At 66.9% G+C, this 87,575-nt stretch carries 77 protein-coding genes and 1 pseudogene; 36 read left to right on the top strand and 42 right to left on the bottom strand.

Going from position 1 to position 87,575, the window contains the following annotated elements:
• The 5 genes from metK to prfA form a co-directional block, all read right to left on the bottom strand.
• A partial coding sequence (gene metK, locus K5Q19_RS08135) for a methionine adenosyltransferase (RefSeq protein WP_292943237.1) occupies positions 1 to 1,181 on the bottom strand: 1,181 nt, incomplete at its 3' end.
• 43 nt (positions 1,182 to 1,224) lie between these two features.
• Positions 1,225 to 2,769, bottom strand: a complete 1,545-nt coding sequence (gene lnt / locus K5Q19_RS08140) for an apolipoprotein N-acyltransferase (protein WP_292943441.1) — start codon at positions 2,767 to 2,769, stop codon at positions 1,225 to 1,227.
• A 61-nt stretch (positions 2,770 to 2,830) separates the two neighbouring features.
• Positions 2,831 to 3,694: a DUF4167 domain-containing protein gene (locus tag K5Q19_RS08145; protein WP_292943240.1), complete on the bottom strand. Its 864-nt coding sequence runs from the start codon at positions 3,692 to 3,694 to the stop codon at positions 2,831 to 2,833.
• Positions 3,695 to 3,990: 296 nt separating this feature from the next.
• Positions 3,991 to 4,821, bottom strand: coding sequence for a peptide chain release factor N(5)-glutamine methyltransferase (prmC, locus tag K5Q19_RS08150; protein ID WP_292943242.1), 831 nt, complete (start codon positions 4,819 to 4,821; stop codon positions 3,991 to 3,993).
• Entirely contained in the window at positions 4,814 to 5,884 is a 1,071-nt protein-coding gene (gene prfA / locus K5Q19_RS08155; RefSeq protein ID WP_292943245.1) for a peptide chain release factor 1, read from the bottom strand. The genes prmC and prfA overlap by 8 nt, the downstream gene beginning before the upstream one ends.
• 56 nt (positions 5,885 to 5,940) lie before the next feature.
• Here prfA and K5Q19_RS08160 point away from each other — a divergent pair, with 56 nt between their 5' ends.
• A complete protein-coding gene (locus K5Q19_RS08160) occupies positions 5,941 to 6,288 on the top strand; it encodes a GIY-YIG nuclease family protein (protein ID WP_292943248.1) in 348 nt (115 codons plus the stop codon).
• Between the two features lie 29 nt (positions 6,289 to 6,317).
• On the opposite strand, the gene hisS is transcribed toward K5Q19_RS08160, so the two are convergent.
• Positions 6,318 to 7,586 (bottom strand): histidine--tRNA ligase, encoded by a 1,269-nt coding sequence (hisS, locus tag K5Q19_RS08165; protein WP_292943251.1) that lies wholly within the window; start codon positions 7,584 to 7,586, stop codon positions 6,318 to 6,320.
• Positions 7,587 to 7,692: 106 nt separating this feature from the next.
• Between hisS and K5Q19_RS08170 the strand changes: the two genes are divergently transcribed.
• The 3 genes from K5Q19_RS08170 (at position 7,693) to ppa (ending at position 11,027) form a co-directional block, all read left to right on the top strand.
• The gene (locus tag K5Q19_RS08170; RefSeq protein WP_292943254.1) at positions 7,693 to 9,699 is read left to right on the top strand and encodes a peptidase M61; all 2,007 of its coding nucleotides are present in this window, start codon (positions 7,693 to 7,695) and stop codon (positions 9,697 to 9,699) included.
• 1 nt (position 9,700) lies between these two features.
• Positions 9,701 to 10,387 carry a DUF1345 domain-containing protein gene (locus K5Q19_RS08175; protein WP_292943256.1) on the top strand — a complete coding sequence of 229 codons (687 nt, stop codon included), beginning with the start codon at positions 9,701 to 9,703 and terminating at the stop codon, positions 10,385 to 10,387.
• A gap of 106 nt (positions 10,388 to 10,493) precedes the next feature.
• The gene (ppa, locus tag K5Q19_RS08180) at positions 10,494 to 11,027 is read left to right on the top strand and encodes an inorganic diphosphatase (RefSeq protein WP_292943258.1); all 534 of its coding nucleotides are present in this window, start codon (positions 10,494 to 10,496) and stop codon (positions 11,025 to 11,027) included.
• Between the two features lie 27 nt (positions 11,028 to 11,054).
• On the opposite strand, the gene K5Q19_RS08185 is transcribed toward ppa, so the two are convergent.
• On the bottom strand, positions 11,055 to 12,401 hold the full coding sequence (locus K5Q19_RS08185; RefSeq protein WP_292943261.1) for a metallopeptidase TldD-related protein: 1,347 nt from the start codon (positions 12,399 to 12,401) through the stop codon (positions 11,055 to 11,057).
• A 69-nt stretch (positions 12,402 to 12,470) separates the two neighbouring features.
• Positions 12,471 to 12,854: a hypothetical protein gene (locus tag K5Q19_RS08190; RefSeq protein WP_292943264.1), complete on the bottom strand. Its 384-nt coding sequence runs from the start codon at positions 12,852 to 12,854 to the stop codon at positions 12,471 to 12,473.
• A gap of 186 nt (positions 12,855 to 13,040) precedes the next feature.
• Between K5Q19_RS08190 and lptB the strand changes: the two genes are divergently transcribed.
• The gene (lptB, locus tag K5Q19_RS08195; RefSeq protein WP_292943267.1) at positions 13,041 to 13,808 is read left to right on the top strand and encodes an LPS export ABC transporter ATP-binding protein; all 768 of its coding nucleotides are present in this window, start codon (positions 13,041 to 13,043) and stop codon (positions 13,806 to 13,808) included.
• A gap of 29 nt (positions 13,809 to 13,837) precedes the next feature.
• Entirely contained in the window at positions 13,838 to 15,367 is a 1,530-nt protein-coding gene (rpoN, locus tag K5Q19_RS08200; RefSeq protein ID WP_292943269.1) for an RNA polymerase factor sigma-54, read from the top strand.
• Here rpoN and K5Q19_RS08205 read toward each other — a convergent pair.
• The 4 genes from K5Q19_RS08205 to K5Q19_RS08220 are packed head-to-tail and all read right to left on the bottom strand — an operon-like array spanning position 15,364 to position 21,633.
• Positions 15,364 to 16,212 carry a phosphodiesterase gene (locus K5Q19_RS08205; RefSeq protein ID WP_292943271.1) on the bottom strand — a complete coding sequence of 283 codons (849 nt, stop codon included), beginning with the start codon at positions 16,210 to 16,212 and terminating at the stop codon, positions 15,364 to 15,366. The two genes, rpoN and K5Q19_RS08205, sit on opposite strands and share 4 nt — an antisense overlap.
• Positions 16,213 to 16,237: 25 nt before the next feature.
• Positions 16,238 to 18,133 (bottom strand): cytochrome c3 family protein, encoded by a 1,896-nt coding sequence (locus tag K5Q19_RS08210; protein ID WP_292943274.1) that lies wholly within the window; start codon positions 18,131 to 18,133, stop codon positions 16,238 to 16,240.
• Positions 18,134 to 18,141: 8 nt separating this feature from the next.
• On the bottom strand, positions 18,142 to 19,053 hold the full coding sequence (locus K5Q19_RS08215; protein ID WP_292943277.1) for a hypothetical protein: 912 nt from the start codon (positions 19,051 to 19,053) through the stop codon (positions 18,142 to 18,144).
• Between the two features lie 3 nt (positions 19,054 to 19,056).
• Positions 19,057 to 21,633, bottom strand: a complete 2,577-nt coding sequence (locus tag K5Q19_RS08220) for a cyclic nucleotide-binding domain-containing protein (protein ID WP_292943280.1) — start codon at positions 21,631 to 21,633, stop codon at positions 19,057 to 19,059.
• 212 nt (positions 21,634 to 21,845) lie between these two features.
• On the opposite strand from K5Q19_RS08220, the gene K5Q19_RS08225 reads away from it, so the two are divergent.
• Both K5Q19_RS08225 and ctrA read left to right on the top strand, forming a co-directional pair.
• The gene (locus tag K5Q19_RS08225; protein ID WP_292943283.1) at positions 21,846 to 22,883 is read left to right on the top strand and encodes a tetratricopeptide repeat protein; all 1,038 of its coding nucleotides are present in this window, start codon (positions 21,846 to 21,848) and stop codon (positions 22,881 to 22,883) included.
• A 263-nt stretch (positions 22,884 to 23,146) separates the two neighbouring features.
• On the top strand, positions 23,147 to 23,848 hold the full coding sequence (gene ctrA / locus K5Q19_RS08230; RefSeq protein ID WP_054121404.1) for a response regulator transcription factor CtrA: 702 nt from the start codon (positions 23,147 to 23,149) through the stop codon (positions 23,846 to 23,848).
• An 80-nt stretch (positions 23,849 to 23,928) separates the two neighbouring features.
• Here ctrA and K5Q19_RS08235 read toward each other — a convergent pair whose 3' ends face one another.
• Complete coding sequence (locus K5Q19_RS08235; protein ID WP_292943287.1) at positions 23,929 to 24,774, bottom strand: helix-turn-helix transcriptional regulator; 846 nt, start codon at positions 24,772 to 24,774, stop codon at positions 23,929 to 23,931.
• Positions 24,775 to 24,878: 104 nt separating this feature from the next.
• Here K5Q19_RS08235 and K5Q19_RS08240 point away from each other — a divergent pair, with 104 nt between their 5' ends.
• Complete coding sequence (locus K5Q19_RS08240) at positions 24,879 to 27,206, top strand: TonB-dependent receptor (protein WP_292943290.1); 2,328 nt, start codon at positions 24,879 to 24,881, stop codon at positions 27,204 to 27,206.
• A 42-nt stretch (positions 27,207 to 27,248) separates the two neighbouring features.
• Positions 27,249 to 27,977, top strand: a complete 729-nt coding sequence (locus tag K5Q19_RS08245) for a tRNA (guanine(46)-N(7))-methyltransferase TrmB (RefSeq protein ID WP_292943293.1) — start codon at positions 27,249 to 27,251, stop codon at positions 27,975 to 27,977.
• Here the strand turns inward: K5Q19_RS08245 and K5Q19_RS08250 are convergent.
• The 3 genes from K5Q19_RS08250 to K5Q19_RS08260 form a co-directional block, all read right to left on the bottom strand.
• Positions 27,974 to 29,338 (bottom strand): PepSY domain-containing protein, encoded by a 1,365-nt coding sequence (locus K5Q19_RS08250; protein ID WP_292943298.1) that lies wholly within the window; start codon positions 29,336 to 29,338, stop codon positions 27,974 to 27,976. The two genes, K5Q19_RS08245 and K5Q19_RS08250, sit on opposite strands and share 4 nt — an antisense overlap.
• A 14-nt stretch (positions 29,339 to 29,352) precedes the next feature.
• On the bottom strand, positions 29,353 to 31,437 hold the full coding sequence (locus K5Q19_RS08255; protein ID WP_292943300.1) for a TonB-dependent receptor: 2,085 nt from the start codon (positions 31,435 to 31,437) through the stop codon (positions 29,353 to 29,355).
• A 92-nt stretch (positions 31,438 to 31,529) separates the two neighbouring features.
• Positions 31,530 to 31,943, bottom strand: a complete 414-nt coding sequence (locus K5Q19_RS08260) for a hypothetical protein (protein ID WP_292943303.1) — start codon at positions 31,941 to 31,943, stop codon at positions 31,530 to 31,532.
• 187 nt (positions 31,944 to 32,130) lie between these two features.
• Between K5Q19_RS08260 and K5Q19_RS08265 the strand changes: the two genes are divergently transcribed.
• A complete protein-coding gene (locus K5Q19_RS08265; protein ID WP_292943306.1) occupies positions 32,131 to 32,679 on the top strand; it encodes a hypothetical protein in 549 nt (182 codons plus the stop codon).
• 258 nt (positions 32,680 to 32,937) lie between these two features.
• Here K5Q19_RS08265 and K5Q19_RS08270 read toward each other — a convergent pair whose 3' ends face one another.
• Positions 32,938 to 34,674: a DEAD/DEAH box helicase gene (locus K5Q19_RS08270; protein ID WP_292943309.1), complete on the bottom strand. Its 1,737-nt coding sequence runs from the start codon at positions 34,672 to 34,674 to the stop codon at positions 32,938 to 32,940.
• A 203-nt stretch (positions 34,675 to 34,877) separates the two neighbouring features.
• Between K5Q19_RS08270 and K5Q19_RS08275 the strand changes: the two genes are divergently transcribed.
• Positions 34,878 to 36,854: an alkyl sulfatase dimerization domain-containing protein gene (locus K5Q19_RS08275; protein ID WP_292943312.1), complete on the top strand. Its 1,977-nt coding sequence runs from the start codon at positions 34,878 to 34,880 to the stop codon at positions 36,852 to 36,854.
• 6 nt (positions 36,855 to 36,860) lie between these two features.
• Here the strand turns inward: K5Q19_RS08275 and K5Q19_RS08280 are convergent, their stop codons facing one another.
• Positions 36,861 to 37,355 carry a hypothetical protein gene (locus K5Q19_RS08280; protein WP_292943315.1) on the bottom strand — a complete coding sequence of 165 codons (495 nt, stop codon included), beginning with the start codon at positions 37,353 to 37,355 and terminating at the stop codon, positions 36,861 to 36,863.
• 92 nt (positions 37,356 to 37,447) lie between these two features.
• On the opposite strand from K5Q19_RS08280, the gene K5Q19_RS08285 reads away from it, so the two are divergent.
• A complete protein-coding gene (locus K5Q19_RS08285) occupies positions 37,448 to 39,439 on the top strand; it encodes a TonB-dependent receptor (RefSeq protein WP_292943318.1) in 1,992 nt (663 codons plus the stop codon).
• A gap of 20 nt (positions 39,440 to 39,459) precedes the next feature.
• On the opposite strand, the gene K5Q19_RS08290 is transcribed toward K5Q19_RS08285, so the two are convergent.
• From K5Q19_RS08290 to K5Q19_RS08300, 3 genes are all read right to left on the bottom strand, one after another.
• Positions 39,460 to 41,301 (bottom strand): long-chain fatty acid--CoA ligase, encoded by a 1,842-nt coding sequence (locus K5Q19_RS08290; protein WP_292943321.1) that lies wholly within the window; start codon positions 41,299 to 41,301, stop codon positions 39,460 to 39,462.
• A gap of 106 nt (positions 41,302 to 41,407) precedes the next feature.
• Positions 41,408 to 43,171: a gamma-glutamyltransferase gene (gene ggt / locus K5Q19_RS08295; protein ID WP_292943324.1), complete on the bottom strand. Its 1,764-nt coding sequence runs from the start codon at positions 43,169 to 43,171 to the stop codon at positions 41,408 to 41,410.
• A 9-nt stretch (positions 43,172 to 43,180) separates the two neighbouring features.
• Complete coding sequence (locus K5Q19_RS08300) at positions 43,181 to 44,212, bottom strand: quinone-dependent dihydroorotate dehydrogenase (RefSeq protein WP_292943327.1); 1,032 nt, start codon at positions 44,210 to 44,212, stop codon at positions 43,181 to 43,183.
• A gap of 421 nt (positions 44,213 to 44,633) precedes the next feature.
• Between K5Q19_RS08300 and K5Q19_RS08305 the strand changes: the two genes are divergently transcribed.
• From K5Q19_RS08305 to K5Q19_RS08355, 11 genes are all read left to right on the top strand, one after another.
• Positions 44,634 to 45,077, top strand: coding sequence for an Rrf2 family transcriptional regulator (locus tag K5Q19_RS08305; RefSeq protein WP_292943330.1), 444 nt, complete (start codon positions 44,634 to 44,636; stop codon positions 45,075 to 45,077).
• Complete coding sequence (sufB, locus tag K5Q19_RS08310) at positions 45,074 to 46,555, top strand: Fe-S cluster assembly protein SufB (protein ID WP_292943333.1); 1,482 nt, start codon at positions 45,074 to 45,076, stop codon at positions 46,553 to 46,555. Before K5Q19_RS08305 ends, sufB begins: the two co-directional genes overlap by 4 nt.
• Complete coding sequence (locus tag K5Q19_RS08315; protein WP_292943336.1) at positions 46,552 to 46,935, top strand: hypothetical protein; 384 nt, start codon at positions 46,552 to 46,554, stop codon at positions 46,933 to 46,935. Before sufB ends, K5Q19_RS08315 begins: the two co-directional genes overlap by 4 nt.
• Positions 46,936 to 46,943: 8 nt before the next feature.
• Complete coding sequence (locus K5Q19_RS08320; RefSeq protein ID WP_292943339.1) at positions 46,944 to 47,930, top strand: GNAT family N-acetyltransferase; 987 nt, start codon at positions 46,944 to 46,946, stop codon at positions 47,928 to 47,930.
• Positions 47,930 to 48,673 carry a Fe-S cluster assembly ATPase SufC gene (sufC, locus tag K5Q19_RS08325; protein ID WP_292943341.1) on the top strand — a complete coding sequence of 248 codons (744 nt, stop codon included), beginning with the start codon at positions 47,930 to 47,932 and terminating at the stop codon, positions 48,671 to 48,673. The genes K5Q19_RS08320 and sufC overlap by 1 nt, the downstream gene beginning before the upstream one ends.
• A complete protein-coding gene (locus K5Q19_RS08330) occupies positions 48,670 to 49,056 on the top strand; it encodes a hypothetical protein (protein WP_292943342.1) in 387 nt (128 codons plus the stop codon). Before sufC ends, K5Q19_RS08330 begins: the two co-directional genes overlap by 4 nt.
• Positions 49,049 to 49,783: a SufD family Fe-S cluster assembly protein gene (locus K5Q19_RS08335; protein ID WP_292943344.1), complete on the top strand. Its 735-nt coding sequence runs from the start codon at positions 49,049 to 49,051 to the stop codon at positions 49,781 to 49,783. The genes K5Q19_RS08330 and K5Q19_RS08335 overlap by 8 nt, the downstream gene beginning before the upstream one ends.
• A gap of 77 nt (positions 49,784 to 49,860) precedes the next feature.
• Entirely contained in the window at positions 49,861 to 51,081 is a 1,221-nt protein-coding gene (locus K5Q19_RS08340) for a cysteine desulfurase (RefSeq protein ID WP_292943346.1), read from the top strand.
• Positions 51,078 to 51,545, top strand: a complete 468-nt coding sequence (locus K5Q19_RS08345) for an SUF system Fe-S cluster assembly protein (RefSeq protein ID WP_292943349.1) — start codon at positions 51,078 to 51,080, stop codon at positions 51,543 to 51,545. The genes K5Q19_RS08340 and K5Q19_RS08345 overlap by 4 nt, the downstream gene beginning before the upstream one ends.
• 23 nt (positions 51,546 to 51,568) lie before the next feature.
• A complete protein-coding gene (locus tag K5Q19_RS08350; RefSeq protein WP_292943352.1) occupies positions 51,569 to 51,934 on the top strand; it encodes an iron-sulfur cluster assembly accessory protein in 366 nt (121 codons plus the stop codon).
• Positions 51,935 to 51,939: 5 nt separating this feature from the next.
• Positions 51,940 to 53,277 (top strand): oxygenase MpaB family protein, encoded by a 1,338-nt coding sequence (locus tag K5Q19_RS08355; protein WP_292943355.1) that lies wholly within the window; start codon positions 51,940 to 51,942, stop codon positions 53,275 to 53,277.
• On the opposite strand, the gene K5Q19_RS08360 is transcribed toward K5Q19_RS08355, so the two are convergent.
• From K5Q19_RS08360 to thrS, 4 genes are all read right to left on the bottom strand, one after another.
• Positions 53,274 to 53,594, bottom strand: a complete 321-nt coding sequence (locus K5Q19_RS08360; protein WP_292943358.1) for a PilZ domain-containing protein — start codon at positions 53,592 to 53,594, stop codon at positions 53,274 to 53,276. The two genes, K5Q19_RS08355 and K5Q19_RS08360, sit on opposite strands and share 4 nt — an antisense overlap.
• Positions 53,595 to 53,688: 94 nt before the next feature.
• On the bottom strand, positions 53,689 to 54,624 hold the full coding sequence (locus K5Q19_RS08365; protein WP_292943361.1) for a hypothetical protein: 936 nt from the start codon (positions 54,622 to 54,624) through the stop codon (positions 53,689 to 53,691).
• A 90-nt stretch (positions 54,625 to 54,714) separates the two neighbouring features.
• Positions 54,715 to 55,461, bottom strand: coding sequence for a sulfite exporter TauE/SafE family protein (locus K5Q19_RS08370; RefSeq protein WP_365758923.1), 747 nt, complete (start codon positions 55,459 to 55,461; stop codon positions 54,715 to 54,717).
• Positions 55,458 to 57,452, bottom strand: coding sequence for a threonine--tRNA ligase (thrS, locus tag K5Q19_RS08375; RefSeq protein ID WP_292943363.1), 1,995 nt, complete (start codon positions 57,450 to 57,452; stop codon positions 55,458 to 55,460). The genes K5Q19_RS08370 and thrS overlap by 4 nt, the downstream gene beginning before the upstream one ends.
• 134 nt (positions 57,453 to 57,586) lie before the next feature.
• On the opposite strand from thrS, the gene K5Q19_RS08380 reads away from it, so the two are divergent.
• The 5 genes from K5Q19_RS08380 (at position 57,587) to K5Q19_RS08400 (ending at position 66,584) form a co-directional block, all read left to right on the top strand.
• Positions 57,587 to 58,318, top strand: coding sequence for an alpha/beta hydrolase (locus K5Q19_RS08380; RefSeq protein ID WP_292943366.1), 732 nt, complete (start codon positions 57,587 to 57,589; stop codon positions 58,316 to 58,318).
• Positions 58,319 to 58,328: 10 nt separating this feature from the next.
• A complete protein-coding gene (locus tag K5Q19_RS08385) occupies positions 58,329 to 59,336 on the top strand; it encodes a tetratricopeptide repeat protein (protein ID WP_292943369.1) in 1,008 nt (335 codons plus the stop codon).
• On the top strand, positions 59,333 to 60,346 hold the full coding sequence (locus tag K5Q19_RS08390; RefSeq protein WP_292943372.1) for an LLM class flavin-dependent oxidoreductase: 1,014 nt from the start codon (positions 59,333 to 59,335) through the stop codon (positions 60,344 to 60,346). Before K5Q19_RS08385 ends, K5Q19_RS08390 begins: the two co-directional genes overlap by 4 nt.
• Before the next feature lie 180 nt (positions 60,347 to 60,526).
• Positions 60,527 to 65,257: an NAD-glutamate dehydrogenase domain-containing protein gene (locus tag K5Q19_RS08395; protein WP_292943375.1), complete on the top strand. Its 4,731-nt coding sequence runs from the start codon at positions 60,527 to 60,529 to the stop codon at positions 65,255 to 65,257.
• Between the two features lie 88 nt (positions 65,258 to 65,345).
• Positions 65,346 to 66,584 (top strand): FAD-dependent oxidoreductase, encoded by a 1,239-nt coding sequence (locus K5Q19_RS08400; RefSeq protein WP_292943378.1) that lies wholly within the window; start codon positions 65,346 to 65,348, stop codon positions 66,582 to 66,584.
• On the opposite strand, the gene queG is transcribed toward K5Q19_RS08400, so the two are convergent.
• On the bottom strand, positions 66,568 to 67,635 hold the full coding sequence (queG, locus tag K5Q19_RS08405; RefSeq protein ID WP_292943381.1) for a tRNA epoxyqueuosine(34) reductase QueG: 1,068 nt from the start codon (positions 67,633 to 67,635) through the stop codon (positions 66,568 to 66,570). The genes K5Q19_RS08400 and queG overlap by 17 nt on opposite strands.
• A gap of 46 nt (positions 67,636 to 67,681) precedes the next feature.
• Between queG and K5Q19_RS08410 the strand changes: the two genes are divergently transcribed.
• The 5 genes from K5Q19_RS08410 (at position 67,682) to K5Q19_RS08430 (ending at position 73,093) form a co-directional block, all read left to right on the top strand.
• Entirely contained in the window at positions 67,682 to 68,716 is a 1,035-nt protein-coding gene (locus tag K5Q19_RS08410; RefSeq protein ID WP_292943383.1) for an ATP-binding cassette domain-containing protein, read from the top strand.
• Positions 68,716 to 69,948 (top strand): ABC transporter permease, encoded by a 1,233-nt coding sequence (locus K5Q19_RS08415; protein WP_292943386.1) that lies wholly within the window; start codon positions 68,716 to 68,718, stop codon positions 69,946 to 69,948. The genes K5Q19_RS08410 and K5Q19_RS08415 overlap by 1 nt, the downstream gene beginning before the upstream one ends.
• Positions 69,949 to 70,058: 110 nt before the next feature.
• Positions 70,059 to 71,393, top strand: coding sequence for a cytochrome P450 (locus K5Q19_RS08420; protein WP_292943389.1), 1,335 nt, complete (start codon positions 70,059 to 70,061; stop codon positions 71,391 to 71,393).
• 163 nt (positions 71,394 to 71,556) lie between these two features.
• Positions 71,557 to 72,072 carry a peptide-methionine (R)-S-oxide reductase MsrB gene (gene msrB / locus K5Q19_RS08425; protein WP_292943392.1) on the top strand — a complete coding sequence of 172 codons (516 nt, stop codon included), beginning with the start codon at positions 71,557 to 71,559 and terminating at the stop codon, positions 72,070 to 72,072.
• Between the two features lie 25 nt (positions 72,073 to 72,097).
• Positions 72,098 to 73,093, top strand: a complete 996-nt coding sequence (locus K5Q19_RS08430; RefSeq protein ID WP_292943395.1) for an esterase-like activity of phytase family protein — start codon at positions 72,098 to 72,100, stop codon at positions 73,091 to 73,093.
• 63 nt (positions 73,094 to 73,156) lie between these two features.
• On the opposite strand, the gene rpmB is transcribed toward K5Q19_RS08430, so the two are convergent.
• Positions 73,157 to 73,441, bottom strand: a complete 285-nt coding sequence (gene rpmB, locus K5Q19_RS08435; RefSeq protein WP_292943397.1) for a 50S ribosomal protein L28 — start codon at positions 73,439 to 73,441, stop codon at positions 73,157 to 73,159.
• Positions 73,442 to 73,566: 125 nt separating this feature from the next.
• On the opposite strand from rpmB, the gene K5Q19_RS08440 reads away from it, so the two are divergent.
• Positions 73,567 to 74,022 carry a nucleoside deaminase gene (locus K5Q19_RS08440; RefSeq protein WP_292943400.1) on the top strand — a complete coding sequence of 152 codons (456 nt, stop codon included), beginning with the start codon at positions 73,567 to 73,569 and terminating at the stop codon, positions 74,020 to 74,022.
• Between the two features lie 3 nt (positions 74,023 to 74,025).
• Here the strand turns inward: K5Q19_RS08440 and K5Q19_RS08445 are convergent, their stop codons facing one another.
• From K5Q19_RS08445 to K5Q19_RS08470, 6 genes are all read right to left on the bottom strand, one after another.
• A complete protein-coding gene (locus tag K5Q19_RS08445; protein WP_292943403.1) occupies positions 74,026 to 74,412 on the bottom strand; it encodes a VOC family protein in 387 nt (128 codons plus the stop codon).
• Between the two features lie 51 nt (positions 74,413 to 74,463).
• Positions 74,464 to 75,159: a ribonuclease T2 gene (locus K5Q19_RS08450; RefSeq protein ID WP_292943406.1), complete on the bottom strand. Its 696-nt coding sequence runs from the start codon at positions 75,157 to 75,159 to the stop codon at positions 74,464 to 74,466.
• The gene (locus K5Q19_RS08455) at positions 75,159 to 75,587 is read right to left on the bottom strand and encodes a hypothetical protein (protein ID WP_292943409.1); all 429 of its coding nucleotides are present in this window, start codon (positions 75,585 to 75,587) and stop codon (positions 75,159 to 75,161) included. Before K5Q19_RS08455 ends, K5Q19_RS08450 begins: the two co-directional genes overlap by 1 nt.
• Positions 75,588 to 75,654: 67 nt before the next feature.
• Positions 75,655 to 76,518, bottom strand: coding sequence for a carboxylating nicotinate-nucleotide diphosphorylase (gene nadC / locus K5Q19_RS08460; protein WP_292943411.1), 864 nt, complete (start codon positions 76,516 to 76,518; stop codon positions 75,655 to 75,657).
• Positions 76,519 to 76,712: 194 nt separating this feature from the next.
• Positions 76,713 to 77,510, bottom strand: coding sequence for a LytTR family transcriptional regulator DNA-binding domain-containing protein (locus K5Q19_RS08465; protein WP_292943413.1), 798 nt, complete (start codon positions 77,508 to 77,510; stop codon positions 76,713 to 76,715).
• Between the two features lie 3 nt (positions 77,511 to 77,513).
• Positions 77,514 to 78,668, bottom strand: coding sequence for a histidine kinase (locus tag K5Q19_RS08470; protein ID WP_292943416.1), 1,155 nt, complete (start codon positions 78,666 to 78,668; stop codon positions 77,514 to 77,516).
• 94 nt (positions 78,669 to 78,762) lie between these two features.
• Here K5Q19_RS08470 and K5Q19_RS08475 point away from each other — a divergent pair, with 94 nt between their 5' ends.
• Positions 78,763 to 79,386 carry an HD domain-containing protein gene (locus tag K5Q19_RS08475; RefSeq protein ID WP_292943419.1) on the top strand — a complete coding sequence of 208 codons (624 nt, stop codon included), beginning with the start codon at positions 78,763 to 78,765 and terminating at the stop codon, positions 79,384 to 79,386.
• Between the two features lie 9 nt (positions 79,387 to 79,395).
• Here K5Q19_RS08475 and K5Q19_RS08480 read toward each other — a convergent pair whose 3' ends face one another.
• The 9 genes and pseudogenes from K5Q19_RS08480 to K5Q19_RS08520 all read right to left on the bottom strand — a co-directional run.
• Entirely contained in the window at positions 79,396 to 80,304 is a 909-nt protein-coding gene (locus K5Q19_RS08480) for a hypothetical protein (RefSeq protein WP_292943422.1), read from the bottom strand.
• Positions 80,304 to 81,089: a DsbA family protein gene (locus K5Q19_RS08485; protein ID WP_292943425.1), complete on the bottom strand. Its 786-nt coding sequence runs from the start codon at positions 81,087 to 81,089 to the stop codon at positions 80,304 to 80,306. The genes K5Q19_RS08480 and K5Q19_RS08485 overlap by 1 nt, the downstream gene beginning before the upstream one ends.
• Positions 81,090 to 81,135: 46 nt before the next feature.
• Positions 81,136 to 82,494 carry a M48 family metalloprotease gene (locus tag K5Q19_RS08490; RefSeq protein ID WP_292943447.1) on the bottom strand — a complete coding sequence of 453 codons (1,359 nt, stop codon included), beginning with the start codon at positions 82,492 to 82,494 and terminating at the stop codon, positions 81,136 to 81,138.
• A 24-nt stretch (positions 82,495 to 82,518) separates the two neighbouring features.
• Positions 82,519 to 83,496, bottom strand: coding sequence for an alpha/beta hydrolase (locus K5Q19_RS08495; protein WP_292943428.1), 978 nt, complete (start codon positions 83,494 to 83,496; stop codon positions 82,519 to 82,521).
• Between the two features lie 43 nt (positions 83,497 to 83,539).
• Positions 83,540 to 84,946, bottom strand: coding sequence for a hypothetical protein (locus tag K5Q19_RS08500; RefSeq protein ID WP_292943430.1), 1,407 nt, complete (start codon positions 84,944 to 84,946; stop codon positions 83,540 to 83,542).
• Positions 84,947 to 85,076: 130 nt separating this feature from the next.
• Positions 85,077 to 85,961: a CoA ester lyase gene (locus K5Q19_RS08505; protein WP_292943432.1), complete on the bottom strand. Its 885-nt coding sequence runs from the start codon at positions 85,959 to 85,961 to the stop codon at positions 85,077 to 85,079.
• An 87-nt stretch (positions 85,962 to 86,048) separates the two neighbouring features.
• Positions 86,049 to 86,543, bottom strand: a complete 495-nt coding sequence (locus tag K5Q19_RS08510; RefSeq protein ID WP_292943435.1) for a DUF2141 domain-containing protein — start codon at positions 86,541 to 86,543, stop codon at positions 86,049 to 86,051.
• Positions 86,540 to 87,250, bottom strand: a complete 711-nt coding sequence (locus K5Q19_RS08515) for a sterol desaturase family protein (protein WP_292943438.1) — start codon at positions 87,248 to 87,250, stop codon at positions 86,540 to 86,542. The genes K5Q19_RS08510 and K5Q19_RS08515 overlap by 4 nt, the downstream gene beginning before the upstream one ends.
• A 120-nt stretch (positions 87,251 to 87,370) precedes the next feature.
• Positions 87,371 to 87,575: pseudogene (locus K5Q19_RS08520) on the bottom strand (DEAD/DEAH box helicase); the annotation flags it as partial.

The raw sequence follows: 87,575 nt of genomic DNA on the forward strand, positions 1-87,575 counted from the left end.
TCGACGAGGTCGAGGCGTTCCCACGGGAAGAAGTCGCCATCCGCCTTGCGGCCGAAGTGGCCATAGGCGGCGGTCGGCTGGTAGATCGGCTTGTTGAGCCCGAGGTGGGTGCGGATCGCGCGCGGGGTCAGGCCGCCGAGGCGGGTGATCGCGAGGATCGCAGCTTCGATCTTGTCGTCGCCGACAGTGCCGGTCTCGTGCGTATCGACGTAGAGCGAAAGTGGCTCCGAAACGCCGATCGCATAGGCGATCTGGATCGTGCAGCGCGTGGCAAGGCCTGCCGCGACCACGTTCTTGGCAAGGTAGCGGGTAATATACGCGGCCGAGCGGTCAACCTTCGTCGGATCCTTGCCCGAGAACGCGCCGCCGCCGTGCGGGGCTGCGCCGCCGTAGGTATCGACGATGATCTTGCGGCCGGTGAGGCCGGCGTCGCCGTCAGGACCGCCGATCTCGAACGAGCCGGTCGGGTTGATGTAGTACTTCGTATCGCGCAGCAGCACCGGCGGGATCACTTCCGCGATCACGCGCTTCACATAAGCGTGGAGCTCGGCTTCCTTCTCGCCTTCGTCATAGCCCGGCGCATGCTGGGTCGAGACGACGACCGCGGTCGCGGCAACGGGGAGCGAACCTTCGTAGCGCAGCGTGACCTGGCTCTTGGCGTCGGGCTCGAGGAACGGCGCTGTGCCCGAGTGGCGGTCGGCGGCCATGCGCTCCAGAATCTTGTGGCTGTAATAGAGCGTCGCAGGCATGAGGTCGGGCGTCTCGTCGGTCGCATAGCCGAACATGATGCCCTGGTCGCCCGCACCCTCGTCCTTGTTGTCTGCGGCATCGACGCCCTGCGCGATATGGGCCGATTGGCCGTGCAGACGATTGATGAACTCGAACTTCTCCCAGTGGAAGCCATCCTGCTCATAGCCGATGCGCTTCACCGTCTCACGAACGGTGGCTTCGATCTCTTCCTGCGCGCCGGGAGCCCATTCGCCATCCTCATAGACGCCCTTGCAGCGGATTTCGCCGGCCAGCACCACAAGCTGCGTGGTCGTCAGCGTCTCGCAGGCGATGCGCGCCTCGGGGTCCTTCGAGAGGAACAGGTCCACGATTCCGTCGCTGATCTGGTCGGCGACCTTGTCGGGGTGGCCTTCGGAAACGCTTTCGGACGTGAACAGGTAGTCGGTGCGCATGGGGGCTTCCTATGTGATATAAAGAATCCTTTATGTCGCCTCCCTAGCGACCTCTGCGCCGCCTTGCAACCACGAGCGCAGCACCCAGCAGCAACAGCGCCCAGGCAAGGGCAAGCCGGTTGCCAAGCCGGGCGAAGAGAGTGCTGGCGTGGGCGGGCGGCACCAGCCCGTCGAGCCGCCCTGCGGTGAGCCGCGGCACGAACTGGCGGACCACGCCATCGGCGTCGATCACCGCGCTGATTCCGGTTGTCGTGGAGCGAAGGACAGGTATGCCCTCCTCGATCGCGCGCATCCGCGCCTGCGCCAGATGCTGCGGCGGGCCCCAGGCGCCAAACCAGCCGTCGTTGGATGGGTTGAAGATATAGTCCGGCCGGTGCGCGCGGTCGGCCACTTCGCCCGAGAACACGATCTCGTAGCAGATCTGCAGCCCGGCCTTGCCCTGCACGCCCATGTCCAGCGTGCGTGGGCCGGGGCCGGGGAGGAAATCGAGACTGCCCGAAACCAGCCGCGAGAGACCCAGCGGCGCCAGCCATGCCCGCATTGGCAGGTATTCGCCATAGGGCACCAGATGCGCCTTCGCGTAGCTGCCGCGGATCGCGCCATCGGCGCCGAGCGCGGTGACGACATTGCGGGCTGCGGACACCTCGCCGCGCTCGACGATCAGATCGGTCGCGCCGGTCAGCAGGAGGCTGCCGGGCCCGATGACCTTGCCGATGCGGGCACGGGCCATCGCCGGGTCCGCCGCATAGGTCGTCGCGTTATAGAAGAACTGCGGATAGCCGGGCCGCAGATAGTCCGGCAGGCCGCCTTCGGGCCACAGCACGATCCGCGTCGCGCCCGGCGTGCGCGGCAGCGAAAGGCGCGCGATGTTCTGGAACTGGCCTTCGTAGAGGCTCGGATCGTTGATCGTGTCCTGCCCGATGTTCGGCTGGACGAGGGTATAAGCGAGGCGGCCCTCGCCGCCATGGCCATGCCAGGGCAGCAGCATGAGCGCGACGGGAAAGGCGGCCGTCATGGCAGCAGCATGCAGGCGCCCCGACTTTGCCGTGCGCCAGGCAAGCAGCCAGAAACCGGCGAGCAGCACGATGAGGCCGGAGAGCGCGTATGTCCCTGTCCAGGGCGCGATGGCGGCAAGCCCGGGTCGGTTGAAGCCGCCGAGCGCGGCCATGGCCAGCGGGTTCCATGCAAACCCGGTGAACAGGGTGGCACGCAGGTATTCCGTCAGGACCCAGAAGCCCGCAAACGCCGGAAGCAATGCGGCGCCCGTGCGCCTGGCCAGCCACGCCGCAAGGAAGGCGGCGAGCGCGGGATAGATGGCGAGGTAGATCGCCAGCAGCACGACAGCGATCCATCCCAGCCAGGCCGGCATCGCCGCCTGATAGGTGAACGCGGTCGCGATCCAGTTGTTGCCAAGCGTGAAATGGCCGAGCCCGAACAGCCATCCCGCCAACGCCGCGCTGCGGGCGGAACCGGCAAGCTCGATCCGTACGATCAGGAAGGCCAGCGCGCCGAGCGTGAAGGGCCAGAGCGCAAGCGGCTGAAAGCCGGTCGCCGCCAGCGCACCCGCACCGATCAGCGCGAGCGGCATCCAGCGTCTTGCCGACCGTTCCACGCGGGCGACCCTGCTCAAGCCCGTTCAGGCGCTGCGATCAGCCTTCCGCCGCTTCCGGCAGCGGATTCTTGCGCGGGCGCCCGCGACGCTTGGGGGCAGGTGCCTCCGCGGCGGGCGTTTCGACTGCGGGTGCCGGCGCCGGTGCTTCCTCTTCGACCGGCTCGGGAGCTGCGCGCACGCCGATGGCAGGCGGCAGGCTCAGCGGATCGAGCGCCGCGACCGGGGCCTCTTCAGCATCGCGGCGGGGGCGGCGATCGGTGCGGGGGCGCAGCCCGCGCTGCGAACGGCTCTCGCGCACGAAAGGGTTGTCGGCGACATCGCCGATCGGCTCGCCTTCGTCAGCGCGGACCATGCCTTCCGGCGCCCCAACTGCCGGCTCGAAACGAGGGCGCTGGTTCTCGCGCGGTTCGCGGTACTCGCGGGGTTCGCGGTTCTCGCGCGGCTCGCGGTTGTCACGCGGTTCACGGTTCTCGCGAGGTTCACGATTCTCGCGAGGTTCACGATTCTCACGCGGTTCTCGCTGGTCCCGGTTCTCGTCGCGCCGGATCTGCGGGCGGTCGAACGCCGGAAAATCGTTGTCCATCGAGAAGTCGGTGCCGTCGTCCTCGCCTTCGCCTTCGTTCCAGCGCTCGCCGTTGGGGCGCTGGCGCTGCTCGTCGACGCGGGTGCGGCTGTCGGCGATCACGCGGAAGTAGTGATCGGCGAACTGCAGGTAGTACTCGGCCTGAACACGATCGCCGTTGAGGTGAGCGTCCTGCGCCAGCTTGCGATACTTTTCGAGCATCTGGGGAGCATTGCCCCGCGCGCGGCTATCGATGCGGTTGAGTTGCTGACCGCCACCCTGCGGGCGGTTGTTGTTCCCGCGACCACGCCGGCGGTTGTTACCACGATTGTTGTTCAAGTCAGGCACTTTCCTGTTTCTGTGCAACCTTGACCCAAGCACGTTAAACTTTGTGTTCAACCTGGGCCCGACGTGGCGCAACTCGTGGGTCCTGTAGGGCAAGCCCCGCCGCCGCGCATATTCAACCACGATATGGTATGCTCGTGGTTCCCAGCATCTGCGCGTTGCCAGCCTGCCCTGCCGGCGATCGATGCAAATGGTGGATTGAGCCGGGACGGGAAGCCTTCATCCGTCGCCCTGCCTGAGCCCTGATTAGTGACGCGCTGCCGCCTTGCCAAGCGAAATGTTTGCCGAATTTACGCCATTTCGACGCAGCGTGGTCGTCCGGCGAGGTCCGGGTGGATTGCGGCGGTCAGCCCGGCGTCCCGCGCCAGCGCCGCGACAGCCTCGCCCTGTGTCGCCCCGATCTCGAACAGGGCGGTACCGCCGGGGGCCAGCAGCGCGGGTACGGCGGGCACCAGCAGGCGGTAGTCATCAAGCCCAAGCGGTCCGGCAAACAGCGCTTCGGCCGGTTCATGATCGCGCACCGACGGAGCCAGTTCGGCATCCGCTTCGACATAGGGTGGATTGGCCAGCACGAGATCGAACCGGCCCAGCCCGTCGGCCCAGCCGGTCTGCGTCCAGTCGCAGTCGATGATCTCGGCCCGTCCGGCAAGGCCATGGCGCGCGGCATTGCGCGTGGCGACGTCGCGCGCGGCCGCCGAGCGTTCCAGCCCGATCCCCTGCGCCTTGGGCCAGAGCGAAAGCGCCGCCAGCAGCAGTGCTCCGGAACCGGTTCCGAGATCGAGAACGCGCGCGGGCGGATGGCCTTCGCGGACGAGGCGGGCGACCTCGACCACGGCCTCGCTATCGCCGCGCGGGATCAGGACAGCCGGGCTGACTTCGAGATCGAGCCCGTAGAATGGTTGTGTGCCAAGGATATAGGCGATGGGCTCATGGTTCAGCCGCCGGTCCAGAATGGACGTGAAGTTCGCTGGAGGTCCGGAATGGAGGTGCCGCAGCAACAGTTCGGTGCGGGAAACGCCGAGCGCGTGCGCCATGAGCAGTTCGGCATCGAGCCGTGCGGTGTCGCTGGTGGCGGAAAGCCGCTCCGCCGCCTCGCGCAGTGCAGATCTGATGTCAGGCATCCATGGCCGCGAGGCGCTTGACCTGATCCTCGGCGGCCAGCGCGTCGATCAGTTCGCCAAGGCCGGGGCCTTCGAGAATCTCTGGCAGGCGGTGCAGCGTGAGGTTGATGCGGTGATCGGTCACCCGGCCTTGCGGGAAGTTGTAGGTGCGGATGCGCTCCGAGCGGTCGCCCGAGCCGACCATGGCCTTGCGCGCTTCGGCCTCGGCACCCTGCGCTTCGTCGCGCATCTTCTCGTAGAGCCGTGCGCGCAGGACCTGCATCGCCTTGGCCTTGTTCTTGTGCTGGCTGCGCTCGTCCTGGCAGGTGACGACGATTCCGGAGGGCAGGTGGGTGATGCGCACGGCGGAATCGGTGGTGTTCACATGCTGCCCGCCCGCGCCCGAAGCGCGGTAGATGTCGATCTTGAGGTCCTTGTCCTCGATCGCGACATCGACTTCGTCGGGTTCCGGCAGCACGGCGACGGTGGCGGCGCTGGTGTGGATGCGCCCGCCGCTTTCGGTCACGGGCACGCGCTGCACGCGGTGGACGCCGCTCTCGTACTTGAGCCGCGCAAACACCCCGGTGCCTGCGACATTGGCGACAACTTCCTTGAAGCCGCCGATCTCGTTGGCATTGGCCGAGACCATCTCGACCCGCCAGCCCTGTTCGGCGGCAAAGCGCTCGTACATGCGGAAGAGGTCGGCTGCGAACAGTGCCGCCTCGTCACCTCCGGTGCCGGCGCGGATTTCGAGCATGGCCGGGCGGCTGTCGGCGCTGTCGCGCGGCAGCATGGCGATGGCGAGGGCGCGTTCGGCTTCGGGAAGCTCGGTGCGCAGGTGCGCGATTTCCTCCTCGGCGAGGGCGCGCATCTCGGGATCGGGATCGGCGCTGGCTGAGAGGGCCGCCAGTTCACCCCGCATCGCGCTGACATGGGCAGCGGCGCGGGCGACGGGCTCCAGCTCGGCGTAGTCGCGGCTCGCGGCCACGAAGGCGGGGCCTTCGAGCGTACCAGACGCCAGCCGCGCTTCGAGTTCGGCGAAGCGGGATGCAATCTGGGCAAGGCGTTGGTCGGAGACGGTCATGGCCTGCCCCCCAAAACCCCGTCACCCTGAACTTGTTTCAGGGTCCATCGTGCCGCATGCTCGGATCCATGCCGACCGAGAAGCAACCTTGCGTCTACATCCTTGCAAGCGGGCACTACGGCACGACCTACATCGGCGTAACGTCCAACCTCATGCAGCGGCTGGCGCAGCACCGGGAAGGCATCACGCGCGGCTTCACCTCGCGCTACGCCGTCTACCGGCTCGTCCACTTCGAGATGTTCGGCGACATGGAGCGCGCGATTGCCCGCGAGAAGCAGCTGAAAAACTGGAAGCGGCCGTGGAAGATCAATCTGATCAACGGCGCGAACCCCGAGTGGCGCGACCTTGCGGTGGGGCTCGGTTTCCCACCCCTCGCTCCGCGCGTGCGGAGAGATGGACCCTGAAACAAGTTCAGGGTGACGGGGTTCAGTCCTCATCTGCCCCACGTTTCAACAAATTTCTGAAGACGTTCGCCCAGCTCTGAGATCGGACTCGACCGAATCTTCATGCCCGCTGTTCCATCCTGAATGCCAACTGCAATGAGGCAGTCAGCATTCATTTTCACTGCCTTGTCGAATCGCTTCCTTGGCGACCCTGTGGCCACCATTTCTGACACGAAACCATCGCGTCTCAGCGCTGCAATAAGACGGGTGGCATATTGCAACGCCGTATCGTCTTCCACTGCGACTACCACTTGAAGGCGCTCTTCAACAATCTGTCCATAATCAGCCACCAGCATCGCCAGCCGCTCGATCCCCGCGGCCCAGCCGACCGCCGGGGTGTGCGGGCCGCCCAGCGCTTCGATCAGCCCGTCGTAGCGCCCGCCGCCGAGCACGGTGCCTTGCGCACCCAGCCGGTCGGTGACGAATTCGAACGCGGTGTGGCGGTAGTAATCGAGGCCGCGAACGAGGGTGGGGGCGCGGGTCCAGGCGACGCCTGCGGCATCGAGCCCGGCGGTGACCTTGCCGAAGAAATCCTGCGCTTCCTGCGAGAGGAATGCGTCGATCTTCGGCGCATCCGCCGTGAACACCTTGTCGCGCGGGTCCTTGCTGTCGAGAATGCGCAGGGGGTTCTTCTCGAGGCGTTCCTGCGAATCTTCGGAAAGCTCGCCCTTCACCGCGCGGAAATAGTCGATCAGCGCGGCGCGCCACGCCTCGCGGCTCGGGGCATCGCCCAGCGTGTTGAGCTGGAGCGTGACGCCTTCCGCAATGCCCAGCTCCTTGAGGATCTGGTCCGCCATTACGAGCAGCTCGACGTCTGCCTGCGGTTCCCCGGCGCCGAGGATTTCGGCGTCGATCTGGTGGAACTGGCGATAGCGACCCTTCTGCGGGCGTTCGTAGCGGAAAAGCGGCCCATGCGTCGCGAGCTTCAGCGGCGCGTGCTGCTGCCAGCCGTTGGTGAGGTAGGCGCGCGCAATCCCGGCGGTGAATTCGGGGCGCAAGGTCAGCGATTCCCCGCTGCGATCCTCGAAGCTGTACATTTCCTTGGAAACGACATCGGTCGTCTCGCCCAGGCTGCGGCTGAACACGGCTGTCTTTTCGAACACCGGCATTTCCGCACGGCGGAAGCGGTATAGCCGGCGCACGCGCTCGAACGTCTCCACCACGAAGGCGAAGGCCTCGGCGTCCGGGCCGAAGATGTCCTGCGTGCCGCGGATGGCTTGCGGGGTCGCGGGGGCGGATTTGGTCTTGTCGCTGCTCATGTCAGTGCGCGCGATTAGCGGGAATGTGGCGACGGGGAAAGGGGCGCAGGCTGCCCACAGGTCGGCGCCGGTTGCAGTCGCGCAATGTTCGCGCCATGAAGCGGCGATGATCACGACCTCGACGCGCGCTTTGCGCCCCGCCGCCCTGCTGACTTTCGCCGCAGCTCTGCTTTCCACCGCCGGCCCGGTATGGGCGCAAGTCCAGCCGCCGTCGAACACCCGGCCGATGGCGGTGCCGATCGCGCAGACGATTCCGGACGCCGAGGACAAGCCCTATCCGGGCACGATCCAGCTGATGATCGATGCCAGCGACACCACGACCGGCGCCTACCGCGTGACCGAGACGATCCCAGTGCCCGCCGGCCAGTCGAAGCTGACGCTGCTCTATCCCAAGTGGCTTCCCGGCAACCACGGCCCCAAGGGCACGATCGCCGAGCTCGTCGATGTCCGCTTCTACGCGGGCGGACGGTTGCTGAGCTGGACCCGCGATCCGGTCGATGTTTTTGCGTTCCATGTTGATGTGCCGGCGGGCGCGGGCGAAGTGACCGCGAAGTTCATCCACACCTCGCCGCTGCGCGAAAGCGAGGGCCGCGTCACCATGACGCGCGAGATGCTCAATCTGCAGTGGGAGAAGATGAGCCTCTATCCGGCCGGATACTACGTGCGGCAGATCAAGGTGCAGCCGACCGTCACTTTTCCGGCGGGCTGGCAGGTCTTCACCGCGCTCGATGGCAAGACAGCGAGCAACAACGTGGTGACCTGGAGCGTGACCGACTACGAAACGCTGGTCGATTCGCCGATCTTTGCCGGGCTCTACGCCGCGCGGCACGATCTGGGTCAGGGTGTCTGGTTCGATCTCGTGGCGGACAAGCCCGAACTGCTCAAGATCGCGCCGGAGAACCTGCAGGTCTTTCGCAACATGGTCGACGAGGCGATGCTGGCGTTCGGCGCCAAGCATTTCGATCACTACGATTTCCTGCTGGCGATGACCGACCGCATGGGCGGGATCGGCCTCGAGCATCACCGTTCGAGCGAGAACCAGTACGAGCCGCGCACGCTGGTCGACTGGGCGGCCGGCGATTGGGACCGCAATGTGATCCCGCACGAGTTCTCGCATTCGTGGGACGGCAAGTATCGCCGTCCGGCGAAGCTCTGGACGCCGGACTACCGCGCGCCGATGCAGGACAACCTGCTGTGGGTCTATGAAGGGCAGACGCAGTTCTGGGGCCTGGTCCTCGCGGCGCGTTCGGGGGTGCAGAGCAAGGATCAGGTGCTGGGCCAGCTCGCCAACTATGCCGGGTCCTTCACGCAGTATCCGGGGCGCGAGTGGCGCTCGGTCGAGGATACGACGCATGATCCGATCATGGCGAGCCGCAAGCCCAAGCCCTTCTCATCGCTTGCGCGCAACGAGGAATACTACACCGAAGGCGCGCTGGTGTGGCTCGAAGCCGAGGCGATTCTGCGCGAAGGCACGGCGGGCAAGAAGGGCATGGACGATTTCGCCAGGGCTTTCTTCGGCATGAAGGACGGCGACTGGGGCGTGCTGACTTACGAGCTGGAGGATGTCGTCAAGACGCTGAACGGGCTCTATCCCTATGACTGGGCAGGGTTCTTCAAGACCCGGATCCAGACCCCGGGCCAGCCTGCGCCGCTCGGCGGGATCGAGCGCGGTGGCTACAAGCTGGCATGGAAGGAAGAACCCAATCCTTTCGACAAGGCGCGGATGGCGTCGGCGAAGTTCATTTCGCTCAACCATTCGATCGGCCTTGCCATCGACAATGACGGGCGGATAACCGGCAGCCGCTGGGATAGTGCAGCGTTCAAGGCGGGGCTGGTGACCGGGATGCAGATCCTCTCCGTGAACGGCAAGACCTATGATCAGGATACGATCAAGGCTGCGATCACGGCAGCCAAGGGCACTTCGGCACCGATCGAACTGATCGTGAAGCGCGATGATGTCGTGCGCACGGTGCAGGTGCAGTACCATGAGGGGCTGCGCTGGCCGTGGCTGGAACGCGCGGCGCCGGGCACAATGCCTACCGGGCTCGACAAGCTGTTGGCGCCGCGCGCGCTGGCGGCAAAGCCGGCGGCCAAGAAGCCCGCCGCGAAGTAGCGTGGACGGCAGCGGCGGCACCAGCGCTGAACGGGCCAGACGGCGGTTCGGCCAGCGTTTCGCCCCGCTGCGTTTCGTGCTGTTTCTGGTTCTGCTGGTTGCGGGGGCAACCGCGCGTGGCTGGATGACCGGTTTCGGCGATCTGGCCGATGCCCTCGTCGTCGGCTTCGATCTGGCCGCCGCGGGCTTCCTGCTCTCGCTGATCCCGCTGCTGCGCGAATGCGACATCGCAACGATGCGGCGGCATTCGGAAGAGAACGATGCCAACCGCACTATCGTGCTGGCCGTCAGCACATTGATCACGCTGGTTGTCATGGCCGCCATCGCGGGTGAATTGCCCGCGGCCAAGCATGGCGAGCCGGGCGCGCTGCTGCGGCTGATCCTCACGCTGCTGCTGACCTGGCTTTTCGCCAACGTGGTCTATGCCCTGCACTATGCCCACGAATACTACCGGGCCGGTGCGGTTCCCGGCGAACATGCGGGCGGACTGGAGTTTCCCGGCAGCGGGCATCCCGACTACCTCGACTTCGCCTACTTCTCGCTCACGCTGGGCATGACGTTCCAGACCTCCGATGTGGAGATCTCCTCGCGGTCGATTCGCCGGATCGTTACCGCCCATTCGTTCGCGGCCTTCATTTTCAATATCGGCGTGATTGCCTTCACCATCAACGGGATCGGCGGAATCTGAAGGGCGAGCTCCTGTCGGCCCCTCACGTTCATGTTGCGGCGCACAACACGCGGCGCTAGAGGGCGCTCACATTTCCCACGCCACACCGGCACAGCGAAGGCATCCCATGCGCATCGACATGATCCCTACCGGCGAAAATCCGCCCGAGACGCTCAATGTGGTCATCGAAGTGCCGGTGGGCGGCGAGCCGGTGAAGTACGAGTTCGACAAAGCCTCGGGCGCCCTGTTCGTCGATCGCATCCTGCACACGCCGATGCGCTATCCCGCCAATTACGGCTTCGTGCCCCACACGCTGTCGCCCGACGGTGACCCGCTCGACGCGCTGGTGATCGCGCGCTCGCCGTTCGTTCCGGGCTCGGTCGTGCGGGTGCGTCCGATCGCGGTGCTCAACCTCGAGGACGAGCATGGCGGCGACGAGAAGCTCGTCTGCGTGCCCGACGACAAGACCTTCCCCTACTACCGCGATGTGGCCGAGAAGAGCGACCTGCCGGAGATCGTGCTCCAGCAGATCGAGCACTTCTTTACCCACTACAAGGACCTCGAAAAGGAAAAGTGGGTCCGCGTCGGCAAGTGGGGCGGTGCCGAGGATGCCAAGCGCATCACGATCGAGGCGATCGAGCGCGCCAAGGCCGCGAAGTAAGGCTTGCCTGAGGGCGCTGCGGCGCCCTCAATCCCCCGCGACGCTGAGGCCGTCGATGCGCAGCGTCGGTACGTCGATGCCGCGCCATGTTTCGAGGTTGTCCGCCGCGACGAGCCGCGCAAACATGTCGATCAGATTGCCCGCGACGGTGAATTCGGCAATCGGCCCGGCGACCTCGCCGTTCACGATGCGAAAGCCCGAAGCACCCCGGCTGTAGTCGCCGGTCACACCGTTGACGCCGTGGCCGATGAGCTCGGTGACATAGATGCCGTCGGCGATGTCGGCCATCAGTGCGGTACGGCTCACCGAGCCCGGCTGCAGCACGAGATTGCCCGCCGTGACATGCGGCGCGCCCGATCCCCCGCGCGAGGCGTGGCCGGTGGGCGCGGCGCCGAGCTGGCGCGCGGCGGCCGAATCCATCAGCCAGCCGGTGAGGCGACCCTTCTCGACGAGGTTGCGGGGCCCCGTCGGCAGGCCTTCGCCATCGAACGGGCGCGAGCGCGGACCGCGCCGGCGCAGCGGGTCTTCGCTGATGGTGATCGCCGTATCGAAGATCTGCGCGCCATCCTTTTCCAGCAGGAAGCTGGCGCGGCGCGCAATGGCGGAGCCCGACATGGCGCCAAGCAGATGGCCGATCAGCGAACTGCCGACCCGCGGATCGAACACGATGGGATAGGTGCCGCTCTTGACCCGGCCGGGATTGACGCGGGCAACGGTGCGCTCACCCGCTTCGCGGCCGATCTCGGCGGGCGATGGCAGGTCTGCCGCGTGGCGCGCGCTGCGCCAGGAGTAATCGCGCTGCATGCCGCTGTCCGTGCCTGCGAGAACGCTGGCCGAGCGGCCGTGGCTGGTCGCGCCATAGGCGCCGCTGAAGCCATGGCTGGTGGCGAGCGCGACAACGCCGCGCCCGGCGCTGGCACTGCCGCCTTCGCTGTTGGTGACGCCGGGAACGGCACGGGCGGCGTCTTCGGCTTCTTCGGCCCAGCGCCGCAGCGTTTGCGGATCGGGTTCGTCCGCATCGACGAGATCGAGATCGGTCACGCCGGTGCGCAGCAGCATCTCTTCAGGCGCAAGGCCGGCAAACTTGTCGGCGGGTGCGGCGCGCGCCATGTCGACCGCGCGGCTGGCGAGTTCGTCGAGCGCGCTGTCGCCAAGGTCGGTCGAGCCGATGGACGCCGAGGCACCGCCGACGAAGACGCGCAGGCCGATGTGTTCGGATTCCGAACGCTCGACGTCCTCAAGCGCACCGAGGCGGACCGAGACGGCCTCGGACGAATCAGCAATGTAGACGGCGTCGCCGGCTTCGGCTCCGGCCTTCAGCGCACGCTCGATCAGGGCGTGGCAGCGCTCCTGCGCCTCTTGGGGGGAAAGCATCGGGGAAACGGGCCTTTCAAGCGGACTGACGTCGGGCCCTGCATATAGGCGCCGCCGCGCGGCGGGCAATCAGAACAGCGAAACGAGCATCCGGAAAACGGCGGCGAGCAGAAACGGCAGGCCGATCGCGACAGCCCATGTTGCCAGCTGATCGCGGCGGAAACTGGCCCGCAGCGCGGGATCGGCGGCTTCGCTGTCGGTCAGCGCTTCCCAGCGGCGTTCGAAGTGGCGGAACATCGGGATGACCCCGGCAACCAGCACGACCAGTGCCATCATCGGCAGCATCGATCCGCTGGTGCCTTCCAGCGTGCGCAAGGTCACAAAGATCTGGAGGCTGGTGTAGACAAGCAGGCTGTAGGCGACCGTGTCGCTCATCCGCTTGCGCCAATCGAGTGCGTGGCCGTGCATGGCGGTGCCTTCGCGTCCCGGATCCGCGGCAATGCTCTTGCGCATCGTTGGTGCCCCTGTCTTGTGCCTCTCCTTGCGAAGTAGACCACGAGTCCGGCCATGTTTCAAGCACTGCAATATTACCGGCGGCCTTTCCCGGTGAAGCGCGCGGCGAGACATGCATAAATCCTGCCAAAGGCACTTAGACGGGCTTTGCCGACGCTGCGGACCGGGCTATGGACCTTCTCGATTATGGACGAAACGCCCGCCACCGCGACCAACCACGCTACCCTGGAGCAGGGCGGGCTGGAAGTTGTCTCGATCGCCAAGAGCTATGACAAGCGCGCGGTGCTCACCGATATCTCGCTTTCGGTCGGCAAGGGCGAAGTGCTGGGGCTGCTCGGCCCCAACGGTGCGGGCAAGACCACCTGCTTCTATTCGATCATGGGCCTGGTGCGGCCGGATTCAGGGCGCATCCTGCTCGATGGTGTCGATATCACGCGTCTGCCGATGTATCGCCGCGCCATTCTCGGGCTCGGCTATCTGCCGCAGGAAACCTCGATCTTCCGGGGCATGACGGTCGAGCAGAACATCATGACGGTGCTCGAACTGGTCGAGCCGGACAAGATCACTCGCGCCGCGGAGCTTGACCGGCTGCTCGACGAGTTCGGCCTCACCCGCCTGCGCACCTCGCCCGCCATGGCGCTTTCGGGCGGTGAGCGGCGGCGCTGCGAGATTGCCCGCGCGCTGGCGGCGAACCCGTCGATCATCCTGCTCGACGAACCTTTCGCGGGCATCGATCCGCTCTCGATCAGCGATATCCGCCACCTTGTCATCGATCTCAAGAACCGCGGCATCGGCGTGCTGATCACCGATCACAACGTGCGCGAGACGCTCGATATCGTCGACCGGGCCTGCATCATCTATGGCGGGCAGGTGCTGTTTGCCGGCAGCCCCGAGGCGCTGGTGGCCGATCCCAACGTGCGCCGGCTCTATCTGGGCGAGGGCTTCACGCTATGAAGCCCCCCGAGAAGGTAGGATAGCGGATCATGGCGCTGGGTCCGCGGCTCGATCTCCGCCAGAGCCAGTCACTGGTCATGACTCCGCAGCTCCAGCAGGCGATCAAGCTGCTGGCGTTGTCGAACCTCGAGATCGAGACCTTCATCGGCGAGGCGCTGGATTCGAACCCGCTGCTCGAACTGGGTGACAGCGCGCCCGAAGGCGGCATCGACGCGGCGCTGGATGGCGAGCCGGACGGTCTGCGACGGACGACGCTGGAAAACTCGCCGGTGGATCAGCTCGTCAGCGAAGGGCGCGCAGCGGATGACCGCCCGCTCGACATCGACGCCACTGCACTTGACCGCGACCGCGATACCGGAGACGGCGTAAAGAGCGATTTCACCGACAGCCTTGGTGATTTCGGCAACAGCGGTGCAGGCGGTGAAGCGCCGGATATCAACGAGCGCGGCGGCGCCGACGAAACGCTGGCCGAGCATCTCCATGCCCAGATCGGTGCGGTTACCTCGGACCCGGCCCTGCTGTTTGCCGCGCGCTGGCTGATCGATCAGATCGACGAGGCGGGCTACCTCACGACGTCGCTCGATGAAGCCCGCGAGGCGCTCGACCTGCCGCAAGTCGCGATGCAGGCGGCGCTGGACCTTGTCCAGTCGCTCGATCCCACCGGGGTCGGCGCGCGCAATCTTGGCGAATGCATCGCGCTGCAGGCGCGCGAAGCGGACCGCTACGATCCCTGCATGGCGCGGCTGATCGACAATCTCGACTTGCTCGCGCGCGGCGAGATCGCGCGGCTCAAGCGGCTGTGCCAGGTCGATGACGAGGACTTTTCGGACATGCTGCGCGAACTGCGCAGTTATGATCCCAAGCCGGGCCTGCGTTTCGGCAGTCGCGCCGCCGAGGCGGTCGTGCCCGATATCCTTGTACAGGCGGTGATCGGCGACGATGGCGCGCCCGGCTGGGACATCGCGCTCAATCCCGCGACTTTGCCGCGCCTCGTTGTCAACCGGCGCTACTATGTCGAGATGCGGCACGCCTGCGTCAGCAAGGATGCCAAGGCCTGGCTGGGCGAGCGGATGGCCGATGCCAACTGGCTGCTGAAAGCGCTCGACCAGCGGCAGAAGACGATCCTCAAGGTCGCGGCGGAGATCGTGAAGCAGCAGGAAGGGTTCTTCCAGCTGGGCGTTGCGCATCTGAAGCCGCTTACCCTGCGCACTGTGGCCGAGGCGATCTCGATGCACGAATCGACCGTGAGCCGCGTGACGTCGAACAAATACCTCCACTGCGCGCGCGGCACTTTCGAACTCAAATACTTCTTCACCTCGGGTGTCGCCTCGTCCGACGGGGAAAGCTCGGTTTCGGCCGAAGCGGTAAAAGCCGCGATCCGCCAGCTGATCGATGCGGAGGACCCCAAGGCGGTCCTTTCGGACGACACGCTGGTCGATCTCCTCAAGGCGCGCGGCTTCGACCTCGCGCGGCGCACGGTGGCGAAGTACCGCGAGGCGATCGGCCTCGGGAGCTCGGTCCAGCGCCGCCGACAGAAGGCGCTGGCGGGGGTGCGTTAGCTGGGCCGTTCGGCCAGCATATGCTGGATCATGCCCTGCAGATGGGCGTCATAACGCGCGAGGACGGTGTGATCCTCTGCCGTTTGCCAGTGCGTCACCAGTTCGCGGCCGTTCCACCAGTGCAGGGCATAGCCGGGCGGATCGGCGACGATGAGCGGGCGCTCGTCGGGGGCGTCGGGATCGATTGGCCTGAGGTCGAGCGCGATCTGCGGAGCGGTCGAGGGACAGGTGGCGACGACGAGGCCTTCCCAATGGGCCACAATCGCGCGGTGGATATGCCCGCAGACGAGGCCGATCACATTGCTCCGATCGCGCAGACAGGCTGCGAGGCGTTCGACCCAGGGCTCGGCCGGGTCGGTGTTCATCCAGGCGATGCCCACCTCGATCGGCGGGTGATGCTGCACGATCAGCGTTTTGCGGGTGGGCTCGGCATCGAGCGCAGCGGTGAGCCACGCGGCGCGCTCCTCGCAGAAGGCACCGCCGTGGCGGCCTTCCTCCAGCGTATCGAGCACGAGCAGGCGCAGGGCCGGTGTTTCGATGACATATTGCAGGAAGCCGCCGGAGAAGGTCGCTTCCGGAAAGACTGCGGCGAAATTCGCGCGTTCATCGTGGTTGCCGAGCGCGAAGTAGACCGGGAAGGGCAGGCCGGAGAGCGCTTCGCTCAGCCGTTCATAGCTGGCGCGGTCGCCGCGATCGATCAGGTCGCCGGTGGCAAGCAGCAAGTCCGGCTGCGGCACCATCTGCGCCAGTTCCGCGACCACCCGGTCCAGCCGCTGGCGGTTGAACTCCCCCGGGCTGTCGGGCTCGAAGCCCAGATGGATATCGGTGATCTGCGCGATCAGCATCCGGCGGTCCCCAAGCCTTCCCGCGTCAACGTACAATCGGCGGATGGCGCGGGCGATCCCACGCTGCCGTGCGCAGCGCAGGGCCCTTGCGCTTGTTTGCCGGCTTCCACGGAGCGCCACTGTCCATATGATATTCGTGGCACATCGCGCAGCCCGATGCGACCGGTTCCTTGACATGCGCGCTGGCCAGTTTCGCGCCGCCTTCGCCGACATGGCACGAGCGGCAACCGCCAGCGCCGTCAATCCCCGGCACCAGCACGGCATCGGCATCGTTCGAGGTGGCCGCCTTCACGTGGCAGGTCACGCATTCGGCCTTGCGGTGGTCCTTGTGATCGAACCAGCCCTTGCTGTAGTAGCGCCCGTTCTGCACGGGCTTCTGCACAGTGAAGCCCGCCGTAGCCGCGCTGCCCTCCCCGTTTCTGGCGCGCCCGATCGTGTGGCAATCGTAGCATAGGCCGCCCTTGCTGAAGACCTGCGCCACGGCTTCGTCGGCCTGCATCGGATAGAAATGAACGGCGCGGGCATAATCCGCCGCGGTCGATTGCTGGGCCGCTGCGCCCGGAATGCGGCGCGCCATGCCGGAAAGGCTTGCCGGACGCGGTGGCATCCCGCCCCGGAACGCGGCGCGCAGATCGGCGACGACCTGATCGGGCTGGCCATGGTGCAGCGTGCGGAAGGTGCCGCCGATTTCGTCGAACGTGAGCGAATGGCACGATTGGCAAGCCTTCTCCATTTCGACCGGCTTGAACCGCGCCCCGCCGCTGTCGGTCTGGTGGCAGTCCGCGCAATTGAGCGCATCGCCAGCCGCAAACTCGCCCGGACGGCGGCGTACCATCTGGGCGATGCCGTTCATTTTCGACAGGTGCTGGGCGTGGGTGAACTTGAGCCCGGTGCTCTCTTTCATGCCCTCCTGCCAGACGGCGCGCTGGAACCAGGGTTTGCCCTTCCCGTCGATCCCGGCCACGAGCATAGGCCGGAACCGGGGATGGGCCGTCCCGAAATCGGCGGCATCGGCGATCTTCGTGTCGGGCAAGCGCGTCTTCAATCCATCGTGGCAGGTGGTGCAGAATTGCTGCTGCGTGGCAGGCATAGCACCCGCGCCTTCGTGTTCGGTGTGACAATCGACACACCGGCCGGCGGGCTTGTTGAAGGCACTCGCCACCGCGCGCTGGAACCCGGCAAACCCGGTCGGTTCGCCCCGTGCCTTGAGCAGCCGCGCGCCATCGGCGATGTGTTGGTGCGCATCCTCCTTGTGGCAGGTCATGCAGGCATTGTCGCGCACGGCCACGAAGGGCTGGATGTGGCAGGCCTGGCAATCGCCGCCGAGGTTCTTGTGCGCGAGGCTGAGCGTGCCCGAGGACCATGCAGCATCGCCGTGAATGCCCGCCGGGCGCCGCGCATCCTTGTGCAGCGCGAGCGGCTGGTAGGTCGCCCACGACCAGATCGGCACCGCGAGGAACGCCAGCAGCACGAGCGCGGCAAAGCCCCAGGCCGAGAGGCGCTTGCCCGGCATCAGTTTCTGCAGGGTATAGGCGCTGCCGATGTCGATGGCCTCGGCGCTTTCCGAAACGGCTTCGATCCGGCGCACCGTGAAGGCCGGGAGCCCGCTTTCCGCCTCGCGCGCCAGGGTGATGCGGTGGCCGCCGAAGCCGAGTTCGGCACCGGTCGCGATCTCAAGCTCGCTCGACGTGGCAGAGCGGCCATTCACGGTGAAAGGCTGCACGCCGATCGATTCGATCAGCAGCCTGTCGGCATCGATCGCGCGGATACGGGCGTGGCGGGGATCGACGGCGAGGTCGGCCAGATGGATGCCGGACGACCCGTCGCGGCCGATGACGAGGACGTCGCTCTCGACGACCGCGCGGCGGACGATTTCCTCCCCGCTGGACTTGAGCGCGATCTGCCGGACGACGAAACTCATCGGCGCGCTCACCAATAGAAGAAGACGCTGACCACATGCGCAGAGAGCGCGGCGATCAGCGCGAAGGTCATGGGCACATGGACATAGAGCCAGGCCTGCAGCCAGCCCTTGATCCTGAGGTGGCGGCGCAGCCGCGCCAGCATGGCTTCCTTGCGGGTGAGCAGCGCGTCCACCTTGTCGAGCGGATCATCGGCCCTGCGCGGCCGGTGCGCGCGCAAGCGTCGCAGCTCTCCCGCCGCCTCGCGTGTGGCATCGCCGGGGTAGCGGCCGGTCAGGCGATTGACGATCGAGCCGGTGAAAGGATCCTGCTCAAGGCTGCGGCCCACCAGCCTGGCACATTCGGGATCAAGCGGCTGCGCGGCGTCATGAAGCTGGCGATCGAGCGAGCGCAGCGCCTCGACCATCTGCTTCTCGGTAATCGCGCCTTCCGCGTCGTAGCGATTGGCCGAAAGCGCGCGGGGAAGCGTGGCGTAGGCCGTCACCCCGAAGATGCCCGAGATGATCACGATCATCATCAGCGTCCAGGCCAAGGTGTGGACATTCCAGCCAAACGCGAAACCCGAATGGAGCGTGCCGATCACGATCAGCAGCACGCCGAGCCAGACATGCGCCGAGGTCCACCCTTTCAGGGACCAGCGCCCCGGCGTGATCGCGCGCTTGCGCATGCCCAGCGCCGTCAGCCACAGGATCAGCAGCGCGCCCAGCGTACCGAGCGTATAGCCCAGCCAGCTTGAGCCGAAGTGGTGCGGGGGCAGCGGCACGAGAATGTAGAGCAGGATCAGCGCACCAGCGAGCGCGGCGGAAATCTTGATCCACTTGCCATTCCTGTGGACGAGGAAGCCCTCGTGCGTGCTTTGCCGTTCCCGCGTCGCGCCGGTGCGGCGGCGGGGTGCGGGGGCAGGCGCAGGAGTGGTCGCCATGGCTCAGGCCCCCTCGTTCTCGAGCCGCGCCACGGTCAGGAACTCGTCGGGCGAGACGCGGATGGCGGCGCCGGTCGGGCAGGCGCGCACGCAGCTGGGGCCGCCTTCGATCCCCGCGCACATGTCGCACTTGATCGCCTTCTTGCGGTCCAGCGCTTCGTCGATGGCCGGATCGCCAGTGTACTTGGTGTTTTTCTTCGACCACTTGTACGGCGGCTCGCCCGGTCCCGGCCCGCTGCCGAACAGCAGCCACGAGAGCAGCGAGGGCTTCTTCGGCGGCACCTTGTCCATGCGGATCACGCCGTAGGGGCAATTGCGCTGGCAATTGCCGCAGCCGATGCAGGTGTCGTTGATGAAGACCTCGCCGTCCGGCCCGCGGTGGATCGCGTTGGGCGGGCAATCGGCCATACAGTGCGGATGCTCGCAGTGGCGGCATGACGTCGGCACGTGGAGATGCGCGAAGCTCTTGCCTGCCTCGCGGTCGAGCCTTGAAAGCCCGTCGTGGCTGTCGGCGCAGGCCTTCTCGCAGTTGTCGCAGCCCACACAGAGCCGCTCGTCGATGAGGAGCACGTCGGTTGCCTCGCCCAGCCCCTGCGAGACGAGGAATTTGGCCTGCTCCGAATAGAGATCGACGACCCCGGAAAAGCCTTCCTTCTTCGATTCGACGAAGGCATTGGTGGCGCGGCGCGCGGCCATGTCCTTGCGGGCCCGCTCCAGCAAGGCGGGCTTGGCCGCGAGCACCCGCGCAAAGGCCTCACCGTCGATCCTGATCACCTCGCTCTTGATCGCCGCACGCACCGTGGCGGTCCGCTGGCCGCCATCGATCAGCGCCATTTCGCCGACATAGGAACCGGCGGGAAGGTAGGAGAGGAACACCGGCTTCCCGCCGACGATCTTCTCGACGATCATCGAGCCGACGCGGATCACGAAGACATCCTTGTCGTCGGCGCCTTCGGTGATGATCGCTTCGCCTGCGCGCACCGGCATGATCTTCGCGGTATCGACCACTTCGCGCACGTCGTCTGGTGTGAGGCCCGAGCCGAACATCTGCAGCAATTGCCGCTCGGTCGAAATGCGCTCGATCGCCCGCCGCGCGCTCGGCACCTGGCTCTGCAGCTTGAGCGCGGCGTTGCGGCTGATCTCGACGCAGATGCAATCGCTCGCCGCCACCACCGTCGCACCGCGCCGCCGCCCCGAAATGAGGCCGACTTCGCCGAAGATCGAACCCTGCTGGATCGGCACGACCTTGCTGGCATCGCTCGGGTCGATCCGCACATGGACCGATCCCTCTGCAATCGCGAAGAGCGAGGAGCCGGGATCGTTCTTCTCGAAGATCGTCTCGCCTGCCTTGTAAAACCGCGCGTCGGAATCGAGCATGAACTCGCGCAGCTGCAAGGTCGTCATGCCGCTCAGGATCGCGATATTGGTGCGCAGCAGTTCCAGCCAGTCGGCCACGCCGCGCGTGCCGGGAAGGTCTGCGAACTTGGCTTCGAGCAGCGGTTCATCCGCCGGTTTGAGATCGGTATTGCCACTGATGAACTCGATGACGTCGTAGCCCTGGTTCATGCAGTGCTTGATCAGCGGATAGCCCGCGAGCGCGCCGATCACGAAAATGCCGGGCGCGGTCGATTCGAATTGCGGCGAAAGCGTCGGGAAGGCGAGCCGGTCATTGCTCGCGAACGCGATGCCGCAGCCTTCGACAAAGCCGCGCGGCGGGGCCGAACCGATACGCGCGATGATCCGGTCGCAGCGGATGCGCTCCTCGCCGTCGCGGGTATTCAGCGTGATCCAGCCCGGCTCGATTGCCTTGGTCTCGGTTTCGTAGCGGATCGTCAGCTTGCCCGCCGCGTCGTCCTCGACCAGTGCCTTGGCGTTGGGCTCCTTGGCGGTTGCGAAGCTTTCCCGCACGTTGGCCGACTTGGGCGAACGGTTGAGAATGGTGACGACATTGCCCTGCGCCGGGTCCTCGGCCAGCCCGCGCGCGTTCTCGATTCCCGCGTCGCCGGTGCCGACAACGACGACATGTTCGTCGAGCACCGCGTAAGGATCATCGAGCTGGTACGTCACGTGCGGCAGATCCGCGCCTGGGCAGCGCATCAGGTTGGGGTTGCCCTGCGTGCCGATGGCGAGCACGACCGCTTCGGCCATCACGACTTCTCCGCTTGTCAGCGTGATCGCATAAGGCGGGGCGTAGCGCTGCAATTCGGTGGTGGTGGTCGATCCGTCGCGTGCGCGGGTCACGATCTTCTGGACCGAGCCCTCGATAGCGGGGCCGGTGCCGCAGATCGACTTGACCTCGGCGTTGTACTTCACACGGACGCCGAGTTCCTCGGTGCGCTTGTTCCAGCGGCCAAGGATATCCTCGCGCTTGCCAGCATCGAATTCCTGGTCGGATCGCAGCACGAGCTGTGACGGCGTTGCCATCACGTGCTTGCCCTTCTGGTACTTGTAGATCGTATCGGAGAGATGGTCGGTTTTCTCGAGCAGCACATGCGGCAGCCCCAGCTGCGCCGCCCGGCTCGCCGCGCTCATCCCGGCCGGGCCGGACCCTATGATGGCAACCTTGTAAACCTCACTCACCGGTGCAGGTCCCCCGACTGCGGCCCCGTCAGCTCAGATGTCTAGCCAATGCGGCACGCTTTGCCAGCCGCAATTTGGCCAGGCCTGCGCTGCGGTCCGTCTTGCCCGGCTGCGCGATGCGCTGCTGCTGCGCCGCTTGCATGGTGCGGGGGGCAGAGGATATGCCCGGCATCGAGGGGCAGCGCCGATCGCGGCGCACAAGGGAGCATGTGATGACCGAGGCCGAACCTACGTCGACCCCAGAACCTGCCCGCTCGTCCCCCGCTTCCGCTTCTGCTGCCAACACCTCGTCGGGGCGCGGCGGCCGCCTGGTTCTCGTGCTCGCGTTGGTCGTCGCGCTCACCGCCGGCAGCGTCGCGGTCTGGCGCGGGCAGCGAGATGCCGAGATCATTGCCCTGCCGCCTGCCCCCACCGAAAGTCAGGCCCCTTCGGTGGACGACGTGATCACCCGTCTGGAAGCGCGGCTCAAGGCCAAGCCCGACGATGCCGAGGGCTGGCGCATGCTCGGCTGGTCGTATTTCCAGACGGAGCGCTATGCCGAAGCGGCCACCGCACTCAAGGAAGCGACCAAGCTCGATTCCACCCATGCGGAGACCTACTCGTTCCTCGGCGAATCGCTGGTCCTGGCCAGCAAGACCGAGGGCAGGATCCCGGCGGACGCGCAGGTCGCTTTCAGGAAGGCGCTCAAGCTTGATCCCAAGAATGCGCGGGCGCGCTATTTCCGTGCCGTGGCGATGGATCTGGCGGGGCAACACCGCAAGGCGATCGATGCGTGGTTTGCGCTCTTGAAGGACACGCCTTCGGACGCGCCCTATGCCGAAGATATCCGCGCGGTGATCAAGAACGTGGGGGATCGCTACAAGATCCCCTACGAGGAGCGCCTCGCCGCCGCCCAGTTTGCCGCGCCCACCAGCGGCACGGCGACCAATGGCCCGGCGGTTGCCGCGGGCGCCATTCCGGGACCCTCCTCGGCCGAGATCAAGGCTGCATCCACTTTGCCCAAGGGCCAGCAGGAAGCGATGATCCGCGGCATGGTCGATGGGCTGGAAGCAAAGCTCACGAAGAATCCGGGCAACGCCGATGGCTGGATCATGCTGATGCGCAGCCGCATGCAACTGGGTGAACCCGGCAAGGCGGCCAAGGCCCTCGAGGGCGGCCTTGCGGCCTTCCGCAACGATCTGGGCACCACTCGCAAGCTGCGCGAAGCAGCCGCCGCGATCAGTGTGCCGGGTGCGTCTCCTGCCCGATAAGGTGCGACTTCTTAAAAAAGGTTTCGCCGCGCTCTACGCGCATGATCGCCCCAGAAGGCTCTCGTCAAGGCGCTTAACTATTGACAAGAAATGAGAATTTGCCAAGCTGGCGGGCGCTTGCAGGGTTCCGCCATGCGAACGGTACCGGGCTTGTCGCTTACGATAAATTAACCTTTCATGTTCATTGGTCATATGGTTAATGACGGTGAAGACCCTCGGTTAGGGGTCTGAGCCATCGGGGAATGGCAATAAGGGGCTGATCCATGCGCGTACTGCTGATCGAGGACGAGCCGACCACGGCCAAGGCGATTGAGCTTATGCTCACGACCGAAGGTTTCAATGTCTATGCAACCGATCTCGGGGAAGAAGGCCTCGATCTCGGCAAGCTCTATGATTACGACATCATCCTTCTCGACCTCAACCTGCCCGACATGCACGGGTACGACGTGCTCAAGAAGCTGCGCGTCGCCAAGGTGCAGACGCCGGTGCTGATCCTCTCCGGCATTGCCGAGATGGACTCCAAGGTCCGCAGCTTCGGTTTCGGTGCCGACGACTACGTGACCAAGCCCTTCCACCGCGAGGAGCTCATCGCCCGCATCCACGCCGTGGTGCGCCGCTCGAAGGGTCACTCGCAGTCGGTCATCCGCACCGGCAAGCTTTCGGTCAACCTCGATGCCAAGACGGTCGAGGTCGACAGCGCCCGCGTCCATCTGACGGGCAAGGAATACGCGATGCTCGAGCTGCTTTCGCTGCGCAAGGGCACCACGCTGACCAAGGAAATGTTCCTCAACCATCTCTATGGCGGGATGGACGAGCCGGAACTCAAGATCATCGACGTGTTCATCTGCAAGCTGCGCAAGAAGCTTGCCCATGCCTGCGACGGCGAGAACTACATCGAAACCGTCTGGGGCCGCGGCTATGTGCTGCGCGATCCGGATGACAAGCTGGATGTCGAAGCGGCCTGATCGGCCAGAAATCCCCCCGGTGATCGACCTCCCCGTGCAGCGGCCCGTCAGCAATGGCGGGCCGCTTGCGTTTTGGGTGTTCAACCGATCCGGCGGAAGGTGTTGGTTTCCAGCCTGGGCATGGCCGAGCCCGCCCAGATGATCGTCTCGGTCATCGAACGGCGATCGCGCGAAACGGTGTAGACCCGCGTCGAAACCGGCGCGCCATCCTTGCCTAGCGTCATCACCAGCGTACCCGGCGCCGGTTGGCGCAGGGAACCGCTGTCGATGAAGCCCATGTTCCCGGTGACCGGTACAGGCGCGGCATCAAGCGCCGCCGTGGATTCGGCATGCAGGCTGCCGCCATCGGGATTCACGATCTGGACCTCGGTCGTCCAGCGCTGATCGGGCGCAACGCTGAAACTGATGGTGACGCTGCGCGGCCGTTCCTCGGCCGGGACGCCGGTCACGTCCAGAGCCCAGCGGCCGACCAGCGGCGAGGCACGGGCGGCGCTTGCGAGAGCCGGGGTGGCTTGCGGCAGGGCAGCGTTGAACGGTGCGTCTGCCGCCATGAGCAGCGATCCTGCGGCGATGAGAGGCGTGGCGATAAGCATGGCAATCCTTCCTTTCGGTCCTGACAGCCCGCGACGTGCAGGCTGGACCGATCCCTCTGCCGGGGAGGACGCTGCTGCCAGATCAGGATTTCTGTCCCAGATTTTCTGGGCACCCAGTTGCCGGGCCAGTTCGCGGCTGCTGCCCATGCCGGTCTTGCGCCGGGCATCGCGGAGCCGCTCGTTGATCGAGGCTTCGGTTCGGTCGAGCTGAACGGCAATGGACTTGATCGTGTGCCCCTCGGCCAGCAGCCGCAGCACTTCAAGCTCGCGCGCGGTCAGCTTTTCCGCAAGCGAACCCGGCCCACGCGCGGGCGCACCGGTCAGACGTTCCATGGCCGACATGGTTTTCGAGTGACCACATGCCCCGCCGGGCGTCCATCCCAAATTTCTTGTCTGTGGCTGCGGGAATGCATACCGGGCGCACCATGAAGGGACCTTTGAACACGTGCCTTGCTGGCTACCTTGCACTGGCTGCCGGGCTGGCTGCCTGTCTGCCGGGCGAGGTACAGGCGCAGGAAGCCGAGCAGCCCATTCTCGTCACCGCCCCGGGCGCGGGTGTTGACAGTGACGATGCGCTGGGCCTCTCGCGCGGCGATCTGGCCCGCAGCGGGCGCCCTGATCTGATCGGCGCGCTGACCCGACAGCTGCCCGGCGTCACCTTGCAGGATGCGCAAGGCAATCCCTGGCAACCCGTGCTGGTCTATCGCGGCCAGACCGCCTCGGGCGCGCAAGGGCAATCGCAGGGCCTCGCCGCCTATCTCGATGGCGCCCGCTTCAATTTGCCGTTCGGCGATACCGTCTCGCTCGATCTCGTGCCTGATGCGGCGCTGCGGACGGTCGAGCTGGTCGATTCCAGCCCGGTCTACGGCCTCAACGCCCTCGGCGGCGCACTCGTGCTGGAGACCGCGACCGGTCGGAGCGATCCCGGCGTGACCGGCAACGCTTCACTCGGCGCCTATGGCGCGCATGACGTCAGCCTCGCGGCGGGCGGTGCGGCAGGCCGGTTCAGCGTGTTCGCGGCGGTGCAATCGCGCGGGGAGAAGGGCTGGCGCGATTTCAGCAGTTCGCGGCTCGCCAGCGGCTATGCCGATCTTGGCTATGATGGCGTCGCGGCGGGGCTGCACGCCAAGTTGATCGTGGCGAGCACCGGGCTCAGCGGCAATGGCGCTTCGCCCGAAGAGCTGCTCGCCGTGCGCCGCGCGGCGGTGTTCACCCACCCCGATCGCACCGAAAACCGCTTCACCCGCGTGAGCCTGCACCCCTGGGCCGATCTCGCGCCGACGACGCGGCTGCAGGCAGCTTTCTATGCGCAGTGGCAGACGAGCCGCGCGCTCAACGGCGATGCCGCCGATATCGAAGAGTGTGAAGACGAGCCGGGCCTGCTCTGCCTTGAAACCGACAACGAAGGCGAGGAGGAGTCCGAAGTCCTGACCGACCGGCTCGGTCGTCCGATCGCAGCGCTCGCGGGCGATCCGACTTACGCCGTGTTCAATCGCGGCACCTTGCGCTCGCGCGCGTTCGGCATGCTCGCGCAGATCACCGACCGGCGGCCACTGCTGGGCGGCAACAATGTGCTCACGCTGGGCACCAGCATGGATTACGGGCGCAGCGCCTTTGCAGCGACGACCACACTGGGCACGCTCGATGCAACGCGCGGTGTCAGGGCGGCAGGGCCGGTGATCGCGCAGGCAGACAACGCGATTTCGCCAGTCTCGGTGGTGGCGCGCAACTTCTATGCCGGGTTCTTCGCAGCCGAGACGTTTCCTCTGGGGCCCCACCTGCGGCTCGAGGCGGGGCTGCGCTACAACTATGCCTCGATCCGGCTCGACGACCGGATCGGCACCGCGCTCAACGGGCAGCACTACTTTGGTCGGCTCAATCCCGGGCTCGAGCTCGATTGGGATGCCGCCCCCGGCCTCTCGCTGCGCGCCGGCTACGCCGAGACCAACCGCGCGCCGACGCCGGCGGAACTCTCCTGTGCCGATCCCGAAGCGCCGTGCAGCCTCGCCAACTTCTTCGTCGCCGATCCGCCGCTGCGGCAGGTCGTGGCCCGCACGTGGGAGCTGGGCGCATCGGGCAAGGCTGCGCTGGGCGGCTGGCGGCTGACGTGGCTGGCCTCGGCCTACCGCGCGGACAGCCGCGACGAGATCCGCCGCATCGCCTCGGGCGTGCGCGGGCGCGCCTATTTCCAGAACCTGGGCGATGCGCGCCGGCAGGGTATCGAGCTGTCGCTAGTAGCCGAACGCGGCGGCTTCAGGCTCGGCGCGACGTATGCCTTCAGCGACGCCACCAACCGCTCGCTGGTTCGGATCGCCACGCACGGCAACCCGGAGGCGGATGCGGACGGCGCGATCACCGTGCGGCCGGGCGATCGGCTGCCCGGCGTGCCGCGCCACAATGCCAATCTCAATCTGGACTATGTCGGGAAAATGGGGGCCGGAAAGGCGGGCGCGTGGCGGCGCTTCACTCTTGGCGGCACGCTTTCGGCGCGTTCGGGGCAAGTGCTGCTGGGCGATGAATCGAACAAGGCTCCGCTCGTGCCCGGCTATCTGCTGGTCGATGTGCGCGCCGGGATCGAACTCGTGCGCGAGGTCGTGCTCTTCGGCGAAGTGCGCAACCTGTTCGATCGCCGCCATGCCACCTTCGGCACCTTCGGCGAGATCGGCGAAGTGTCGCTCGCCGAGGCGCCTGGCGCGTCCTCGCCGCGCTTCCTCGGCCCCGGCGCGCCGCGGCGCTGGACCATCGGGATACGGCACGGGTTCTGAGCCGTTGACCCGCTCACGTCGCGCTGCCAGAGGCGCCGCACCATGACCGCACACAAGCCGGGCGATCCGCTCACCATCAACCGCCTCTATGGCCGCGCCAAGGGCAAGCCGCTGCGCAGCGGTCAGCAGGCGCTGATCGACACGCTGCTGCCGCAGATCGCGGTGCCCGATGAAGGACCGGTGACGGCGGAGTCGCTGTTTGGCCGGGATTGCCCGCTGCATTTCGAGATCGGCTTCGGTGGCGGCGAACATATGGCGGGGCGCGCGGACATGCTGCCCGATCACGGCTTCATCGGTGCGGAACCCTTCCTCAACGGAGTGGCGCAGGCGCTGGTCCATGTCGATGGCGGGCGCGGGTCTGATGGCAGCGCCATGGGAATGCCGATCCGCAACGTGCGCATCCACCACGGCGATGCGCTCGAAGTGCTGGCACGCGTGCCCGATGGCGCGCTGTCGTTCGTGTATCTGCTCCACCCCGATCCCTGGCCCAAGGCGCGCCATGCCAAGCGGCGGATGATGAACGACGGGCCGGTGGACCTTATCGCCCGCAAGCTGAAGCCGGGCGGCGAGTTCCGCTTCGGCACCGATCATCCGGTCTATCTGCGCCATGCGCTGATGGTGATGCGCCGCCACACCGACCAGTTCGAATGGCTGGCACAGAAAGCGGCGGACTTCCAGCAGCGCCCCGGCGGCTGGCCCGAGACCCGCTACGAGGCCAAGGCCCGCGCGCAGGGGCACGAGGTCTGGTACTTCCGCTACCGCCGCCGCTAAGCGCGGAGGCGGCCCCACGCGAGCGCGGGCAGCATCGTCGCGCCGACCAGCGGAAACAGCACGGCGAGGATTGCCAGCAGGGCCTTGATCATTCCCGGCATCCGGTCGCCCGCCTGCAAGACCGGCGCGCCGAGTTCGCTTTGCGGACGGCGGCGCCACCACAGCACAAGCCCTGCCGAAACGCTGCCGACCAGCATCAGGCACACCGCCAGATTGGCAAGTTGGTTGGCGAGGCCATACTGCCGCCCCATGTGCGTCATCACGCCCCATTCCACCGCCTTGGCGACGGGGCTGTAGTCCGCCCACCCGACATTGCCGAGCACGCGTCCGGTGCCGGGATCGACGTAGAGCGTGCGCTGGCCTTCAGCCTTGTCGGGCACGTAGGACACGGTGAACACGCCCTTGGGCCCTTGCGGGTAAATGATCTGCACGCCTTCGCCGTAGTGCGCGCGGTCGAGCAGCGGCAGCAGCGCTTCGATCCGTGCGATGCCGACCGGGCCCATGCCCGAACCTTGCGGCATCATGCTGTGGCGGATCGTCCATGGCAGTTTCGGATCGGCGGGTGGCATCGCCGCCATCCTGTGCAAGGCATGGGGATCGGCGGCGGGTTTGCCGTCCGCCTCGGGCGGTGCGTGGAAGTTGGGCGAAGGCGCGATGAAGGGCACGACTTCGCCAAGCTTTGCGAACTGCGCGCCCCAGAACGCGGACCACGGCAGCCCTGTCAACACCAGCAGGATCACGAAGAGCGCAAGGAAGATTGACGGAATGGCATGCAGATCGCGCCACATCCGGCGGCCTCCGGCAGAGAGGCGCGGGACGATGACCCCCCGCGCCTTCCACTTGCGCGGCCACCACAGCCAGATCCCGGTCGCCATCATCACCAGTGTCCAGCAGGCGACAAGCTCGACGACATGGCTTCCGATTTCCCCGGCAAAGAAGGTGCCGTGGACCTTGCGCACGATGTTGGTCGGCTGCCAGGCGGGATCGCGCGTCCCCGTCACGGTTCCCCGCACCGGATCGAGATAGACGTCGCGCGTGGTGCCGCCTTCATCGCGGACGGACCAGATCGCCGCCTCATTCGCATCGAATGGCAGGCGCACGCGCAGCACCTTTGCGCCGGGCTGGGCGGCGCGCACCAGCGCCTCCTGCCGGGCGAGCGGCAAGGCTGCGAGACCGGGCGCGGGGGCAACGGTCTGCACACTGCGGTTCCACCATGCGTCGATCTCGCGGTCGAACAGATAGATCGCGCCGCTCAGGGTCAGCACGATCAGCAGCGGCGCTGTCCATAGCGCGGCATAGAAATGCCAGCGCCAGACGGCACGATAGCCGTGGGGACGGACGGTTTCTTCTGCACTTGCCATGGACCGCGCCCCCTTCAGAAGCCGACCGACACACGCACGCTGAACGTGCGTGGATCGCCGGGATAGACGGCAAACCCGTTGCCCGATGCGGTGAAGTACCGCTCGTCGAACAGGTTGCTCAGCGTCGCATCGATGCGGAACGGCTTGAGGGCGAGGCCGAGGCCGATGTCCGCCAGCGTATAGGCGGGCAGGGTCGTATCGCTGCCATCGACGAGCGCACGGCTCGTCACATGGTTGACCCCGCCGCGCATGGTGAGCGGCGTGCCGGGGATCGCCACACTGGTGCGCGCCGTGAAGCTGTGGCGCGGCAGATCGCCGATCCGCTTGCCCGCGATGCCATCGTTGCTGCGCGTGACCTTGCCGTCCATCAGCGCATAACCGGCGGACAGGTCCCACCACTCGCGCGGCTGCCATTCGCCTTCCAGCTCGATCCCGCGCACGCGCTGTTCGCCCGCATTGACGCTGAAATCGGGATCGACCGGATCGGCCGTGACCGCATTCACGCGCTTGATCTGGAACACCGAGAGGCTCGCGCGCAGAGTGCCGGTGCGATAGCGCAGCCCCGCTTCGGCCTGATTCGAGCGCTCCGGCTGCAGTGGTGTGCCGGTACGGGTGCGCGCGCCGGCGGTGTTCTCCACGTCGAAGCCGGTGTTGTAGCCGGCGTAGAACGAGACCGCGTCCGTCAGGCTGTAGGTCGAGCCCAGTTGCCAGATCGTCGTGCTGGTCTTCGCGCGGTTGTTGGTCGCGCCGCCATAGTCGCCGTCGCGCGCGTCGATCCAGCTGTGGCGCACCGCCCCGATCAGGTTCCAGCGCGGGGTGAGGTCGATCTGATCCTGCGCGTAGAGCGCGTGGCCGTCGATGTTGTAGAACCCGTCGAAGGCAAAGGTGCCGGCGGGCGGCGTGCTGGTGTAGCCATAGACCGGCGCCAGCACGTTGATCGGGCTGACGTTCGTCAGGTTGAACTGGGTGAAGCGGCTGCGTTCGTGGTCGTATTCATAGCCGATGAGCAGCTTGTGGGTCAGCGGACCCGTCACCACCCGGCCCGCGAGATCGAGCTGCGCGATGGTGTAGCTGTCGTCCTCGCGCCCGCGGCGACCGTTGCGGGTGATGAGCGCGGGGTTCGCCGCATCAGGCGCACGCAGTCGGATCTGCAGGAAGGCGCTGTTGAATTCCTGGTATTGCAGGCGCGGCGTTACCGTCCAGCCATCGGCCAGCCGCACATCGACCCAGGTCTGCACCAGCGGCGCATCGGCGGTGAGTGTATCGACCGAGGGTTCGCCGAGATAGAGCCCGCGCCGCAGCGCCGGGATACCGCTCTTCACCGTGCCCACCAGTGGCAGCCCGGGATTGCGCCGCGTATCGCGCTCGACATATTCGGCGACGAGATGCGCAGTCACGTCCTCCGACGGTGCGTAGCGCAAGTTGAGCGCCACGTTCTTGCGATTCAGATCCTGAAAATCGACGAATGTGCCGGACCGCTCGACTTCGCCTGTCACGCGGATGGCGAGACCGGGAGCAAGGCCGCTGTTCATGTCGAAAGTCAGCATCTTCTGGTTGAACTGCCCTGCCGTCAGCGCGAAGCTGCCGAACTGCCGCTCTTCCGGCTGGCGCGTGACAATGCTGACGATGCCGCCCACGGCTGACTGGCCATAGAGCACGCCGGAGGGGCCCTTGAGCACTTCGACCCGCTCGATGTTCGCGAGCGCCGAGGCATCGACGTCTTCATAGTAACGCTGGCGAATGCCGTTGCGCATCTGGTCGGCCAGGAACCCGCGCACCTTGAGGCTGAACGACTGGTAGGGGCCGACGCGCGAGAAGCCGGGGTTGGCGCTCGGCACGGCGCGCAGGATATCGCCGACCGAGCGCGCGCCGCGTTCGATGATATCCTCGGCGGTGACGATCTGGATCGATTGCGGCAGCCGCGCGATGGGGATGCCGGATTTGGCGCCGAAATCGCCGGAAAGCTTGGTGCCGGTGACGATGATGTCACGGCTGTCGGTGTTCTCGGGGGCCGCATTCTCGGGGGCGGGGGCCTCCTGGGCGCGCGCGGGCGTGGTTGCCGCCAGCAAGGCGGCAAGTGCAACAAGCGAGGTCTTCATGGGAATTTATGCTCCGCACCGGCGCGGCAGGGCGCGCGCGGTTCATCGGGAAAGGGTGCCCGGCGCGCAGAAGGGCCGGGCGGTCTGTTCCGTCAGATGGAGAGCGGCGGTCCGCGCAGCGGGGGGCGCAGGCGGGCAAGCCGCCGGGGGCGCGGGGCGGGTGTCGGCGCAAAGCCCAGTGCGATGATGAAGGCGAGCGCAAGGGCGAGCAGGACCGCATCGGCCCCGGCGGTCGATGCCATCGAGAGCGAGGAGAACGCGCAGTCGCCCTTGCCCGCGCTGCTTCCCGAACCGCCGCTCTTGCCGGCGGTGCCCTTCATCGGGATCGCGATCTGGGCGAGCGCATCGTGATCAAGGCTGTCGACGCAGATGCTGATCGTGAGGACCTTGGCATTGGGCGCGACCATGAAGCCGGCCGGCATGACCATCCTGAGGCACAGCGCCGCACCGACCAGCACCATGGCCAGCAGGTGGTGACGCAGGACAAGGGCGCGCAAAGCGGTCATTGCGGCGTGGCCCTAGCGCGGGGACTCGCGGCTGTCACCCCGCGATTTCCTGCAAAGCCGTGCGGTGATTCACTCTGCAACCATCGCGTTAACCAGTTAATCGCTTCCTAACCAAGCAAGCCTAACTTCAGCTCCAACGCCGGACAGAAACGGGATTGTCCGGCCTGAGCAGCGAAGCGAGGGGCTTATGTCCACGACGAAGACAGCGCAGACCATTCTGACCGAGATGCGGGAGTTTGCCGGATTTTCGCCATGCGAGCAGCGCTATATCCGGCGCAGTCTCGATGTTGGCCTGGCCCGCCACGACGCCTTCCGGCGTTGGGCGCGCGGACCTGCCGAAGCAGCCTCCATCCGCACTCAATACGTGATCTATCAGGATCTCAAGCTGCTGCGCGGCCTTATGAAAGGCGATATCAAAACCGAAAATGGCGCGGGCCTCGAAGACCTCGAGACCGTGATGGGCCCGCTGCTGCGGGTCACCACGTTCGATCTTTCGCAGGGCCGCATCGCGTGCTTCTCGGCCTACCGGTTCCTCTACGAACGCCTGCTCGGCGCCGAAGTGCGCCCCTGGCTGCCGGGTGCGTTCTGCGGAGCCGCAGCGCTGCCGCATATCCGGCCCGAACGCCGCAAGGAATTGCTCCAGTCGATCAGCGAAGCTGCCGCAACCGCGCCGGGCTGGTCGATGGCCGCGCCACGCTTCTTCCCGGAATACGTCGAGATGGAAGAAGCGGCCTGAGGGTGACACAAGTTACACCGTGTAACCCTGAAAAAATCTCATTAGATATATGATTTAAAGCGTTTTATCTGAAAGGCGGACGGGTGACACACATCTGTCCGTTTTTTCCGTGCTGGCTGATGATATCAAGGAGCGGGCAGCAGACCTGCTCGCGAGGTTATGCCAGATTGCGGCGATGTAGGAAAACGCGGGACCGGCACACAGCTGGTTTGCAGGAGGCAATGCCGATGGCCCTTGCCCGCCGGACGCTCTGCTCCCCTACTTCGCGCGGTCCGGCTTGGCGCGCCACGTGCCCTTGCGGTGCGGCTTCTTCGGCGCTTCGGGGCGGCCGGCCTGACGGTAGGGCTTGGGGGCGTGGTTGGGCTTGCCTTCGCGGCGATGCCGGCGCGCTTCTTCGCGCGGGGCACCGTCCATCGGCGTGATCTCGAACTCGTCGGCTTCCTCGGCGGTGCGGCGCACCGCATCCATGAAGCGCGCCGCGATGGCGGACGGCACTTCGAACAGCGTTTCCTGCGCGGTGATGCGGATCGCGCCGATTTCGCTGCGGCTGACATGGCCGCGGCGGCAGAGCAGCGGGAGGATCCAGCGCGGATCGGCGTTCTGATTGCGCCCGAAATCGAGCCGCATCCAGGTGCTCTGCTCAAAGCCGGGGCGCGGTTCGCGCTGCGCTGGCGGGCCGGCATCGTTGCCGCTCATCAGGTCTTCTGGTTCGGGCAGGCGGGCACGGTGAACCTGCACCAGCGCGGCGGCTATATCTTCGGCGCTGCGTTCAGCCAGGAGCCTTGCAGCGAGCGCGCGGTCTTCCTCGCTGGCCTCGACCGGCGCGAGCAGCGCGGCCATCATCCGGTCATTGTCGGCAGCGCGAATATCGGCAGCGGACGGCGCCGGCACCCACTGCGCCGGAATGCGCGCGCCGCGCAGCATGGCCTCGACCCGCTTGCGGCGCGGGTAGGGCACGATCAGCACGGCGGTGCCCTTCTTGCCGGCGCGCCCGGTGCGGCCCGAGCGGTGCTGCAGCGTTTCGGCATCGCGCGGAATCTCGACATGGACAACAAGGCTGAGGCTGGGCAGATCGATCCCGCGCGCGGCGACATCGGTGGCGACGCAGACCCGCGCGCGGCGATCACGCAGCGCTTGCAGCGCATGGTTGCGCTCGCTCTGGCTGTGCTCGCCCGAAAGCGCGACAACGGCAAAGCCGCGCTCGGTCAGGCTGGCGTGAAGGCGGCGGACATTGTCGCGCGTGGCGCAGAACAGCATCGCGGTTTCCGCTTCGTGGAAGCGCAGCAGATTGACGACGGCGTGCTCGATATCGGCGGGCGCGACGGCCATTGCCTGATAATCGATATCGCCGTGGCCGCGCTCTTCGGAAACGGTCGAGATGCGCAGCGCGTTGTTCTGGTAGCGGCGGGCCAGCGCCACGATCGGCGCGGGCATGGTCGCCGAGAACAGCAGCGTGCGGCGTTCCTGCGGCGTCGCGTCGAGGATCGCCTCGAGGTCTTCGCGAAAGCCCATGTCGAGCATCTCGTCCGCCTCGTCGAGTACGGCGACGCGCAGCGCGGAAAGCTGGAGCGCCCCGCGTTCGAGGTGATCGCGCAACCGGCCCGGGGTGCCGACGACGATGTGCGTGCCGTAGCCGAGCGCACGGCGCTCGCGCGAGGCGTCCATGCCGCCGACGCAAGTGGCGATGCGCGCGCCGGTCTGTTCGTAGAGCCATTCCAGTTCGCGGCTGACCTGCAGGGCGAGCTCGCGCGTGGGGGCGATCACCAGCGCGAGCGGCGCACCGGCGGGGCCCATGCGGTCTTCGCCGGCGAGCAGTTCCGCGGCCATGGCGAGGCCGAAGGCGACGGTCTTGCCGGAGCCGGTTTGCGCGGAGACGACCAGGTCGCGGCCATGGGCTTCGGCTTCGAGCACGGCAGCCTGCACCGGAGTGGGGGCGGCATAGCCGCGGGCTGCCACGGCGGCGCCGAGGGCGGGGGGAAGCTGTGAAAAGGGCATAGGGCTTTCGGGGGAATAACGTGTGCCCGGACATGCGGTGGCGGCCGGAACGGACCACCTCCACGCCGGAAGAAGCGCGCCCCATAGACCAATTGGAGCGGTTTGGCTTGTGTTGTTTGCACGGGCGCCGGATTTTGCCCCCTCTTGTCAGCAGGGACGGGAGCGGACAAGCTGGTGCGATAAGAAGGATAGGAGGGGATCTGATGGATTTTCGCGCACGCGCGATGCGGCTGGCTTTGGTGGCGACGGTGATTGTGCCGGGCTGGGCACTGGCTGCCCCTCCTGCCGATCCCGCGCTCGCGCCCAAGCCTGCCAGTGCGGCGACCGTGGCGGCGCAGCAGGCCGTGGCCGCAAAACTGCCGCAGGACGACGGGCGCGATGCCGCCTTTGCCGCGCAAGGCTATGTGGCGAGCGCCGCCGATCCCGTCATCCGTGATGCGGCGGGCAAGGCGGTGTGGAACATGGCCGCCTACGACTGGGTGCAGGGCCCCGCGCCCGCCAGCGTGAACCCTTCGCTCTGGCGCGAGGTGGGGCTGCTGAAGAAGCACGGCCTCTACGCGGTGGCGGACGGTGTGTGGCAGGTGCGCGGGTTCGACGTTTCGAACATGACCGTGATCCGCGGGGCAACCGGCTGGGTGCTGGTCGATCCGCTGACGACGAAGGAGACGGCGGCGGCGGCGCTGGCGCTGGTCAACGCCCAATTGGGCGCGCGGCCGGTTTCGGCGGTGATCTACAGCCACAGCCATGCCGACCACTTCGGCGGCGTGCGCGGGGTGATTGCCGAGGCGGACGTGACCGCAGGCAAGGTGCAGGTGATCGCGCCGGCGCATTTCATCGAGGAAGCGGCGAGCGAGAACATCCTTGCGGGCTCCGCGATGGGCCGGCGTGCGCAGTATCAGTTCGGTGGCGGCCTTGCGCCGGGTGCCGAGGGGCAGATGGGCAGCGGCATCGGGCTTGGCGTTTCATCGGGCACCATCACGCTGATCGCGCCCACCGATACCGTGAGCAAGACAGGCGAGACCCGGGTGATCGACGGCGTGCCGATGGAGTTCCAGATCGTATCGGGCAGCGAGGCGCCGAGCGAGCTCAACGTCTATCTGCCGGGGCAGAAGGTGCTGCTTTCGGCGGAGATGAGCACCTGTTCGCTGCACAATATCCTCACCCCGCGCGGGGCCAAGGTGCGCGATACGCGGGCCTGGGCGGGCTATCTCGACGAGGCGCTGCGGATCTACGGCGGGCGGAGCGATGCAGTGATCTCCAGCCATTGCTGGCCGCGCTTCGGGCAGGCGGAAGTGAGCCGGATGCTGGCGAGCCAGCGCGACAACTACCGCGTGTTGCACGATCAGACGCTGCGCCTGATGAACAAGGGTGAGACCCCGGCGGAGATCGCCGAGCAATTGGTGCAGCCCGCCGCGATTGCCGCCGACTGGTTCAACCATGGCTATTACGGAACCTACAGCCACAACGCGAAGGCGGTCTATCAGTTCTACCTTGGCTGGTACGATGCGGTTCCTGCGAACCTCAATCCGTGGCCGGCGGTGGAGCATGCCAAGCGGCTGGTAGGCGCGATTGGCGGCCCGGCCAAAGTGCTGGCGCAGGCCAAAGCGGCAATGAAGGCGGGCGATTACCGCTGGTCGTCCGAGCTTCTGAGTGCAGCGGTCTTCGCCGATCCTGCGAACAAGGCGGCGCGGGCACTGCTGGCGGACAGCTATGAGCAGCAGGGCTATCAAGCGGAGAGCGCCATCTGGCGCAACCAGTTCCTCGCCGCCGCGAGCGAGCTCAGGAACGGGCGGAAATCCTCCGCCACATCGAGCCAGAGCCAGGACATGATCGCGGCGGTGCCGACGCAGCTCCTGCTCGATTCGGTGGCGACGCGGCTTGATCCGGCGAAGCTGGCGGGGCGGCGCATGGCGATCAACCTCGTGATGCCCGAGCGCAAGGAGACGGCGGGCATCGAGTTGACGGGCACCGCCATGCTGGCGCGGATGGAGCAAGCGCCCGGCGCAGCGGCAACGCTGACGGCCCCGCGCCGCCTGCTGCTGGGGCTGCTGTTCCTGAAACTGCCGCTGGCGCAGCTGGAAGCGGCGGGCCTCAAGGTCGAAGGCGACCGCGCGGCGATGGAAGCGTGGCTGGCGGCGCTCGATCCGATGCCGGGGGCGTTCAACATCGCCGAGCCGTGAGGGGAATCAGACCATCTTGTCGATGAGGATGGCTGCCCACACCGCCAGCGTCAGCGCGCCGCCGGCGATCGTCCAGCGGATGGCGAGGCGCAGGTGGCGGGCTTGCGCGTCGATCGAGTGGACAAAGCTGGCGAACAGGCGCTGGCGCAGCGCGGCATCGCCTTCGAGGCCCTCGGCGTCGAATTCCTCGCCCAGCAGCATGGCTCTGAGCGCGAGCGCGCAGGAGACGACGAGCGGCGCGATGCCGATCAGGCTGGCGAGCACCAGCAGCGGCTGGGTGGCGGCATCAACCGAAAGCGGCGCGCCGGGGCTGGCCGAGATCGGGTGCGTGCCAATGGTGATCATCAGCGCGTTGAAGCCGAGCATGGCGCCAAGCCGCACCGAAAGATCGAGATCGCGGTTCTCGAGGAATTCGAGATCGGCGATGAAGCCCGGATCGGGCGGCTCGCCGCGCATCTCGCGAAAGGCGCGCAGGCGCGAGCGGAAGGACGTGGGGAGCATGACGCGCAAGCCTACTGTGATCGGGCGGAGGTGCAAGGCCTGACCGGCCGGGGCGATTGACGCCGCTTTCGCGCCATGCGAGCCTTGTTGCGATGCAGCATGCAGTCCGCTTCTGGCCCGCCTGTGCGATGGCTCTTGCCGTGACTGCGGGCGGTACCTCGGCCCATGCGCAAGCCGTGCCGCCGCTGCCGGGGCGTGTCGATATCGAGGCGCAAGGCACCGCGGCGACGGGCGCACGTGCTGCGGAGAATGCCGTGCGCAGCGCCGTCGATGCCTTTGGCACCACCGTCGGGCGCGAAACGATCGGGCTCTACAACCCGGAGAGCGCACGCGGGTTTTCGCCCACGGCAGCGGGCAATGTGCGGATCGAGGGGCTCTATTTCGATCAGGTGTGGGAACTGGGCGCGCGATTGCAGCGTACCACGCAGATCCGCGTCGGGCTCTCGGCGCTGGGGAGCCCGTTTCCCGCGCCGACCGGCATTGTCGACTATGCCTTCCGCACCCCCGGCGACGAGACGGCCCTGAGCCTGCTGGGCGAGATCAACCAGTGGGGCAACAATTCGCTGGAGATCGACGCCAACCTGCCGGTGCAGGAGGGGCTGAACCTTGGGCTCGGCGGGGCGATCTACAATGACCGCAACTTCAACGGGACGCGGGCGCAGTTTCTCGAACTCTCGGCGGCGCTGCTCTGGCAGATCACGCCGGAAGCGGACCTGGTGCCCTTTGCAACGCATGCGGAAGGTTTCGAGATCAAGGGGCCGCTCTTTCTGCCTGCAGGCGAGGGGTTGCCGCCGCGCCTGCCGCGCCGCTTCCTCAAGGGGCCGGACTGGGCGCGCTATCGTGGATCGGCAACCAATGCCGGGCTGATCGCGACATGGCGGATCGCCGCCGGCTGGGAGCTCAAGGGCGGGGTGTTCCATTCGCGTTTCGATGACCGGCGCGGCTTCACCAATCTGATCGTTGATCTGGCAGCGGATGGCACGGGTACGCAGATCGTGATCGCGGACCCCCCGCTCACGTTCGCATCGACCAGCGGCGAACTGCGCCTCACGCGCACGATCGCCGATGGCCCGCGCGTGCACCGCCTCCACGCCAGCGTGCGGGCGAGAGCGGGCAACCGGCGCTTCGGCGGATCGGACGTGATCGACCTCGGGCCCACCAGCGTCTTCTCGCCGACGACCGCCCCTCGCCCGGCGTTTGCCTTTTCTGCCCAACAGCGCGACCGGGTGCGCCAATGGACGGTGGGGCTGGCCTATGAAGGGCGCTGGCAAGGCGTGGGCGAGCTGAGCCTTGGCGTCCAGAAGACGCAGTACCGCAAGCGCATCGGCCTGCCGGGAGAGCCGCCGGTGGCGACTTTCGCCGCGCCGATCCTGTTCAACGTGACGCTGGCTGCCGAAATCACGCCGCGCCTCACCGCTTATGGCGGCTATGTGACCGGGCTGGAGGAAAGCGGTATCGCGCCCGAGAACGCGGCGAACCGCAACGAGGCGCTGCCCGCGATCCGCACCAGCCAGCGGGATGCGGGGCTGAGCTATGCGCTGACCGACGAGATCAAGCTGGTGGCGGGCGTGTTCGACGTGCGCAAGCCCTACTTCAATCTGGGCGCCAATGGCCGCTTCGATGCGCTGGGCGACGTGATCAACCAGGGCGCGGAAGTCTCGATCGCCGGACCCCTTACCGAGCGGCTCAGCGTGGTGGCGGGCGCGGTGCTGCTGCGCCCCCGCGTGCGCGGCGAGGATGTGGCCAGCGGGCAAGTCGGGCCGCGCCCGGTGGGTGCGATCACGCGCAGACTTGAGCTCAATGCCGACTGGCGGCCACCATGGCTGGAGGGCCTTTCGCTCGATGTCAGCGCCTCGCACCGCAGCGCTGAGACGGCAACCGTAAGCAACCTGACCGCGATCCCGCCGCGCACCATGATCGATCTGGGCGGGCGCTATCAGTTTGCACTGGCCGGCAAGGCCGCAACGCTGCGGCTGCAGATCGAGAATCTGACGGACCTGCAGGGGTTCAGGCTCGAAGGCGCGGGTGCCTTTGACCTGATCGCCGGGCGGCGCCTTGGCGGGTATCTGACCGTCGATTTCTAGCCTTCTAGCCCCCTAGCCTTCTAGCCCTTGTACAGCGCGTCCAGCCTCGCCCCGTAGCGCGCCTTGATCTTGTGGCGGCGGATCTTCATCGAGGGGGTCATTTCCTCGTTGTCGATGGTGAAGGGCTCGTCCGCGAGCGCGATCTGGCGGACCTTTTCGATGACCGAGAGGTCCTTGTTCACCCGGTCGACCGCTGCGCGGAGCGCGGTGCGGAAGGCGGGCAGGTCCGAAAGCGCGGCCATGTCGTACTTCTCGCCCTCGGCACGGGCCCATTCCATCGCCCATTCGGCATCGGGGACGATGAGGCCGACGATGTAGGGCCGCTTGTCGCCCGAGACCATCGCCTGCCCGATCTCCGGCTGCAGCGTGAGCATGCCCTCGATCCGCTGCGGTGAGACGTTGTCGCCCTTGTCGTTGACGATCATGTCCTTCTTGCGGTCGGTGATCCTGATCCGGCCCTTGTCATCGAAGTGGCCGATATCGCCGGTGTGGAGCCAGCCCGCCTGCGGCCCGTCCTGCGGGATCGCGCGAAGCGTTTCGGCGTCATTGCGCCAATAGCCGTGCATGACGAGTTCGCCGCGCACGAGGATCTCGCCATCCTCGGCGATCTTGACCTCCACGCCGCGCAAGGGAGGGCCGACGGTGTCCATCGCGAGGCCCACCCTGGGCCGGTTGCAGCTGATCACCGGGCCGGCTTCGGTCTGGCCATAGCCCTGCAGCATGGTGAGCCCCATCGCATCGAAGAACAGGCCGACGTCGGGATTGAGCGGTGCACCGCCCGAGACGAGGGCCTTGAGGCGTCCGCCGAAGCGCTGGCGGATCTTGGGGCGCAAGGTGCGTTCGATGAAGAAATCCATCGGTGCATCGATGATCCGGCGCAGGATGCTTGCCCCCTCTGCCTTGCGTGCGCCGATCGCGAGCGCCCGGGCCATCAGGTAGTTGGGCAGTTTGCCCTGCTTTTCGACCTGCTTCATGATGCGCGCGCGCAGCACCTCGAACAGGCGCGGCACGACGACCATGAGCGTGGGCCGCGTCTCCTCGATATTGCTGGCGAGCTTTTCGAGCCCTTCCGCATAATAGATCTGCGCGCCGAGACCGATGGGCAGGAACTGGCCGCCGGAATGCTCGTAGGCATGGCTGAGCGGCAGGAAGGAAAGGAACACCTCGGTCTCGCGGCCGGTGGTGTCCCAGCCCAGATCCTCGGCGACGACGGCGCCCGCGCCATCGACATTGCACAGGATCGCGCCGTGGTGCTGGCACACGCCGCGCGGGGCGCCGCCGGTGCCGCTGGTGTAGATGATGCAGGCGGTTTCATGACGGCCGATCGCGGCGACACGCGCGGCGACCGAAAGGCGCGCAGGCACGGCATCGCCGCTGGTGAGCGCGGACCAATCATGGAAGCCGATGCGTTCGGACTGCATGCGGCGCAGCGGTTCCATGCCGATGATATGCGCCACCGGCGCCGCGCTGAGGCAGGCGGTGAGCAGCGGCTGGGCGAGCTTCGCATTGGAGACGATGACCGCGCGGGCGCCCGAATTCTCCAGCACGTGGAGATGGTCGCGCACGGTGTTGGTGACATAGGCAGGCACGGTAACCAGCCCTGCGGCCATGATCGCGAGGTCGGCGATGCACCATTCGGGCCGGTTTTCCGAGACGAGCACCACCCGGTCGCCCGCATCGAGCCCGAGGCTGCGCAGCGATTCGGCGAGGAGGCAGACCTGATCCGCCGCCTCGCGCCAGCTCAGCGATTGCCAGCTGCCGCCGCGCTTGGCCCAGAGGAACGGACGATCCCCGAAGAACTCCGCCCGATCGAGGAACATGGCGACGAGATTGGGATAGGACGCGAAATCGGAAAGCTGCACGGTATGACGATCCCCTGCCCGGTGTGCCCGCGCTGGCGGGTCACGTGTTTGGCCGGGAAACTAGGAGTGCCGTAGCGGAAGGGCAAGGCGGCCTGTGGAAAGTGCCTCAGGGGGAAACGCTGGCGCCCTCGCTGCGGGGATCGGCGGCGCCCACCCAGTGGTACTTGCCGTTCTCGCCCGGCACCCATTCGATGGCATTGGCCTTGAGGCGCATCGGCACCGCAACGACCCTGGCATGGCCGAGCGACTGGAGCGCCGGGACCATGGCGGCCAGCGGCGTGCCGGCCTCTACGGCCAGGGTGCCTCCGGGTGCGGGCATGACGATCCCCTGCGCGATGGCCTCGCGTGCGGGCAGGTTCCAGTCGAGCGTGCCGATGATTACGCGGATCACTTGCGGCGGGATGGTATAGCCGCCCGCTGCACCCACGATCAGGCGCAGATGGCCATCCGGGCCATAGACCACAACCGGGCTCATCGAACTGCGCGGGCGCTTTCCGGCCTCCACCCTGTTGGCAGTGGTCTTGCCGTTGCGGGTGGGGTCGAGATTGAAATCGGTGAGCTCGTTGTTGAGGAAGTATCCGCCGACCACGAGGCCCGAACCGAACGCGCTTTCGATGGTGGAGGTATAGCTCGCGGCATTGCCCCAGCGGTCGACCGCGGCGAAATGAGTCGTGCCGTGCTCGTGGATGGGAGCGGCCATGGCGAGGCTGTCGCGGGCGCCGGCGGGCATGCCGGGAGCAGCATTGTTGATCGCGGCCTTGTCCGAGATCAGCGCCGAGCGGGCGGCGAAATAGGCGGGATCGATCAGCCCGGCGGTCGGCACGGGGGCGTAATCGGGATCGGCGAGCCAGGTGTCGCGGTCGGCAAAGGCGAGCCGCTCGGCCTCGGCAATGAGGTGCCACGCAGTGGGGGAGGCGCCGCCCAACGCCTTGAGGTCGAAGCGTTCGAGCATGCCCAGCGTCTGCAGCACGGTCACGCCGCCGGCCGAGGGCGGGCCCATGCTGCACACCCGCCACACGCGGTAGCGGCCGCAGACCGGATCGCGGGGCTTGGCCTTGTAGCCAGCGAGATCGGCGGTGGACATCGGCGCGGGATTGCGCGGGGCCGTGCCGACCTTGACGGCAATCGCCTTGGCGTTGTCGCCCAGATAGAAGCTGTCGGCGCCGAGCGCGGCGATCTTCTCGAAGGTTGCGGCAAGCGCCGGGTTGCGGACCACGGTGCCGACCGGAAGCGGTGCGCCATCGGCTCCGAAGAACAGCGCGCGGCCGGCGGGATCGAGACCCGCGATGCCGGAGGCGAAAGAGAGCGTGCTGGCAAGGCGCGGGGTGATGGCGAAGCCGTCGCCCGCCAGCCGGATCGCCGGGCCGAACAGCACGCGCCACGGCAGCTTGCCCTTGCGCGCATGGACCAGCGCGGCGAGGCGCAGGTTGCCCGGTACACCCACGCTGCGTCCGCCGGGTACGGCATCGCCATGATCGAGCACTTTGCCATCGACCTTGAACCAGTCGGGCGTCGCGGCGGCAGGCGCCATCTCGCGCCCGTCATAGCTTTCGACCTTGCCCGAGGCATCGGCCGTGACAAGGAACCCGCCGCCGCCGATGCCCGAGCTTTGCGGCTCGACCACGGTGAGCGCGAGCATCGTGGCGATGGCGGCATCGGTGGCCGATCCGCCAAGGCGCAGCATTTCCGCACCGGCCGCAGCGGCCCGCGGATCGGCAGCGGTGACGACGCCTGTTTCGTCGGCAGCAAGCGGCGGCGCGCCTTGTGCGCGTGCGGTGGTGGGCCGGGCGGCGTTGGGCAGCGGCGCGCAAGCCTGTGCGAGAACGAGGAGCGCAGCAGGCGCGAGCGAGCGGACAAAGCGGAAAGCCATGGCGCAGCGTTATTCGCTGCCGACCGCCTCGGCAATGCTGCTCATGCCCGCGTCGCGCACGCGCCTGGCCAAGCCATCGACGATGCGCTGCACGAGGCCGGGGCCTTCATAGACGAGCGCGCTGTAGAGCTGGATCAGGCTGGCACCAGCGCGGATGCGGGCCCAGGCATCGTCCGCGCTGGCGATGCCGCCGACGCCGATCAGCGGGACAAGGCCGCCGGTGGCCGCACGGAAATCCCGCAGCACCTGCAGCGCCAGCGGGCGCAGCGGTTCGCCCGAGAGACCGCCGGTCTCCTTTGCCAGCGGCGAGCCGAGCGACGGGCGGGTGATCGTGGTGTTGCTCACGATCAGCGCATCGAGCCGCTTTTCGATGGCGATCCTGCAGATGGCATCAATATCGGCGCCGGTGAGATCGGGGGCGAGCTTGAGAAACAGCCTGGTCGGCAAGGTGCCGCGCGCCTCGATCACCGCATCGAGCAGATCGGCGAGCGCGGCGGGATCCTGCAGCGCGCGCAGGCCCGGGGTGTTGGGCGAGCTGATGTTGACGGTGAGGTAGCTGGCGAGCGGCGCCATGATCCGGGTCATCGCCGCGTAATCGGCGATGCGGTCTGCCGAATCCTTGTTGGCACCGATATTCGCGCCGACCACACCGGGGCGGTGCCTGCGCGCATTGAGCCGGGCGGCGACCACTTGCGCACCGGCGTTGTTGAAGCCCATGCGGTTGATGACCGCGTTGTCCTCGACAAGGCGGAAGAGGCGTGGGCGAGGATTGCCTTCCTGCGGGCGCGGGGTGACGGTGCCCGCCTCGACAAAGCCGAAGCCGAGGCCAAGCAAGGCGTCCGGCACTTCGCCGTTCTTGTCGAAGCCTGCCGCGATGCCCACCGGATTGGGGAACACCAGACCCGCGACTCGCTGAACCAGCAGCGGTTGCGGCGCGATGCGGCCGCTACGCGGCGCAGCGGCGAGGGCGGCGATCGTGAGGCGGTGGGCAGTCTCGGCGGGAATGCGGAACAGCAGGGGACGGCAAATCGAATAGAGCATGCTTGAGCGTTTCCCTCCGGCCCGATGACGGGTGGCAGGTTCTATTGCCGCCCCGGGCATGCACGCCAAGCGGCAATTGCAACCAATTTGTCGGTTAACCGCCTGTTAAGCATTGAATTCACTTCGCTGTTGCAAGCGTGCCACCGATTTTGTCGAATCCGTACAATTCTTATGTCCGCCAGTGATCTAATCGAATCGTGCGACCCGAAGGGCTCGGTGCAGCAATGCATTCGAGTTCTCGACTTCATGGCGGCCGTGCCCTGGCACGGTCGCCTTTTTTTTGGTCGCGCGCGTGGTGGCCGCGATCCCTGACATTTTGGGGCATGGCGCATGGCTTGCGCTGGCGCTGTCCATCGCCTAGATAACCGGAGCAGATCAGTCCGATTTCACATCGGGCGGAATTTTTCCGGGAACAGCCGCAATGCGACTTTCAAGCATGGCCGACTATGCCGTGGTGACGATGACCGCCGCCGCGCGTCATTGCGGGCGCCATGGCGCCGGTGAGGCACGGGTGTCGGCGCAGCAGCTGGCCGACGAGACCGGGCTGCCGGTGCCGACGGTGCAGAAGCTGGTGAGCAAGCTGGCCGCGGCTGGGTTGCTCAAGTCGTCACGCGGGCTGGGCGGCGGGCTCAAGCTGGCGCGGCCGGCGGCGGCGATTTCGCTCGCGGATATTGTCGAGGCCGTCGAAGGCCCGATCGCGATGGCGCCGTGCAGCGTGCATGGTCGCCATGATTGTACGCTGGAAGCCGATTGCACGGTGCGTCCGCACTGGCCGCAGGTTGACGCCGCACTGCGCGGGGCGCTCGCCGGCGTGCCGCTGACGCAGCTGACGCGCCCGGTCCCACGCGCTGAGGTGACGGCATGAGCGAAGATATCGAAATCAAGGATCAGGCCGCGCGCGAGGCAGCGGCCCGCGTCGCCGACTATGAACACGGCTGGTCGTCCGACATCGAGCAGGAATACGGCCCCAAGGGTCTTTCCGAGGATACCGTCCGCTTCATCTCGGCCAAGAAGGATGAGCCGGAGTGGATGCTGGAATGGCGGCTCAAGGCCTATCGCCACTGGCTGACGATGCCGACGCCCGACTGGGCCAAGCTGAACATTCCGCCGATCGACTATCAGGAAGCCTATTACTGGGCCGCGCCCAAGGCGAAGCCCAAGCTCGGCAGCCTGGATGAGGTCGATCCCGAGATCCTGCGCATCTACGAAAAGCTCGGCATTCCGCTGGAGGAGCAGAAAGTGCTCGCGGGTGTCGAGGGCGCGCGCAAGGTGGCGGTCGATGCGGTGTTCGACAGCGTTTCGGTGGCAACCACCTTCCGCAAGGAGCTGGAGGCGGCGGGCGTCATCTTCCGCTCGATCAGCGAAGCGATCCGCGAATATCCCGATCTCGTGCGCAAGTGGCTGGGCCGCGTCGTGCCGATGCAGGACAACTACTTTTCGGCGCTCAATTGCGCGGTCTTCTCGGACGGCACCTTCGTCTACATCCCGGAGGGCGTGCGCTGCCCGATGGAGCTTTCGACCTATTTCCGCATCAATGCCGAGAACACCGGGCAGTTCGAGCGCACGCTGATCGTGGCGGACAAGGGCGCCTATGTCTCGTACCTCGAGGGCTGCACCGCCCCGCAGCGCGACGAGAACCAGCTTCATGCCGCGGTGGTCGAGCTCGTCGCGCTCGACGATGCCGAGATCAAGTATTCGACCGTGCAGAACTGGTATCCCGGCGATGCCGAGGGCAAGGGCGGCATCTACAACTTCGTGACCAAGCGCGCGCTGTGCCAGGGCGCGCGGAGCAAGGTTTCGTGGACGCAGGTCGAGACGGGCTCGGCGATCACGTGGAAGTATCCCAGCTGCGTGCTCAACGGCGAAGGCTCGGTCGGCGAGTTCTATTCGGTGGCGGTCACCAACAACCACCAGCAGGCCGATACCGGCACCAAGATGATCCACAACGGGAAGAACACCCGCTCGACCATCGTCAGCAAGGGCATCAGCGCCGGCCATTCGAACAACACCTACCGCGGCCTCGTGCGCGTTGCCCCGCAGGCCGAGGGCGTGCGCAACTTCACCCAGTGCGATTCACTGCTGCTGGGCGCGGACTGCGGCGCGCACACGGTGCCCTATATCGAGGTGCGCAACCCGAGCGCGACGATCGAGCACGAGGCGACCACCAGCAAGATTTCCGACGACCAGCTGTTCTACGCGATGCAGCGCGGCCTCGCGCAGGAAGACGCTATCGCGCTGATCGTGAACGGCTTTGCCCGCGAAGTGCTGCAGCAGCTGCCGATGGAATTCGCGGTCGAGGCGCAGAAGCTGCTGGGGATTTCGCTGGAAGGGTCGGTCGGGTGAGCGAGCCGAGATACTTCGACATTCCGATCCGCTTTGAGCCCTGGGAAGGCAGTCCGCAACCAGTCTTTCGAGAGAAGACCAAGACGCCGTTTTCTGCGGAGGAAGTCAGGCAAGAGGGCGTGGCTGATGGATCGGAGCGGCAGGCGCACTTCGAAAGGCAATTAAAGCAGATCAGCGAAGTGATGCCTGATGGGCGCATTCCGGTGTTCAGTCGGTGGCAGGATGGTGTAAAGCGCCGTGTCGATTTGGGCTGCGTTGGTCACGCCTTGGCGCGCAATGTCATATTGCCTCCAGAAGACGATCGCTTTCTGAAGTATGTCACTCACATTCAACTGAATCCAGGATGGCAAGCTCCTGCTGAAGGCGAGTCGGTCGGGTGAGTGATGCGATGACCCTTACCGTGCGCCCGGTGGCAGCCGATGACGCCGCCGAACTCGCCGACCTGCTCAACGCCGTGATCGCTGCGGGCGGGACGACCGCGCTGCAGGAGCCCTACACGCCTGAAGCGCTCGATGCGGCTTATCTGACTGGGCCCAATGTCCATTGCTGCTTCGTGGCGGAGGACGAGGACGGCACGCTGCTCGGTTTCCAGACGCTGGGGCGCTATCCGGGCCTGCCGGAGGATGCTGGCGATATTGGCACGTTCGCACGGGTCGGCGGCACCCAGCGCGGGATCGGTTCGGCGCTGTTTGCCGCGACGGCAAAGCGCGCCGCCGAACTGGGCCTCGGCGCGATCAACGCGACGATCCGGGCAGACAACACCGGCGGCCTCGCGTTCTATACCAAGCAGGGCTTTGCCGATCATGGTGTGACGCCGGGCGTACCGCTCAAGGATGGCACGCCGGTGGACCGGGTCCACAAGCGCTTTGTGCTGGCGGCGGAAGCGCCGGCCAAGCGCAAGCTTTCGCTGCGCTTCGGCGAGACCGACGCGCCAACGTTGCAGAAGAAAGGTCGCGGCTGGGCGATTTCCGAGAAGCGGCTTGATGCCCTGCACGAGCGGGCGCGCGAAATGCGCCGCAATCCCAGCGATGCGCAGGAGGCCCTCGCCGAGGCGCTGACCCGCGTCGAGACCGGCGGCTACAGCTTCAAGCGGCAGGCGGTGATCGGCTCGGCGATTGTCGATTTCGCCTGCAAGCAGTTGATGCTGGTGGTCGAGGTCGATGGCGATGCCGATGCGGCCTTCACCGCCGCCCGCGACAAGAGCCTGACCGAAGTGGGCTACCGCGTGGAGCGCATCGCCGCCGCCCAGGTGCTCGCCGATCCTGATGCTGCCGCGCAGCGCATTTCCGATGCGATGCGCAGCATCCACACCGAACGCCGCGCCAAGCGGTCCGCAACACGCCGGCCTGCGCCGCGCTCACCCCGGAAATACTGATGCTCACAATCGAAAACCTCTCCGCCACCGTTGCCGACAAGCCGATCCTCAAGGGCCTGTCGCTCACGATCAACGCCGGCGAAATCCATGCCATCATGGGGCCGAATGGCGCGGGCAAGTCGACGCTCGGCTATACGCTGGGCGGGCGGCCCGGCTATGAAGTGACCGGCGGCACAGTGGACTTCGACGGGCAGGACCTGCTCGCGCTGGAGCCGCACGAGCGCGCGGCGGCGGGGCTGTTCCTTGGCTTCCAGTATCCGGTCGAGATCCCCGGCGTGTCCAACCTCCAGTTTTTGCGTGAGGCGCTGAATGCGCAGCGCAAGGTGCACGGGGAAGAGCCGCTTTCGGGCGCGGCCTTCATCAAGCTCGCCAAGGAGCAGGCCGGGCTGCTGCGCTTCGATATGGACATGCTCAAGCGCCCGGTGAACGTCGGCTTCTCGGGCGGCGAGAAAAAGCGCGCCGAAATGGTGCAGATGGGCATTCTCGCGCCCAAGCTCGCGGTCCTCGACGAGACCGATTCGGGTCTCGACATCGACGCGCTGCGCATCTGCGGCGAAGGCATCAACGCGATCATGAGGAAGCCCGACAAGGCGGTGCTGCTGATCACGCACTACCAGCGCCTGCTCGATTACGTGAAGCCCGACTTTGTCCACGTGCTGGCGGGCGGGCGGATCGTGAAATCCGGCGGGCCGGAACTGGCGCTTCAGCTTGAAGAGCATGGCTATGAGGCGGTCGCGGCATGAGCTTGCTGCTTGCCCTTGCCATGGCCTCGCAGGCAGCGGAACCGGCTGCGCCGGTGGCCCCCGTTGCGGCCATGCCGGCGGCCTTCCTTGGCGAGTGGGCACCCTCTGGGGCGGCCTGCGCAGACAAATATGCCAAACGCATTGTGACGGCGTCGATGAACACCGAGGGCGATTACTGGGGCGTGGTCAAGGCGGTCGAGACGCTGGGCGAGCGGCACATCGTGGTGCGCGAAGGCGATGACGATTTCGGCGTGTCGCTGACGGCGGACTATGTGCTGAGCCCGGACGGCAAGATGCTGGTGCTCCATGTGCTGGAACGCAGCGGCGCCAAAGTTGCCGAAGCGCCGATCCCGATGGTGCGCTGCGAGGTGACCCATGGCTAGTCTCGCTCTCCCCACCCGGAAGGATGAAGCTTACCGCTACGCCGATCTGGCTGCGCTGGCGCCGCTTTGGCCGGTGGCGGTGCAGGACATCCGCGTCGCCGCCGGGGCGAGCGAGGCGCTGGCGATCACCGCCCGCAGCGATGCGGCAGAGGCGCGCGAACTCCTGATCACGCTGGAAGACGGGGCGAGTTTTGATCTGCGCGTGCTGAATGCCGGGCAGGCCTATGGCCGGATTGCCGTCACCGCCGTGCTCGGCAAGGGCGCTTCGTTCCACTTCGGTGCGGCGCAGCTGGGCGGCGGCACGCAGACGCTGGAGATCGTGACCGAGGTTCGCCACCTTCAGCCTGATGCGGTGAGCCGGCAGGTCGTGCGCTCGGTGCTCGGCGGGCAGGCAACGGGCACCTACCTCGGCAAGGTCCATGTCGCACGCGGGGCGATCGGGACCGATGGCGAGCAATCGATCCGGGCGATGCTGCTCGAGCGGACGGCGACCGCAAATGCGCGTCCGGAGCTCGAAATCTACGCCGACGATGTGAAGTGCGCGCATGGCTGCGCGGTGGGCGAGCTTGATCCGCAAGGCCTGTTCTACCTCCAATCGCGCGGGCTGCCACCGGCAGAGGCCAAGAAGCTCATGCTGCACGCCTTCATCGCCGAAGCCTTCGTCGGCGCGCCCGAGGGCGACTTGCTGACCGAAGCGGCGCTCGCGGCGCTGGAGGGCTTGCTGTGAGCGGAGTTGCTTCCTCTTCTCCCCTCCCGCTTGCGGGAGGGGTCGGGGGTGGGCCTCGCGAGGTCGCGCCCGCCGACATGCCCACCCCTAACCCCTCCCGCAAGCGGGAGGGGGACCAGTGGCCGGGGCTCGTCAACAAGGACGGCCAGCGCTGGCATTACCTCGATACGGCGGCCACCGCGCAGAAGCCGCAGGTGGTGATCGACGCCATGGCTCGCGCGATGGGCGCGGATTATGCGACGGTGCACCGCGGCGTCTACACGCGCTCGGCCGAGATGACGCTGGCGTATGAAACCGCGCGCCGCAAAGTAGCGGCGCTGATCGGCGGGCGCGAGGAAGAGCTGGTCTTCACGCGCGGCGCGACCGAGGCGATCAATCTCGTCGCGCAATCGTGGGGCGTGGCCAATCTGAAGCCGGGTGACCGCGTTCTGCTCTCGCAGTTGGAGCACCATTCCAACATCGTGCCGTGGCAGCTGATCCGCGATCGCACAGGCCTTGAAATCGACATCTGCCCGATCACCGAGGACGGCCGGATCGATCTCGATGCGGCGGAGCGGATGCTCACACCGGCGCACAAGCTGGTGGCCTTCGCGCATGTCTCGAACGTGCTCGGCTCGGTGCTCGATGCGCCGCGCGCGGTGCGGCTGGCGCATGACGTGGGTGCGAAAATTCTGCTCGATGGCTGCCAGTCGGCGGCGCGGCTGCCGGTGGATGTCGCGGCATTGGGCTGTGATTTCTACGTGTTCTCAGCGCACAAGCTCTATGGGCCGACCGGGATCGGCGCGCTCTGGGCCAAGGCGGAGATCCTTTCGGTGATGGCGCCGTGGCAGGGTGGCGGCTCGATGATCGACCGCGTGACCTTTGCCGAGACGACCTGGGCACCCGCGCCGCAGCGCTTCGAGGCGGGCACGCCGGCGATTGTCGAGGCGATTGCCTTCGGCGCGGCGGCCGATTTCCTTGCTGCCAACGGCCTGGCCGAAATCCATGCGCACGAGGCGCGACTGGTGGCGCTGGCACGCGCCGAACTCGGGCGGCTGAATGCGGTGCGGCTGTTTGGCCCTGCGGACAGCGCCGGGATCGTCAGCTTCGCGCTGGAAGGCGTGCACCCGCACGATCTCGGCACGATCCTCGACGAGGAGAACGTGGCGATCCGCGCCGGCCATCACTGCGCGCAGCCCTTGATGGAGCACCTCGGCGTACCGGCAACGGCGCGCGCGAGTTTCGGGATTTACAGCGATGAAAGCGATGTCGCGGCGCTGGTGCGCGGCATCGAGCGGACCTTAAGGATATTCGGATGAACCGGATCGAGATCGAGGAAGTCGAAGGCGTCGAACCGCCGCGCCGTGCGCGCGTCGAGGAAGCTGTGGAGACCCCTGCCGAGAAGCTGGAGCGCAAGCGCGACTATCTGGAAGGTTTCCTTGCGGAGAAGCCGGCTGATGCCGCGCCGGGCGAGCCGGGCGGGGATATCTACGAAGGTGTGATCACCGCGCTGCGCGAGATTTTCGACCCCGAGATTCCGGTCAACATCTATGACCTTGGCCTGATCTACGGTGTCGATGTGAGCCCCGAAGGCTCGGTCGTGGTGACGATGACGCTCACCACCCCGCATTGCCCGGTGGCCGAATCGATGCCCGCCGAAGTCGAGCTGCGCGTCGAGGCGGTGCCCGGCGTGCGCGATGCCGAGGTCAATCTGGTGTGGGATCCCGCATGGGACCCGCAGAAGATGAGCGATGACGCCAAGCTCGAACTTGGCATGCTCTGAAGAAGCCCCATATAGGTGAAGCCATGACCACCGAAGCCCCCACCCGTACTCGCCAGCGCCCCGCCGCGGTCATCCTCACGCCCTCGGCCGAGGCGCGGATCGCCAAGCTCATGGCGAGCGCGCCGGAAGGGGCGATCGGCGTCAAGCTCTCCACCCCGCGTCGGGGCTGCTCGGGGCTCGCCTATTCGGTTGATTATGTCGAGACCGCCAATCCGATGGACGAGCGGATCGAGACACCGGGCGGCACCTTCTTCATCGATGGCGGCTCGGTGCTCTATCTGATCGGCAGCACGATGGACTGGCAGGAAGACGATTTCACCGCCGGCTTCGTGTTCCAGAACCCCAACGCCAAAGGCTCCTGCGGCTGCGGCGAGAGCTTCACGGTCTAGGCCGGGTGCCCACCCCTATCGCCGAACTGCGCCAGCGCATCGCCGCGCAGCGCACCGACAATCCGGCGATGTATGGCGCGGTCGATTTCAGCCTTCATCCTGAACGTCTGCTGCTGGATGGCGATATCGCGGGGAGCGAACTGCGCGCCTATCCCAAGGTCGCGGCCAAGCTGCTGGAAGATACCGCGCTGATGGAGCGCATGGGCGCCTACACCGTGATGGGCGATGCCGTGGCCGATCCTTATGCCGCGCTGATGCCGCAGTACGGTTTCAAGCGGCTGGTCGATATGCTGGTCGAGGCTTGCGACAAGGGCGTGGACAAGGTCGAGGGCGCGCCTGCCGAGCTCGTCACCTTTATCCACTCGATGGAAGCCACGCCGGCTTGGGTGGATATGAAGCTAGTCGAGGAAGGCGCGCGCCTTCACCGGGTGAGCTTTGCCAATGTCGCGCCCTGGGCGATCCGGGGCGCCTTCATCGCGACGTTCATGAACAAGTACGCCGCGCTGCCGATGGCGCTGACGGGTACGCTGTCCAACAAGACCGCGGCGCGGCGGATCAAGGAAACCGCGACGTTCTTCGGCACATCGGTGCTGCCCGGCGCGCTTGCCCGCTCCGGCCCCGGCTTCAAGGCGGCGGCGATGGTGCGGCTGATGCATTCGATGGTGCGCTTCAACGTGCTTTCGGGCGGCAAATGGGACCAGCGCATCTACGGCATCCCGATCCCGCAGGTGGACCAGATGCCCGCCGGGCTCATCTCGGATTTCCTCATCTCGTCCAAGGTGCTGCGCGAGGGCCGCAGCGATTTCACGCCGGAGGAACGCGCGCAGATCGAGCTTTCGCGCTATCGCTGCTTCCTGCTCGGCCTGCCCGAGGAGCTGCTGGCAGAAACGCCGCAAGGGATCGTCGATGCCTGGAACGCCCGCGCGCTGACGCTGCGGGCTGGGTTCGACGAGACAACCTGCGGCGGCCTGCTCCGCGCGACATTGGATGCCGATCTGATCGATACGTCCACGCCGCAAGGGCAAGTCCGCGCCCGGCTCGAACGTTCGTTCGCCAAAGTCTATTTCATGCAGAACTTCTGCAATGGCAGCGAGAAGGCGGCGGCGCGCTTCGGCGTGACGATCCGTGCGATCGACCGGGTGCGCGCGACCGCTGTCGGCGTGGGTCTGATGGGGCAGATGCGGCTTTACGGTGTCGCCGCGAAGACGCCGGTGGTGCGGCATCTGGCGGACCAGCGACTGGTGGGCAAAGTGCGCGGCTATCTCGGCAGCCTGGGGCATGCCGAATTCACCACCGATGCCGCCAAGTACAAGCCGGTGGCCGGGGTGAAACCCGCCGCCTAGAGGCGCCGCAGGCGGATCGGGGCCGGTTCCGCCAGCAAGGCATCGACTTCGCGCGAACCGAGCGGCCGGGCGAACTCCACGCCGAGCCGCGTACGGTCCGACCAGCGGATGATCGCGCGGGCAACGACGCTGCCGAAATCGATCTCGACGAACTGGCCGCTGGCGCCATCGGCGAGGTCATTGCTCTCGATCTGGCAGCCATAGCGCGAGATATCGAAGATCCGCTGCACGCGCCCCGCGGCGCTATCGCCCGCGCGCTGACGCTGGACGCGGCGATTGTCGACCGCGGCTTCAGGCGACAGCATTCTGGCCGGCATGTGCATAGACGTCCCCTTGCGATGGACTGACTATGCCCTGCGCGGGTAAACGCTTCCTGTTGCAGCAATGGCTAATTTCGCGTGAAAGCCGGGCTCACCCCTCGGCAAGAAACGCCAGCAGAGCCTCTTCCAGCGGGTCGGTGCGGCCGTCCGCGGCGATCTTGCCATCAAGCCAGGATCGCTCGGGCGCGGTGATGGCGGCCTCGGCTCCGGCTTCTCCGGCAAAATCGCGTGTCGGTGCGCTCGCGAGCAGGTCCTGCGCCGCCGAGCGCAGATCCCGTGCGCCAACCCGGCTCATGCGGCCGAAGAAGGAACCGAAGCTGCTCGACCTGTCGCTCATGAAGCTTTCGAGCTCGGCGGCACGATCGCGGCTGATCGCGCGGCCACCGGTCCAGCCCTGCAGGAAGTTGCCCACGCCCTGCACGAAGAGCCGCTGCCATTCGGGCGCGTTGGCCGCGCCGAGGGTGGCGTCCTTGAGGCGGAACAGCATTTCGGCCTCGCGCTGGCTGGCCGCCGCCGGGCGATCGCCGCCGCTGGCGAAGATCACGCGGCGCAGCAGCTTGCATTCGGCTGCGGTGATCGAGCCGGCGTCCAGCGCTCCGCCATCGCGCGTCGGGCCTTCGCCGGTCAGCACCGCGCGCTCGATCTGGGCGAGCGCGTAGTCCTTGAGCCGGTCGGGGGTGCCGAGCGCCTTTTCGAGCACGCGGACCAGAAGTTCGAGTTCGGCCGCCGAATCGAGGCGGCCGTCATGATCGAGCCGGGCGATCAGCCAGTCGGCCGTGCTATCGGCGACATAGCCCTTGGGCTCGGTGCCGTTTAGCACATATTCGCCTACCGCTTCGACGAGGAAGTCGATCCATTCGGGGCTCCTGGCGGAAACGACATCGTTGATCGCGAGAATGGCCTCGGCCTCGGTCTGGTCGATGCGCCCATCGGGCCATGCGGAGCGGCGCAGCGCCAGCACTTCGTCGGCCGTGATCACGCCATCGGCAGCGGCCTGGCGAGCCAGCTCGGGAAAATTGATCGTCATCGGCAGTCCGTCCGGTTGTCCAGTAGCGGCACCTATGGACCGGAGAGGGTTTATTTGGCGTTACCCATGCGCGGGATCGCCACAGGCAGATCAGCCGAGCAGGCGCAGGACGGCCATCAGGGCTGAAAGCGCCAGCAGAAAGCCGACGAAGCTGCGCCAGAGCCGGTCGCTGACCTTGCCGAAGGCGCGCGAACCGAGATGATTGCCGGCCAGCACCGGGCCGAACAGCAGCAGCGCAAACAGCCCGTCGCGCCACGAGGCGAGCCCCAGTGCCAGCGCTGCCGCCGTGCTGGCGGTGGAGGTCATCAGGAACACCGTCAGCATCGAGGCACGCGCCACTTCGCGCGGGATCGGGCGGCGCAGGTAATAGGGCACGACCGGCGGGCCGGGCATTCCGGCAAACCCGGTGAGGAGGCCGGATGCGGCGCCGGTCAGCCCGGTTTCGAGATGGCTGGGGGCGTGGCCGGGCTTGGCCGGAAGCAGCACCATCACGAAGGCGCCGATGGCGACGACCGCGATCAGTACCCGCGCCACAGCGGGCGGCGTTGCGAACAGCGCGAGCAGGCCCAGCGGCGTCAGCAGCATGGCAAGGCCGCCGATCACGCCTGCACTTTTCTCGCCCGCGTTCCACACCTTGCGCGCGCCGACGAGGCCGATGAGGAGGCCGAGCATGTTGGAAACCACCACCGCCTCGCCGGGCCGGATGACCAGTGCGATCAACGGCACCAGCAGGATCGCCATGCCGAAACCCGCAAGCCCCCGCACGAAGGCCGCGACAAACGCCGCCGCCGCGCAAAGCGCCAGCGACTGCAGCGGCAGATCGAGCAGGGCGATCAGGCCCTGAGGTCCGGCGGGGTCGCTTCGGCCTTGAGCATCGCGATGGCCTCCGCCAGCGGCATCACCTTCTGGTGCTGTTCGCCCAGCGTGCGGATCGCGACAGTGCCTTCCTCCGCCTCGCGCTTGCCGACCACAAGCAGGTAGGGGACCTTCTGCAAGGAGTGCTCGCGCACCTTGTAGTTGATCTTCTCGTTGCGCGTGTCGGTTTCGGTGCGGATGCCGGCGGCGCGCAGCGCGGCGGTCGCCTCGTGCGCATAGTCGTCGGCATCGGACACGATGGTCGCGACCACGGCCTGGACCGGGGCAAGCCACGCGGGCAGGCGTCCGGCGAAGTGCTCGATCAGGATGCCAATGAAGCGCTCATACGAACCGAAGATCGCGCGGTGGAGCATGACCGGGCGGTGGCGCTCGCCATCCTCGCCGATGTAGCCGGCATCGAGCCGCTCCGGCAGCACGCGGTCCGACTGGATCGTGCCGACCTGCCAGGTGCGGCCGATCGCGTCCGTCAGGTGCCATTCGAGCTTGGGCGCATAGAACGCGCCTTCGCCGGGGAGTTCTTCCCAGCCATATTCCGGCGTGGCGAGGCCCGCTTCCATCACCGCATTGCGCAGCTCGTGCTCGGCCTTGTCCCACATCTCCTCGGTGCCGAAGCGCTTTTCCGGGCGCAGCGCGAGCTTGATCGAGTAGGTGAAGCCGAAGTCCTTGTAGATCCGGTCCGCCAGTTCGCAGAAGGCGCGCACTTCGGAGACGATCTGGTCCTCGCGGCAGAAGATATGCGCGTCGTCCTGCGTGAACTGGCGCACGCGCATCAGGCCGTGGAGTGCGCCGTGCGGCTCGTTGCGGTGGCAGCAGCCGTTTTCATAGAGGCGAAGCGGCAGCTCGCGATAGGACTTGAGGCCCTGCCGGAAGATCAGCACATGCGCCGGGCAGTTCATCGGCTTCAAGGCCATCCACTCGGCATCGTCCGAAACGATCGGGCCTTCATCCTCGGTGTTCGGCACTTCGTCAGGGATGACGAACATGTTCTCGCGGTACTTGCCCCAGTGGCCGGACTGCTCCCACTGGCGCGCGTCCATCACCTGCGGGGTCTTGACCTCCTTGTAGCCGGCGCCGTCGATGGCGCGGCGCATGTAGGCCTCGAGCTCGCGCCAAATGCGGTAGCCCTTGGGGTGCCAGAACACCGAGCCGTGCGCTTCCTGCTGGAGGTGGAACAAGTCCATCTCCTGCCCCAGCTTGCGGTGATCGCGTTTGGCGGCTTCTTCCAGCCGCGTGAGGTGCGCATCGAGCTGCTTCTTGCTCAGCCAGCCGGTGCCATAGATGCGGCTCAGCATCGCCTTGGATTGATCGCCGCGCCAGTAGGCGCCCGAAACGCGCGTGAGCTTGAAGGCGGCGGGATCGAGCTTGCCGGTGGAGGCGAGGTGGGGCCCGCGGCACATGTCGAGCCAGTCATCGCCCGACCAGTAGACCGTCAGCTCCTCCTCCTTGGGAAGTTCGGCGGCCCATTCGGCCTTGAACGTCTCGCCCTGCTGCGTCCAGCGGCTGATCAGCTGCTCGCGGCTCCAGACCTCGCGGCGGAGCGGTTTGTCCGCCGCGATGATCTTGCGCATTGCTTCCTCGATGGCCGGCAGGTCGTCCTCGGTGAAGGCGCGGTCCTTGGGCGCGAAGTCATAGTAGAAGCCGTCGTCCGTGCTCGGGCCGAAGGTGATCTGCGTGCCGGGAAACAGCGCCTGCACCGCTTCGGCCAGCACGTGGGCATAGTCGTGGCGCACGAGTTCGAGCGCATCGGCCTCGTCGCGCGCGGTGACGAGCGCAAGTGCGGCGTCGCCTTCGAAGGGGCGGGTAATGTCGTAGAGCTCACCATCCACGCGCGCACCGATGGCGGCCTTGGCCAGGCCCGGGCCGATCGCGGCGGCAATATCTGCCGGGGTGGTGCCGGGCGCAACTTCGCGGACGGAACCATCGGGCAGGGTGATCTTGAACATTTCGGACATGGTTTTCTCGCTGATAATCACCGGCGCTTTGGCAGAAACGGGCGCGCGCCGGAAGGGGGCAGAAACCGGTGCGGTTTGGGCAATAGCGATTGTGAGCGTTTGACCTCTGGGCTGGCACTGGCACAAGGGCGAGCATGATCCAGCACTTCACGCTGCCTTCGGGCGAACGCATGGCCTATCGCTTCTCGCCCGGTGAAGGCCCCACAATCGTGTTTCTGCCCGGCTACATGTCCGACATGAGTGGCGGCAAGGCGCAGGCGGTGATCGCGCATGCCGAAGCGCGCGGGCGGGCCTGTCTGCTGCTCGATTATACCGGGCTCGGCCAGAGCGAGGGGGACTTTGCCGAGAAGTCGCTGCCGCTGTGGCGCGAGGAGGTGATCGCGCTGCTGGATCATCTAGGCATCGAAAGCACGGTGCTGTGCGGATCGAGCATGGGCGGGTGGCTCATGCTGCTTCTGGCCGAAGCGCTCGGCGAGAGGGTGGCCGCGCTCGTCGGCCTCGCGCCCGCGCCCGATTTCTGTGAATGGGGTTTCGATGCCGAGCAAAAGGCCGTGCTTGCGAGGGGGGAGACGGTCTATGAAAACAATCCTTATGGCCCCGAGCCGACCCCGACGTATGCGAAGTTCTGGGCGGCGGGGATGGAATGCCTGCTGCTCGCGCGCGGTATCGCTTTCGATGGGCCCGTGCGGCTGATCCACGGGCAGGCGGATCGCGATGTGCCGTGGGATATCTCGCTCAAGCTCGCCGCCGCGCTGCGTTCAGCCGATGTGCAGGTCCATCTGATCAAGGACGGCGATCACCGCCTCTCGCGCCGGGCGGATATCGCCGTGCTGCTCGGCGCGCTGGACGCGCTGGGCGCGGCCTGAAGGACCCTTGATGCTCATTCTGCTATCCGCCCTGATTGCTGCTCAGGACCCGCTTTCTCTGGACGTCTGGCATCAGATCGGCCCCAATCCGCGCCAGTACGAACCCTCTCCGCTGCCGATCCCCCGCCGCAAGAAGGTGACCGAAGTGCCCCCGCCGGTCCCCGGCCAGACCGCGCCCGCAACGCAGACCGGCATTCCGGCCGCACCGGCGCAGCCTTCAGCACCAAGGCCGACGCGCTATACGCTGTGCCTTGCGGCGGGCGAGAAGGACCTCGCCGCAGGCATTGCCGCCGCGCGGGCGTGGCTCGCTGAAGCAAGCAAGGCGGCGACGCCGGACACCGCGCACGGCGCCGCTGCGCAATGCCTGGGCCAGCTGCTGCTGCAGCAGGGCGATTCTGCAGGGGCCGAAGGCGCCTTCGTCGAAAGCGCCGGGCAGGTGCCCGCTGACAAGCCTGCCGCGATGGCGGCGCTCCAGACGATGGCCGGTAACGCCGCGCTGGCGGGCGGGCGCGCCGAAACCGCGCTCGGCTGGTATGACAAGGCGCTGGCGCCCTTGCCCGCCGCTGCGCCGAGCGCCGAGGACAACGCCGTGCGCGGCGCGGTGCAGATCGGCCGAGCGCGTGCCCTGGTCGCACTTGGCCGTCTGCCGGAGGCGAGCGGTGCCTTGCAGGAAGCGCACCGCCTTGCGCCCAACGATCCCGAAGGCTGGCTGCTTTCCGCCACGCTGGCGCGGCGCGGCAAGGATCTGGAGCGGGCGCAGCGCGATATCGAGGTCGCGGCGAGCCTCGCCGGACATGGCGATCCGCTGGGTGCGCCGATCGGGCTGGAGGCGGGCGTTATCGCGATGCTCGATGGCCGCGAGCAGGCTGCGCGCAAATCGTGGGAATCGGTTGTCGCGCTGGCACCGGACAGCCCGGAAGCGGCGACCGCCAAAGGATATCTTGACCAGATCGGGCCCGCACCCGCATCATCTGCACCGGCAGCAGCCCCTGCCGCCGCACCGGAGATCGCGCGATGAGTCTGGCCAACCTAAAGCTGTCTGTCCTTGATCTCGTCCCCGTCCGCGAAGGTGGCACGGTGAGCGAGGCGTTGGCCGATGCGGCCTCGCTGGCAAAGACGGCGGAGGAGCTGGGCTACAACCGCTTCTGGGTGGCCGAGCATCACGGCATGGAAGGCATCGCCGGGGCCGCGGTCTCGGTGGTGCTGGCGCATATCGGCAATGCCACCAGCCGCATCCGGCTGGGTGCGGGCGGGATCATGCTGCCCAACCACAACCCGCTGGTGATTGCCGAACAGTTCGGCGCGCTCGATGCGTTGTTTCCGGGGCGGATCGATCTGGGGCTCGGCCGTGCGCCCGGCGCGGACCAGCGCATCATGCGCGCGCTCCACAAGGATATCCATCAGGCGGCGGAGAGCTTCCCGAACGACGTTGTGGAACTGCAACTCCACTTCGCCGGCGATCCGCGTCTGCCCCTGCAGGCGACGCCGGGCCTTGGCGCCAATCCTGAGATGTGGATTCTCGGCTCCAGCCTGTTCGGCGCGCAGCTCGCGGCGATGCTCGGCCTGCCTTATGCCTTTGCCTCGCACTTCGCGCCCGATCATCTCGATGCGGCGCTGAAGCTCTACCGCGACCGGTTCGAGCCTTCGGCGCGGCTGGCCGAGCCCTATGTTATGGCCGCCATCAACGTGATCGCCGCCGATACCGACGAGGAGGCCGTGCTGCTCGCATCCTCGATGGACCAGTCCTTCGTGCGGCTGCGCACCGGATCGCCCGGCAAGCTGCCGCCGCCAGTGCCGGGCTACCGCGAGAGCCTGCATCCTTCCTCGCTCGCCATGCTCGATCACATGCGGCAGGTCAGCGCGATCGGCAGCGTGAAGACGGTGCGCGAGCGGATCGCGGCGTTCCAGGCGCGGACCGGGGCAGACGAGCTGATCGTCTCCGGCTCCACCTTCGATCCGGCGCTGCGCCACCGCAGTCTGGCGCTCACCATGGAAGCGCTGCAGGCCGAAGTTGCCATCGCGGCATAATGGCCCATGATGCTTAATCCTTAAGGCTCCTCCCGCTTGCCTCTGCGCCGATGCCGGAGTAGGCTACGCATGATTAGTTCATGAGTGTGACATAAAATTACACACTCATAACGACAAGAAGGCGCGCCTCCGTCAGGCTTCGTTCGGACGGAGTGACAGCGCCGGGATGCAGGAGCGACCATGGCTACGAAGACCGCCGATACCGGCGCCGATGCGGTACTGTCGCAGGCGCTGTCCCAGACTTTGGCCGCCCGTTTTGCCGCCGCGCTGCTGCCTGCCGAAGCGGCGGAGTTCGAGGCGGAGCGGCTGGCCGGGGCGGCGCGCTTCACGCTGACCGCCGCTGCCAAGCGCAACGGCGCGCAGCCCGCCATCGCCATCGAAAGCATCGGCGGGCAGGCTGGCGCTTCCGGCGGCGCGCGCTACCTGCGCATCGCGGTGATCAATGATGACATGCCGTTCCTCGTCGATTCGATTGCGGCGACGATTTCGGCGCAGGGCCTCGCGATCGACCGGCTGGTCCATCCGGTTGTCGCGGTGCGGCGCGATCACGAAGGCAATCTGCTCGGCCTGCCCGATGGCGACGCGGTGGGCGAACGCCGCGAATCGATGGTCTATCTCGAAACCGAGCGCGTCGATGCGCGCGAGCGCCGCGCGCTCGATGCCGCGCTGCGCGCCACGCTGGCTGATGTCCACGCTGCTGTCGCCGACTGGCCGCGCATGCAGGCGGCAATGCAGGAAGACGCGCGCACGCTCCCCGATCAGGAAGGCGCCGCGCTGCTGCGCTGGCTGGCGGACGGGATGCTCACCCAGCTCGGCCATGTCGTCCAGCACCGTGACGGCACGCACCGCGATACGCTCGGCATCTGCCGTGCCAGTGATGCGCCGCTGCTGGCGAAGTCGAGCTACGACCGCGCGTTCAAATGGTTCGACCGGCTGGGCGAGCGCGGCAGTGAAGTCCCCCGCGCCCCCCTGATCGTCAAGGCCAACCGCATTGCGCGGGTCCACCGCCGCGTCCCGCTAGATCTGTTCCTCGTGCCGGTGCTCGAAGGCGGCAAGGTCGTCGCGCTTTCGGTCCATGCCGGCGTCTGGACCAGCGCCGCGCTGGCCGCCACGCCCGACCGCATCCCGCGCATGCGCAGCCAGCTCGATGCGCTGATGGGCAAGTTCGGCTTCGCGCCCAATGGCCATGCCGGCAAGGCGCTCGCCCACGCGCTCACCGCGCTGCCGCACGATATCCTGATCAGCTTCGATGAAGCCGATCTCGAACGCGTCGCGACAACGATGATGACCTTGATCGACCGCCCGCGCCCGCGCCTCGCGCTCGTCGCCGCGCCGCTTGCGCGCCACTTGTTCGCGTTCGTCTGGCTGCCGCGCGACGTGCATTCGGCAGAGTTGCGGCAGCGGGTGCAGGCCCTGCTGGAAGCGGCAACCGACGCGCCGATCCTCGACTGGAGCCTGTCCGTCGAAGGCAGCACGCTCGCGGTCATGCGCTTTGTCATCGATATCCGTGATGGCGCTGCCGTGCCGGACGAGGCTCCGCTCGATGCGGCCTTGCAGGCGATGGTGCGCGGCTGGGGCGCTGCGGTGGAAGCCGAGCTTGCCAAGGGCGAGGACCCGGCGCGCGCCGCCGCCATCGCCGCGCGTTATGCCGATGCCTTCCCGATCGGCTATCGCAGTGCCTATGGCCCGGCCGAGGCGGCGGGCGACATCCGCGTGCTGCGCGTGCTTTCGCAAGCTGGTGCCCCGCGCCGCGCGGTCCGGCTCCACCGCCTGCCCGGCGAGGAGGGCTTGCGCCTCAAGCTCTATCAGCGCGAAGGCGCGATTATCCTGTCGGATGCGGTGCCGGTACTCGAAAACTTCGGCTTCCGCGTGCTGGAGGAAGTGCCGACCGCGCTCGACAAGGGGCGGCTCGGTTTCATCCATGATTTCCTCGTCGCGCTGCCCGAGGGGATCGAGGGCGAGGCGCTGCTGGCGCGCAAGGATGCGATCGAGGAATCGCTTGCCGCCGTGCTCAATGGCGGAGCGGAGGACGATCTGTTCAACCGCCTGATCGTCACCGCCGGGCTCACCGCGCGCGGCGCGAACTGGATGCGCGCCTGGTATCGTTATTTGCGCCAGGCCGGAATGACCTTCTCGGTTCCCACCGCGGTCGAGGCGCTGCGCTCTGCGCCCAAGGTCACGCGCGGGCTGATCGGCCTGTTTCTCGCGCGCCACGATCCCGCCTTCGCCGAAGACCGCGCCGAAGCAGAAGCGGGCTTTGCCGAGCAGATCCGCACCGGGCTTGCGGGTGTCGCCGCGATCAACGACGACCGCCTGCTGCGCCAGTTCCGCGCGCTGGCCGAGGCGATCCTGCGCACCAATGCCTTCGCGCCCGCTGCTGCCGAAGCGCTGGCGTTCAAGATCGATTCGGCGCTGGTGCCGGGCCTGCCGAAGCCGGTGCCGTGGCGCGAGATCTTCGTCTACTCCCCCCGCGTCGAGGGCATCCACTTGCGCGCCGGGCCGGTGGCGCGCGGCGGGCTGCGCTGGTCCGACCGGCGCGACGATTTCCGCACCGAAGTGCTCGGCCTGATGAAGGCGCAGCGCGTGAAGAACGCGGTGATCGTGCCGACGGGTGCGAAGGGCGGGTTCTATCCCAAGCAGCTCCCCGATCCGGTCCGTGCGCGCGAGGCCTGGCTGGCGGAGGGCCGCGCGAGCTATGAAGTGTTCATCCGCACGCTGCTTTCCGTCACCGACAATATCGTGGACGGCACGGTGACCCATCCTGCGGGGGTGGTGATCCGCGATGGCGAGGACCCCTATTTCGTCGTGGCGGCAGACAAAGGCACCGCGACCTTCTCCGACATCGCCAATGCCATTGCCGAGGCCAAGGGCTTCTGGCTGGACGACGCCTTCGCCAGCGGCGGCTCCAAGGGCTATGACCACAAGGCCATGGGCATCACCGCGAAGGGCGCGTGGCTTTCGGTGCAGCGCCATTTCCGTGAACTCGGCGTCGATGTGCAGACGCAGCCGATCACGGTGGCCGGCTGCGGCGACATGTCGGGTGACGTGTTCGGCAACGGCATGCTGCTCTCGAAGGCCCTGAAGCTCGTCGCCGCCTTCGATCACCGGCATATCTTCCTCGATCCCTCGCCCGATCCGGCGGCAAGCTGGGCCGAGCGCTCACGCCTCTTCGCGCTGCCGCGTTCGAGCTGGGACGATTACGACAAGTCGCTGATTTCCACGGGCGGCGGGGTTTTCCCGCGCACGATGAAACAGATCCCGCTGACGGACGAAGTGCGCGCGCTGCTGGGCATTGAGGCGGCCGAACTCGATCCCGAAGCGCTGATCACCGCGATCCTCAAGGCGCCGGTCGATCTTCTGTGGTTCGGCGGCATCGGCACTTATGTGAAGTCCTCAGCCGAGAACAACGTCGCGGTGGGCGATCCGGCCAACGATGCCTTGCGCATCAATGGTGCGGATGTGCGCGCGCGGGTGATCGGGGAGGGCGCCAATCTCGGCACCACGCAGGCGGGCCGCATCGAGTATGCGCTGGTCGGCGCAACCGGTCGGGGCGGGCGGATCAACACCGATTTCATCGACAATTCTGCGGGCGTCGATTGCTCGGACAACGAGGTCAACATCAAGATCGCGCTCGCTTCGGCGGGGCGCGCCGGGCGGCTCGACGAGCCGGGCCGCGTCGCGCTGCTGACCGCGATGACCGACGATGTCGCAAGCCTCGTGCTGGAGGACAACCGGCTGCAGGCGCTTGCGCTCTCCATCGCCGAGCGCGGCGGGCCGGGTGCAGCCCCGGCCTATGCGCGGCTGGTTGATGTGCTGGAGGAAAGCGGCGACCTTGATCGCAAGACCGAAGGCCTTGCCAGCAGCGAAGACATGCTGCGCCGCGCGGCAGGTGGCCACGGCTTCACCCGGCCCGAACTCGCGGTGCTGCTCTCCAGCGCCAAGCTGGTGTTGCAGCGCGCGCTGGAGGAAAGCCAAGTGGTCGATGATCCGGTGCTCGAAGCCGATCTCTTCGCCGCCTTCCCGCCGCAGATGCGCGAGACCTTTGCCGAGGATATCCGCACCCACCGCCTGCGCCGCGAACTGATCGCGACCAAGCTCGCCAACCGCATCGTCAACGATCTCGGCCCGGTTCATCCCTTCGAGCTCGTCGAGGAAGAAGGCGTGAGCCTCGCGCAAGTTGCGGCGGCCTTTGTGGTGGCGGCCAGCCTGCTCGATCTCAAGGGCATCTGGGCGCTGCTTGATGGCCCCGATGGCGATGCCATGCCCGAACTGGTGCGGCTCTCGCTCTATGCCCGCGTCGCCCAGGTGCTGCGCGGCCATATCGCCGACGTGCTGCGCGCCGGTCGCGGCTCGCTTGAGCCGGGCAAGCTGATCGACCAGCTGACACCCGGCGTCTCGCAGCTTTCGGCGTCTACCGGCGAACTGCTGCAGGGCGAGGCCAAAGTCCAGGCGCGGCGGATGCTCGCTGAACTGACCGATCTGGGCGTTCCGCTCCACGTGGCGCAGCGAATCGCGCATCTCGTCGATATGGACGGGGCCATCGGCCTCGCCCATCTTGCTGCCGCGCGCGCAATCGATCCGGCGGCGCTGACCGCCGCGTTCTCGGCGCTCGGGTCCGCGCTCGGGCTCGATTGGGCGCAGCAGGCCGCCAGCCGGATGAGCCCGTCCGATCCGTGGGAGCGCCTGCTCGTCGCGGGCCTTGCGCGCGATTTCCAGCAGATGCGCCTCGATTTCCTCGCCCGCGCTGCCGGGCAGGATGCGGGCGCGGCGGTGGCGCAGTGGCTGGAGGCGCACGCCGTGCCGGTGCGCAATTTCCGCGCGCTGACGAGCCGGGCGCAGGCGACCACCGGCGTTGCCCCCGCCATGCTGGCGCAGCTGGCGAGTCAGGCGCGGACCTTGCTCGCACGGTGATCTGCTGGGCCAAGGCGGACAATCTGCTTTCCGCCAGTTGACCTGCCGCCTGTTTTCGCCAAATCCGCCCTCACATGAGGAGAGCGGCATGAGCGAGACGGACCTTTCGGCGGATGTGGTGATTGTCGGGGCGGGCCATGGCGGCGCGCAGGCGGCGATTGCCCTGCGGCAGAACGGCTTTGCCGGCACGATCCTGGTGGTCGGGCGCGAACCCGAGCTGCCTTACGAGCGCCCGCCGCTCTCCAAGGAATACCTCGCGCGCGACAAGACGTTCGATCGCATCATGATCCGGCCCGAGGCTTTCTGGGCGGACAAGGCCGTGACCATGCTGCTCGGCACCGAAGTCACCGCGCTCGATGCCGCCGCGCATGTCGCGACGCTCAGCGATGGCCGCAGCCTCAAGTATGGACACTTGATCTGGGCTGCGGGCGGCGATCCGCGCAAACTGACTTGCGCCGGGGCCGATCTCGCCGGGGTCCACGCCGTCCGCACGCGCGAGGATGTTGACCGGCTGATGGGCGAGCTCGATGCGGGCGCGCGCCGTGCTGTGGTGATCGGCGGTGGCTACATCGGGCTCGAGGCGGCCGCGGTGCTGACCAAGCTCGATTGCCATGTCACGCTGCTTGAGGCTCTGCCGCGCGTGCTGGCGCGCGTGGCGGGCGAGGCGCTGTCGTCGTTCTATGAGGCCGATCACCGCGCGCACGGCGTCGATCTGCGCACCGGTGTGATGGTCGATTGCCTCGTGGGTGAGGGCGGCAAGGTAACCGGTGTGAAGCTGGCTGACGGCACAGTACTCCCCGCCGATCTGGTGATTGTCGGCATCGGCATCATTCCTTGCGTCGAGCCGCTGCGTGCGGCGGGTGCCGAAGGGGCCAACGGTGTGACGGTCGATGCGCAGTGCCGCACTTCCCTGCCCGATGTCTATGCGATCGGCGATTGCGCCGCGCATGCCAATGCTTTTGCCGATGGCGCGGTGATCCGGCTTGAATCGGTGCAGAACGCCAATGACATGGCGACCGTGGCGGCGAAGACGATCTGCGGGGTGGAAGCGGCTTACCACGCCGTGCCGTGGTTCTGGTCGAACCAGTATGACCTCAAGCTCCAGACCGTCGGCCTCTCGACCGGGCACGATGCGGTGGTGACGCGCGGCGATCCGGGCGCGCGCAGCTTCTCGGTGATCTACCTCAAAGCGGGCAAGGTTGTGGCGCTCGATTGCGTGAACATGGTCAAGGACTATGTGCAGGGCCGCAAGCTGGTGGAAAACGGCGCCGTGATCGCGCCGGAGAAGCTGGCGGACGCGGGCACGCCGCTCAAGGAACTGGCATAGCTTCCGCAAGCCGGTCCAGCGCCCAGCTGGCGGCATCGGCCACGGCAGGGTCGGGATCGGCCAGCAGGCGCTGCACCGGGGCCATCAGCGCCGGGTCGGCGCTGTTGCCAGCGGCATAGAGGCAATTGCGCACGAAGCGGTCGCGTCCGATCCGTTTGATGGGCGAGCCGGCGAAGAGCGCGCGAAATCCGGCATCATCGAGCGCGAGCAGCTCTGCCAGCCGCGGCGCGGCCAGTTCGGCGCGCGGTAGGAAGGCCTTGTTGGCGTGCGCCGTGCCGGCAAAGCTGTTCCACGGGCAGACCGCAAGGCAATCGTCGCAGCCATAGATGCGGTTGCCGAGCGCGGCGCGAAACTCGGCCGGGATCGGCCCCTTGTGCTCGATGGTGAGGTAGGAAATGCAGCGCCGCGCATCGAGGCGGTAGGGCGCGGGGAAGGCATCGGTGGGGCAAGCGCGCTGGCAGGCGGTGCAAGTGCCGCAGCGGTCGGCATGGGGCGGGTCAGGCTCGAGCACGAGCGTCGTATAGATCGCGCCGAGGAACAGCCATGAACCATGGCTGCGGCTGACAAGATTGGTGTGCTTGCCCTGCCAGCCGATACCCGCGGCTTCGCCCAGCGGCTTCTCCATCACCGGCGCGGTATCGACGAAGACCTTGACCTCGCTGCCCGGCACTTCGGCCACGATCCACCGCGCAAGCGCCTTCAGCGCGCGCTTTACCACGTCGTGATAATCGGCGCCTTGCGCATAGACCGAGATGCGTGCGCGGTCCCTCACTTCGGCCAGCGCGAGCGGATCGATGGCCGGGGCATAGCTCATGCCGAGCGCGATGACGCTTTGCGCGGCGGGCCAGAGCGATTGCGGCCCGCGCCGGTGTTCAAGCCGGGTCTCCATCCACTCCATCGCGCCGTGGTTGCCCCCTGCCAGCCACTGTTCCAGCCGCGCGGCGCGCAGCGGATCGTCGGTCGCCGGCGCGATGCCGCAGGCGGCGAAGCCCAGCCGGGCAGCCTGTTGCTTGATTCGTTCCGTCAGCATGGTTTGTGCGCCGTTAACCATACTTGCTGCGCCCCTCGTTCATTGCTTACGGTTAACGGCGGATCTCATGAAGATCGAACCCTTTGCCTCCTTTACCGGGACGCCCGTGCTGGACAACGTTCCAAATCTCGCAGGTTCTTGCGAACTCGCCATCGAGGCGCGCGGCCTCGTGAAGCGCTTTGACGGCTTCACGGCTGTCGACGGCGTCGACATTTCGGTGCCGCGCGGCGCGATCTACGGCATCCTCGGCCCCAATGGCGCGGGCAAGACGACGACCTTGCGCATGCTGCTCGGCATCATTGATCCCGATTCGGGCTATCGCCGCGTATTGGGCCATGAACGCCCGACCGAAGTCGCGCGTCGCATCGGCTATCTGCCCGAGGAGCGCGGCCTCTACCCCGCGATGAAGGCCACCGAAGCGATCGCATTCCTTGCCGCGCTGCGCGGCGTGCCTTTGAAGGAAGGCCGCCGCCGGGGGCGTGATCTCCTCGAACAGCACGGCCTCGGCTATGCGGCCGACCGCCAGATCCGCCAGCTCTCCAAGGGCATGGCGCAGCAGGTCCAGCTGCTCGGCACGCTGGTGCACGAGCCCGATCTGGTGGTGTTCGACGAGCCGTTCTCCGGCCTCGACGCGCTCAATCAGGGCAAGCTCGAACGGATGATCCGTAGCCTCGCCGAGCGTGGGACGACGGTGATCTTCTCCACCCACGTCATCGCGCACGCTGAGCGCCTCTGCGACCAGATCGCGATTATTGCCGGCGGCAAAGTGCCCTTTGCAGGGCCGGTCGATGCCGCGCGCGACCGTCTGCGCCCGCAAGTCCGCCTCGAAACCCGCGCGAGCGACGGGCCATGGCGCGCCGCCATCCCCGCCGATGCGCGCCATGAAGGCCGCTTCTGGTTCTTCACCCTGCCCGAAAGCGGAGTCGAGCCGCTGCTGCGCGCGCTGATCGAAGGCGATGCCGGCATTCTCTCGCTCTCCATCGAGCGCCCCGGCCTGCATGATGCGTTCGTTTCGATCGCGGGCGAGGCTGCGGCCCGTGCGCTGGAGGAATCGGCGCAGGAAGAGGCCGAGAAGGCCAATCAGAAGAAGGGTCGCCGCTGATGCTCCGCAATCATTTTGCCGCCGCCTGGGTGATCATGCGCCGCGATTTCTGCGCGGTGATCTTCTCCAAGACGTTTATCTTCTTCCTCATTGGCCCGCTGTTCCCGGTGTTCATCGGCGCGATGGCGGCGGCGGTCGGCTCACAGGTCTCGCGCGATATCGACAATCCGGTGATCGGGATTGCCATGCCCGCGCAGCAGGGCGACGCGATGGTTGCCGCGCGCGGCAGCCTTGCGCCGAAGATGGCGGGCTTTGTGCCGGAATACACCGTGCTGGCACGGCTTGCCCCGGGCGAGACCTTCGACGCCCGCACCGTGCTCGCCAGCAAGGGCGTGAAGGGCGCGCCGCAGCTTGCCGCCGTGGTGACGGGTACGCTCGACAAGCCGGTGCTGACGGGCAGTTCCGAGCGCGTTGACCAGTGGCGCGGGCAGATCGCGCTGATCGCGGCTGAAGCCGGCTCGGGCGGGCCGCGCACCTTCCCGGAAGTGACCGAGGACAAGATCGCCACCACCGCCGCCAAGCAGCACGTCGATCTCGCGGTGACGGCGCAGGCGGGCCAGGTGCTCCTGTTCCTCCTCACGATGCTCCTCGCGGGCATGGTGCTGTCGAACCTCGTCGAGGAAAAGGCCAACAAGATCATCGAAGTGCTCGCCGCCTCGATCCCGATGGACGCGCTGTTCCTCGGCAAGCTCTTCGCCATGCTCGCGGTGAGCCTTGTCGGCATCGCGGTCTGGGGTTCGGTCTATGGCATGCTGATGCTGGGCGGCATGAAGTCGATTCCCTTGCTGGCGACCCCGGCGGTCGGCTGGCCGATGTTCTGCGTGCTCGGCTTCCTCTACTTCGCGATGGCCTACCTGCTGCTCGGCTCGCTGTTCCTCTCGATCGGCGGCATGGCGACCACGGTCCGCGAGGTGCAGACGCTCTCGATGCCGGTCACGATGATGCAGCTCATGGTGTTCTTCTTCGCAAGCTACGCGCTTGCGCGTCCCGGCACCTGGATCGAGACGGCGAGCATTGTCTTCCCGGTCAGTTCGCCCTTCGCGATGCTGGCGCAGGCGGCCCAGTCGCCGGTGCTCTGGCCGCATCTGATCGCGCTTGTCTGGCAGGCGATCTGGGTTGGCGTGATCATCCGCGTGGGGGCGCAGCTGTTCCGCCGGACGGTGATGAAGTCGGGCCCGGCGCGGGGGCGTCGGGGCTGGTTCCGCCGCCCGGCAGGCGCACAGCCGCGGTGATTTTCACTCCTGCACGATAGCTTATTGACAGCCATGTAGGTTGCAAGGATAGTATCCATCACATGAAGGATGGCGTGGGTGCATGCGCCGTCCGCATCGGAAGGATAGCCATGGCAACCCAGCTCGCGCCCGAAGCCCCGTTCACCTACCGGACCTCCCCCACCGCGAACGAGGCGTTCGAGGAATGGCTTGCCGCCAATCCGCAGGCCGCGCCGCATCACACCCACAAGTGGGACGTCAGCCGCTCCGACATCTATGTCGAGGACCGCTGGGGCCCGATCTTTGCCGAAATGCGTGCGCAGGCGCCGATCAACAAGGTCATCGGCTCGCCCTATGGCGACTACTGGAACATCGCGACGCACAAGGCGATCCAGCACGTCGAATCGCTGCCTGAGCTGTTCTCCTCCTCGTGGCAACACGGCGGCATCACCATTGGCGATCCGCCGGAGGATATCGACCCGGCCAAGCTCGCCGAACGGCAGCTGCCGATGTTCATCGCGATGGACCGGCCCGAACACACCGGCCAGCGCCGCACCGTCGCGCCGGCCTTCACTCCCGGCGAGATCGTGCGCATGGAAGCGGAGATCCGGCAGCGCACCGGTGAAGTGCTCGACAGCCTGCCCTGGGGCGAGAAGTTCGACTGGGTCGACAAGGTCTCGATCGAGCTCACGACCGGCATGCTCGCAATCCTGTTCGGCTTCCCGTGGAAGGACCGCCGCCTCCTGACCTTCTGGTCGGACTGGGCCGGTGATGTCGAACTCACACTGGCGCAGGATCTGGCCGACACCCGCTTCGGCCTCCTGCAGGAAATGGCGCACTATTTCAGCCGCCTGTGGATGGAGCGGATGGGCAAGGCGCCGAGCCCGGACCTCATTTCGATGATGATCCATTCGCCCGCGATGTCGAAGATGAGCCCGCAGGAATTCATGGGCAATCTCGTGCTGCTCATCGTCGGCGGCAATGATACCACGCGAAACACGATGTCGGGCATCGTCCACGCGCTCGATCAGTTCCCCGATCAGCGTGCGCTGCTCGAAGGCGATCCCTCGCTGATCCCCAACGCGGTGCAGGAATGCCTGCGCTTCGTGACGCCGCTGGCGCACATGCGCCGCACCTGCACGGCGGACAACGAGCTGTTCGGACAGCAGATCAAGGCCGGTGACAAGGTCGTCATGTGGTACCTTTCGGCCAATCGCGACGAGACCGTGTTCGAGAACCCGGACAAGCTGATCGTCGACCGGCCGAACGCCCGCCGCCATCTGGCGTTCGGCCATGGCATCCACCGCTGCGTGGGCGCCCGTCTTGCCGAACTGCAGCTGCGCGTCCTGCTCGAGGAAATGCACGAGCGCGGGATGCGCGTGCGTGTCGCGGGTGAAGTGAAGCGCGTGCGCGCCAACTTTGTCCATGGTTTCCGCAAGTTGGAAGTCGTGCTCGAAAAGCGCTGAACGGTTCCCTTCCGATTCGGTCAGATTCGGTTAAGGTTGCCGGGGCTAGGAGAGGGGCGTCCCGCCGGTGGGTTATCCCGCCCCCCTCCCCAGCCCACGGCGGGACGCTTCCTCACCTGAATGGTCCGCTTGATCTCCTCAGTTTGAGAGGGACTGTAACGGCATGACCCATTCCCCCGAACCGGCAGCCATGAACCCTTCGCGTCGCAACTTCCTTGCCTTTCTTACTGCCACGGCCGCCATGACGGCCGCCGCCTGCGGTGCCCCCGCTGCCGCTACCCGCAAGGGTACGTTCCCGCTGCGCCACACCGAAGCGGAATGGCGCAAGATCCTCACCCCCGCGCAGTACTACATCCTGCGCGAGGAGGGGACCGAGCGGCCGTTCACTTCGGCGCTGCTCAAGGAGCACCGCAAGGGAACCTTCGTCTGCGCGGCGGATGGCAACCCCGTGTTCGCCTCCAGCACCAAGTTCGACAGCGGCACGGGCTGGCCCAGCTTCTGGACGCCGATCAAGGGCGGCATCGGCAGCTCGACCGATTCGTCCTTCGGCATGACCCGCACCGAAGTGCATTGTTCGCGCTGCGGCGGGCATCTTGGCCACGTGTTCGATGATGGCCCGCCGCCCACCGGCAAGCGCTACTGCATCAATGGCGACGCGCTGAAGTTCGTGGCGGCCTGAAGCCGCTATCCATTGGCGGCCGCCTATGGCAAGCGCGGCCATGATGCGCGCGCTCAAGCTTGCCCTGCTGATCCTCGCGCTTGTGCCGACGGTGTGGCTGCGCAGCGCGCAAACCCCGCCGCCCAGCGATCCGGGCATCCACTTCGCCGATCTCATGCCGCCCTTGCGCGGGCACCTGCCCGATACCGGTGCGCTGCGGCTTGAAGGCGCTTGGCAGATCCTTGGTCAGGCGCGCCTGCTGGGAACGCTGTCGGGCCTCGCACAGACAGGGGGCGGTTTCGTCGCGGTCGGTGATCGCGGCGGCATCCTGTGGTTTCCGCGTCCGGACCAGCGCGGCCGGTGGCGTGCGCAGGCGTCCCGCCTCATCAACCTCGAATGGAACAAGTACCACTTTCCCACCGATGCCGAGGCGGTGATGGTCGATCCGGTCAGCGGCGACCTGTTGGTCGCCTATGAAGATGTGCCGAGGCTTGAGCGCTACAGTCCGGATCTTTCGCGGCGCAGCCCTATTCCGCTACCCGTGCTGGCGGAATGGCCAGACAACAAGGGCGCTGAAGCCGTGACCCGGCTGGCCGACGGGCGCACGATCATCGTTGGTGAGAGCTATCTGCCCGGGCTTGACCGCACGCGGCATCCCGGGCTGATCTTTGAGGCCATGCCTCGGCCGTTTGAAACGCCGCAGCGGTTCGAGCTCATCCTGCCTCCCGGCTACCGGCCGTGCGAGCTGACTCGGATGCCGGATGGGCGCCTGCTGGTGCTGGGGCGCCATTTCAGCCTTGTCGGTTTCCGGTCGGTGATCGCGATCTTTGCGCCGCAGGATGTCCATGCCGGAGCCGTGATCACGCCGGAGGTGATTGCCCGGATTGATGATCCGCGCATCCGCGACAACTACGAGGGCATGACCGTCACGCGTGAGGCGGATGGCAGTCAGATGGTCTGGCTGATCTCGGACAGCAACGAAATGACGCTGCTGCAGCGAACGCTCGTGCTCAAGCTGCGAATCGGGCCGGAAGTCCGCTAGACCCCGGCCCGATTGATTTGATGCAAGCAGCTGCAGGCGGGACTGGCTCGCCCGTCAGGCAAATCAGGCGGCAGTCGCCTTGACCAGCTCGCGCTTCACCTTGAGCGCGCGCGGGCTCAGCTTGGTGTCGGCCGCCTTGAGCAGCCAGTTGTCGAGACCGCCATTGTGCTCCACCGAGCGCAGGCCGTGGGTCGAGACGCGGAACTTGAAGCTGCGGTCGAGCTTTTCCGACATGAGCGTGACGTTCTGCAGGTTGGGCAGGAACAGACGCTTGGTCTTGTTGTTGGCGTGGCTCACGTTGTGGCCGACCTGGCGGCCCTTACCGGTCAGTTCGCAGATACGCGACATGGCTGAAAACTCGCTTGGATTTGAACGATCATGGATCGGGAAGGGCGCGCTCTTGCCGATCCGGCACGCAAAGTCAAGGATTCGCACGTTGCGCGGATCACCCAAGGCGCGCTAGCGCCGATGGCATGACCCGCTGGCCCCTTCCCGAACCCATGCGCAAGGCGCTGGAAGCCGCTGCAGAGGCGGCTGCGGGCGGGGAAGTGCCCATCGGGGCGGTTATCGTCAAGGATGGAGAGGTGATCGCCGCTGCGCACAACACGCCGCGGCTGGATCATGATCCGACCGCGCATGCCGAAGTACAGGCGATTCGCGCCGCAGCCGCAAAGCTCGGGCAGGAGCGGCTGACAGGCTGCGACTTGTGGGTCACGCTGGAGCCTTGCGCGATGTGTGCGGGCGCGATCGTCCATGCGCGGCTGGCGCGGGTCTACTATGCCGCCAGCGACCCCAAGGGCGGCGCGGTGGAGCACGGCGCGAAAGTGTTCGATGCGCCGGGCTGCCTGCACCGGCCCGAAGTCTACACCGGTATCGGCGAGGCCGAGGCGGCGGAATTGCTGCGCGACTTTTTCCGCGCGCGGCGCTGAGGTTCAATCGACCGGCGGCGTACCGGGCGGATACCACGAGACTTCTACGCGCAGTCCATCGGGATCGGGCAGGAACAGCGCAGTTGTGCCACCCGGAAAGCGCTGCAGCCGGGCGACATGGCCGGCCGCTTCCATCACATCTGCGAGTTCCTCCACCATTGCCACCGAAGGCGCGGTGAAGCCGAAGTGGTTGAGGCCGGGGCCATAGCGCTCGTAACCGGGCAGATCGTCCCTGGCGGGTCCGAACTGGATATGGAGGCCATCCTCGTTCGCCCAGATGTGCGGTTTCTTCTGCACGAAGCCGAGGTGGGGGAGCAGCAGGCCATAGAACGCCGCGCTGGCCTTCGGATCGCGCGAGAGGATAGTGAGGTGATCGAGCTTGAGCGACAAGTCTGGCTCCCGAGGTTGCGCACTTCAGGTTCGTCGCAGGCTGCCCTTCCGTTACGCGCCGCGCCAGATCTTGAGCGGTGCGCCATCCGCAGCGCCGCGGTCCGCGCACGCTGCGGGCAGGAAGTCCTTGCCGTAGCAGAGGTGGACTTCCTCCAGCCAGCCGCGCGCGTTCGCCTTCACGCGGATCGCGGCGGCAGGGAGGAACGGGGTGGCCGAACGAAATGCGGCGCGCAAGGTCCCGGCGGTAAGGTCGGGGCGGCGCGAGAGGCGCATCATGTCTGGATAGCGGATCGCGCGCAGGAGGGCGGCGCCAGACCTGAAGTAGCCGTCTGGCGAGCCGGTTATGCAGGCACCGTGCTTGGCCCATTCGTGTGCCAGCAGCCCTGGCGAGGGGGTCATGCACAAGTTGCGGCGCACGGTTTCGGCGGAGAGCGGCGCGGCCTCGCACCATTGCGGCCACATGCCGGGGGTCGCTTCGGGCCAGAGGCCATGGAGGATGAACCCGAAGCGACCCAGCTTGCCGCCGCACTGATAGGCCGCGCGCGGATCGCGCGCGCGGGTGCGGCAATATTCGGGCGACCAGCTCAGCGCGAGCGTATAGCCCGCGATCGGCAGCACCCGGCGCGGGCCATCAGGCGAGGGAAGAGCCGGGGCGGGGATTTGCGGCGGCAGGCGGCATTGCGGCACCTCGGCTTTAGCAAGCGCCGGAAGCGCGAGGGCCAGCGCCGCAAGAGCGATCGCGCGCATCAGTTGAAAGTGGAGATGTCGACGAACTGGTCCTGCCCCTTGCTACGCAGCCACCGGGCGGCATCCGGGCGGAACAGGAACACCACCGCGACGACCTGAAGCAAGGTGACCAGCACGGTGAGCAGTGCCTCGAGCGGACTGGACAACACCAGCATGCCCACCAGCGGGACGGTCCCCACCAGGCTGAGCGCGGTAATCACCACGAGGACCCACTTCGCCAGATTGCTGGCCCGCCGCGCGATCAGATACCAGAACAGGAACGTCAGCCCGTAGCCAAGCCCCAGGATGAGCAGCAGGGCAAAGGGGCTGATGGCGTCATTGTCGGTGCGGCCGAGCAGCCCCGCGACATTGAGCAACTGGGTCAGCAGGCTGATCGCGGTGCCGCCGAGGTAGAGCTGTTCGAAACGGATGATCGAATGGGGCCGCACGGTGCCGGTTCCTCCTGCAAGATCAGGAGCGTAGCATGCCCTTGGCCTTGGGCAACGGCATCAGCGTTCAGATCGGCGTGAAATCGAGCCCGATATCGGCAGCCGGCGCGCTCTGCGTCAGGCGGCCGACCGAGACGTAGTCCACGCCCGAGGCGGCAATCGCGCCGATGGTTTCGAGCCGGACGCCGCCTGAAGCCTCGCATGGCGTGCGGCCCGCAACCAGAGCAACCGCCTCGCGCAGCAGGTCCGGGCCCATGTTGTCGAGCAGCAGGCGGGTCGCGCCAGCATCTAGCGCGGGTTCGATCTGGTCGATGTGGTCGACCTCGCAGATCACCTCGCGCACCCCGGCAGCGAGCGCGCGGCGCACCGCTTCGGCAACACCGCCCGCGACGAGGACATGGTTGTCCTTGATCATCGCCGCGTCCCACAGCCCCATGCGGTGGTTCACCCCGCCGCCGGTGCGCACGGCATACTTTTCGAGGTGCCTGAGGCCGGGAATTGTCTTGCGCGTATCGAGCAGGCGGGCCTTGGTCTCGCCCATCGCATCGACATAGCGGCGTGTGAGCGTGGCAACGCCGGAAAGGTGCTGCACGGTGTTGAGCGCGCTGCGTTCGGCGGTGAGCATGGCGCGGGCGCCGCCGGTGAGGCGCATCAAGGCCGAGCCGGGTTCCACTTGCGCACCTTCCGCAACCAGCACTTCGATCTCCATCGCGGGATCGAGCGCACGGAAGAACGCGGCGGCAATCGGCAGCCCGCAGACGGTGATCGCATCGCGGCTGTCCATCACCCCGGCAAAGCGCGCGTCCGCCGGGATCACGCTCTCGCTCGTCACGTCATGCCCGCCGCCGGCAAGGCCTTCGCCCAGATCTTCAGCGAGCGTGGCAGCGACAAAGGCATCGAGATCGAAGCCGGGGATGGTGAAGGCGGTCATGCGGCGGGCTTACCGATCCACCTGCGGTGTGTCGAGAAGGTCGGAAAGGGTTCGCGCAGAGATCGCAGAGGCCGCAAAGACGGCAGAGCTATATCGCCGAAGGCAGTGGTGCTCCGAACTTTTGCATTCATGCACAGCGGCTGCGCCGCAGCGAAGCATCTTCGCGGTCTCTGCGGTCTCTGCGTGAACCAATCTCAGTGCACGAAGCGCGCCACGACATCGCGGTAGGAGCGCGAGACTTTCACTTCCGAACCGCTGTCGAGCACGAGGAAGCACTCGCCATTGGTATGCGGGCGCACCTGCCGCACGCGGTCCAGATTGACGATCTTCGAGCGGTGGACGCGCTGGAACACGCGCGGATCGAGGCGGCGCTCGAGGTCCTTCATCGTCTCGCGCAGGATCAGCGAATTGTCGCCGGTGTAGATGCACATGTAGTCACCCGCCGCCTCGATCCGCTCGATCGTATCGACATCGACGCGGAAGATCTGGCCGCGGTCCTTGATGTTGATGAGCTTCTCGAACCGGCCGACCGCGGGTTCGCTCTCGTCCGGGATCGCATCCATCGCATCGGGTGCAACTTCGGCGAGCACGGTCTTCAATTTCTCGGCCTCTTCCAGCCCGCGCTTCTCGGCAAGGCGAGTGCGCGCGCGGTCGAGCGCATCGGCGAGGCGGGCGGGTTCGACCGGCTTCAGGAGATAGTCCACCGCATTGGCCTCGAACGCGCGGATCGCGTGCTCGGAATAGGCGGTGACGAAGACGAACAGCGGCGGGTCGATCTCGATCACCCCGCTCACCACGCTGAACCCGTCGAAGCCCGGCATCTGGATATCGCAGAACACCAGATCGGGCTTCTCGGTCTTGATCTTGCGGATCGCCTCGCGCCCGTTGGAGCAGGTGTCGATGATCTCGACATCGGGGAAAGCCTCAAGCCGCAGCTGGAGGCCCTGGATCGCGAGCTTTTCGTCATCGACGAGGATCGTGCGAATGGTCATGCGCTACCTTTGCTGTGTGGCGAGGGATGTGGCCTGCTGCGGAGTGGCTGTTTCACGCGCTTCAAAGGGCAGCTCGATCACCACCTGGAAGCCTCCTCCCGGCCGCTCGCCGATTTCGAACCGCTGGTTCTCGCCATAGGCCTGCGCGAGCCGGTCGCGGATGTTGGCGAGGCCGACGCGCGTGGAGTCCGATTGGGAACTGGTCACACCGAACAATGTCGTGGGGTCTGTGCCCGGTTGCAAGCCCGGGCCGGTGTCGGACACGGTGACCCGCAGCACCGGGCCGACGAGTTGCGCCGCAATGGTGATCGTGGCCCCTTCCTCGAGCGGGCTCACGCCATACTTGATCGCGTTTTCCACCAGCGGCTGCAGCAGCAGCGAGGGCATCAGCGCGGGCGAGGCATCCTCATCGATGCGGAATTCGGTGCCGAGGCGCTCCTCGAAGCGCATCCGCTCGATATCGAGGTAGAGCTTCAGCGTCTCGACTTCCTGCGCCACCGTCACGCGGCCCGTGGGCTCGTTGATCAGCGTGTAGCGCAGGAACGAGGAAAGGCGGCTCAGCATCGCGTTGGCGGGCTCGGTCTGCTTCAGGAGCACCAGTGTCGAGATCGAGTTCAGCGTATTGAACAGGAAGTGCGGGTTGAGCTGGTAGCGCAGCATGGCGAGCTGGGCGGAGGTTGCCTGCGCTTCCAGCCGCATGAGCTGGTCGTTCTGCTCTTCCACCTGCACATAGAAATTGATCGCGTAATAGAGCGCCGACCACGCGCCGAGCAGCGTGAGATCGAGGTAGAACACGCCGAGGAACAGCTGCGCGAAGCCGGAGTCGCTGCCCGAGCGGTAGAGGCTGATCACCCAGGAATCGATGAAGGCATAGAGCCCCACCGCGATGGCGAGGACCACGGCGGTAATGCCCCAGGTGATCAGCGGCGTGCGGTTGATCAGCGCGCGGTAGATCACCGAGAGGATGAGGCTGATCGAAAAGCCGGTGAGCGAGGCGATCAGCACGATGACGAGGAACGACCAGGGCTGCGCGTTGGCAAGGCTTGACAGCGCGCGCAGCAGCATCGCACCGCCCCAGCCGAGCATCTGCAGGCGCCAGAAGGCGCGGTTCTTGTTGCCGAAGAACGGCGTCGGGCGGAGCGGCAGCGACATTGCCATGGAGGATGTGTAGCCCACAGTTCGGCATCGCGCCACAGGTGGGCTTTGCGTGGCCGGGTAAAGCGGTTATCCTCCCGCAAAAGGGGAGAGAACCATGGATCATCACGGCAGTTCCGAAGAGCGTGCGCAGTTCCATTCGATGGAGGAAGGCACCCAGGAAGACTGGACGATCATCGCGCGCGATTATGTCGGCTTTGCCGCCGGTCTGCCGGACCGCGTGCTGGCGCACCTCAGGCTGCTCGATGGCGATTTCGGCGGGTTCCCGATCGATCGCCTCACCCACAGCCTGCAGACCGCGACCCGCGCCCATCGCGATGGCCGTCCGGAAAGCTATGTCGTGATGGCGCTGCTGCACGACATTGGTGATACGCTGGGCTCGTACAATCACCCGGAAATCGCCGCCGCGATCCTTCAGCCTTTCGTGAGCGAGGAAGAGCACTGGATCTGCCGCAACCACGGCGCGTTCCAGGGTTATTACTACTTCCACTACCTCGGCATCGATCGCAACGTGCGCGAAAAGCACCGCGACAATCCCTACTTCGACGCCTGCGCCGAATTCTGCGCGAAGTACGATCAGTCCGCCTTCGATCCCGATTATGACACGCTGCCGCTCGAATTCTTCGAACCGATGGTGCGCCGGGTGATGGCGCGCCCGCGCAATGAAACGGCCATTTCCGCGATGGAAACCACCGCCGCGAAGGCCGAGGTTCCGGCCTAAGGTTCCGGCTTAAGGTTCCCGGCGGAACCGCAGCGCCCAGTTCGTATCGGGCTGGGCGCGCATCACCGCGATCTCGGCAGCCATCTCGCGGGCGCGGGTGCTGGCCTTGCCGTGGCTGGCGCCGGGGATCACCAGCAGGCCGCGCGGGTAGATCAGGCGGATCATCCGCAGCGCCGCTTCCGGCGGGTATCCGGCATTCGCCATGATCCAGACCGAGAGCCGGTCTGCCTCGCGCTCGGTGCGGCGCACGGCATCGGTGCTGCGTTTGCCGGGGCCGAGCAGAGTTTCATGATCGAGCGCGGCGTGGGCCAGTTCGTGCGCCAGCACCGCCGCGATCATCGCTTCATCGCCTCCGAGCTGATCCAGCGCCTCGCGGCCGATGCGAACTTCGCTGCGGGTCGCGCCCGCGTTGTTCTTCGCGTCATCAAGGAAGAAGCGCACCCCGCACGATGGCGCGGCCGTGATCGTCACCACGCGGCCGCCCTCCAGCGTGAGCGAGACCTTGCCGCCCTGCGCCGCCGCCTGCTCCAGCCGCGATTGCAGCGCCCAGACGCGGTCCCAGCTGCCCCGGCGCGGCGCCGGGCCGACGGGCGCACCATCGACGGCAACCACAACCGCATTGGCGGCCAGACCCGCCGCCTCGGCCGGGCTGCCTGCGGCGACTGCGGCCACCGCAACATCTCCGGACAGGCCATAGACGGCGCGCGCCACAGCGGGATCGGCGAACGTCTGCACATCGCCCAGCAGCAGGCCGATCCCCGGCGCGCTGCGCGCGCAATAGGGCGCGTTGGCATGGCTGAGCCGCCAGCCGATCGTCTGGACTTGCGCGTCGTCCTGCTGAAGATCGTCAACCGGCTGCGCGGCGGCTGGCTGCGCCAGGGCGAGCGCTGCCCCCAGTGACGCGAGCCGCGCCCGCATTAGCCTTTGCGGGCCGCGTTGACCGCCTGCTGCAGCGCCTCGCGCCCCACCGCGCCGGTCATCAGCTTGCCGCCCACGCTCCATGCCGGCGTACCGTTGATGCCGAGCTGGCGGGCGAAGCCGAGGTTGCGCTCCAGTTCCTGATGCACGCCGGGCTGCCGGGAGAAGCTGTCGGCGGCGGCGGTGTCGATGCCGGCTGCACTGGCCGCGGCGGCAATGCTGGCGCTGCTGGGCCGCTCGCCCGAGAACATCGCCTTGTGAAAGGCGGCATATCTGCCCTGCGCCGCTGCGGCGAGGCCCATGCGCGCGGCAGGCTCGCTTTCGGGCGAGATGATCGGCAGTTCGCGGATCACCACACGCAGATCGGGATTGCTCTTCACCAGCGCTTCGACGTCGGCCACGCTGCTCCGGCAATAGGTGCAGGAAAAGTCGGTGAATTCAACCAGCGTGACCTTGCCTTGCGGATTGCCGAGCACCGCACCGGGGAAGGGGGTCTCGAGCGCGCCGCGCAAGGGGGCGAGCCGTGCCTCGGTTTCGCGCGCCTGCAGCTTGTCCATGGCTTCGGGCAGGATCTCGGGGTGTTCGAGGATATAGCTGCGCACCAGCGCCTCGATCGCGCCGCGCTGGCGAGCATCGATCCCGGCCTCGGCCAGCTGGCCCTCAAGCTTCCGGTCCGTTGCTGCAGCGTCTTCCGTGCCGACACGGCCATGCATGGCCCACCACCCGCCGGCGGCACCGGCTGCGCCGACCACCAGTGCAACGGCAAGAAACGGACTGAAACGCATGCCTAGAACTCCTGCAGGGCCGCTGCCCCGATCTGCTCGCCCCGCGCTACCGCGACTTCCTCATCCGCTCAATCATCGCGCGTGCGGACATCGCGATATCCTGCGCGCGCAGCCAATCGGGCGAACCCTTGGGCAGCGCGGCTTCAGCCGCTTCGGCACTGCGCAGCGCTTCGGGCAGTTTCATCTCGCCCAGCTGCTGCTCGGCGCTGGCCAGTCGCGCGCGGGGAATGTCGCCCTGCGCTTCGTAGACAACACCCAGCTGGTACCACGCGAAAGGATTGTCACGGTCGCGCGCCACCGCGGTCTTGAGCACGCGTTCGGCCTCGGCAAAATTGGCCTTGTCCTCCGTTGCGATCAGCGCATGGCCCAGCGTGGTTGCGATCAGCGGGGTGTTGCGGGTCAGCTCGACCGCGCGGCGCAGCGGCGCAATCGCATCACCGGGCTTGCCCGATTCGAGCAGGACTTGTCCCCTGAGCTCAAGCGCATAGGGATCGTTCGGGTCCAGCTTGAGCAGCGCGTCGGTCTCGGCCAGCGCCTTGTCCATCAGCGCTTCCTTGTGGAAGGCATAGGCGCGCGCGAGGTGCGCGGGCGCGTCCTGCATCCAGTCCGGGTAGGCGGCGAGCGTGGCGGAAGGCTCGGCCAGATAGCCGACCAGCTTGGCCTTCACGCGCAGGAACCGGGCCTGCAGCGCGGGATCGCCGGGCTTGTTCCACGCCGGATCCTGCGAGAACGAATCCTGCAGCGTCGTCAGACGGTCCGACGTCATCGGGTGGGTGGAATAGAATTCGGCGTCGCTGTCGCGCTTGAAGCCGTAGCGGAATTCGAGGTTCTGCAGCTTCTTGAAGAAGTCGATCGAGCCCTTGCCCGAAATGCCTGCCTTGGTGAGGAACTGCACGCTGGCCGCGTCGGCCGAGGATTCCTGCGCGCGGCTGAAGGCAAGGTACTTGCCCAGCGCCGCCTGCTGGCCGGCCATGAGAATGCCGATGCCCGCATCGCCCGATCCGGCCGCGGCCGCCGCCGCGCCAAGCAGCAGGCTGAGAATGGTGATACCGGTGGCCGGCTTGCCGCCCTCGTCGCCGCGGATCACGTGGCCGCCAGTGATATGGCCCAGCTCGTGCGCGAAGACGCCTTGTACTTCCGCTGCGTTGTCTGCCGCGCTGATCAGGCCCGAATGGAAATAGACCGCCTGTCCGCCCGCGACGAAGGCATTGATCGAGGGATCGTTGAGCAGGACAAGATCGATCGCGCGCGGATTGAAACCCGCCGCCGCCACGATCGGCGCGGCCATGTCCTGGAAGAAGGCTTCAGTCTCGGCATCGCGCAGCACCGATTGCGCGGCGGCTGGTGCCGGCGCGAGGAGGAGCGCGATGGTGGCCGCGAGGGCTTGGCCGATGCGGCGGGGCAGGGATCGTGTCACGATGGTTGCAGCTTATCCGCCGTTCGCCTGAACCACCGGTGAAGCGGTGACCTTGGCGAGGAACGGCAGCACGGCATCGATCGCGCGCGGATCGTGCGAGAAGGGGCGGGCAAACATCATGATGAGGCCCTCATGCGTCACGCCGTCGAGCAGAACGGCCCGGGTCGGTGCTCCGGCGCGCGTCATCGTGCGGGCAAGCTCCACCGAATTGCGCGGACGCACGCGGGTATCGGCGGTACCGTGGACGAGCAGAAGGGGCGGCCCCCCGGCGCGGGCATGGACCACGGGCTGGGTCTCTTCGGGGTTCGGGGCCTTGCCGAAGCTCAGCTTGGTCGCCTCGCTCTCGAACGGGTAGAAATCGTAGGGGCCCGCCAGACCGACAACGCCGCGCAAGGCATCTGCCGAAAGCCCGCGCGCGGCAAGCCAGCGCCTGTCCAGCCCGAGCATGACCGCGTTGTAGGCCCCGGCAGAATGGCCCATCAGCACGATGCGGGATGGATCGCCGCCCTTGGCCCGGGCATTGTCCGCCACCCAGCGCAGCGCCGCGGCGCCGTCCTCCAGCATTCCCGGATACCGCGCCCTGGGATAGAGCCGGTAGCCCGCCAGCACCACGGCATAGCCCTGCGGCGCCAGCGCGCGGGCGATGAAGCGATAGTCGTGCGGATCGCCCGAACGCCAGCCCCCGCCATGGATGAACACCACGATCGGCAGCGGCCCCTTCGCGGCGGCTGTGTCGGCGGGGAGAAACATCTCCAGCTTCTGCGCGGGATCGCTGCCAAAGCGGACGGCGGCAACTTCGCGGATCGATCCATCACCGCCGCGCAGCACGCGGTCTGCGGTGTCGAGCATTGCCACGGCTTCGGTCGCAAGCGCTTGCCGGTACAGCAGAAAACCGCCGACGCCGAGCAAGGCCAACACCGCCAGCGTCCAGCGGAGCCAGCGGCGGCGGGGCTTGTCAGGTGCGCGCTTGAGGATTGTTACTTCAGCCATGGCGCATGGCTAGACGGTTTTGCGAGGGTGCGAAAGCGGCCCTTCAGCCCAGCAGACGGCGCGCGGCGCGTTCCAGCATCGGCTGGTCGTCGGCAATTTCGCCCAACAGCACGGCGGGGCCGCTGGCCAGACGGCGCACCATGACCAGCGCGAATTCGGCGCCTTCCGGCTCCAGCGCATAGAGCGGCTTGTGATCGAGCGCGCGCAGGTTCTCGACGAGCGAGGGCTGCTGCTTGGATGTGGCCTTGCCGGTTTCCTCGCGGCGCAGCTTGCGCTCCAGCGCGACGACGCCCTTGAGGCCGCCCGGCGCCTTGGCGAGATAGCCGCCCAGTTCGCCATAACCGAGCGAGAGGCGCTGCGCGTGGGCCAGCGCGGTGGTGTATTCGGCGATGCGGGTCTTGTCGTAGTCCGCGCCGAACACGAGCTTGACGAGCGGCGTCAGCGGCGCGCGTGCCTGCATGGTGAGGCCGGCATCGGCGACCATTTCGGCATAGTCTTCGGGCGCATCTTCGGCGGCCAGCGCGAAGTCCCAGGCCCGGCCGATTGCGGCGTAAAGCGCACCGCGGGTGCGGTCTTCGCTCGCATGCGCGATATGGGCGAGATCGCGGGCCGAGGCGAGCCAGTCGGCCAGACAGGCCGGCTCCGGCTCGTCGAGCGCAAGGTCATGCACCGGCTCGGCGGCTTCGCCGGGAATGATTTCGACCCCGAACTCGGCCAGATCGAGCGGTGCTGTGCTCTCGTATTCGGTCATGTCGCTGTCTGGCCCGTCGGCCCAGCCGCCCAGCGGCACGCTGGTGCGGCGCGGCGCAAGCGTGGTGCTGCTCGGGCGCTGGTCGAGCGCCTGATCGATCTCCAGCAGCAGCGCATCAGTGGTGTGCTGGTCGGCCAGTTCCTTCCAGTTGATCACGCCGTAGAGGTAATCGATCGTCTGGTTGTCGGTCGAGAACGGCAGCAGGATGCCGCGATAGAGGATCGTGCGGCCGCGCTGGTTGACGAATTCGGCCTCGAACCCGATCGGCGCCTGGTTTGCGATGATCTGCAGGTAGTGATCGGTAATGCGCGAGAGCAGAGAGCGTCCGGGGATGTCGCTCAGACGGCGCAGCGCGCTGCAGGCCTCGCATTCATCGGCGAGCACCTGACCCAGGAACGGGATCGCGGGATCCTCGATGCCATTGTCGAAATGGAGCAGCACCGAATGGTCGGCGAAGTCGGGCATGTTCCCGTCGAGCAGCGACTGCACGGGCGGAAACTGGCCGGAATCGAGCAGGCTCGCCCAGAAATTGTAGGCGCGCACCTGCATGCGGCGCTCGTCCTGCCCGATCGGCGGCGGCGGCGCGGCGACGGCACCCTGCTCGTCGATCGATTCCTCATAAGCGGTATACTCGGCGGCGAGGTCGAGCGGCTCCTGGCCTTCCGAGCCATCCGAACTGATGCCGCGATACGTATCCATGAACCAGTCCCCGTGGTCGTCTGTCGGGGCCCGTCATGGCGCAACATGGTAAAGATGTGTTTAAGTTGCGCCGCGCCGTTGTGCGCAATCGTTCGAGAATGGCGCGGTCCGGTTCCGCTGCGGCGCTACCTCAACGCGCCGCGATGGCCGATGCCTTGGCCAGCAGCTTCACCGCCATGTCGCGGTGAAGCAGTTCGGCCATCTTGCCGCCCACCTTGAGCGCGCCCTTGCCCGCATTCGCCGGGTCGGCAAACGCGGCGACAATGGCTTCGGCCTCGGCCACTTCGGCTGCACCCGGCGCGAAGACGCGGTTGGCTGTCTCGATCTGCGAAGGATGGATCAGCGTCTTGCCGTCGAAGCCCAGTTCGCGCGCCTGAGTGCACTCCGCCTCGAGCCGCGCGGGATCGTCGATCGCATTGCACACCCCGTCGAGCAGGACGAGGCCATGCGCGCGCGCCGCCATCAGCGCTTGCACCATGACCGGCACGAAGCCGACACGCCCCGGCATTTGCGCCATGCCGGTTTCCTTGGCGAGATCGTTGAGCCCCAGCACGAATCCGGCCAGCCGCGAGAGCCGCGCCGTTTCCGCGATCCGCTCCAGCGCCAGCACGGCCTTGGGCGTTTCGATCATCACCCAGAGGCGAACGGCGGGATCATAGCCGGCCCCATCCATGGCCACCGACAGCGCGACCACATCGGCCGCATCGTCCACCTTGGGCGCCAGCACGGCGTGGAGCGGGCAATGCGCCAGTGCGGCAAGATCCGCCTTGCCCCAGGGCGAGCCGAGCGGATTCATCCGCGCTATCATCTGCCGGTGCCCGAAGCCGCCAGCCTGCACTTCCTCGACCAGCGCGGTGCGTGCCTCGTCCTTCATTTCGGGCGCAACGGCATCTTCCAGATCAAGCGCCACGGCATCGCACGGCAATGCGCGCGCCTTGTCCACGGCACGGCGATTGCTGGCAGGCATATAGAGCAGCGAGCGCAGCGGCTGCGCTTGGGTCAGGGCATCAGGCACACACTTCTCCGACAAAGCATGAGGCGCTTGGGTATGGGGTACTGGTCCCCGCCCTTTCCCGATGCGGCGTCGCTGTGCAAGCGATTGTTACAGGATATAACGCACCTTGATGGCGGTCCTGAGCTGCGCGGGGCCGACCTGGAACGAGGCCGCGCCAAAGCGGGGCGGTCCGAACTGCAGCGGCGCATCGCGCGAAAAACCGAAGCCCTCCTTCGGCAGCATCATCATCTTGTCCATGCGGCCGTTGCCGTTCTCGTCATGAAACAGCGCGATGGCATAGCGGCCCTGCGGCACGTCCTTGAACTGCACCGTCTCGCCGTTCAGCGCCGGCACCGTGAGGTGCAGCGCATTGGGGTCCTTCTGGCAATCGGGAAAGGTCTTGGGATTGGCCGTCATGCAGGCCAGGATCTGGCCGCGGTTGGAGCGAAGTCCCCCGATCTGCACGAGAATCGAACTGGGCATGGACGAGCCCGCCTGCGCCTGCCCTTGCGGATGGACCTGAACTTCCGGCACCGGCATGGCCGCGATGGCGAGCGGCGCGGCGAAGAGGGCAAGGCCCAGCGGCAACCTCATGTGCTTCATGGCGCAGAAAGTCCCTTGTCGGTTCCGCAAACATGATCCCAGAAGCGGAAGTAGAGGCCGAAATTGCATCGATAGAGCTCGTGATGACGATGGTGATGGCTCGCCGTTATCATCCAATGCCCTACAGTTGAATGAACGAGGGTCTTGGGAAACATTTCCCAACCCATGTGATTGGTGACACCCATCACGGTCATCACCGTGAGCACGATGCCCAGCACCCCGGCGTGGATCGGCACCACAAAGACCAGCGCCGGAATGAACAGGCCGACGATGGCGGCCTCCACGGGATGGAAATTCATCGCCGCCCACGCCGTCGGCGGGCGGCTGGCGTGGTGCACGGCATGGATCGCACGGAACACCTGCGGGCGGTGCATCCAGCGGTGCGTCCAGTAGAACCACGTGTCATGCAGCGCGAGATAGACGAACAGCGAGAGCGGCAGCCACCACAAGGGGTAGTCGTTCACGTCGGTGTAGACCCGGGTCCAGCCGTAATGCTGCCAGCCCCAGGCGATGATCCCCGCGGGAACGCCGTAGATCGCGGCGGAAGCAAGGCTCCACGTGATCTCGCTGCGCATCTGGCGGGCAAGGCCGGTATAGTGGCCCGGCCGCACCAGCTTGGTCAGCCATGCGAAGAGGCCGCTCACCGCCAGATAGCGCACGGCAACGATCACCGTCATGACCAGCGCGGAAAGCCACAGCTCGCTCATGCGGCGGAGTCTCCGGTCACGGGCAGGGTGGAAGGCACGATCACGTCAGCCTCTATGCCAAGGCGGCGCGCCTGTGGACAGGGCCCCGTTGGGCCAGTCCACAAGGCGCTTCACCGAAAGTCAGACGGCGCGCCGCACCTTGTTGCGGTGCTGGCCGACACCGCCACCGCCGCCGCGTGGGCGGAAGCTGCGGGGCTTGTCGCTAGCCGGCGCGTCGCCGCGCTCGGCACGGACGGGATTGCCGACAGGACCGCGTTCGGCCGCAGCACGCGGATTGGCATCGCGGGGACGCCCATCGCGGCCCTGCGCGCGGCCGCCCGGCGTG

It is taken from the genome of Novosphingobium sp. (assembly GCF_019748365.1).
Lineage (GTDB): Bacteria > Pseudomonadota > Alphaproteobacteria > Sphingomonadales > Sphingomonadaceae > Novosphingobium.

Bases quoted from the DNA above. Each gene is read 5' to 3' on its own strand.
- nadC (WP_292943411.1), bottom strand. From the start codon at position 76,518: ATGACCGCCTTCACCATCCCCGGCTTCGATCTCGATGCCTTTGTCGCT.
- K5Q19_RS08205 (WP_292943271.1), bottom strand. From the start codon at position 16,212: ATGCTGATCGCGCAGATCACCGATATCCATCTGGGCTTCGAGCCCGAC.
- prmC (WP_292943242.1), bottom strand. From the start codon at position 4,821: ATGCCTGACATCAGATCTGCACTGCGCGAGGCGGCGGAGCGGCTTTCC.
- K5Q19_RS08285 (WP_292943318.1), top strand. From the start codon at position 37,448: ATGCAGCATGCAGTCCGCTTCTGGCCCGCCTGTGCGATGGCTCTTGCC.
- K5Q19_RS08215 (WP_292943277.1), bottom strand. From the start codon at position 19,053: ATGGCGACCACTCCTGCGCCTGCCCCCGCACCCCGCCGCCGCACCGGC.
- K5Q19_RS08415 (WP_292943386.1), top strand. From the start codon at position 68,716: ATGCTCCGCAATCATTTTGCCGCCGCCTGGGTGATCATGCGCCGCGAT.
- K5Q19_RS08320 (WP_292943339.1), top strand. From the start codon at position 46,944: ATGACCCTTACCGTGCGCCCGGTGGCAGCCGATGACGCCGCCGAACTC.
- K5Q19_RS08450 (WP_292943406.1), bottom strand. From the start codon at position 75,159: ATGCGCGCGATCGCTCTTGCGGCGCTGGCCCTCGCGCTTCCGGCGCTT.
- K5Q19_RS08365 (WP_292943361.1), bottom strand. From the start codon at position 54,624: ATGACGATCAATTTTCCCGAGCTGGCTCGCCAGGCCGCTGCCGATGGC.
- K5Q19_RS08330 (WP_292943342.1), top strand. From the start codon at position 48,670: ATGAGCTTGCTGCTTGCCCTTGCCATGGCCTCGCAGGCAGCGGAACCG.
- K5Q19_RS08305 (WP_292943330.1), top strand. From the start codon at position 44,634: ATGCGACTTTCAAGCATGGCCGACTATGCCGTGGTGACGATGACCGCC.
- K5Q19_RS08475 (WP_292943419.1), top strand. From the start codon at position 78,763: ATGGATCATCACGGCAGTTCCGAAGAGCGTGCGCAGTTCCATTCGATG.
- msrB (WP_292943392.1), top strand. From the start codon at position 71,557: ATGACCCATTCCCCCGAACCGGCAGCCATGAACCCTTCGCGTCGCAAC.
- rpoN (WP_292943269.1), top strand. From the start codon at position 13,838: ATGGCGCTGGGTCCGCGGCTCGATCTCCGCCAGAGCCAGTCACTGGTC.
- K5Q19_RS08210 (WP_292943274.1), bottom strand. From the start codon at position 18,133: ATGAGTTTCGTCGTCCGGCAGATCGCGCTCAAGTCCAGCGGGGAGGAA.
- K5Q19_RS08430 (WP_292943395.1), top strand. From the start codon at position 72,098: ATGGCAAGCGCGGCCATGATGCGCGCGCTCAAGCTTGCCCTGCTGATC.
- K5Q19_RS08410 (WP_292943383.1), top strand. From the start codon at position 67,682: ATGAAGATCGAACCCTTTGCCTCCTTTACCGGGACGCCCGTGCTGGAC.
- hisS (WP_292943251.1), bottom strand. From the start codon at position 7,586: ATGAGCAGCGACAAGACCAAATCCGCCCCCGCGACCCCGCAAGCCATC.
- K5Q19_RS08185 (WP_292943261.1), bottom strand. From the start codon at position 12,401: ATGCTTTCCCCCCAAGAGGCGCAGGAGCGCTGCCACGCCCTGATCGAG.
- K5Q19_RS08260 (WP_292943303.1), bottom strand. From the start codon at position 31,943: ATGACCGCTTTGCGCGCCCTTGTCCTGCGTCACCACCTGCTGGCCATG.
- K5Q19_RS08470 (WP_292943416.1), bottom strand. From the start codon at position 78,668: ATGGCAATGTCGCTGCCGCTCCGCCCGACGCCGTTCTTCGGCAACAAG.
- K5Q19_RS08300 (WP_292943327.1), bottom strand. From the start codon at position 44,212: ATGCTCTATTCGATTTGCCGTCCCCTGCTGTTCCGCATTCCCGCCGAG.
- K5Q19_RS08395 (WP_292943375.1), top strand. From the start codon at position 60,527: ATGGCTACGAAGACCGCCGATACCGGCGCCGATGCGGTACTGTCGCAG.
- K5Q19_RS08420 (WP_292943389.1), top strand. From the start codon at position 70,059: ATGGCAACCCAGCTCGCGCCCGAAGCCCCGTTCACCTACCGGACCTCC.
- K5Q19_RS08265 (WP_292943306.1), top strand. From the start codon at position 32,131: ATGTCCACGACGAAGACAGCGCAGACCATTCTGACCGAGATGCGGGAG.
- K5Q19_RS08340 (WP_292943346.1), top strand. From the start codon at position 49,861: ATGCCCACCCCTAACCCCTCCCGCAAGCGGGAGGGGGACCAGTGGCCG.
- queG (WP_292943381.1), bottom strand. From the start codon at position 67,635: ATGGTTAACGGCGCACAAACCATGCTGACGGAACGAATCAAGCAACAG.
- K5Q19_RS08440 (WP_292943400.1), top strand. From the start codon at position 73,567: ATGACCCGCTGGCCCCTTCCCGAACCCATGCGCAAGGCGCTGGAAGCC.
- K5Q19_RS08500 (WP_292943430.1), bottom strand. From the start codon at position 84,946: ATGGATACGTATCGCGGCATCAGTTCGGATGGCTCGGAAGGCCAGGAG.
- ctrA (WP_054121404.1), top strand. From the start codon at position 23,147: ATGCGCGTACTGCTGATCGAGGACGAGCCGACCACGGCCAAGGCGATT.
- K5Q19_RS08380 (WP_292943366.1), top strand. From the start codon at position 57,587: ATGATCCAGCACTTCACGCTGCCTTCGGGCGAACGCATGGCCTATCGC.
- lnt (WP_292943441.1), bottom strand. From the start codon at position 2,769: ATGCCGCTCGCGCTGATCGGTGCGGGTGCGCTGGCGGCGACCGGCTTT.
- rpmB (WP_292943397.1), bottom strand. From the start codon at position 73,441: ATGTCGCGTATCTGCGAACTGACCGGTAAGGGCCGCCAGGTCGGCCAC.
- K5Q19_RS08335 (WP_292943344.1), top strand. From the start codon at position 49,049: ATGGCTAGTCTCGCTCTCCCCACCCGGAAGGATGAAGCTTACCGCTAC.
- K5Q19_RS08510 (WP_292943435.1), bottom strand. From the start codon at position 86,543: ATGAAGCACATGAGGTTGCCGCTGGGCCTTGCCCTCTTCGCCGCGCCG.
- sufB (WP_292943333.1), top strand. From the start codon at position 45,074: ATGAGCGAAGATATCGAAATCAAGGATCAGGCCGCGCGCGAGGCAGCG.
- sufC (WP_292943341.1), top strand. From the start codon at position 47,930: ATGCTCACAATCGAAAACCTCTCCGCCACCGTTGCCGACAAGCCGATC.
- K5Q19_RS08465 (WP_292943413.1), bottom strand. From the start codon at position 77,510: ATGACCATTCGCACGATCCTCGTCGATGACGAAAAGCTCGCGATCCAG.
- ppa (WP_292943258.1), top strand. From the start codon at position 10,494: ATGCGCATCGACATGATCCCTACCGGCGAAAATCCGCCCGAGACGCTC.
- K5Q19_RS08275 (WP_292943312.1), top strand. From the start codon at position 34,878: ATGGATTTTCGCGCACGCGCGATGCGGCTGGCTTTGGTGGCGACGGTG.
- K5Q19_RS08160 (WP_292943248.1), top strand. From the start codon at position 5,941: ATGCTCGGATCCATGCCGACCGAGAAGCAACCTTGCGTCTACATCCTT.
- K5Q19_RS08235 (WP_292943287.1), bottom strand. From the start codon at position 24,774: ATGGAACGTCTGACCGGTGCGCCCGCGCGTGGGCCGGGTTCGCTTGCG.
- K5Q19_RS08190 (WP_292943264.1), bottom strand. From the start codon at position 12,854: ATGCGCAAGAGCATTGCCGCGGATCCGGGACGCGAAGGCACCGCCATG.
- K5Q19_RS08385 (WP_292943369.1), top strand. From the start codon at position 58,329: ATGCTCATTCTGCTATCCGCCCTGATTGCTGCTCAGGACCCGCTTTCT.
- K5Q19_RS08345 (WP_292943349.1), top strand. From the start codon at position 51,078: ATGAACCGGATCGAGATCGAGGAAGTCGAAGGCGTCGAACCGCCGCGC.
- K5Q19_RS08495 (WP_292943428.1), bottom strand. From the start codon at position 83,496: ATGGCTGAAGTAACAATCCTCAAGCGCGCACCTGACAAGCCCCGCCGC.
- K5Q19_RS08250 (WP_292943298.1), bottom strand. From the start codon at position 29,338: ATGGCAAGTGCAGAAGAAACCGTCCGTCCCCACGGCTATCGTGCCGTC.
- K5Q19_RS08480 (WP_292943422.1), bottom strand. From the start codon at position 80,304: ATGCGGGCGCGGCTCGCGTCACTGGGGGCAGCGCTCGCCCTGGCGCAG.
- K5Q19_RS08245 (WP_292943293.1), top strand. From the start codon at position 27,249: ATGACCGCACACAAGCCGGGCGATCCGCTCACCATCAACCGCCTCTAT.
- lptB (WP_292943267.1), top strand. From the start codon at position 13,041: ATGGACGAAACGCCCGCCACCGCGACCAACCACGCTACCCTGGAGCAG.
- K5Q19_RS08170 (WP_292943254.1), top strand. From the start codon at position 7,693: ATGATCACGACCTCGACGCGCGCTTTGCGCCCCGCCGCCCTGCTGACT.
- K5Q19_RS08270 (WP_292943309.1), bottom strand. From the start codon at position 34,674: ATGCCCTTTTCACAGCTTCCCCCCGCCCTCGGCGCCGCCGTGGCAGCC.
- K5Q19_RS08390 (WP_292943372.1), top strand. From the start codon at position 59,333: ATGAGTCTGGCCAACCTAAAGCTGTCTGTCCTTGATCTCGTCCCCGTC.
- K5Q19_RS08400 (WP_292943378.1), top strand. From the start codon at position 65,346: ATGAGCGAGACGGACCTTTCGGCGGATGTGGTGATTGTCGGGGCGGGC.
- thrS (WP_292943363.1), bottom strand. From the start codon at position 57,452: ATGTCCGAAATGTTCAAGATCACCCTGCCCGATGGTTCCGTCCGCGAA.
- K5Q19_RS08225 (WP_292943283.1), top strand. From the start codon at position 21,846: ATGACCGAGGCCGAACCTACGTCGACCCCAGAACCTGCCCGCTCGTCC.
- prfA (WP_292943245.1), bottom strand. From the start codon at position 5,884: ATGACCGTCTCCGACCAACGCCTTGCCCAGATTGCATCCCGCTTCGCC.
- K5Q19_RS08485 (WP_292943425.1), bottom strand. From the start codon at position 81,089: ATGCGTTTCAGTCCGTTTCTTGCCGTTGCACTGGTGGTCGGCGCAGCC.
- ggt (WP_292943324.1), bottom strand. From the start codon at position 43,171: ATGGCTTTCCGCTTTGTCCGCTCGCTCGCGCCTGCTGCGCTCCTCGTT.
- K5Q19_RS08255 (WP_292943300.1), bottom strand. From the start codon at position 31,437: ATGAAGACCTCGCTTGTTGCACTTGCCGCCTTGCTGGCGGCAACCACG.
- K5Q19_RS08515 (WP_292943438.1), bottom strand. From the start codon at position 87,250: ATGAGCGAGCTGTGGCTTTCCGCGCTGGTCATGACGGTGATCGTTGCC.
- K5Q19_RS08360 (WP_292943358.1), bottom strand. From the start codon at position 53,594: ATGCCGGCCAGAATGCTGTCGCCTGAAGCCGCGGTCGACAATCGCCGC.
- K5Q19_RS08280 (WP_292943315.1), bottom strand. From the start codon at position 37,355: ATGCTCCCCACGTCCTTCCGCTCGCGCCTGCGCGCCTTTCGCGAGATG.
- K5Q19_RS08350 (WP_292943352.1), top strand. From the start codon at position 51,569: ATGACCACCGAAGCCCCCACCCGTACTCGCCAGCGCCCCGCCGCGGTC.